Raw genomic sequence first — 114,721 nt, 5'->3', positions numbered from 1 at the left:
ACAATCAGGACCTGCTCACCATGTACCAGGGTGCATCCGGGGACGGCGAATGCCCCCTCGTGGTCGACTCCACCACCCCCTCGTGCGGCTCCAGCCGCTTCGGCTGCTGGACCTGCACCCTCGTCGAGCAGGACAAGTCCATGTCCGCCATGATCCAGAACGACGAGGAGAAGGAGTGGATGCTCCCCCTGCTGGATCTGCGCAACAAGCTCGATGCACCCTTCGGTCACTACGAGGAGGGCGACCCCGACCTTCCGCCTGGCCGTAAGGCACCGTTCCCGCGCCCGGACAAGCCGGCCCGTGACTTCCGCCGTATGAACGGCAAGGTGATGCTGTTCAACGACGGAGCCATCCATGGCCCCTATCTGCAGTCCTACCGCGAAGGGTGGCTCAAGGAGCTGCTCCAGGCGCAAACATGGATCCGTGCTCACGCCCCCGAGCACGTGCAGAACATCGAACTCATCACGCTCGACGAACTCCATGAGATCCGCCGGATCTGGGTGTTCGACAAGCATGAGGTCGAGGACAGCTTGCCGCGGATCTACCAGGACGCTACCGGCGAGCCGTTCCCGGGCGGACCGTTGGATGAGCAGCTTGTCATGGGCTCCGACGAGATGGATGTCCTCAAGCAGGTCTGCGACGGCGACGACCTGCACTACGACATGGTCCGCGAACTTCTCGCCGTCGAGCGGAAGTACCGCACCATGGCCCGCCGCTCCGGCCTTTTCCAAGCCCTTGAGCAAGCTGTGCAGAAGGGTTACTACGACAACCACGAAGACGCCGTGGAATTCGCTACGCGCAAGAAAAAGTGGCGTGACGACATCGCCGAGAACCTGACCTTCGACGACGAAAACGAACTCGATGCTCCTGCGTAAGATCACCCTCGAAGAATTCGGGGCCTACCGCGGCAAGCAGTCTCTCGACCTCACCCCCAAGAAGAACAAGCCGATCATCCTGATTGGCGGGTTGAACGGGTGCGGCAAGACGACCCTGCTCGACGCCATCCAGCTGGCGCTTTATGGCAACCGTGCACGCTGCAGTGGCCGCGGAACCAAGGCGTACGAGACGTACCTGCGGGAGAGCATCAACCGTAAGGCCGACCCCAGCCGCGGCTCTGCCATCACCCTCGAGTTCACTGTCATGACCGGTGGGCAAGAGCACCACTACCGTGTCGTCCGCAGCTGGCACGTTAGTGGTAAAACGCTCAAAGAGTTCCTCAACGTCTACGTCGACGAGACCTACGGCGAGCGGGTGAAGACTCAGCGCAACACGGCGCCGGAAGGGAAGTTCAACCGGCTACTCAGCGAGGGCTGGGCCGACCACGTCGAGTCACTGCTGCCGCTGGAAATCGCCTCCCTCGCCTTCTTCGACGGCGAGAAGATCGAGTCGCTGGCCAACCCCGAGCGGGCGGCGTCCGTCATCGAGTCGGCCGTGCACTCTCTGCTGGGTGTCAGCACCGTCCAGCAGCTGCGCAACGACCTTCTGGCCCTGCAGCGGCGCCAGAAACTTTCCGACGAAGAACAGCACCTCCTGGACAACATTCGCACCCAGGAAACCGAACGCGATGCGGTGCTGTCCCAATACGACGTCGCCCACCAAGAGCTCGCCCAGTCCCGCAGCGAGCTCGGTAAGGCGCTACGCAAGCTGGAGAGCCTGGAAAAGGCGTTCGCCGACGAGGGCGGTGAGCTGTTCACACGGCGCGTCGAGCTGGAGAACGACAAGAAGCAGGCCCTTGCCCAGCTGACCCAAGTGCGTGCGGAGCTCACGCAGCTCGCTGCTGGACCGCTACCACTGCTGATGGTCAAGCCTCTCCTGGCTGACGTGCGCCAACAAGCCATGAGTGAGCAGGAAGCCCAACAGTCAGCTCAGGTCCTTGAGGTCCTGCAGGAGCGGGACCGGTGGCTGCTGGAGCTGATGCCCGACAGCGTCCGCGCCAAGGTCATCAAGAGTCTGGACGACGACCGCGCCGAGCGCGCCGCCAAGACACGGCTGCCGGTGGATCTGCGGCTGCCACACGATGCGCTGGCTCAGCTCACCGTCCTCGACGAACTGCTCCAGCGGGACACCCAGCGGTCCACACAGCTGCTACACAGCGCCGCTGAACTCGCCGAACAGCTTGATCAGCTGGACCGGCAACTCGCCGGCGTGCCCGCCCAGCACAAGGTCGAGGCCCTACAAGCGGCCCGCGACGAGCAGATCGTGGAGGTTGCCCGTTGTGAGGCCTCCTGCGACCGCGCAGCGGCCAAGCTGGATGACCTCAAGCGGCGTCGTGAGCACGTGACCACCCTGCTGGAGCGCGCCCATAAGGAGTTCGTCCGCACTAAGGTCAAGGCGGAAGAAGTCGAGCGGATCATCAAGTACTCCGAGAAGGCTCGCGACACCCTCGAACGCTTCGGTTCCGCGCTCCTTGAACGGCACATCAGCCGGCTTGAAGTGGCTGTCCTGCAAAGCTTCAGGGCCCTCATGCGCAAGCAGTCTCTCGTGCATGATCTGCGTATCGACACCGACAAGTTCACGCTCACCCTTGCTGACGCTGAGGGCGAGGCCATCGACCCTGCGCGCCTGAGCGCGGGAGAGCGCCAGCTTCTGGCCGTCTCGCTGCTGTGGGGCCTGATGCGGGTTGCTGGCAATAGGCTGCCCAGTGTGATCGACACCCCCCTGGGGCGTCTCGATAGCCGTCACCGTGAGCACCTCGTCGACCGCTACTTCCCCAATGCCAGTGACCAGGTCCTCCTGCTCTCCACCGACGAGGAGATCGACGAGTACCTGCTAGGCCGTTTGAAGAAGTCCGTCGCCCACACCTATACGCTCGTCCACGACGATACTGAGTTCACCACCAGCGTTGTCGAGGGCTACTGGTGGAACGCAGGAGTGCAGCATGTCGGTTGACAACGTCCGCCTGTCTCAGCCTGCTAAGGACCGGTTGATCTATCTCAAGCGCACCACCGGCATCACTCAGTGGAACGTGCTGTGCCGCTGGGCGCTGCTGCTGTCGTTGAAGGACCCCTCCACTCCGCTGGTGAAGGACATCGTCACCGACTCCAACGTCGAGATGAGCTGGAAGACGTTCGCCGGTCAGCACGGTGACCTCTACCTGGCCCTGCTTAAACAGCGCTGCGTTGCCATAGGCGAGGAGCCTACCGACGAGAACATCCAGCGCATCCTGACCGTGCATCTGCACCGTGGCATCGGCTACCTCGGTGCTGACAAACAGATGGCCACGATCGAAGGAATGGTCGGCGCCGTCGTGACGTGACTGTCTGATGCGCCTCTTATCGATCCCCCCATGGAGTCCGTCCTGGGGGGATCGGCGTATCTGCCTTCCCGAGCGGCAGAATGCTGCCGCTGTAGCGCTACTCCGCCCTGTTGCTCGCTGGCCCGTCTCGAGAATCGGGGGTCCAGGCGGTGGGCCGGAGCTTCCTGCCTCGTGCCCAAAACTCGGCGACTCCTCCTGGTATATGGCTTTCTCCCCCCATGATCCGCAAATCATGCCGTTGCTCAGGTGTAACGCTCCTGGAACTGCACCTGGCGCAGGCGACCTTCATGTGGTCATATTGTGAATGGTGTAATGGTCAAGCACTTCGAGGTGGGGTGAGGTGTTGCCGTCTCCATCGGGGTACGGCAGGTACGCGGGTCGTGCCGGGATTCGAAGGCAAGTCTGTCGAGGTCTGGGTGGAGCGGTTGGCGTCCCTATGTGTACGGCAGTTGATGGCCGCCGTGCCCGCAGGTGACAGGCCCTTAGGTGAGGTGGAAGGTTGCTGGCGTCGCCCGTGCGGCGCTGGAGGCGGTCCGGGGTGCCTAGGTGAGGCGGGCTAGATCACGAACAGGTATCCATGGGCAACCTTGTGGGAGCCCTGTGTGTCAGTGTGATCGCCTACGCTAATTTTTCACAAACGGCTGATGGTGCAACCTGCGGGGGCGCTGTCGCGTCCGGGGGAGAGGGTCAAGGATCAGTGCAGGTATACGCCAAGGCCCCTAGTGGTGCGCCGCTGCGATACGGCATCCATGCGCAGACGAGTCGGGTGGGCGTTTCGCTGACCCGATCGCACCGCGCGAGCGGTCTTGCTCGGGGAAGCGCGGTCGGGCTGAATAGTTCCCTACGCGCGGGTGAATGAGGGACATTGGCCTTGAATACTCTCTCGCATAGCCGCTACTCCATGCTGGACGTCGATGAAGCGCCTGAGGCTCCTGGTCTGTATGCCTGGTATGTGAGCTTTCGGGCGAGTCCGCATGACTGGAAGATGCAACCGAGCCCGCAGGGCGATCAAGCCATTGACGGCTTCCTGCGATTGCTCAGAAGGTATGCGGGCTACTACGAGCCGCTGCCCATCTCCTTGCGCGGACGCGGTTCCTACGGCGCCGCCTGGGAGGGCGACCTCGAGCTGGATACGCCGCTGCGCCAACCCAATGAGGACGCGGATGCCTCCTCCGCGGAAGAGGACAAGCGACTAGCGATACTCATGAACTCGCTGGACAGCCAGGAGCGGCGGCGGGTGATGGCCACCATTTTGGAGATGGCCTCCCCGGTGTTCTCCTCACCGCTGTACATCGGCGTGGCGGAGAACCTGCGCGAGCGTCTGCGTACCCACCGCCGTGACTTCACCAAGGCGTACGACTGGCTGCGTGAGCACCCTGAGGATGCCGCGGAGGTCCGCGCGAAGGGAAAGACGTTCGGCGCGCGAGCGGCTGCTCGCAACATGACCATGCGTCAGCTCGAAGCTTGGGTGATCGATCTGGGCGATCAGGAAGACGCCGCTGTGACGCTCAAGCATCTGCGCCACACTGCACAGTCAGCAGAGTGGCTGCTGCACCGGCTGTACGCGCCGATTCTCGGAAGGCAATAGGGAAACGATGTTCGGCTCTGGAACCAAGCTCACGTTCCGCGACTACGTGCAGGGGACGTGGGGCACGTTCACCACCCCGGCGGGCCGGGTGGACTACATCATGACCAAGGCACGGCTCGGCGAGGAGACCGACGATCCCGAGCGCCAGCTCACCAAGAGCCTCGCCCCCGTCCGTGAGGTCATGGAAGCCGGCGATCTGGACTTCAACCAGCTGCTGCAGCGTGACCTGGACGATCACCGCGTGGCGGTCAAGCTGATTCCCTACCTGTTGGATCTCAAGCCAACCGGACCCGCGTTTCTACCGCCCATCGTTGCCGTGCTGCTGCCCTTCCGAAGCAAGCGCCCCTCCTACTTCGAACCGCTGGGCCAGCCCAACGTGGTCACCGACGACGGCGCCCAGTGGCAGCAGGAGCAGGCTGGCACCGCGTTCCAGGTCCAGCGCCTGGTCGGAGCCAATGACCGTCTGCACCCGGCCAGCGTGGGCAAGCTGTGGTGGAACAAAACTGAGGCGCAGATGGTCGTCCTCGATGGCCAGCACCGCGCCATGGCTCTTTTGGCCATTGAACGTACGATGACCAAGAGTTGGCAGAACTCCGGTGGTGCCCGTTTTCGCTCCTTCTACGAGAACCAGGTACTCCAGGCACTCGATGACTTCGGCGATGTCGACCTCAGTCGCATCGAAGTTCCTGTGACCGTCTGCTGGTTCCCCGACCAGACCGGCGAGGACGCCCGGCCCCATGAGGCTGCACGCAAGCTGTTCGTGGACGTCAACAAGGAAGCGCGTCCGCCGTCCGAATCCCGGATCATCCTGCTGTCGGACGCCGAATTGAGCAATGTGCTCACCCGCCGAGTGCTCAGCGAGATGCGCAACGACAAAAGCGACGCGCTGCTGCCCATCTACGCGGTGGAGTACGACAACCCCGAGGTCAACTCCACCAGGCCGGCCCGGTGGTCCGTGCTGACCAACATCCACCTGCTGAAGTTCGCCGTCGATCGCTGCGTCTTCGGTCCTCCCAAATACCTGCGGAACGTTGCCCAGAAGATCGGTGGCCGGCTCAGTCAGACGGAGCTGGACGCCTTCATGCAGGAACAGCTCGACCTCGACCACCTCCTGCCCGACCAGCTCGAGGAAGGCGGCGTCACCTACCAGCGCGACAAGTTCGGCAACACGGCATTCCCCCTGGGTTGGATGGACGCCATCAGCGACCAGTTTGCCGCCACGTGGGGCCGGGCGATCCTCACCCTCCTCTCGCACACCGCGCCCTACGCCGCCCATGCCACGGCGCTGACGCAGCTGAAAGAGGACTGGCACATAGACGACACCGGTCTGACCCTTGCTCACGACGCCCTGTTCAGCGGTGTGGGTGTGTTCTGGACGCTGCGCGACAGCTACGAGCACTACCTGGACGAGAAGACCGCTGGCAGGAAGACGACCAAGTCCGATGTGATTAGGGCCTGGGAAGCCCTGAAGGGACGCGAAGAAATCTTCGAAACCTACCGGGCCCAGGCATATTTGGATTCTGGTCGCAACGCCGCGCTCAAGCAGTCGAAGGCTGCATATGCCGTGTTCAACACGCACGCCTGCCAGCTAGGCATGATGATGACCCTGGGATCGCTGTGGGAGCTGCGCAAGGCCCAGCCCGGCGGCGCTGACATCAGGGACCTGCCGCAGTTCGCGGAGGCGCTGGTGAAGGCGTGGAACGCTTACTTCGCTCTGGAGGCGGGTAAGGCCAAAGACCGCAGGCTCGCCTTTAACAAGATCGAGATCGCCCACCCCCTGAACCAGATCGCCAACATGGACACCCCTCAGGCGGTTTACTTCCGGTACTTCTGGTTGCAGATACTGGACACCCCTCAGGCGTGGACGTACATCTCCGAATGGTTCACTGACCGGACCGAATTCGATGACAAGCTCGGCACCGCGCGGGGCCTGTACCTGAGTCTGTGCCAGGACCAGCAGCTGAAGGCACTCAAGACCAGCCGACCCGGCGTCGCTGAGACGAAGCTGCGAGGAGAGGCGGAAAAGGCCGCCCGTGCCGCGCTCGGCCGCGCCCTGAAGGAGTGGTTCTACGGCTCTGACGAGCCGTACCAGAACTGGCTGGCGCGGATCGACCAGCAGGGGGTGCACGCGCATGAGCCGCAGGACGCGGTCGCGGAAAGCGGAGACGATGCAGCCGACGCCGAGGCGGCCGAAGACGGGCCGGTGACCAGTGTGAACGATCTTCTGAGTGAGTGAGTCGTGCCCGGCGGCTGGGACGAGAGGGCAGTCTCTGTCGCCGGCACCGCAGCGGGCTCAGCGGCAGGAACAGGGTGGGAAAGATGTCAGCTTCGCTCTCGTTGGTCAGGCCAACGTGGCAGGTCGTGCTGCCGTGGCTGGATCAGCTGGGGCCTGAGCAGTTGCTCGCACTTCAGCGGTTGGGAGGGCCAGCGCAATGGTGGATGCACGAGACACCGGAAGAGACAAGTGCCCGCCGACCGTACATGGACGATGTCTTCGACCTGCTCGCCTCCTTCCTGGGCTGGGCCATTGAGCCCGAGCTGGACATACGGCCTTTGCACCTGCTGCTTCCGTCGCTGCCTCAGCAGATGTCGACAGCTGAGCTGGAGCTGGAACCGACTGCACTGGACGTCCTGCAAGCCGTAGGCGGCAGGACCTTGGCTGACGTCGCTCGTCTGACGCCGTCGAGCTTTGCCTGCCTTGCGAAGGTCCGTACCGAAACGAAGCGCGACATCCTCGCGGTTCTCGTGCGTGCTGCAGCCCTGTTTCCGCAGCCGGAGTCGTCGCTGGACGAGACTGCGAACGTGCCCTCGTCGTCGCCCGTGCACACGGAGCCGGATAGCCCCGACCATGCGGTCCAAGGATGGTTCATTTCTCTCGATGCCCGCCAGCAGGACCTGATCACCCAGCACGTCTGTGCATCGGACCCGATGCCGCTCGACGAACTGGCCGCCCGCTACCGCACCATGCGGTCATGGATGACACGGCTCCTGGAGGAGCTGCCCCAGCAACTGCAAAGCGCGGCACTGACGTCCCCCAACCTCGCTCGCGCATTGCAGCTATTTGAGTCCGCAACTCAGACTCCTGTCACTCGCTCGGACCTGATGGACTGCCATCCTTGGCTCGCCGAACGCCTGCCGGGCAGCGAGCTGCGAGTGCTTGAGCTCCTGCTCGCCTTCCACTGGTCGGGAAGCACCGACGGGGACTGGTTGTTCAGCGGTTCGCTGGCGCACGCCCGCAAACTGACCCGCAGCGCGCTCGACCTGGCCCCGGGGGAGGCAGTGTCGCTACCCAGTGCCATGCGGCTGCTGAAGGACACCGGCCGTCCCCTCAAAGCCACCGAGCAGTGGCTTCACTATTGTGGCTTGCATATCGTCGGGGGCAGGCAGGTTGAACTCGCAGTCGACCAGCGGCCTCGCGGTGATGCAACGATGGATGGCGACTACGAACTGACGCCACCGCGTCCTGTCGCTCACCCCGACGCCTCAGGTGCAGCAACAGTTGCGCCCTCTTCCACTTCCCTGACGCGCGCAGACCTTGATCCGGGGCGGGTACCAGAGTCGGCGCCGCGGTTGGAGGAGGTATTCGAACGACTTCGCGTGTACGCCTGCGCGCAGCACCCAGGCGAACAGCTGGCCGACCTGCTGCGCAACAGCGAAGAACTGCCCGAACCGCTGCGGACGCTGGTGGTACGCGCCCTCGGTGCGATTGCCACCCCTGATGGCTGGCAGGTGCCCGACGACGCCCCGGGATCCGAGACCCACGGCGACGACGCAGACCTGTCCGGCGAGGAGAGTGCCGCATCCGGCACTGCGCGGCGCGCACGACTCGCCGACCGCGCCCTGGCCGTACTCGAGGAGCTCGGGCACCCCCTGGACTGGCCGTTGCTGGTCGACCGCATAGGGCCGGACGTGAACGCCCGTTCCTTGAAAACTCAGCTGTCCAAGGACGACCGGTTCGTGCGCAGTGACGTGAACTCCTGGGCGCTCGCCCAGTGGGGACTACGCCCCTATACCAGCATCAAGGAGCTGATCGCCCAGGAAGTGGACCGGGCCGGCGGTTCGATCCCCACCGACGAGCTGGTCACTCTGTTGACCCGTGAGTTCACTATCGCGGCCGCCAGCGTCCGTGTGTCCGCTTCATCACCGCCGTTCACTGCACGCAACGGTGTGGTTCGCCGGCTCAGCGACGTCGGCAGCGAACAGGGCAGCGAGCAGTCTTCGACCGATGTCACCCGTCCCGACGACGGGCCGTCCGCCGACGACCTGATCAATCTGATGGGGCTGTGATGACCCGACACCATGACGGGCTGCGCGCCGCCGATCTGCGTGCCGACTACCGCAGCGACCGCTGCGACATCGTCGGTGACTTCTACCTCCCCGCCTTGGATGCTGCCGTCTCCTACGATCGCGCCGTTGGATACTTCAGTGCCTCAGTGCTGGCCGTCCTTGGCCAGGGACTGAACGATTTCGCCGCCGGTGGCGGCACGATGCGCATCATCGCCTCGCCGCAGCTCACCGCCGACGACGTGGAGCAGATCCGCGCTGGATACGAGCTGCGTGCTGTGTTGGAGCAGGCGGCCATGCGCGACATGGAGCAGGCGGCCCAGGACCCGCGCGCAGCAAGCGGGCTGGACCAGCTAGGGCTGCTCATTGCCGACGGCCGCCTCGATATCAAACTCGCCTACATCAGCTCCCACGACCGCATCGGGATCTACCACGAGAAGATCGGCATCTTCCGGGACGGCCAGGACATGGTCGCCTTCAAAGGCAGTGCGAACGAGACGATGCCGGGACTGGTCGGCAACTTCGAATCCATCGAGGTTTTCCGCACCTGGGAGCCGGGTGACCGCAGCCGGGCCGCACGCATCAGCCAGGACTTCGAAGACCTCTGGGAAGACCGCACCGATCTGCTGCGGGTGATCGACTTCACTGCCGCTGCCCACACGGTCATCCAGCGCTGCGCCCAGCCCACCAGGCGTGACACCGAACTGCCGCTGTTGGACGGTGCCCTGATCACCTTGCCACGCCCGGAGAACTCCGGACGGCTGACGATCCCCAGCGAACTGACCGTCCGTGGCTACCAGAAACAAGCCGTCGAACGCTGGTTCGCGGCGGGCGGCCGCGGCATTCTGCGTATGGCCACCGGCACGGGTAAAACCCTGACCGCCCTGTCGGCCGCAGCCCAGCTCACCCGCCTGCTGCACAGACGCGGCCAATCACTGCTGACCGTCGTGATCGCCCCCTACCAGCACCTGGTCGATCAATGGTGCAAGGACATCGCTTGGTTCGGCGTGCAGCCCCTGCGCGCCTACGAGTCCACCAGGAGCTGGTACGGCAAAGCTTCCTCGCTTCTGGACGCCCTGGCCCTGGGCAGCGCCCAGGGCGGAGTCCTGGTCACCACCAATGCCACCTTTGCCGCCGACCCGATGCAGTCGATCTTGGCCCGCCACCGTGGCCACCTCCTAGTCATCGCAGACGAGTGCCACAACCTCGGCGCCAAACGCCTGCGCCAGAAGCTGCCTACATCCGCCGCCTACCGGCTGGGTCTGTCGGCCACGCCGGAACGCTGGTTCGATGACCAGGGCACCGCGGCACTAACGGACTACTTCGGCGAGGTCGTCTTCGAGATGGGCATCGGCGACGCCATCCGTGAAGGCGCTCTGTGCCGCTACACCTACACACCAGTCCTAGTCGAACTGGACGACGAGGAGGGTTACCTCTATGCCGAGGTGACCGAAAAGATCGCCAAAATCATTGCGGCCGAGGGCCTGTCCCCCGATACGGACGACGACAGCCCCCTGGGCCAGCTACTGCGAAGGCGCTCCAACATCCTCGGACACGCCCACGCCAAACTGCCCGCCCTGCGCCGCGAGATCAATGCACGGCGCAACGACTGGTACCAGCTGCTGTATTGCGCCGAAGGCCGCCACCCCCTGTCCTACGAGGACGGTGACCCTCACGAGCCGACCCAGCTGCAGCAGGCACTGGCCTTGGTCGGCACCGAGCTGCGCATGCCCGCAGCCCCCTACACCGCTGAGACCAAGCGTCAGGAACGCCAGCACTTGCTGCGCCAATTCGCCACCGGTACCCAGCTGCAGGTACTGCTGTCGATGAAGTGCCTCGACGAGGGCGTGGACGTGCCGGCCGCACGCACCGCTTACCTCCTTGCGAGCTCCTCCAACCCGCGCCAGTTCATTCAGCGCCGCGGGCGCGTCCTGCGTAAGGCACCGGGCAAGAAACGCGCGGACATCGTCGATTTCATCGTCGTCCCCCCCAGCGGTGCCAGCGATCTGCAGCACGAGACCGAGCGACGCATGGTGGCCCGCGAGCTGGCACGGGTGACAGAGTTCGCCCGGCTTGCCGACAACGAGGCGCACACCCTCGACATCTTGCGCCCGCTGCGCCTGCGCTACGGGCTCATGGACACCTGACAGCACATGCACGACCGACAGACAGCCTGACGTGTGGAGAAAGACCATGGGGACGACGGAAAGCCTGAAAGACATTATGGACGACCTGTCGCCGGAGGCCAGGAAGCTGGTGGCGAAGGTTTGGCAGCTCGAGCGTGAGCACCTGCATGTGAAGAATCCGACCCTGCTCACGGACGAGATCGTCCGCGCCACCAAGGAGCTGGCCAAATGAAACTGCTCAAGCTCACGTTGGATAATTTCCGCGTCTTCTACGGGACCCAGCAGCTTGATCTCGAGGTCACTCCAGACAAGCCGGCCATCCTCATCTTCGGCATGAACGGCGCGGGGAAGACGACCCTGCTGAACGCGTTCACGTGGGCGTTGTACGGCGCCTTCTCCGACGACGTCGAGCACCAGGAACGCGTGATCAACGATCACGCGTGGACGCAGACCCCCTTCGGCGGCGGCGTCAGCGCCTCGGTGAAGGTCGAGTTCGAGCATGAGGGACTGCTGTTCACGGTGCTGCGTACGGTCACAACGACGAAGAACGCCGAAGAACAGGTCGCATTGGCGCCGAAGCTCATCGTTACTGAGTCCGAGCGCGGCGCCAGCACCACCGTTACCAATGGCCAAGACCGCATACAAAAGATTCTTCCCGAAGGTTTGCGGCAGTTCTTCTTCTTTAACGGTGAGCGCATGGAGCGCATGTTCACCGGCGACCGCACGGACGAGGTCAAGCAGGCGATCAAGACCCTGATGGGGCTGGAGGAGATTGAGCGGGCCATCGCGACGCACCTGCCGAGTGCGTCACGCAAGCTCAGTCGGCAGATTGGGAGCAGCGGTGACGGGCGCCTGCAGGCGCTGATGGTCGAGCAGGAACGGCTGGAGCAGCACAAGCTCGACGTTCACAAACAGCTGCTGCAGCTCTCTGAGACCGCTGGTGGTTATGAGCGTGAAGTCGAGGCGGCCAACCAGGCGCTCCTCGCTAACGGCAAGGCTGCGCCGCTGCAGCGTCAGCGCGCCAAGCTGAAAGTGCGTCTGGACGAGCTGGTGACCAAGCGGGCCGAACGTCAGGAGAAAAAGCGCGAGCTGCTCGCCCGGAGCAGCTTCCTTGCCTTCACCGGCGGTATCGACAACCAGGTTCTCGACCTCGCAGAAGGGATGCGCAAGCGCCGCGAGCTGCCCGCCGGCATCCAGCGCGACTACATTGACGGCCTGCTCGAAGACGGCTTGTGCATGTGCGGGCGCGACCTGCCCGAGGGCTCCCAGGCGCGGATGGCGCTGGAGGAACGCCGTTACAACGCCGGGCTCGCCGATGTCGAGACCCGCTGGATGTATCTGCGTGGTAAGGCAGCCGACCTGACCTTGGCGCGGGCGGACCTGCTGGCGAAGTTGCGGGAGTGCGTCGCCGACGTCGAGGAGATCGAGTCCTCGATCCGGCAGATCGATGCCGAAGAGAGCGACATCGCACGCGAACTGGAGGGCGTCGATGTGATGGACGTCCAGCGTCTGGAGGAGCGGCGTAAGGAGTTCGACCGCAAGCGCCTGGATGCCTTGCAGCAGCACCGGGAGGCGCAGTCCCAGCTGGCTGAGCTGGACGAGCAGATCGAGAAGGTCAAGCGTCAGTTCCATTCCGCGCGGGTGCAAGACGAGGAGTCCAAGCGCATACAGCGGCAGGTGGCCCTGGTCGACGAGGTCCTCAGCGCTTTCCAGCGGATCCTGGCGGTCAAGACCGAGGAGGTCCGCCAGCAGCTCGACCAGAAGGTAAAGAGCGTCTTCGGGCGGATCTGTATCAAGCCCTTCACCCCCAACCTCACCCCCGCCTTCGCGTTGGAACTGGTTAACCACTCCGCAGGAGTCGCCGCCGCCCGCAGCACCGGCGAGAACCAGATCCTGGGTCTGTCATTCGTGGGAGCTGTCTCTGAACTGGCCAAGGAGACACACGACCGCAAGCAGAAGACACCCGACGCCGTCCTGGGAGGCGGGGGCGTCTATCCGGTCGTCATGGACGCCCCGTTCGGAAACCTCGACGTCGCCTACCAGAACGACATCGCCGAATCTCTCCCCAAACTCACCTCGCAGATCGTCACCCTGTTGTCGAAGTCGCAGTCCCGCGGCATGGTGCTTGACCACCTCGGAGGGGCAGCATCCCGCATGTACGTGCTGCGCTCCTACATCACCAACACCGACGCTGACGAGGACACCATCACCATCAACGGCCGTGCCTACCCTTACGTCTCTCACGGCGAGTTCAATCACACCGTCCTGGAAGAGGTGACCGTCTGATGGCCGTCGAGGTCCGCTTTCGCCGCCCGGCCGAACACGAACAGCTGTTGTCCCTCCTCACCGGCAAGGACGGCCCCTTCCGCGCCAACTACGAGGCACTGCTGTTTGCCGCCTCCTTGGGCCGTCGAAAGGAACGCCGCGTGCCTTTCGAGAAGTCTGGGGAGGGGATCCGCTATGCGCTGGTGGAAAACCGTGAATACGGCGATGTGCTCATCGATCTGATCGCAGCAGCCGAAGTGCCCGAAGACGCAAAGATCCTCGCTGACGACCGGCTCGTCGAGCGGCTGAGGATTTTCGAGGAGTACGCCAACGGCGGCCTGCACTGCCTCCAGGCAGAAATCAACACCCGAGGCAGTCGGGACCTCGTCGCCATTGTCAGCTCGCTCGTGCTCGATGCGCTCACCCCGACCGCAGACACCACCGAAGACCCCGCCGTCAAGGACATGCTGGACGCCTTGGAGTGGTAGCACGACCCATCCTCCAGGCCTGACAAAGCTGCAAAGCCTCGCACCGCGCCACCAACGGGTGCGAGGCAGCGCGCCGCAGCAGGTGGCCTCCACGGCGCCCACACCATCGAACGTACGAGATGCGGAACCTCACGTGACTGGCCTGATCGAACCCAAGCCGCCATGGCACCACGTCCTCGCCGACCTGCTGCCAGCTCTCCGCTTCGGTGACCCGCACCAGCTGGGGCTCGTGCTGAGCGACGCCCGACTGCCCGGCAACTGGTGGAACGACACGCCGCTGCGCGACGCCATTGCCACCATCAGCGCATCAGAGGTCGCCCAACGAGCCGCACACGCGGTCTCAGCCCACTGGCCGCACCTGACGCTCGCCACGGCCCTGCCTCAGCTGTGCTTTTGTCCAGAAGGCCAGCAGACGGACCTGACCACCAGCATCGCCCAGGTCGCCAGCGAGGAGACCCTCCCGCAGCTCGTCCTGCCTTTGCTGCGTCCCTTCCTCACTGGCGGACGCGACCTGACGAAACTCGTTACCGCCGCATCGGTCACCGCGGCCGAGCCCGACCGGGACGTCACCGCCGTCGCAGCCTGGCTGGAGCGCCTGCTCTCCGCCGATGTGCCTCCCGCCATCCGCACTGCTGCAGAGACTCTGTGCGCATGGGCCAAGCACCCCGGGCATGACAGCAACACCCCCATCACCCGTCCTTCAACTCGGCTGGCCGTTGCGACGCCCGAGACACCCGCCGCCTCTGTTGGCACCGCGGTGCCCGCCCTGGCAGCACAACCGCTCGACGCACTCGCTCCTCTTATCAGCACCTGGGGCGAACGACAGCTCGCCATCGCAGCAGGTCGCACTTTCGGCCAGATCCGTACCTCGCTGGAAAGCCTGGGCGAGCAATTCGGAGTCAGCCGGGAACGAGCACGGCAGATACAGGTCGAGCTGGAGAAGAATCTCCAGCAGTGGCTGCATTCCGACGCTGGCCAGCCCTTCCTCAGCCACCTCCTCGCCGTCCAAGACCACCTTGGCCCGGTGGCCACCGAAGAGAGCCTTCGCGCCCTGCACCCCGCGCACGCACAGCCCGTTGTCGCTCTTGGCCTCCCGCTGTGGCAGGTCATCGCCTCACTACTGCCTGACCGCACCTGGACGAGTGGTTGGCTGGTGCAAGGCGATCTCGACCAGCGCCTCGAACGGACACGCAGCGAGCTCGCAGCACGCTGCGCCACCTCCGTGCCCCCCTGGTCCGACGTCGTGGAGCTGCTGGTCCAGCAAGGCATCCGCGACACCGACGCTGACGCCTGGCTGCAAGAGATCAAGGGCTTCCGCCTCATCGACGGGCACGTGCTGCCCTGGGGCCGCTCAATCAGTGACCGGGCCGAAGCCGTCCTGGCACTGGTGGGGCATCCCCTGTCGATGGAAGACCTCCTCAGCCGCCTGGACGACAACACGGCTCTTGCCAGCCTGCGCAATCAGATCCAAACCGACGACCGCTTCCTGCGACGCGACCGCGACCTGTATGGCCTGCGCCGATGGGGTGGCACCCCCTACCTCGGCATCCGGGAAATGATCAACCGCGAACTCGAAAGCTGCGGTGGCGAGGCCCAGACCGAGGAGATCGTCACCTCGCTCTGCTCACAGTTCGACGTGTCAGAGAAGTCGGTTCGTGCCTACCTCGCTGCCCCGGAATACGACCGCTTCCAGCGAGGCTGGGTCCGTCTGGCAGCCCCCGACGATCCGGCACTCACTGACTACCAGCCACGCCGTGACGTGGCGCAGACTCGGCGCTGCTTCCAGACCGGCCAAGGCACCTGGTGGTACCGCCTCGACGTCAACGGTGAACACCTGCGCGGCTCCGGCTTCACCGTCCCCGCCGGGTTCGCCGCTCACCTCGGCCTCGTCCCTGGCGGTCGACTGGAACTGTCCCACGAAGTCGGCACCGCCCACCTCGTATGGCGTAACCAGCCTGCCTGCGGCTCCCTGCGCACCCTGCTCGAACACATCAAGGCAGGGGAGGGGGACCATGTGTTCCTGGCGGCCAAGGACGGCCACCTCAAAGCACTGCGCCTGGCGGAGAAGGACGAACACGATCTCACAGATACCCAGCGGGCCTTGCGGCTGATGGCCTTGTCCGGCCAGATCCTTGAGAAGGACATGCCGCCCGTCCTGGGCCGGCGTATCGGTCTCAACGACGCCACGACGATGGACGACGTCCTCACCCATCTGCGTACACGGGGCGATAAGGACATTCTCGAGCTACTCAGCCCGCAATACCCCAGCGCTCTCGACGGCGCCGACCCTGTGACAGCGTCCGATCAGTCCGTCACGCCCGTCCCGAAACCCGCCGGCGCCCCAACCCTTGAGCCCGCCGACTCGCCCGATGCGCAGCTCGCTGGCGATCCCGCAGCTGGAGCCCGCCAGCCTGTGACGCTGCGGGACCCTGCCTGGGACGAAGAGATCATCCCTCTGCTCGACCGAGACAGCGAAGCCGACCTGATCGACGTCGCCCGCGCAGTCGCCGCCCAGGGCAAGACAGCACCCGTCTTCGGCTACGAACTCGGCGATGGCGGATGGCAAGCCGACTTCGCGTGGGACCAGGACAGCACCAAGGTCGCCATCGTCTCCTGCGCGGCGCACGGGGGCCCGAGCCCGGATACCGAGCGCCGCGACAGCGCCTATCAAGCAGCTGGCTGGACCATCCGCAGTGCCACCGACTGGCTCACCCGCCTCGACGAACTACTGGCCTTGCTCCCCGACGCACCCGCTGGCAGCTGAAACAGTCCCAGGTAGATCCCTCCACCATCCGGAAGACGCCCTCAGATGACCGTCCGCCTCAGCCTGTACCAGAAGGCCGAACACGAGCTCTACAAACTCGACCGCTCGGTAAAGGCCAAGTTCTACGACTTCTCCCACCGCTTCCGGGAGAACCCGCACGGCAACGGCCTGCAACTCAAGGCCCTCAAGGGCGACTCGCACATCTTCTCCGCACGCATCGACGACTCCTACCGTGCCCTGCTCACTCGCACAGGGGCCGACGAGAACGGCGACGAGAACTGGCTGATCATCGCGGTTCGGCACCGCCGGGACGTCTACGAACAGCTCTCCATCGCCATCAACCGGGTTTCCGGAGAGATCGAGTTCGTCGACCTGTCGGTCGTCGGGGAAAGCGCCCTGCGCCGCGCCGGCATCCAGCTCGTTGCCGCTGAACCGGACACCGCCGGTACAGAAGAAACCGAACCCCCCGCACTGCCTGGACCGGCTGTCCCCGAGGACGGCGAATCGGCTGCCGCAACGCCTCCATTGCTGGCCGCCCATTCCCCCCAGCTGCTTAGGGAACTCGGCGTTGCCGAATCCCTTATCGACGTCGCGCTCACCCTCACCGACGCCGCCGACCTCGATCGCCTGGTAGCCGGAGCACCGCTGCTTTCCCAGGACATCCTCTATGGCCTGGCCGCGGGGATGAGCCCCGACGAGGTACGCGCCGAGATCACTGACGCAGTCGCGTCACCGGAGCACATCGACCTCGCCGACTTCGGCGCCGCCTTGGCTCGCACCACCGTCACGACCGTCGACGACGCCCTGAAGAACGTGCTGGAAGCAGGGGACTTCCAGGCCTGGAAGGTCTTCCTGCACCCCACCCAGGCGCGCCTGGTGAACCGCGACTACAACGGCCCTGCCCGGGTCTCCGGCGGTCCCGGTACGGGCAAGACCATCGTGGCCTTGCACCGCATCCACCACCTTCTGCAGCAGCTCAAGCCTGGTCGGGACAAGCCGATCCTGCTGACCACTTTCACCAAGAACCTCGCCGCCGACCTGCGCGCCCGCCTCAGCGACCTCGTCGGCGATCCCGCTCTCCTGGCCCGCGTCGACATCACCCACATCGATGAACTCGCCTACAAGGTCATCACCGAAAACGCGCTCAGTGGCCGCAGCAAGCGCCGCATCGACGACCGCACGGCCCTGAACGAACTACGCGCGGTCCTGAACGAGCTTGGTCAGCAGCGTTCGTGGGAGCCGGAGTTCCTCCTCGAGGAGTGGGAACAGGTCGTCCTCGGTCAGTCCGTGACCACCAGGGCCGCCTACTTCCAAACCCGCCGAGCCGGGCGCGGGCACCCACTCACGCGTCCCGAACGTGCCGCCATCTGGAACGTCCTCGACCGCTTCACGGCCAGTCTCGACAACAAGGGTGTCGAGACCTGGGGCCAAGCCGCTGAACGCGCCGCCCGCTACGAGGTGGAACGCGCCGCCCGCATCCAAGCTCGCCAGGCGTACAAGGACCAGGTCGGTGGCCGCGACTTGATCCACCGCGACGCCGAGGCATCACCGCTCGACCTCAAACACCGCTACCGGCACGTCGTCGTGGACGAAGCACAAGATCTGCGCGCCGCGCACTGGAAAATGCTTCGGGCGATGGTCGCCCCTGGCGACAACGATATGTTCATCGCCGGCGACACCCACCAGCGCGTCTACGACAATCACGTCTCCCTCGGCTCCCTCGGTATCAACGTCCGAGGTCGCTCCGCGCGCCTTTCCCTGAGCTACCGCACCACCAAGGAAATCCTCGCCCAGGCCCTGTCGGTGATGTCCGGCGAGACCTACGACGACCTCGACGAGGGAACCGACACCCTCACCGGCTACCGCTCCGTACTCCACGGCCCCGTCCCCGAGCTACACGGCTACACCACCTGGGAGGACGAACTCGACGGCCTCGCCGCCACATTGCGCACCTGGTGCGACGAACTCGCCGCCCACGACGACGCCACCGAGCGCGGCACGCGCGGTCTCATCGGGGTAGCAGTCCCCGACCGCGACAAGGTCAGCCAGGTCATCTACCACCTCGCCACCAAAGCCGGCCTCGGCTACGCCCAGCTGACCTCCGACGGCCCCCGCGGCGACGGCGCCATCCACGTCGGCACCATGCCCCGCTTCAAGGGACTGGAATACCAGCGCCTCGTCATCGTCGGCGCCAACGACCGGCTTGTGCCAAGGATGGAGGCCATCGACCGGTACCGCACCGAAGACCCCGCGCGCTACCGCCGGGAGCTGCGCAAGGCCCGCTCTATGCTCTTCGTCGCCGCCACCCGGGCCCGGGATGCCCTCACGATCACGTGGCACGGCACTCCCAGTCCGTTCCTGGCCAAAACGCCGACTGAACTTATCGCACCTTGATCACCAGGTGATCTCGAGAGGTGGTGGAGGACAAGACCCTGGCCATAGCCGCATGGGAGGAACCCGTTGAGATTGATGAATCACTGCGGGCCGTCGGGTTGAAGGTGGGCGGTACGCGCGCGGCTTAAGAGTTCCCAACTGTCGTTCCATGCGGCTCGGTCGGAGGTCGGGAAAGAATCAGGAGGAGCTGGACGTACGACGGCGAGATCTACGGAGAGCGCGGACTGAAGGTACGGCCTCTGGGCAACATGCGTGCTGCCCAGAGGCCCTGGCGTTGACCCGCATCCTGCGCGAGCACATCAAGGCCGAAAACCTAAAGCCCTGCTGGACCAGGGCCAGAAGGGCGGGATGCTCGAAGCTCGGTCATCCGCCGGCATGGAGGGCTGCCCAGCGCTGAAGTGCTCTCTCCTGAGGAATTCATGTCGCCGGGAAGCGAGTGTGCGACGTGCGGCACCCCTGCCTGACCAACTGACTGTGACGGTGGCGCCTTGCCGGCAGCTAGCAAGCGGCTTCGGGGTGGACCGTGGCGGCCTCGGGCATGCGCCGACCAACGCCAATGAGCACAAGGGAAGGACCTGACGTCATGACTGACCGGCGAGGAGTGGTGGCCAAGCGCGCGGAAGACTTGTCGCCCGGCGTGCCCTACGCCCGCGGCTGGAACCGGGCACGGCGAAGTGCCGGCACTCTGGCCGATCAGCTGGTGCTGCTTGGGTTGGACTCCGACTTCCCCGGCCTGGTGGCCGACGTGAACGTCTTCGGTGACGGGTTGGTGCAGCTCGACACCGTTAGCCCTGACGCGGCCGAACTGCTGGCGCAGCTGATCACGGCGGGATTCGAAGGTAGCTACGCGGCACGATGGCTGAACCGCCCATGACCACCCAGCGGGAAGCGCCTGCTGCCTGAACTGCTCCTCGGCCGCCGGTTGGGCGTTATCCGAGCACAGTCCGCAATCAGACGACGTGGCCTCTCGCAACAGCGTGCCCTGGCACTGGCGCAGGGGGCTCTTCGCTGCCCGGATGCTCTCCGCTGCGTTCCTCGGCCTGCCGATCGGCCGGGACCGGCGCCCCAGCGCCGCAGCCCGGACGAAGCGGCAGGCCGATAGGTGACATCAGCTTGGGAAGCTTGGGTCTTCTGGGTGCGATCACTGGACTGATCTGCGGAGAAGCGGCGTTGAACCCCTGGCCGTGCCTGTGATCAGTTTCCACTGTTCCCCGTGGTTCCCCGCAGGATCTGGCACGCGAATGGCACGGGCTCTTCGCCCCGAACGTCCATGGCGAAACTGGGTCCCGGAGCGTCTGAGCCTCAGCCGATGACAGTCAGCCACGATGGCGGGTCAGCCGACCGCGCAGGCGCGCGTGTGCCTCGCTGTACCCCTGCCGACCTCAGTCACGTTGTCGGCTGTCGACCAGAGCAAGTCCCAACGGCGGACGCGATGGGTTGCACCTTGCGTGACGACCTCGCACTATTGAGTCTTGCGTGGCTGCAAATGTCACAAACCGTGTGGAACTGCTAGCGGGGCCCGTCATGCTGAGTGAGGCCGGGACGTCATTCCTGTGCGGAGGTAGTCAACTCCATCATTGCCTGATAGTAGGTCTCGCCGTCAATCTCGCCGTCCTGATACTGGCGCATCAGCTCGTCGACTTTGGCTTTTAGTTCTGCCCGGTCCATCTTTGTCTCCCGGTATGTTGGATTCAGCGGCGTCCTCAGTCAGACAACGCGCCTTCGACGTGGCCGCCCGGCTTGGTGGGGTTGGAGCTTAGATCGGCGTGGACTCGGGGCTATGAGTCCATTTCGTCCTCGGCCTCGCACCAATGATCTCCGCCGTGCTCGGGCTCCAGGCGGCAGCGCACCCCTCCCAATTTGCGTCGGCCGTACGGGAAGTACAGGGCGTCGCACCAATTGTCCGAATCGGCCACGTGTATTTCCTCCTCTCGCGGGCGCCTGATGGACGCCGTCATCCTGCTCACCATCTGAAGAGTGTGTGTCATCCGTCCGCCGAGTACGGCGTCGAAGTCGGTCGGGAGGTCAAGAGACCTGATCCTTCTTCACGATCATTCCACAGTTGGAGCAATTCACTTGGTTGGTCGTGTACGGCGGGAGCGTGCACGGGGCTTCGCCTCAGATGGTGGACACGGGTTTGTGCGGTTGTGCGGCGAGTGTCATGGCAGCCGATTGGCACTGCTCGTAGGCTACGGGCTGAGCTGGCTGTTAATGAGTCATGAAGCTTGAACAGAAGCGCCCGCAGAGCTTCGGCGTAGTCAGCCCTGATCCGGTTTGTGACGGTTCGTTGACCGGTGGGCGTCCCGGAGGCAGGACAGGCACGGATTTCCAAGATCATGGAGTTGTCTACGCCCCGTGACCTGCCTGGAAGACCGTGCCTGCCGACGCATCATCGCCGATTCCGCCTGCCCTTGACCAGCTCCACGAACAGACCGGCGTCGGTGCCGGAACCACGGGACCCTCGCGGTGTGCGGCACGCGTTGGCCGTTGTCCTCGCCCTGGCCGCGTGCGCGGTGCTGGCGGGGGCGACTTCGCTGCTGGCGGTCGGCGAGTGGGTCGCGGACGCGCCGCCCCAGGTGCTGGAACGGCTCGGTGTGCGCCCCGATCCGGTGCTGCCCAGGCGGCTGGTGCCGGCCGAGACGACGGTGCGCCGCCTGCTCGCGTGCGTCCACGGCGACGCCCTGGACCGGGCGGTGGGCGGCTGGCTCGCCGACCGCTGCCCCGTCGGCTCCGGGTTGCGAGGACTGTCCGTGGACGGCAAGTCCCTGCGCGGCGCGGCCAGGGCGAGGGGACGGAAGATCCACCTTCTTGCGGCGGTGGAGCACAACACCGGCCTGGTCCTGGCCCAGCTCGACGTCGGCGAGACCACCTGCTTCCAGCCGCTGCTGGACACCGTCGCCGACCTGGCGGGACGGTCGTCACCAGCGACGCATTGCATACCCAGCGCGAGCACGCCGGCTACCTTCTGGCCCGCCGGGCCCACTACATCGCGATCGTCAAGGGCAATCAGAAGAAACTGCGCAAGCATCTGAAGTCCCTCCCCTGGAAGGGCATCCCGCTCCAGGGGAGCACGCGCGGCAGCGGCCACGGCCGCGCGGAGATCCGTCGAATCAAGGTCGCCACCGTGAACAAGCTGCCCTTTCCCGGCGCCTGCCAGGCCGTCCAGATCAAGCGCCACCGCACCGACCGCAAGACCACCATCACCACCGTCTACGCGGTGACCAGCCTGACCGCCGAGCAGGTCGCCCCCGCCCGGCTCGCACAGCTGGTCCGGGACCACTGGAAGACCGAGGCCCTGCACCACGTCCGCGACACCACCTTCGCCGAGGACGCCTCCCAACTGCGGACAGGCAATGCACCCCGGGCGATGGCGACCTGGCGCAATCTCGCCATCGGCGCCATGCGGCTGGGCGGCGTCAAGAGCATGGCCGCCGGCCTCCGCCGCAACGCACGCAACGCCTGCCGACCCCTCGCGTTCCTCGGCCTCGCATGATCACAAACCGGATGTCATCCAGTCTTTGCCGAAGCCCGGGTCCGACGGCTGAGGTTCATCTACTCTGTCGTCATGGCATGCACGGTATGTGGACTCGGTGGGCACAACAATCGCACATGTCAGGGTGAACACCCCACGTGTCCGAACTGTGGTAAGCCGACAGCCAACATGAGTGACTACTCTGAGCGACACGACAGCGATTACTGCTCTCCGTTTACCTCCTCCGATTGCTGGGGTGACGCGCGGTGACAGCGCTTGTCTGTACAGGGTGTGACGATCCCGTCGAGAATGCGACTGACTGGGACGACGAGTCTCAGATGTGCAGCGCTTGTTATGAAGTCAGCGGCGGCCCCACGTACTGCTGCGGCGTTATGTACGACGATGGCGAAGACACCTGTAGGAGTTGCGGAGACCCGCTTTAAGAGATCGTTGTGCTCCAACGTTGCGTCGCGGGCCTGCGATGCAACGCCCGCGATCCCCGATGGCCCCTCGCACTCCTCGGCCTCGGATGATCACAAACCGGACGCAACGTGACTACGCCGAGGCACTGGAAGCGCCCGTGGGCCGCGAACCATCATCGGGCCGGCGCGGCCTCCGCACGTGGCGAGTGCACCTGGGGGCACCGTGCCTCTGACCCACGACGGTGCTTCCTGCCTTCGTACCGGCGTCACCGTTCCGTACTGGTCGAGGAAGTAGGACTCCACAACCTCGAGCTTGACGACGACTGAGTGAGAAGGGTTCGGTCGTCCCGTCCTCGACCTACTACCGCGTGTGGCAGGAGGCTCGCCTCCTGGCGCTTCCGCCGGCCGTCGCGGCCTCGCCGCTCGCGAGCAGGCCGTACGACCTTCGGCACTCGGCGCTGTCGACATGGCTCAATGCAGGAGTGGATCCCACCGAGGTTGCCGAGCGCGCCGGCAACAGCGTTGAGGTACTGCTGACCCGCTACGCGAAGTGCCTCGACGGACGGCAGGACGTCGCCAACCGGCGCATCGAGGACCTGCTGCGCGAATACGAGTGAATTTCGCTTGAACGAGTCTGAGGCCCTTGGCACTGCCAGGGGCCTCGCCGTTTGTGCTACGCGTCAACGTGAACTGGCACCCCGTGTGCGTTCTGCGGCGAGTAGGCGCTCAAGATTTCTCCTCGCGCTATTTAGCGCCGTCAGCATCTGCCTGCGAGTCTGCTCGAAGTGGGGGTCGACCTCTACGCCGAGATCATGTCGCAGGGTGACCCGCAGCAGCCACACACCATCGGATAGCGGGCCGCTGAACCACGCCTTCGCCCGCTCATAAGCTTCGTTGTGGTCCGGACTGCTAGGCAACTGCTTGACGACTGAGTACCCGACTCCAAGTGCCCTGTTCAGCTTTGAGGTTACTTCCAGGACGTCCTTCGTCAGCGCCATCTGCGCGTGAGAGTACTGGTCGGACCAAGCTTCCTTGGCAGCGTCGAGAACCGCCGGGTCGCTGCTTTCACCGCGCTCGGCTGCGTGGACGACGTCTCGGGCAGCGACACGGTACGCGCGCGCCGTCGTATTCAAATCGGCGTAGAGATCGCGCTTGGTTTGCAGTACCTGCTCGCGGCGGTCTCGTTCCCGCTCACGATCAGCACGCTCGTCTTGGTCCCGGCTAGCACGCTGGCTGAGCACTGCCCCACCCAAAGTTCCGCCTAGCGTTCCTCCGACGCTGATGAGCGTGACTGCAAGCGTGGTCACATCCACGAGATCCCCCAACTTGTCCATTCGCTGACCCACTGGCCGCTGGCTGTGACTGTAGAGAGCACGACATCCAGTCGGTCATGCTCGCCGTCCACCGCATGGTCTGAGACCGGGACGAAGATAGCGAGGGGTAGGCCTGTATGGCTTCAGCGGGTGGCTCCACCAGCGACAACGCCCCAAGATCCCGTCCACGCCTCGTCCTCAGACCCCGACGTACAACCGCTCCAGGCCGCACACGCCTGCACATACGTGAAGACTCCGGCCTCAGCGTCTCCGCTGGTGATGGGGCCTTTGGGTACCTCATGCTGGGTGCCCCCGGCGGGATTCGAACGTGCCACACGGCTCCACTGGCCCAGACGGTGCCGGCGGAGCATCGGTGGATCGAGCTCTGCGACGGTCGGGTCACCGTCTACGGAGTGTGTCCGCCAGGTCCCTTTCCACGGTGCCGTATCGAGCACCGGCTGGCCTGCTCGGCACAATGGCTACTGGACCTTTGGCCGTGGTTGACGATGCTGCGAGGGGAGAACGGGCGGCACGCGGAGCGGCAGTTGCAGGCGGACCCGGAACCGCCAGAGTCTCCGGAGGAATGGCCAGATGCGGGGTAACGGTCACTTGGGGCGGACGTGCAGCTGGCGGGCATCGGCTTCCAGGTGCCCACCAGCCTCTCGTCGTGTGACCACCTCAAACTGTCCGCGCTTCCGTAAAACAGCTCACCGAGCGGGGAAGGTGAATCGCAGAACGATCTCGCCGTCGTCGATCTCCCCGGTGGGCTCGAACCCGAACTTCTGGTAGAAGGGCCACGGCTCGCCGTCGCCGGGCTCGTAGCTGGTCAGCAGCTCGGTAGCGCCGTCCGCGCGAACCAGGGTGGCGACCTGCGTGAGCGCCTCTCGGCCGATCCCTCGCCCCTGGTACCGCTTGTCGACGAGGAGACGCCAGAGGAAGTGTCGCCCTTCGTAAAGACCGGCCGGTGGTTTCCACGACAGCATCACGAAGCCGACTGGCTCATCGCCGCGGTACACGGCGCGGTACCAGGGATTCGCCTCCGGCTTCTTCGCCGCCTCCTTGAGGGAGTGGGACACGGAGGCGACGAACTGCTTCTGGTCACGTCGGACGCGGAGGGCTCGGACGGCATCGCGGTTGTCGTCGGTGATCTCCCGTAGGTGCACGCTCGGGGATCTCATGCCACAACCCTTCCGCATCCGACAGCTGCGCCGTCCCGGCCTACGTGAAGAGCTGATACCGGGCGGCATTCCCGCGCATCCGCGTTGTCGAGGCCGCCAGGTCGGACGTCTTCGCAGCGTATTCGACCCAGGCGATCTGGAGCGGGACTGGCACGCCGGGCCGTGACCGCGCCCAAGGCAGCTCCCAGGAGAGCAACCTGGCCTGACGCGGCGCTGCGCATGCGCAGGCCTCTTCGTCCGTTAGATGGGCTGACCTGGGTAATCGCTCGGCCGTGACCGGCTCCGCGTCGACCCGCGGTGAGCCGGGTGTAGCAGTCGAAGGTGATCGCGAGAGGCTTCCTTCGAAACCTACCGAAAGGCTATTGACATATGGCATCTGGCGTGGATCGTGGTGAGTAGGCCATAACACCGAAAGAGTCGCAAAGTCGATGAGGACGTCTAGCCGGCTAGTGACTTGGACAGGATGTGGTTCAGGCCCCCAGCAAGCCGGCGCGATACCGAAGCAACAGTGACGACTGAGGTTTCAGGACACGCGCAGTACTACTGGGGACTGTTTTTTGTCCTCAAGGCGCGGCCACTGCACTGTGCTCTACCGCGACGGTCAGCCGACCGAGATCGGCTACTGCGGGGCACCGCCGATGAACCGACCCTCAGGCCCCTGGACTTGTCCGGGGGCCTTGCCGTTTGCCGGCGCTGACCTGGGCAGACGCGTCAAGATCCCGTCCACGCCTCGTCCGCAGGCCCTGGCATACGCCCGCTCCGGGCGGCACACGCCTGCACATACGCGAAGACCCCGGCCTCAGCGTTTCCGCTGGTGACGGGGTCTTTGGGCACCTCATGCAGGGTGCCCCCGGCAGGATTCGAACCTGCGCACACGGCTCCGGAGGCCGTTGCTCTATCCCCTGAGCTACGGGGGCGTGTCGGGCGCTGAGCTGTTCGCTTGCGGCGACGGGTAGAACCCTAGCAGGTCTTACGGGGTGATCGAGAACGGGTTTCCCGGGGTGGGTCGGGGGTGGGCTGTTGGGAGTGGTGCGAGGGGTGCGACCCGGGTGCGCTGGAGGTGGGCGGCCAGGGAGCGTGAGGGGGGCCGAGGGGAGAGGGGACGGGGTGAGGGTGGAAGGTCTGGGGCGAGAGGTGGCACATGGCTTGGCCCCAGGAAGAGGGAGTGGCTCGGCCGGGTAAGGGGAGGAACGAGGAACTGGGGCGATCGGAGTGGCGGGCTGGGCCAGGGAATATGACGGGCATGGACAGTGGAGGCGACCGGCCGGGCCGGGATGCGCGACGGGCCGGCCCTGGATGCGCCACCGGCCGGGTCACCCGGACGGGGTGGAAGTGGGGAAAAGCCGGACGCGGTGGCTGGTGCCGACCTACTCTCGAGTTGTGCCAGGCGCTTCGGGCCGGGTGCTTGTTGTGGACGACAACAAGGTCATCCGGCAGTTGATCAGGGTCAACCTCGAGCTTGAGGGGCTTGAGGTCGTGACCGCGGCCGATGGTGCCGAGTGTCTGGATGTCGTGCATCAGGTGCGGCCCGATGTCGTGACGCTCGATGTCGTCATGCCTCGGCTGGACGGGCTCAGGACCGCCGCCCGGCTCCGGGCCGACCCCCGTACGCGGCAACTTCCGCTCGCCATCATCAGCGCCTGTACGCAGGTCGAGGTGGAGAGCGGGCTCGACGTCGGTGTCGATGCCTTCCTCGCCAAGCCCTTCGAGCCCGCCGAGCTCGTCCGGCTCGTCAAGCAGTTGATCGAGCGGAAGCCCGGCCCCAGCGCGCACGGGGAGGGTGAGGGGGAGGAAGAGGGGGGCAGTGACGGCGACGGTGACAGCGGCAGCGGCAGTGGGGGAGATGGCAGTGGCGGTAACGGTGACGGGGGTGAGGGTGACGGGGGTCTTGGTGGGGATGGGGTGGCCGGTGGTCCCGTCGCCGGGTCGGTTTCCTTCGGCGGGTAGGTCGGTCGTCCGAGTGTCAGCGGCTTTTTCTGAGATCGCTTAGTTTCTGCAGGTCGCTGCAGTTCGCCTCAGCTCGTTCTTCCCCTCAGTAGTTCTCCGCCGTCCTTCTCAGTCGCTTCGAAGGGCCAGTCTGTCTCTTCGAGAGGGCTGGTCCCTCGTTGCCTCTACCGGGGACAAGGCCCCCGCCCGTCTCGCCCCGTAAAACCGCCTCGCATACCCACCCCCCACCTCCCCTACGCTTGTCCCGTGACCCCCGTCGAGCTCTCCCGCACCGTGTTGCACTCGGTGCGTGCTGCCGTGGAGGGCGGGGAGCTGTGTGTGGAGCCGGGTGCGTTGCCGGAGCGGGTTGTCGTGACCGAGCCGGGGCCCGGGGGGTGCGGGGACTACGCCACCAATGTCGCCCTGCAGCTCGCCCGGGTGGCCGGGCGGCGGCCCGCGGACCTTGCCGAGGTGCTGCGGAAGCGGCTTCTGGAGGCCGACGGGATCGATGACGTCGTCGTCACGGGGCCGGGCTTCCTCAACATCACGCTCGCCGACAGCGGGGAGGCGGCCGCCGGCCTCGTCACCGAGATTCTGCGGCTCGGTTCCGCCTACGGGCACGGTGACGCGCTCGCCGGGCAGGTCGTGCCGTTGCGGGTGCCGTACGAGGTGCGGGCCGAGGTGGTGGCCGACGCCGTCGTACGGATCGTGGCCACGCAGGGCGGGCGGGCCGAAGTCGGGCACGGGGAGCCGGTGAACCTGCGGCCCGTGCCGGCGCCGGAGGATCCCGCGCCGCTCGGGGCCGACGCCGCCCAGTGGGCGCTGCTGCATCCCGCGCCGCACGACCGGCCCCGGATCACCGCCGACCATCTGGTGCAGCGTGAGGGCAACCCGCTGTTCCGGGTGCGGTACGCGCACGCCCGTACCCGGGCCCTGACCCGCAACGCCGCCCGTCTCGGGTTCGGCGCCGAGCCCGGACCCGTCGACGCCCGCGAGGTGGTCGCCGCCCTCGCCGACCACCCCCGCATCCTCACCGCGGCCGCCACCCATCGCGCCCCGGACCGGCTTGCCCGGCATCTCGTCACCGTCGCCGATGCCGTGCTGCCCCATCTGCCCACCGTGCTGCCGCGCGGCGAGGAGAAACCCTCGGCCGCCCACCGCGCCCGGCTCGCCCTCGCCGAAGCCGCCGGGACGGTGCTGGCCGGTGGCCTGTCCCTGCTCGGCATCGACGCACCCGAACACCTCTGAGGCGACCCAGGACGCCCGGAGAGAGACAGAGAGTCTGAGAGTCACGTCATGAGCCGTTCCGCCCACCCCGCAGGGCCCCGTCACGCCGACGTCCTCACCGAGGGCCACTATGCCGCCCCGCCCGCCGACCTCAACGCCCTCGACCCCAAGGTGTGGGCGCAGACCGTCAGCCGGGACGAGGACGGTGTCCTGACCGTCGGCGGGATTTCCGCGACCCGGCTCGCCGAGGAGTTCGGCACCCCCGCCTACATCCTCGACGAGGCCGACTTCCGTGCCCGGGCGCGCGCCTGGCGCACCGCGTTCGGCGCCGACGCCGACGTGTTCTACGCCGGGAAGGCGTTCCTGTCCCGGGCCGTCGTGCGCTGGCTGAACGAAGAGGGACTCAACCTCGACGTGTGTTCCGGCGGCGAGCTGGCCACCGCGCTGTCGGCCGGGATGCCCGCCGACCGCATCGCCTTCCACGGCAACAACAAGACCGTCGAGGAGATCGAGCGGGCCGTGGAGGCGGGGGTCGGGCGGATCGTGCTCGACTCCTTCCAGGAGATCGTGCGGGTCGCGCACATCGCGCAGTCGCTGGGCAAGCGGCAGCGGGTGCAGATCCGGATCACCGTCGGGGTCGAGGCGCACACCCACGAGTTCATCGCCACCGCGCACGAGGACCAGAAGTTCGGCATCCCGCTGGCCGGCGGGCAGGCCGCCGAGGCGGTGCGGCGGGCGCTCCGGCTCGACGGGCTGGAGCTGATCGGCATCCACAGCCACATCGGTTCGCAGATCTTCGACATGTCCGGCTTCGAGGTCGCCGCCCACCGCGTGGTCGGGCTGCTGAAGGACATCCGGGACGAGCACGGGGTCGAGCTGCCCGAGATCGACCTCGGCGGCGGGCTCGGCATCGCGTACACCAGCGCCGACGACCCGCGTGAGCCGCACGAGATCGCCAAGGCGCTGACCGAGATCGTCGGACGGGAGTGCGAGGCCGCCCGGCTGCGCGCGCCGCGCATCTCGGTCGAGCCCGGGCGCGCGATCGTCGGGCCGACGGCGTTCACGCTGTACGAGGTCGGCACCGTCAAGCCGCTCGAGGGGCTGCGGACGTACGTCTCGGTGGACGGCGGGATGTCCGACAACATCCGGACCGCGCTGTACGACGCGGAGTACAGCGTTGCGCTCGTCTCGCGCGCCAGCGACGCCGAGCCCGTGCTGAGCCGGGTCGTGGGCAAGCACTGCGAGAGCGGGGACATCGTGGTCAAGGACGCGTTCCTGCCGGCCGACCTGGCCCCGGGCGACCTGCTCGCGGTGCCGGCCACCGGCGCGTACTGCCGGTCCATGGCCAGCAACTACAACCACGCGCTCCGTCCGCCCGTCGTCGCGGTGCGGGACGGCGAGGCGCGGGTGATCGTGCGGCGCGAGACGGAGGAGGACCTCCTGCGTCTCGACGTCGGCTGAGGGACGGGGAGGTCGGTGGCTGCGGGCGCCGTGCCCCTTGGTGAACCCGGGAGGGTGGTGGCTGCGGGTGCCGTGCCCCCGGGTGAACCCCGGGAGGGCGGTGGCCGTGGGCGCCGTGGCCTGGGGTGAACCCCGGGAAACGGGGCCGGAAGATCTTCGGTCTTCGCATCCCGGGAAAATGAAATAGATGTCTCACGATCCGGACGAAGGGTAGAAACTCCCGTCCGGTGAGTGAGACTGGTGCAACCGTAGACGGTGAGAGGAAACGAGGTCGGATGATGCGTACGCGTCCGCTGAAGGTGGCGCTGCTGGGCTGTGGAGTGGTCGGCTCAGAGGTGGCGCGCATCATGACGACGCACGCCGACGACCTCGCCGCCAGGATCGGGGCCCCGGTGGAACTGGCCGGGGTGGCCGTGCGCCGGCCCGGCAAGGTGCGCGAGGGCATCGACCCGTCGCTGGTCACCACCGACGCCACCGCCCTCGTCAAACGCGGCGACATCGACGTCGTCGTCGAGGTCATCGGCGGCATCGAGCCCGCGCGGACCCTCATCACCACCGCCTTCGAGCACGGCGCGTCCGTGGTCAGCGCCAACAAGGCGCTGCTCGCCCAGGACGGGGCCGCGCTGCACGCCGCCGCCGAGCAGCACGGCCGGGACCTGTACTACGAGGCCGCCGTCGCCGGCGCCATCCCGCTGATCCGGCCGCTGCGCGAGTCCCTCGCCGGCGACAAGGTCAACCGGGTGCTCGGCATCGTCAACGGCACGACCAACTTCATCCTCGACAAGATGGACTCCACCGGCGCCGGGTACCAGGAGGCGCTGGACGAGGCCACCGCGCTCGGGTACGCCGAGGCCGACCCGACCGCCGACGTCGAGGGGTTCGACGCCGCGGCCAAGGCCGCCATCCTGGCCGGCATCGCCTTCCACACCCGGGTGCGGCTCGACGACGTCTACCGCGAGGGCATGAGCGAGGTCACCGCCTCCGACTTCCGCTCGGCCAGGGAGATGGGCTGCACGATCAAGCTGCTCGCCATCTGCGAGCGGGCCGCCGACGGCGCCTCGGTGACCGCCCGGGTGCACCCCGCGATGATCCCGCTGAAGCACCCCCTCGCCTCCGTGCGCGGCGCCTACAACGCCGTCTTCGTGGAGTCCGACGCCTCCGGGCAGCTCATGTTCTACGGCCCCGGCGCCGGCGGTTCCCCGACCGCCTCCGCCGTGCTCGGCGACCTGGTCGCCGTATGCCGCAACCGGCTCAACGGCGCAACGGGGCCCGGTGAGTCCGCGTACGCTGCCCTGCCGGTCTCGCCCATGGGCGAGGTCGTCACGCGCTACCACATCAGCCTCGACGTCGCGGACAAGCCGGGTGTCCTGGCCCAGGTCGCGACCGTGTTCGCCGAGCACGGGGTGTCGATCGATACGGTTCGCCAGCAGGGCAAGGACGGCGAGGCCTCCCTCGTCGTCGTCACCCACCGCGCGTCCGACGCCTCCCTCACCGGGACCGTCGAGGCGCTGCGCAAGCTCGACACCGTGCGGGGTGTCGCCAGCATCATGCGGGTTGAAGGAGAGTAACCAGCAATGACCCACCAGTGGCGCGGAATCATCGAGGAGTACCGGGACAGGCTGCCGGTATCCGACACCACGCCGGTCGTGACGCTCCGCGAGGGCGGTACGCCCCTCGTGCCCGCGCAGGTGCTCTCCGAGCGCACGGGCTGTGAGGTCCACCTGAAGGTGGAGGGGGCCAACCCCACCGGGTCCTTCAAGGACCGCGGCATGACCATGGCCATCTCCAAGGCCAAGGAGGAGGGGGCGAAGGCCGTCATCTGCGCCTCCACCGGCAACACCTCCGCCTCGGCCGCCGCCTACGGCGTGCGGGCCGGGATGGTCTCGGCCGTGCTCGTGCCGCAGGGCAAGATCGCCCTCGGCAAGATGGGCCAGGCCCTGGTGCACGGCGCCAAGATCCTCCAGGTCGACGGCAACTTCGACGACTGCCTGACGCTCGCCCGCTCGCTGAGCGAGAACTACCCGGTGGCACTGGTCAATTCGGTCAACCCGGTGCGCATCGAGGGCCAGAAGACGGCCGCCTTCGAGATCGTCGACATGCTCGGTGACGCCCCCGACATCCACGTCCTGCCGGTCGGCAACGCGGGCAACATCACCGCCTACTGGAAGGGCTACAAGGAGTACGCCGCCGACGGCGTCTCCAGCCGCACCCCGCGCATGTGGGGCTTCCAGGCCTCCGGCAGCGCGCCGATCGTGCGCGGCGAGGTCGTCAAGGATCCGTCGACCATCGCCACCGCGATCCGCATCGGCAACCCCGCCTCCTGGGACTACGCGCTCGCCGCCCGCGACGAGTCCGGCGGCGCCATCGACGAGGTGACGGACCGTGAGATCCTGCGCGCCTACCGGCTGTTGGCCGCGCAGGAGGGTGTCTTCGTGGAGCCCGCCTCCGCCGCTTCGGTGGCCGGTCTGCTCAAGGCCGCCGAGCAGGGCAAGGTCGACCCGGGGCAGCGCATCGTGTGCACCGTCACCGGCAACGGGCTGAAGGACCCGGACTGGGCCGTCGCCGGCGCGCCGCAGCCGGTCACCGTCCCCGTCGACGCGGCCACCGCGGCGGAGCGCCTCGGCCTGGCGTGAGAGCCCGCGGGGCCGGGACGACCCGGCCCCGCGGCAGCCGCCCGTGGCAGGGTGCACGGGAGGTCCACGACACGCATCGTGCGCCTCCTGTGCGCCCTATGTCGCCGCGGAACCTTCCTTCGATAGGCTGTACTGAACCCGCCTACCGCATATGCCCCCGCGTGTGGGCACGGGCCGCGCCGTCTCCGCGACCCGACGGGTCTTCGTACGTCATCGAATGTCCTCGAATCGATCGAGCGGCATTCGACCCATCGGATGTCCTTCGACACTCACGCAGCTCAAGGAGAGTCTTCGAGCGATGGCCGGTCCAGCGTTCCGCGCCGCCGCCGTCCGGGTGCGCGTCCCCGCCACCAGCGCCAACCTCGGCCCGGGCTTCGACGCCCTGGGCCTCGCGCTGGGGCTGTACGACGACGTCGTCGTCCGGGTGGCCGACTCCGGACTGCACATCGACATCGCGGGTGAGGGCGGCGAGACCCTGCCCCGTGACGAGAGCCACCTGCTCGTCCGCTCCCTGCGCACCGCCTTCGACCTGCTGGGCGGACAGCCCCGCGGTCTGGAGATCGTCTGCGCCAACCGCATCCCGCACGGCCGCGGCCTCGGCTCCTCCTCCGCCGCCATCTGCGCCGGCATCGTCGCCGCCCGCGCGGTGACCATAGGCGGCGAGGCCCGCCTCGACGACGCGGCGCTGCTCGAGCTGGCCACCGAGATCGAGGGCCACCCCGACAACGTGGCCGCCTGTCTGCTCGGCGGCTTCACGCTCTCCTGGATGGAGGCCGGCGCGGCCCGGGCCATCAGGATGGACCCCGACGATTCCATCGTTCCGGTGGTTTTCGTGCCCGGGAAGCCGGTGCTCACCGAGACCGCGCGCGGCCTGCTGCCGCGCACCGTGCCGCACGTCGACGCCGCCGTCAACGCGGGCCGTGCCGCCCTGCTCGTCGAGGCCCTCACCAGGCGCCCCGAGCTGCTGCTGCCCGCCACGGTGGACCGTCTGCACCAGGAGTACCGCGCCCCGGCGATGCCGGAGAGCGCCGCGCTGGTGGAGCGGCTGCGCGCCGACGGGATCCCGGCCGTCATCTCCGGCGCCGGACCCACCGTCATGGCGCTGGCCGACGTCGACAGCGCGGACAAGGTGTCCCACCTCGCGGGTGAGGGCTGGGCCGCCAACCGGCTGGACCTCGATGTCCAGGGAGCGAGCGTGCTGCCGCTTGCGACCTGAGACACGGTTGCCGGATTTGGAGAGGGGGAATGTTTGTTGGATCCGGTAGTGTTAACCTCAAGTCAGCACCCGACCCCACCATGGCGAGGTGCTTCGTGTCCCCGTCCGGGACAGACATCCTTCCGGGAGCCTCCCACACCACTCCGTGTTCCGTGCGCCGTACCTGGGCAGTACGTCGTATGCGGACATTGAGCGGGACGCCAGTGGGGGCACCCCCTCCGGGGGAGCTCCGGAATCGGTGCTACCACGCCACGTGACACTGGGTGCCACGGCTCGCGGAAGCGCCATCACCAGAAATTTCTCTTCCGCCGCTTTGGCGGACCACCGCCCCGGCACGGTCCATCGAAGACAGGACCGTAGCCGGACAGCACAACCGGTCGCCGAGCCAGACAGGCCGACGTCCGCTCCAGGGAAGGACCCTTCGTGAGCGACACCACCGATCTGATGGGCGCACGTGTCGAGGAGACCGCTGCCGCGCCCGCCACGGACGCCTCCGCGCCTGCCAGCGGTGCCGGCTCCCGGCGGCGCCGCGGTACCGGCCTCGAGGGCATGGTGCTGGCCGAGCTGCAGCAGGTCGCATCCGGCCTCGGCATCAGGGGCACCGCGCGCATGCGCAAGAGCCAGCTGATCGAGGTCATCAAGGAGGCCCAGGCCGGGGGCGCCGCTCCCAAGGCGGAGGCCGCCACCGAGACCAAGCCCAAGCGGCGGGCCACCTCCAAGGCCCGTACCGGTGAGGACGCCGCCGAGAAGAAGGCGGACAAGGCGGCCGAGGCCCCCGCCGAGAAGGCCGTGGCCCAGCAGCAGATCGAGATCCCCGGCCAGCCGGCGGGCGGCGCGGCCCGCGCGGGCGAGGCCGAGCGCGGCGGAGACGACGCCCCGGCCGAGCGCCGCCGCCGTCGTGCCACCGCCGAGACGGGCAGCCCCGCCGCCGAGACCGTCGCCGGTGAGGCGAAGGGCGAGTCCAAGGGCGAGGCGTCCGCGCAGCAGCAGGGCGAGGCCCGCGGCGACGCCGGTGACGGCGAGGGCCGCGGCCGGCGCGACCGCCGCGAGCGCGGCCGTGACCGCGACCGCGACCGCCGTGGCAAGGGCGACGACCAGCAGGGCGGCGGCCGTCAGGACCGCCAGCAGCAGGGTCAGCAGCAGGGCGGCCGCCAGGACCGCAACAGCGGCCCGCAGGACGACGACGACTTCGAGGGCGGCCGCCGTGGCCGTCGCGGCCGCTACCGCGACCGCCGTGGCCGTCGTGGCCGCGACGACGTCGCCGAGCCGCAGGTCGCCGAGGACGACGTCCTGATCCCGGTCGCGGGCATCCTGGACATCCTCGACAACTACGCCTTCATCCGGACCTCCGGCTACCTGCCGGGCCCGAACGACGTGTACGTCTCCCTCGCCCAGGTCCGCAAGAACGGCCTGCGCAAGGGCGACCACGTCACCGGCGCGGTCCGCCAGCCCAAGGAGGGCGAGCGCCGCGAGAAGTTCAACGCGCTGGTCCGCCTCGACTCCGTCAACGGCATGGCGCCCGAACACGGCCGCGGCCGCCCGGAGTTCAACAAGCTGACCCCGCTCTACCCGCAGGACCGCCTCCGTCTGGAGACGGACCCGGGCGTGCTGACGACCCGCATCATCGACCTCGTGTCGCCGATCGGCAAGGGCCAGCGCGGTCTGATCGTGGCCCCGCCGAAGACCGGCAAGACCATGATCATGCAGGCGATCGCCAACGCGATCACGCACAACAACCCCGAGTGCCACCTGATGGTCGTCCTCGTCGACGAGCGTCCGGAAGAGGTCACCGACATGCAGCGGTCGGTGAAGGGCGAGGTCATCTCCTCGACCTTCGACCGTCCGGCCGAGGACCACACCACGGTCGCCGAGCTGGCCATCGAGCGCGCCAAGCGCCTGGTGGAGCTGGGTCACGACGTGGTCGTGCTGCTCGACTCGATCACGCGTCTGGGCCGTGCGTACAACCTCGCCGCCCCGGCCTCCGGCCGCATCCTGTCCGGTGGTGTCGACTCGACCGCCCTGTACCCGCCGAAGCGGTTCTTCGGCGCGGCCCGCAACATCGAGGACGGCGGCTCGCTCACCATCCTCGCCACCGCCCTGGTGGACACCGGGTCCCGCATGGACGAGGTGATCTTCGAGGAGTTCAAGGGCACCGGCAACATGGAGCTCAAGCTCGACCGGAAGCTCGCCGACAAGCGCATCTTCCCGGCGGTGGACGTCGACGCGTCCGGTACCCGTAAGGAAGAGATCCTGCTCGGCAACGAGGAGCTCGCCGTCGTCTGGAAGCTGCGCCGGGTGCTGCACGCGCTCGACCAGCAGCAGGCGATCGAGCTGCTGCTGGACAAGATGAAGCAGACCAAGTCCAACGGCGAGTTCCTGATGCAGATCCAGAAGACGACGCCGACGCCCGGCAACGGCGACTAGTCGGTAGGCAGAAGGTAAGAAACTCAGGCCGGCCCCCGTCACCAGGTGACGGGGGCCGGCCTTTCGGCGCTGAGAGGGGATGGGGAGCGCATCAGGCGCCCCCTTCACCACACCTCTCCCCCTAGGGAAACCGCCTTGCCCACGCCCGAGTCCGGGCGGCACAGACGCCGGATACGTCTTGCCGTCCCCCTCGCCGCGGCCGCTGCCGCCGCCGCGGTGACCGCCGCGCTGCTGACGTCCTCCGCCGGCGCCGCCACCGCGGCCCCCGAGCCCGGCACCGCCCCCGCCGTCACCCAGCCCTCCCAGGCCACGCTGGACCACCGCATCGCGGGCGCCGCGAGCGCCGAGCGGCGCACCGCGCAGCCGACGGGCACCAGCAGCCCCTCGGCCGTCTCGCCGAAGGTCGTCGGCGGCTCCGAGACCACCATCTCCTCGGCGCCCTGGATGGCCCAGCTCTGGTACTTCGACGACAGGAACACCACCGACACCGCCGACGACATCAGCTTCTTCTGCGGCGGCTCGGTCGTCTCGCCGACGAAGATCCTGACCGCCGCCCACTGCCTCAGGGAGGACAACCGGAACTACGACTGGGCCGCCCACGGCGCCGTCGTCACGGGCACCGACCAGCTCCCCACCACCGACGCCGCCGGCACCACCGACCTGCACGGCGGCCAGGCGACCGGAGTGCTGCGCCAGTGGTGGCAGCCGGGGTACGACCCGGTGGACAAGGAGACGGGGAAGTACGAGAGCGACCTCGGCATGCTCACCCTGGCCGTCCCGGTCAAGGCCACGCCGATCCGCATGGCCGTCTCCGGCGACACCGCCTCCTATGCCAGCGGCACCGCCGCCAGGGTCTACGGCTGGGGCCGCACCAGCTCCACCGGCCAGGACCTCTCCCAGACGCTGCGGACGACCACGCTGACCCTGCGCTCCGACAGCACCTGCGCCGGCGTCTACGACACCGCCTACGTCGCGGGGCACATGGTCTGCGCGGGCACCCAGAGCGGCGGCGACACCGGTACCAGCGCCACGTGCAACGGTGACTCCGGCGGCCCGCTCGTGGTCGGCGGCCGGATCGCCGGAGTGGTCTCCTGGGGCGTCAAGGACTGCGTGGACAAGGGCTATTACAGCGTCTTCACCAGGCTCGGCGCCTACGCCGGCTCGGCGTATCCGCAGATCGACGACAGCAACCTGAGCTACCACGACAACAAGGCCGACATCTTCGTGCGCGCCTCGTCCACGAAGACCGGCTACGAGAAGGACTCCAAGGGCACCTCGTTCGGCTCCCGCGTCTCCTGGGGCGACTGGAGCGGGGTCAACCTCGCCCTGCAGACCGACCTGAACCGGGACGGCTACCAGGACGTCGTCTACCGGGTGGCCTCCACCGGAGACGTCTACTGGGAGCACTTCGTCCTCAACAGCGCCCGCACCAAGGGGAGCTGGACCGACACGAAGATCTTCACCGGCTGGAAGACCCGCACCCGGATCGTCACCCCGGGCGACGTCACCGGCGACTACCTGCCCGACGTGCTCTCCGTCGACTCGGGCGGCACGATGTGGCTGTACGCGGGCAAGGGCAACGGGACCTTCGCCGCCAAGGTGAAGGTGAGCACCGGCTGGGGCCAGTACAACTCGGTGCGCGGGCACGGGGACTTCAACGGCGACGGCAGGGCCGACCTGCTGGCCCGCAAGTCGAGCACCGGCGACCTGTACCTGTACAAGGGCACCGGCAAGTCCGGTACCGGGGCCTTCTCCGCCCGGGTCAAGGTGCGCAGCGGCTGGACCGGCTACAACGCCTTCGACGCGGTCGGCGACGTGAGCGGCGACGGCAAGGCCGACCTCCTGGCCCGCACCCCCGGCGGCACGCTCTACCTGTACAAGGGCACCGGAAAGGGCACGAGCGAGATCTTCGCCACAAGGGTCTCGGTCGGCACCGGCTTCCAGGCGTACGACATCTGGGGCTGAAACCGCAGGTGAGCGTGGCCCGCTCCGGGTCACGCCGTCACGCACGGTGCCCGCCGCCGCACGCGGCGGACACCGTGCGCCGTGCAACCCTGGCCCGAGTTTCTCCGTCTGACCAGGCAGAGCGACGATGGAGTGGTGAAGACCGCGCCTGACCCTGAAAGCAGGGGGTAACCGACAGGACGAGACCTAGGAGTGACGTGTCCGCCGAGAGCACGCCGGAGCCCGGCATAACGGAGCCGGTCACCACCGGCCCGCAGCACCGAGGCGGGGGCCGCCGCCGCAAGGCCACCCCCGGCAAGCGCCGCAAGGCGCTGCTCGCCACCGCATGGACGGCCGCCGGCGTGGTCGTGCTCGCCGGTACCGGGTTCGGATACGTCTACTTCAAGCTCAACGGCAACCTGAAGAGCGTCGACATCAACCAGGCCCTCGGCGACGGGCGGCCCACGAAGGTCGACAACGGTTCCGAGAACATCCTGGTCCTCGGCTCGGACACCCGCGCGGGCACGAACCGGAAGCTGGGCGGCGGCACGGACGACGGCAGCGCCCGCTCCGACACCGCGATGATCGTCCACGTGTACAAGGGGCACAAGAGAGCCAGTGTGGTCTCCGTCCCGCGTGACACCCTCATCGACCGCCCCGCCTGCACCGACGCCAAGGGCGGCAGCCACCCCGCCGCGACCGGCGTGATGTTCAACTCCGCCTACTCCACGGGCGGCGCCGCCTGCGCCGTGAAGACCGTCGAGTCCCTCACCGGCATCCGCATGGACCACTACCTGGAGGTCGACTTCGCCGGCTTCCAGAAGCTCATCGACGACCTCGGCGGGGTACCGGTCACCACGACCAGGCCCATCTCCGACCCGCAGAGCCACCTGAACCTCAAGGCCGGCACCCACACCCTCGACGGTGAGCGGGCGCTCGCCCTGGTCCGCACCCGGCACGGCGTCGGCGACGGCTCCGACCTGGGCCGCATCCAGCTCCAGCAGGCCTTCGTCAAGGCACTGCTCGACCAGGTCGCGCACGTCGGCGTGTTCAGCGACCCCAAGCGGCTGTACGACCTCGCCGACACCGCCACCAAGGCCGTCACCACCGACTCCGACCTCGGCTCGGTCAACGCCCTCGCGGACTTCGCGGGCGGCCTGAAGGGCATCGGCTCCTCCCACCTGCGGATGGTCACGATGCCGGTCCGGTACGACCCGGCCGACCCCAACCGGGTCCTGCTGGAGAAGGCCAAGGCCGAGCAGATCTGGCAGGCCCTGCGGAACGACAGGCCCATCCCCGCTTCGGCCACCAAGGACACGGCGGCGGGCGAGGCCGCGGGCGTCGTCAGCGGCTGACCCGCACCGGGACCGCCGCACCGGCAGCGCCGCACCGGACCCCCGCTCCCGGACCCGCGCGGGCCCCAGGGAAACCGCCGGGGAACGCCCCGGGAATAGACCGCCACGCCCCCCGGTTTTGGGGGATGGCGCCAGTCCTGGCAGACTGGTACGTCGGCTCCGGTTCACGCTTTCGCATCCCGCGGCTGCGACCCGGCGCCCTCCCGGAACCTAGGAGACACCTTGAAGCGCGACATCCACCCCGAGTACGTCGAGACGCAGGTCAGCTGCACCTGTGGCGCGTCGTTCACCACCCGTAGCACCATCGAGTCCGGCACCATCCGGGCCGAGGTCTGCTCCGAGTGCCACCCGTTCTACACGGGCAAGCAGAAGATCCTCGACACCGGTGGCCGTGTGGCCCGCTTCGAGGCCCGCTTCGGCAAGGCTGCCGGCTCCAAGAAGTAGCGAGCCCCATACCGCCGGTCCACGGTCGCGCCCTCTCGCGGGGCGTGCCCGGGACCGGCGTTTTTGGTCGCCCGCCCTCGTCCTCACCGCAGTATCAGGAGCCGAAAGATGTTCGAGGCCGTCGATGAACTCGTCGCCGAGCACGCCGACCTGGAGAAGAAGCTCGCCGACCCGTCGGTCCACGCCGACCAGGCGAACGCGCGCAAGCTGAACAAGCGCTACGCCGAGCTCACCCCGATCGTCGCCACGTACCGCTCCTGGAAGCAGACCGGCGACGACGTCGAGACCGCGCGCGAATTCGCCGTCGACGACCCCGACTTCGCCGCCGAGGTCAAGGAACTGGAGAAGCAGCGCGAGCAGCTCACCGAGAAGCTGCGCCTGCTGCTGGTCCCGCGCGACCCCAGTGACGACAAGGACGTCATCCTCGAGATCAAGGCCGGCGCCGGCGGCGACGAGTCCGCGCTGTTCGCCGGTGACCTGCTGCGCATGTACCTGCGCTACGCGGAGCGGATCGGCTGGAAGACCGAGATCATCGACGCCACCGAGTCCGAGCTGGGCGGCTACAAGGACGTGCAGGTCGCGGTGAAGGCCCGCGGGCAGATCGAGCCCGGCCAGGGCGTGTGGGCCCGGCTGAAGTACGAGGGCGGCGTGCACCGCGTGCAGCGCGTGCCGGCCACCGAGTCCCAGGGCCGCATCCACACCTCCGCCGCCGGTGTCCTCGTGACCCCCGAGGCCGAGGAGGTCGACGTCGAGATCAACCCGAACGACCTGCGGATCGACGTCTACCGGTCCTCCGGGCCCGGCGGCCAGTCGGTCAACACCACCGACTCCGCGGTGCGCATCACGCACCTGCCCACCGGGGTCGTCGCCTCCTGCCAGAACGAGAAGAGCCAGCTCCAGAACAAGGAGCAGGCGCTGCGCATCCTGCGCTCCAGGCTGCTCGCCGCGGCGCAGGAGGAAGCCGAGCGGGAGGCCGCCGACGCCCGCCGCAGCCAGGTCCGCACCGTGGACCGCTCCGAGAAGATCCGCACCTACAACTTCCCGGAGAACCGCATCTCGGACCACCGGGTCGGATTCAAGGCCTACAACCTGGACCAGGTCCTGGACGGCGACCTCGACCCGGTGATCCAGGCCTGCGTCGACGCCGACTCGGCCGCGAAGCTGGCGGCCGCGTAAGAGGCACGTACGAGTTACACGGAGGACTTGCGTGCAGTCACCACCTGGGGGGCGACCCCCAAGCCCCCGCAGTCTGCTGCTCGCCGAGGTGGCCCAGGCCACCCAGCGGCTGGCCGACGCCGGCGTGCCCTCGCCGCGCACCGACGCGGAGGAGCTCGCCGCGTTCGTGCACGGCGTGAAGCGGGGCCAGCTGCACTCCGTCGAGGACTCCGACTTCGACGCCCGCTACTGGGAGGTCATCGCCCGGCGTGAGCAGCGCGAGCCGCTGCAGCACATCACCGGGCGGGCCTACTTCCGGTACCTGGAGCTCCAGGTCGGGCCCGGAGTGTTCGTGCCCCGGCCGGAGACCGAGTCCGTGGTGGGCTGGGCGATAGACGCCGTGCGCGCCATGGACGTGGTCGAGCCGTGCATCGTCGACCTGTGCACCGGCTCCGGCGCCATCGCGCTCGCGCTCGCCCAGGAGGTGCCGCGCTCGCGCGTGCACGCCGTGGAGCTGAGCGAGGAAGCGCTCCAGTGGACCCGCAAGAACGTCGAGGGGTCCAGGGTCGACCTGCGCCAGGGCGACGCCCTGACCGCCTTCCCGGACCTCGACGGCCAGGTCGACCTGGTGATCTCCAACCCGCCGTACATCCCGCTCACCGAGTGGGAGTACGTCGCGCCGGAGGCCCGTGACTACGACCCGGAGATGGCGTTGTTCTCCGGCGAGGACGGCCTCGACCTGATCCGCGGCATCGAGCGCACCGCGCACCGGCTGCTGCGCCCCGGCGGAGTCGTCGTCATCGAGCACGCCGACACCCAGGGCGGCCAGGTGCCCTGGATCTTCACCGAGGAGCTGGGCTGGGCCGACGCGGCCGACCACCCGGACCTCAACAACCGCCCCCGCTTCGCGACCGCCCGCAAGGCGCTGCCGTGAGCACCCCGACGACTTCCAGCCCGCAGTACCCGCACGAGGAGGCTCGCTAGACATGGCACGGCGATACGACACCAACGACGCGACCGACCGTGTGACGGGTCTGCGCGAGGCCGCGTCCGCCGTCCGCCGTGGCGAGCTGGTGGTGCTGCCGACCGACACGGTCTACGGCATCGGCGCCGACGCGTTCTCCTCCGAGGCGTGCGCCGATCTGCTGGCCGCCAAGGGCCGGGGCCGCAACATGCCCAGTCCCGTCCTGATCGGCTCCCCGAACACCCTGCACGGCCTCGTCACGGACTTCTCCGAGCTGGCCTGGGAACTGGTCGACGCCTTCTGGCCGGGCGCGCTGACGCTCGTCGCCCGGCACCAGCCGTCCCTGCAGTGGGACCTGGGCGACACCCGGGGCACGGTCGCCGTGCGCATGCCGCTGCACCCGGTCGCCATCGAGCTGCTCACCGAGGTCGGCCCGATGGCCGTGACCTCGGCCAACCTCACCGGCCACCCGGCGCCGGAGGACTGCGACGCCGCGCAGCGGATGCTCGGCGACTCCGTCTCCGTATACCTCGACGGCGGCCCCACGCCCGGCAACGTGCCGTCGTCCATCGTGGACGTCACCGGCGAGGTCCCGGTGCTGCTGCGACAGGGCGCGCTCTCCCCGGAGGAGCTGCGGAAGGTCGTACCCGACCTCGAGGTGGCGAATTGACGGCCCCTGACGCGGGGCGTGGCATAGGCAGGGAGAGCGCCGCGGAGATCACGACGACGTTCGTCGGGCTCCCGCGCGACTGCTTCCGCATCCTCCACGTCAGCACCGGCAACGTGTGCCGCTCGCCCATCACCGAGCGGCTGACCCGCCATTTCGTGACGGAGCGGCTGGGGGTGCTCGGCGGCGGCCTGATCGTGGAGAGCGCCGGCACCTGGGGCCACGAGGGCGCGCCCATGGAGGCCAACGCGGAGACCGTGCTGGCCGAGTTCGGCGCGGACGCCTCCGGCTTCACCGGCCGCGAGCTGCTGGACGAGCACGTCATCATGGCCGACCTCGTCCTCACGGCCACCCGCGACCACCGCGCCCAGGTCATCTCCATGGGCCACTCGGCGGGCCTGCGCACCTTCACCCTGAAGGAGTTCACCCGCCTGGTGCGCGCCATAGACCCCGCCACGCTGCCGCCGCTGGAGGACGGCGTGGTGGCGCGGGCCCGCGCCCTGGTGCGCGCCGCGGCCGCGCTGCGCGGCTGGCTGCTGGCGCCGACCGCGGAGGCGGACGAGGTGTACGACCCGTACGGGGCGCCGCTGCCCTTCTTCCGCTCGGTCGGCGACGAGATACACGAGGCGCTCGATCCCGTGGTGACCGCACTGACCGGGGTCCCCGCCCGCGCGTGACGCGGGCGGGCGCCGCCCGCCCGTGGGACGCCCGCGCCGACAGGCGGGGCAACCCGCGCGTACCGGACATCCCGGGCCTACATTGGTCTCACGTCACCGTCGACCGCCCGGAGCCCGCCATGTCGGTCACCCGCACCCTCGAGACCGATGTCCTGCGGGAACAGGATCCCCAGCTCGCCGACATCCTGTCCGCGGAGCTCGACCGGCAGTCGACGACGCTCCAGCTCATCGCCGCCGAGAACTTCACCTCGCCGGCCGTGCTGGCCGCCCTCGGCTCGGCGCTCGCCAACAAGTACGCCGAGGGCTACCCGGGCGCCCGGCACCACGGCGGCTGCGAGATCGTCGACGTCGCCGAACGGCTGGCCGTCGAGCGGGCCACGGCGCTGTTCGGCGCCGAGCACGCCAACGTGCAGGCCCACTCGGGCTCCTCGGCCGTCCTGGCCGCCTACGCCGCCCTGCTGCGCCCCGGCGACACCGTCCTCGCCCTGGGGCTGCCCCACGGCGGCCACCTCACCCACGGCTCGCCCGCGAACTTCTCCGGCCGCTGGTTCGACTTCGTCGGCTACGGCGTCGACGCCGAGACCGGGCTGATCGACCGCGACCAGGTCCGCCACCTGGCCCTGGGCCACCGGCCCAAGGCCGTCGTCTGCGGCTCCATCGCCTACCCCCGCCACCTCGACTACGCCTTCTTCCGGGAAGTCGCCGACGAGGTGGGCGCGTACCTGATCGCCGACGCGGCGCACCCGATCGGCCTGGTCGCCGGGGGAGCGGCGCCCAGCCCGGTGCCGTACGCCGACATCGTGTGCGCCACCACGCACAAGGTGCTGCGCGGCCCGCGCGGCGGGATGATCCTGTGCGGGGCCGAGCTCGCGGAGCGGGTCGACCGGGCCGTCTTCCCCTTCACCCAGGGCGGCGCGCAGATGCACACGATCGCCGCCAAGGCCGTCGCCTTCGGCGAGGCGGCCACCCCGGCCTTCGGCGCCTACGCCCACCAGGTGGTCGCCAACGCCAGGGTCCTCGCCGGCCATCTGGCCGCCGAGGGGTTCAACGTGATCACCGGCGGCACCGACACCCACATGATCGTCGCCGACCCGGCGCCGCTCGACGTCGACGGACGCACCGCGCGCGGCCGGCTCGCGGCCGCCGGGATCGTGCTGGACTGCTGTGTTCTTCCGCACGGCGACGGCCGGGGGCTGCGCCTGGGCACGGCCGCGGTGACCACGCAGGGCATGGGGGAGCCGGAGATGGTCCGGATCGCCGCGCTCCTGGCCGCCGTCCTGCGGGACGAGGCGGAACCGGCCGCGGCGCGGGCCGAGGTGCGTGAGCTGACCGGTCGATTCCCGCCGTATCCGGGGTGAAACGGGCAGGTGGAAGGTCCGTGCGTCCGGCCGCGCGTGGTGGCGCACAGCCACCCGTGCAACCATCGTCGCTACCCGGAAGTCCTCATCCATATGCGTGCGTCGCTAGGGTGTGGGGCTGTGATGGCCAGCGAGACCTGTGGGGAAGCCCGTGCGTGAATACCTGCTGACGCTCTGCATCACGGCCGCGGTGACCTACCTGCTGACAGGGCCGGTACGGAAGTTCGCGATCGTGGCAGGCGCGATGCCGGAGATCCGGGCGCGTGACGTGCACCGGGAACCCACTCCGCGGCTCGGCGGGATCGCGATGTTCTTCGGACTGTGTGCGGGCCTGCTGGTCGCGGACCACCTGACCAACCTCAACGAGGTCTTCGCCAAGTCCAACGAGCCGCGGGCGCTGCTGTCCGGGGCCGCGCTGATCTGGCTGATCGGCGTCCTCGACGACAAGTTCGAGATCGACGCGCTGATCAAGCTCGGCGGCCAGATGATCGCCGCCGGCGTCATGGTCATGCAGGGTCTGACGATCCTGTGGCTGCCCGTCCCGGGTGTCGGCAACGTGGCGCTGACCCAGTGGCAGGGCACCCTGCTGACGGTGGCGCTGGTCGTCATCACGATCAACGCGGTGAACTTCGTGGACGGCCTCGACGGCCTGGCCTCCGGCATGGTGTGCATCGCGGCGGCGGCGTTCTTCCTGTACGCGTACCGGATCTGGTACTCGTACGGCATCGAGGCCGCCGCCCCGGCGACGCTGTTCTCGGCCATTCTGATGGGCATGTGCCTGGGCTTCCTGCCGCACAACATGCACCCGGCGCGGATCTTCATGGGCGACTCCGGCTCGATGCTGATCGGGCTGGTGCTGGCCGCCGGCGCGATCTCCATCACCGGCCAGGTGGACCCGGACGCGTTGGCCCTGTTCACGGGTTCGGAGAAGGCGGCGGTGCACCAGACGGTGCCCGTCTACATCCCGCTGCTGCTGCCCCTGACCATCATCGCCGTGCCCGCCGCCGACCTGGTGCTGGCCATCGTGCGCCGCACCTGGCGCGGCCAGTCGCCGTTCGCCGCGGACCGCGGCCATCTGCACCACCGCCTGCTGGAGATCGGCCACTCGCACAGCAGGGCCGTGCTGATCATGTACTTCTGGTCCGCGCTGATCGGCTTCGGGGCGCTCGCCTACTCGGTGAACTCGGCGTCGATGTGGATCGTGCTCGGTGTGGTCTTCCTGAGCGCCATCGGCCTGGTCCTGCTCCTGCTGCCCCGCTTCACGCCCCGGGTGCCCGCCTGGGCGCAGAACGTCGTGCCGCCCCGTTACCGCAGGCGCCGGCGCACGGCGGAGGAGCCGGCGCAGTCCGCGCAGACCGCCAGGGCCACGGCCCAGGAGCCGTCGGAGCCCGAGGAACGGACGCCTGTCACCGCCGGTACGACAGGGGTCAACGGGGCCACCGCCCTCGGCACCCGTTCGCGTATCGGCAAGGCCACAAGGTAAGAATCTGACTAGAGCATTGCCATCTCGTGGGGGAGCAAAGCTCCGCAATACCAGACAAAAGGGCCTGGTCTTTGCACAGACGCGCGCCACCACACTCATGTGTGACAGCAAGCACACCCAGCAGGTAAAGACCTCATCAAATAGTTTGTGATACGGTTCACGAGAACCCCGGATAGAACCGAAGGACCGTAGTGCGACGGTCCGCCGGTGTGAGGTCTCGACTACTCAGCCCGGGACTACGCTCGTCCATGACGACACCTGCCCCCCTGTGAAAGCGGAGTTGCCGCCATGCCGTCCAATGACGCCCGGAACCTACTGCAGATCGCTGTGCCCGCAGCGGCCGCCGGCGTGGTCGCCGTCGCCGTGAGCGCCGCGGTCGCGGGGGGCAAGGGTGCGCTCGGCGCGGCCGTCGGCACGGTGCTGGCCATCCTGTTCATGGGAATCGGCCTCTACGTGCTGCAGTGGACGGCGAAAACGCTTCCGCAGTTGTTCCAGGCCATGGGGCTGATGCTCTACATGGCCCAGCTCCTGCTCCTCCTCATCTTCGTCGCCGTCTTCAAGGGCACCTCTCTCTTCAACGCGAAGGCCTTCGCGGTGTCGCTCGTCGTCACGACCGTCGTGTGGATGGCCGCGCAGGCTCGAGCACACATGAAGGCCAAGATCTTCTACGTCGATCCCGACTCCGCGAAGAGTGAGAAGCACGAGAAGACGGGGCCGTCGTCGTGAGGGGTAGGGGCGGGATAAAGGCTTGTGAGATCTCCTGCTATCGTCCGGTGCCAACTGCGGCATCGCGGGCGCGGGCATCTGAGCTGACGCCTGCTCGATCGCGAGGCTCGATGCCCCCCAGCCGCCCCCACATCCGTTACACCAGTCCGGTGCCGATCAGCGGCCCTGCGCCGCGCCGACACAACGAGGTTGCCGTACCCATGCGTCACGCCGAAGGAGCCCGCGGTGAGTGCTGACCAGACCCAGCTCGCCTTTGACTGGAGTTGCCGGATCATGTCCGACAACGGGTGCGGCTTCCCGGCTCCGGGCCTGCACTCGTTCCTGTTCAAGCCGATGGCCACGGTCGGCGGCTTCGAATTCAACAAGGTGATGCTGCTCGCGCTCCTCACCACGGTCGTCGTCATCGCGTTCTTCTGGGCCGCCTTCGGCAAAGCGAAGGTCATCCCCGGCAAGCTGCAGATGGTCGGCGAGGCCGGCTACGACTTCGTGCGCCGCGGCATCGTCTACGAGACGCTCGGCAAGCGCGAGGGCGAGAAGTGGGTGCCGCTCATGGTCTCCCTCTTCTTCTTCATCTGGCTGATGAACATCTGGTCGGTGATCCCGCTGGCCCAGTTCCCGGTCGCCTCGGTCTTCGCCTTCCCCGTCGTGCTGGCCCTGCTCGTCTGGGTCCTGTGGGTCGGACTGACCTTCAAGCGCCACGGCTTCGTCGGCTTCTTCAAGAACATCACCGGCTACGACAAGTCGCTCGGCGCTGTGCTGCCGCTCGTCATGCTCATCGAGTTCTTCTCGAACCTGCTGGTCCGCCCGTTCACGCACGCGGTGCGACTCTTCGCCAACATGTTCGCCGGTCACCTGATGCTGGTGATGTTCACCGTCGCCTCCTGGTACCTGCTGAACAGCTGGATGATCCCGGCCGCCGGTGTCTCCTTCGTGATGACCGTGGCCATGATCTGCTTCGAACTTTTCGTGCAGGCCGTCCAGGCGTACGTCTTCGTACTGCTGGCCTGCTCCTACATTCAGGGCGCTCTCGCCGAGCACCACTGAGCCTCACCACCACCCCCGGTCGTCCGGTGGCCAACCCCCACCGGTCCGTAAAGAGAAGGAAGATTCACCATGGCTGCCACTGAGACCCTCGCCGCTGTCTCCGGTTCCATCGGTTCCGTCGGTTACGGCCTCTCCGCCATCGGCCCCGGCATCGGCGTCGGCATCATCTTCGGCAACGGCACCCAGGCCCTCGCCCGTCAGCCCGAGGCGGCCGGCCTGATCCGCGCCAACCAGATCCTGGGCTTCGCCTTCTGCGAGGCGCTCGCCCTCATCGGCATCGTCATGCCGTTCGTGTTCGGTACCAAGTAAGACATCCGTACCGACACGTATCGACGAAAGGCACTGATGTGATCGCCAACCTGGCACAGCTGGCGGCCGAGGAGACCGAGCAGAACCCGCTCATCCCGGCCGGCCCCGAGCTGCTCGTCGGCACCATCGCCTTCGCCATCGTGTTCTTCTTCTTCTGGAAGAAGCTGCTTCCGAACATCAACAAGGTTCTGGAGGAGCGTCGCGCGGCGATCGAAGGCGGCATCGAAGAGGCCGACGCCATGAAGGTCGAGGCCCAGAGCGTCCTTGAGCAGTACAAGGCTCAGCTCGCCGAGGCCCGGCACGAGGCCGCGCGTCTGCGCCAGGAGGCGCAGGAGCAGGGTGCCGCGCTCATCGCCGAGATGCGGGCCGAGGGCCAGCGGCAGCGCGAGGAGATCGTCGCCGCCGGTCACACCCAGATCGAGGCCGACCGCAAGGCCGCCGCGGGCGCGCTCCGCCAGGACGTCGGCAAGCTCGCCACCGACCTGGCCGGCAAGCTCGTCGGCGAGTCCCTCGAGGACCACGCCCGCCAGAGCCGTGTGATCGACCGCTTCCTCGACGACCTCGAGGAGAAGGCCGAGGCCACGCGATGAACGGAGCGAGCCGCGAGGCCCTCGCAGCCGCACGTGAGCGTCTCGACGCGCTGACGGACTCCACGTCCGCCGACGCGACGAAGCTCGCGGACGAGCTGACGGCCGTCACCGCGCTGCTCGACCGCGAGCCCGGCCTGCGTCGGGTCCTCACCGACCCGGCGCAGCCCGGTGAGGCCAAGGCCGAGCTGGTCCGGCGGCTGATCGGCGCCCAGGTCGGCACGGCCACCGTCGACCTGGTGTCGGGCATGGTCCGTACCCGCTGGTCGCAGCCGCGCGACCTGGTGGACGCCCTGGAGGAGCTGGCGAACGTCGCCGACCTCACCGCGGCGCAGAAGTCGGGCGCGCTCGACGACGTCGAGGACGAGCTGTTCCGGTTCGGCCGGATCGTCTCCTCCAACACCGAGCTGCGGGCCGCCCTCACCAACCGCTCGGCGGGCGCCCCGGCCAAGGTCGAGCTGCTGCGCCGGCTCCTCGGCGGCCGGGCCAAGCCCGCCACCGAGCGTCTGGTCGGGCGCCTGGTGTCCGCGCCGCGTGGACGTAGCCTGGAAGCGGGACTGGAGTCCCTGTCCAGGCTCGCCGCCGAGCGCCGGGACCGCATGGTCGCCGTCGTCACGTCGGCGGTGCCGCTGAGCGACGGGCAGAAGCAGCGCCTCGGCGCCGCCCTGACCAGGCTCTACGGTCGCCGGATGCACCTCAACCTGGACGTCGACCCCGAGGTCGTCGGCGGGATCCGGGTGCAGATCGGTGACGAGGTCATCAACGGCTCCATCGCGGACCGGCTGGAGGACGCGGCCCGCCGCATGGCGAGCTAGCGCAACCCCGGCAATCGAGAAAACGCAAGACGTGCTTACGGCCCTGGTTGGGCCGTGCAGAGGATTCACCTCGTTCAGGGGGGAGTCCCCATCCCCCCGCAGTGAAACTTCGGGCCCAACAAGGAGAGCAGGGAACCCAGATGGCGGAGCTCACGATCCGGCCGGAGGAGATCCGGGACGCACTGGAGAACTTCGTCCAGTCGTACAAGCCGGACGCGGCCTCGCGCGAGGAGGTCGGTACGGTCACCGTCGCCGGCGACGGTATCGCCAAGATCGAGGGCCTGCCCTCGGCCATGGCGAACGAGCTGCTGAAGTTCGAGGACGGCTCCCTCGGTCTCGCGCTGAACCTGGAAGAGCGCGAGATCGGCGCCGTCGTACTCGGTGAGTTCAGCGGTATCGAGGAGGGTCAGCCGGTGCACCGCACCGGTGAGGTCCTCTCCGTCGCGGTCGGCGAGGGCTACCTCGGCCGCGTCGTCGACCCGCTCGGCAACCCGATCGACGGTCTCGGCGAGATCGAGACGTCCGGCCGCCGCGCCCTCGAGCTGCAGGCCCCCACGGTCATGCAGCGCAAGTCGGTGCACGAGCCGATGGAGACCGGCTACAAGGCCGTCGACGCGATGACCCCGATCGGCCGTGGTCAGCGTCAGCTGATCATCGGCGACCGCCAGACCGGCAAGACCGCCCTGGCCGTCGACACGATCATCAACCAGCGTGACAACTGGCGCACGGGCGACCCGAAGAAGCAGGTCCGCTGCATCTACGTCGCCATCGGCCAGAAGGGCTCCACCATCGCCGGCGTGCGCCGCGCGCTGGAGGAGAACGGCGCGCTGGAGTACACGACCATCGTCGCCGCCCCGGCGTCCGACCCGGCCGGCTTCAAGTACCTGGCGCCGTACACCGGTTCGGCCATCGGTCAGCAGTGGATGTACGAGGGCAAGCACGTCCTGATCATCTTCGACGACCTGTCGAAGCAGGCCGACGCCTACCGCGCCGTGTCGCTGCTGCTGCGCCGCCCGCCGGGCCGTGAGGCCTACCCGGGTGACGTCTTCTACCTGCACTCCCGTCTGCTGGAGCGCTGCGCCAAGCTCTCCGACGAGATGGGCGCCGGTTCGATGACCGGTCTGCCGATCGTCGAGACCAAGGCCAACGACGTCTCGGCGTTCATCCCGACCAACGTCATCTCCATCACCGACGGCCAGTGCTTCCTGGAGTCGGACCTGTTCAACGCCGGTCAGCGTCCCGCGCTGAACGTCGGTATCTCCGTCTCCCGAGTCGGCGGCAGCGCCCAGCACAAGGCGATGCGCCAGGTCTCCGGCCGCCTCCGTGTGGACCTCGCCCAGTTCCGTGAGCTCGAGGCGTTCGCCGCCTTCGGCTCCGACCTGGACGCGGCCTCCAAGGCCCAGCTGGAGCGCGGTCAGCGCATGGTCGAGCTGCTGAAGCAGGACCAGTACCAGCCGATGTCGACCGAGGACCAGGTCATCTCCGTCTGGGCCGGCACCAACGGCCGCATGGACGACGTCCCGGTCGTCGACATCCGCCGCTTCGAGCGGGAGCTGCTGGACTACCTGCACCGCAAGGAGTCGGGCCTGCTCACCTCCATCCGCGAGGGCGCCAAGATGTCGAACGACACGATCCAGGCGATCGACGACGCCGTCGCGGAGTTCAAGAAGCAGTTCGAGACCTCGGACGGCAAGCTGCTCGGCGAGGACACTCCTGCCGCTGCCGCCAAGTGACGTAAGGAAGGGACCTGACTCATGGGAGCCCAGCTCCGGGTCTACAAGCGTCGCATCCGATCCGTCAGCGCGACCAAGAAGATCACCAAGGCGATGGAGATGATCGCCGCCTCGCGCGTCGTCAAGGCGCAGCGCAAGGTGGCGGCCTCCACGCCGTACGCGACCGAGCTGACGCGCGCGGTCACGGCGGTCGGTACGGGTTCGAACACCAAGCACCCGCTCACCACGGAGGCGGAGAACCCGGTCCGCGCCGCGGTCCTGCTCCTCACGAGCGACCGCGGTCTGGCCGGCGCCTTCAACTCCAACGCCATCAAGGCGGCGGAGCAGCTGACCGAGCGCCTGGAGCGCGAGGGCAAGCAGGTCGACACGTACATCGTCGGCCGCCGTGGTGTCGCCCACTACAACTTCCGTGAGCGCAAGGTCGCGGAGTCGTTCACGGGCTTCACGGACGAGCCCTCGTACGCGGACGCCAAGAAGGTCGCGGCGCCCCTGATCGAGGCCATCGAGAAGGAGACGGCGGACGGCGGCGTGGACGAGCTCCACATCGTCTACACCGAGTTCGTCTCGATGATGACGCAGACCGCGCTCGACGCCAGGCTGCTGCCGCTGCGTCTCGAAGAGGTCGCGGAGGAGACCGCCCCCAAGGGCGAGATCCTCCCGCTGTACGACTTCGAGCCGTCGGCGGAGGACGTCCTCGACGCCCTGCTGCCGCGCTACGTGGAGAGCCGGATCTACAACGCGCTGCTCCAGTCGGCCGCTTCGAAGCACGCCGCCACGCGGCGCGCGATGAAGTCGGCCACCGACAACGCGGGCGAGCTGATCAACACGCTCTCCCGGCTTGCCAACGCGGCCCGCCAGGCCGAAATCACCCAGGAAATCAGCGAGATCGTCGGTGGCGCCAGCGCCCTGGCCGACGCGACCGCGGGGAGTGACCGATAAATGACCACCACTGTTGAGACCGCGACGGCTACGGGCCGCGTCGCCCGGGTCATCGGCCCGGTCGTCGACGTGGAGTTCCCCGTCGACGCGATGCCGGACATCTACAACGCGCTTCACGTCGAGGTGGCCGACCCGGCCAACGCCGGCGAGAAGAAGACGCTGACCCTGGAGGTCGCCCAGCACCTGGGTGACGGCCTGGTCCGCACCATCTCCATGCAGCCCACCGACGGTCTGGTCCGCCAGGCCCCGGTCGTCGACACCGGCAACTCCATCACGGTGCCCGTCGGCGACTTCACCAAGGGCAAGGTGTTCAACACCCTCGGTGAGGTGCTGAACGTCGACGAGACCTACGACGGCGAGCGCTGGGGCATCCACCGCAAGGCCCCGAACTTCGACGAGCTCGAGTCGAAGACCGAGATGTTCGAGACCGGCGTCAAGGTCATCGACCTGCTGACCCCGTACGTCAAGGGCGGCAAGATCGGTCTGTTCGGCGGCGCCGGCGTCGGCAAGACGGTGCTCATCCAGGAGATGATCTACCGTGTCGCCAACAACCACGACGGTGTCTCCGTGTTCGCCGGTGTCGGCGAGCGCACCCGTGAGGGCAACGACCTGATCGAGGAGATGGCCGACTCGGGCGTCATCGACAAGACCGCCCTGGTCTTCGGCCAGATGGACGAGCCCCCGGGCACCCGTCTGCGCGTCGCGCTGGCCGGCCTCACCATGGCCGAGTACTTCCGTGACGTCCAGAAGCAGGACGTGCTGTTCTTCATCGACAACATCTTCCGCTTCACGCAGGCCGGTTCCGAGGTCTCCACGCTGCTCGGCCGTATGCCGTCCGCGGTGGGCTACCAGCCGAACCTGGCCGACGAGATGGGTCTCCTCCAGGAGCGCATCACGTCGACCCGCGGTCACTCGATCACCTCGATGCAGGCGATCTACGTCCCCGCCGACGACCTGACCGACCCGGCCCCGGCCACCACCTTCGCCCACCTCGACGCGACGACGGTTCTGTCCCGTCCGATCTCGGAGAAGGGCATCTACCCGGCCGTGGACCCGCTGGACTCCACGTCCCGGATCCTGGACCCGCGCTACATCGCCGCGGATCACTACAACGCGGCCATGCGCGTGAAGACGATCCTGCAGAAGTACAAGGACCTCCAGGACATCATCGCGATCCTCGGTATCGACGAGCTCGGCGAGGAGGACAAGCTCGTCGTCCACCGTGCCCGTCGTGTGGAGCGCTTCCTGTCGCAGAACACCCACGTCGCCAAGCAGTTCACCGGCGTGGACGGCTCGGACGTGCCGCTTGACGAGTCGATCGCCGCGTTCAACGCGATCTGCGACGGTGAGTACGACCACTTCCCCGAGCAGGCGTTCTTCATGTGCGGTGGCATCGAGGACCTCAAGGCCAACGCCAAGGAGCTGGGCGTCTCCTGAGCCCCGTGCTCTCGGTGAGGGGGCGGGTGCGTCCCGCCCCCTCACTCACGCCCTCTAGAATTGACCCCAACACCCGGCATCCCCGCCGGGTGGTGACCCGAGGAGCCACCCTTGGCTGCTGAGCTGCACGTCGAGCTGGTCGCCGCCGACCGCCAGGTCTGGTCCGGCGAGGCCACCCTGGTCGTCGCGCGCACCACGTCCGGCGACATCGGCGTCATGCCCGGTCACCAGCCGCTGCTCGGTGTGCTGGAGTCGGGCCCGGTGACCATCCGTACGAGTGATGGCGGAACGGTCGTCGCCGCGGTGCACGGCGGTTTCGTCTCGTTCGCGGACAACAAGCTCTCGCTGCTGGCCGAGATCGCCGAGCTGTCGGACGAGATCGATGTCCAGCGCACGGAGCGCGAGCTCGAGCGCGCGAAGGCGGAGGACGACGCGGAGGCACAGCGCCGCGCCGACGTCCGTCTGCGGGCGGCGACGGCGGCGCGTTGATCCAGCGCGCGGTGTGATGACGTCACTCAGCCGCGGTCGGTCCGGAGCAATCCGGTACCGACCGCGGCTGAGGCAGATGTGGGTGTTTTTTGGGTTTCATTACTCAGTTGTTAGCGCAGTGACACTGTCTGGGAGACGAGGAGGTCGGTGCCGATGGTCCTCGCTCTGACTGTGTGCGGGATCGTGGTCGCGCTCGTGGTGGCGGGACTGTTCCTGTTCGGGCTGCGCCGCAGGCTGATCCAGCGCTCCGGCGGGACCTTCGACTGTTCCCTGCGCTGGGACGTGGCCGAGAAACCGGACGCCGGCGGCAAGGGCTGGAGCTACGGCGTCGCCCGCTACAACGGTGACCGGATCGAGTGGTACCGGGTCTTCTCCTACGCCCTGCGCCCCCGCCGCGTGCTGGAGCGCGCGGCCATCGAGGTGGCCGGCCGCCGGCTTCCGGAGGGCGAGGAAGAGCTGGCGCTGCTCTCCGACGCGGTGGTCCTCGCCTGCACCCACCGCGGCTCCCGGCTCGAACTGGCGATGAGCGAGGACGCGCTGACCGGTTTCCTGGCGTGGCTGGAAGCGGCCCCGCCCGGGCAGCGGGTGAACGTGGCGTAACGACGTTCACCCTCCACCGGACGTCGTCCGAGGGAGGGTGAATGCCGTTCCAGTGGGTCTTACAGGTTGCTGTTGATGGCGCTCACCAGCTCGCCGTTGCTGGTGTCACCGCTGAACTCCCAGAAGAACGCGCCGCCGAGGCCCTGGTTCTTGGCCCAGGCCATCTTGCCGGCGATGGTGGCGGGGGTGTCGTAGGACCACCAGTTGCTGCCGCAGTGCGCGTACGCCGTGCCGGCGATCGTGCCGGTGGCCGGGCAGGACGTCTTGAGCACCTTGTAGTCCTCGATGCCCTGCTCGTAGGTGCCCGTCGCCGGGCCCGTGGCCGTGCCGCCCGGGGCGTCCTGGGTGACGCCGGTCCAGCCGCGGCCGTAGAAGCCGATGCCGATGAGCAGCTTCTTCGCGGGAACGCCCGCCGCCTTGAACTTTGCCATCGCGTCGGCGGTGGTGAAACCGTCCTTCGGGATGCCGGAGTACGAGGTGAGCGGGGAGTGCGGGGCCGTCGGGCCCTTGGCGTCCCACGCGCCGAAGAAGTCGTACGTCATCACGTTGTACCAGTCGATAGAGCTCGCGGCGCCGGCGTAGTCGGCGGCCTCGATCTTGCCGCCGGCCGAGCCGTCGGCGGTGGTGGCCGCGGTGACCAGGTTGTTGGAGCCGAACTTGGCGCGCAGCGCGGCCATCAGGTTCTTGAAGGCCGCCGGACCGCTGGTGTCACAGGTCAGCCCGCAGGCGTTCGGGTACTCCCAGTCGATGTCGATGCCGTCGAACACGTCCGCCCAGCGCGGGTCCTCGACCAGGTCGTAGCAGGACTGGGCGAAGGCGGCCGGGTTCTTCGCGGCGTCGGCGAAGCCGCCGGACCAGGTCCAGCCGCCGAAGGACCACAGCACCTTGATGTTCGGGTACTTGGCCTTGAGCTGGCGGAGCTGGTTGAAGTTGCCGCGCAGCGGCTGGTCCCAGGTGTCGGCGGTGCCGCTGACGGACTGGTCGGCGGTGAACGCCTTGTCGTAGTCGGCGTAGGAGTCGCCGATCGCGCACTTGCCGCCGGTGACGTTGCCGAAGGCGTAGTTGATGTGCGTGATCTTCGACGCGGAGCCGGACGTCACCAGGTTCTTGACGTTGTAGTTGCGTCCGTAGATGCCCCACTCGGTGAAGTAGCCGAGCTTGACCTTGTCGCCGGTGGGCGGGGGAGTGGTGCCGCCACCGGTGGTGTGCACGGCGACCGCGCCGCTGACCGGTCCGGTCTGGTCGGCGGTGTCGCGGGCCCGCACGGTGTAGGAGTAGTCCGTGCCGGCGGTCAGCCCGGTGTCGGTGTACGAGGTGGCCGTCACCGTGGAGACGACCTTGCCGTCGCGCAGGACGTCGTAGTTCTTGACGCCCTTGTCGTCGGTGGCCGCGCTCCAGCTCAGCTTGACGGAGGTGTCGGTGATGCCGGAGGCGGTCGGGGTGCCCGGGGCGGAGGGCGCCGCGTCACCGGGGACCGTGGTGCCGTCGCAGCTGTCGCCGTTCAGCTTGCAGTTGGACGGGGAGCCGGAGCCCGCGCCGTTGAAGCCGAAGGAGACGGAGGCGCCGGGGGCGATGCTGCCGTTGTAGGACTTGTTCTTGGCGGTCCAGTGGTTGCCGGAGTTCGTGACGTCCGCGTCCCACGCGGAGGTGACGGAGGTGCCGGAGGGGAAGTCCCACTCGACGGTCCAGGAACTGATGGCGCTGGTACCGGTGTTTTTCACGGTCCACTGACCGCCGAAGCCGGTGCCCCAGTCGCTGCTCTTGGTGAAGCTCGCCGTCGCGTTGGCCGCGGCCTGGGCGGGGCTCGCGAGACCGACGAGGCCGGCCAGGGGGAGCAACAGGGTCGCGAACCCTGCCGCGGCTCTGTGTCTGAAGCGCATGCTGCGCCTCCCTCTTCATCGGGGGTGTCAGGGGCATGACTGAGCCTTCACGCCCACAGTGCCGCGAGGATAGAAAGGTCTGGACCACATGGTCAATAGGTCTGGACCACTTGGCCCGAGTCCGGTTAGATCCCCAACTCCTGTGCGAGGACGGCGGCTTGCACCCTGCTGCGCAGCTCCAGCTTCGCCAGCAGACGGCTGACGTGCGTCTTCACCGTGCCCTCCGCCATTTCCAGGCGCCGGGCGATCTCCGCGTTGGACAGCCCCTCCCCGACACAGGACAGCACCTCGCGCTCCCGCCGGGTGAGGCCCTCCAGCACCGCCGGGGCGGTCCCCGGCCCCCGCGCCGGAGCCGCGGCGAACTCCGCGATCAGCCGCCGGGTGACGGCGGGCGCGACGATTCCCTCCCCGCGCGCCACCGTCCGCACCGCCGTCAGCAGGTCGCCGGCCTCGGTGTGCTTCAGCAGGAACCCGGCCGCCCCCGCCCGCAGCGCCCCGAAGACGTACTCGTCCAGATCGAACGTGGTCAGCACCAGCACGTCCGCCAGCCGCTCCGCGGTGATCAGGCGGGTCGCCGTCACCCCGTCAAGGCGCGGCATCTGAACGTCCATCAGGACCACGTCGGGGCGCAGCTCCCGGGCCAGTTCCACCGCCCGCTCGCCGTCCGCGGCCTCGCCGGCCACCTCGATGTCGGGCGCGCTGCCGAGGATCAGCACCAGTCCGGCGCGGACGGCGGCCTGGTCCTCGGCGACCAGCACTCGGATCACGCGGGGTCTCCTCCGTTCAGCGGGAAGGCGGCGCGCACGGTCCACACGCCGCCCCCGGGACCGGCCGCGAACACGCCGCCGAGCAGGGCCGCCCGCTCCCGCATCCCCGCCAGACCGGCGCCCGAACCGGGCGCCCGGGGCGAGTCGCCGGGCCGGAAGGGGCTGGTCACCCGGACCTCCAGGGCGCCGTCGAGCTGCCGCAGCGCGACGTGCACCCGCCCCCGCGCCGCGTGCTTGAGGGCGTTGGTCAGCGACTCCTGCACGATCCGGTAGGCGGCGAGTTCCACCGGCGCGGGCACCTTGCCGTGACCGGCGTCGAGGGTGACGTCCAGGCCGTTGGCGCGGGCGCCCTCGACCAGGGCGGCGAGGCCGTCGAGGGTGGGGGTCGCGGCGGGCTCCAGGTCACCGCCGCCGGCCCGCAGGATGCCGATCAGCCGCCGCATCTCCTCCAGCCCGGCCACGCTGTTCTCCCGGACGACGGCCAGGGCGTTCTTCGAGGTCGCCGGGTCGTCCAGGGAGAGCGCGGCGGTGGAGTGGATGGCGATCGCGGACAGGTGGTTGGCGATCAGGTCGTGCAACTCCCTTGCCATCCGCGCCCGTTCCGCGGTGACCGCCTGGGCGCGGTCCATCTCGGCCAGCAGCGCGGTCTGCCCGGCGCGCAGCCGGGCCGCCTCGGCGGCGTCGCGGTGGTTGCGCACCACCCAGCCGGTGGAGGCCGGCGCGAACGCGACCACGCCGACGCCGACGCCGATCAGCAGCCCCTGCGGGTCGCGCCACAGGGCCGCCGGGACGACTCCGCCGACCACCGTCAGCATGCCGGTGATCCAGGGGATGCGGCGCGCGGAGGCCGGTGTGCCGTACAGGACGGCCGCGTACACCAGGTCGGTGTAGAGCACGACGGTGACGATGCTGCCTTCGGTCACCGTGTCCAGCGTCAGCGCGGCCGTGCCGATCAGCAGCGCGGTGCGGGGCCGGACGCGGCGCAGCGGCTCACAGGCGGCCGTCACCGCGAGCGGCACCAGCGGGGCCCAGGGGGCGCCCCAGAGCACCAGGCCGGCCGAGGACACCCGCGGGTGCATCCCGAGCGCCCACAGCAGCACCCCGCCGAGCAGCCCGCCCGCCGCGATGCGCCAGTCGTCGCGGTGCGGTCGGGGCGGGGCGAAGGGCATGACCCCATCCAACACGGCCCGCGGCCGCCGCGCCTGCTCCCCCGGAACGGTCCCGGACTGCGACTTTCGCTTACCCCGGGTTCGTCGCCGCCGACGATGATCCGGGCGCCGCGGTCCGCGAGGCTGGAGCCCGGACGAAGGGAGCGGAGCCGTGGTCGTGGGACTGATCGTCGCCTGCGAGGTGGCCTTCTGGGTACTGCTGGCCGCCGGGCTGGCGTTCCGGTACGCGCTGCGGATGCCGCGCACCGGGCTCGCGCTGCTGCTCTGCGAGCCGCTGCTGGAGGTCGTGCTGTTCGCGGTGACCGCGATCGACCTGAGGAACGGGGCCGAGCCCGACTGGCGGCACGGCCTCGCCGCCGTCTACATCGGCTTCACCGTCGGCCTCGGCCACTCGACGGTTAAGTGGGCCGACGCCCGCGTCGCCCACCGCTTCGCCGGCGGCCCGCCGCCCGAGCGGCCCCCGAGGTACGGCAGGGCCCGCGTCGTCCACGAGTGGAAGGTCGCGGGCCGCTGGATCCTCGCCTCGCTGGTCGCGCTGGCCCTGCTGCAGGCGGCGGTCTGGTACGTCGGCGGCCACGGCGAGACCGGTTCGCTGCGGGCCTGGCAGTCGCGGATGCTGCTGCTGATCGTCGTCAACCTGGTGATCGCCGCGAGCTACACGCTGTTCCCCAAGCGGGAGCGCTAGCGCTCCCCGCCCGGCACCCACAGCACGTCCCCGGTCTCCTTGTTCGCCGTCCGGGCCAGGATGAACAGCAGGTCGGACAGGCGGTTGAGGTAGGTCGCGGTCAGCGGGTTCATCACCTCGCCGTGCGCCTCCAGCGCCGCCCAGGTGGAGCGCTCGGCGCGGCGGACCACCGTGCACGCCTGGTGCAGGAGGGCGGCGCCGGGGGTGCCGCCGGGCAGGATGAAGGAGCGCAGCTTCTCCAGCCGCTCGTTGAAGCGGTCGCAGTCCGCCTCCAGCCGGTCGATGTAGAACTGCTCGACCCGCAGCGGCGGGAACTCCGGGTTCTCCTTCACCGGCGTCGACAGGTCCGCGCCCACGTCGAAGAGATCGTTCTGGACTCGGGTGAGTACCTCGACGACCTCCGCGTCCAGGCCGCCCAGCGCGATAGCGGTGCCGAGCACCGCGTTCGCCTCGTTGGCGTCGGCGTACGCCGAGATCCGCAGGTCCGTCTTGGCGACCCTGCTCATGTCGCCGAGGGCGGTGGTGCCCTGGTCGCCGGTCCTGGTGTAGATGCGCGTCAGATTGACCATGCGACCAGCGTAGTTACGGCCGGGCCGTCCGGGAGTCCCATGTGCCGATGGTCACGGCCGGCGCGGCGGACGGGGCCGTGCCCGGTGTCCTCGCGCACGGGAGGCGGGCGGACGGCGGGGCCGGGCGGGGAACAGGCCGGCGAGTCGTGGATCATGGACGGGTCGCAGGTGCCATCACCGGCGGGGGGCCGGAGAACGATCAGGACAGGCGGACGACTTGCCGAGGATCGAAGAACTGGAGGCCGCGCTGCGGGCGATGACGCGGTGGCGCGTGCCCGGGGGGCGCGGCGTGGACTGGGCCGCTCTGGAGGCGGCCCTCGGGACGGCGCTGCCCTCGGACTTCCGCGCGCTGGCGGAGGCGTACCCGATGCTGGTCGTCGACGACTTCCTGGCGGTGTCCCTTCCCCGGCCCGGGCACGAGGCGCTGTGGGGCTCCGCACGCCGGGAGGACGAGATCCTCCAGGACCTGTACGAGATGGGCGACACCGAGGGCCACGTTCCCTTCCCGCGGCCGGGAGGCCTGATCTGCTGGGCGTCGTCCTATTCGGGCGACGACTTCTACTGGAGGACGGACTCCGCGGACCCGGACGCATGGCCGGTGGTCGTCCGCGGGGACAACGGCGACTGGTCGGAGTTCCCGGTCGGCGTCGTCGAGTTCCTGGCCGGCGTGTACGGGCGCACCATCGACGTACCGGGCATGCCCCGGGACTTCCCCGGCGGCAACCCGGAGGTGCTGGGCCTGAGCGACTGACCGCCGCCCGGGCGGGGTGTGCTAATCCGCCGTCACTCCCCAGTACCCGATCCGTCGCGGCTCGCCGTCCTCGTACAGCACCGTGCACCTGCCCTGCGCCCGGCCCGGGAACTCCAGCCGGTCGGAGCGCAGGGCCGCTTCCCAGTCGGCCCGGGTGGGGCGGCCGTCGGGGGCCCAGGCGCGGACCTCCTCGTCGGTCAGCGGGCGCATGAAGGGGCCGTCGTCGGGATCCGTGGCGCCTATCAGTTCGGGCTGGTCCAGGACCGTGCCCGTGCCGCCGGTGAAGACGTACTCGTGCCAGGCCGGGTCCCGCCACAGCTCGTCCACGGTCCGGCCCGGGAACCCGTGGTCGTCCTCGGCCAGTTCGGCTTCCTGTGCCCGGCGGAACGCCACCGCCAGGTCCTGCTGGTAAGGGCCCGTGTGCGTCCAGCCGTTGCCGCCCATGCCGTTGCCTCTTTCCTCGGTTTCCCGGTCGGTCGGAGGCAGCGTAGGAGCAGGCACTGACATCCATGGGAGGCGGGCACCCCGTGCGGGCGGAGCGCAGACGTGACCGGCATCTCATCCCGTGAGACGTGAAACGCGTTACTAACTGCGCCGCTGCGCCCCTCACGGGCGCTAGTGTCCGGCCGAGAGATAGGCCCCGGCATGACCTTTTCGCCTGCCCGGCGGCGTCCGGTGAAGCAACTGTCCCAGGACGCCGGGATCGAACCCCGCGAGCGGACCAGGGGGAGGCATTGCCAGGGCCTGACGACAGCGCGTATCAGGGGAGTCGCACAGTGGCACGGAAGCTCGCCGTCATCGGCGCCGGTCTCATGGGGTCCGGCATCGCTCAGGTCGCCGCGCAGGCGGGCTGGGACGTCGTCCTGCGGGACGTCACCGACGAGGCCCTGAAGCGTGGCACCGACGGCATCAAGGCCTCGTACGACAAGTTCGTGAGCAAGGGCAAGCTGGAGGCGCACGACGCCGACACCGCTCTCGGCCGCATCACCGCGACCACCGACCTGGACGCCGCCGCCGACGCCGACATCGTCGTCGAGGCCGTCTTCGAGAAGCTCGAGGTGAAGCACGAGATCTTCCGCGCGCTCGACAAGATCGTGCGGCCGGAGACCGTGCTCGCCTCCAACACCTCCGCCATCCCGATCACCAAGATCGCGGCGGCCACCGAGCACCCCGAGCGCGTGGTGGGCGTGCACTTCTTCTCGCCGGTGCCGATGATGCAGCTCGTCGAGCTGGTCCGCGGTTACAAGACCAGCGACGAAACCCTCGCCGCCGCGCGGGAGTTCGCCGAGTCGGTCGGCAAGACCTGCATCGTCGTCAACCGGGACGTGGCCGGCTTCGTCACCACCCGCCTCATCTCCGCCCTGGTGGTCGAGGCGACGAAGCTGTACGAGTCCGGCGTGGCCACCGCCGAGGACATCGACCTCGCCTGCAGGCTGGGCTTCGGCCACGCCATGGGCCCGCTGGCCACTGCGGACCTCACCGGCGTGGACATCCTGCTGCACGCCACCGGCAACATCTACACCGAGTCGCAGGACGAGAAGTTCGCCCCGCCGGAGCTGATGCGCCGGATGGTGGACGCCGGTGACATCGGCCGTAAGAGCGGGCAGGGCTTCTACAAGTACTGATCCGTACAGATCCATCCGGATCCGGACACACACCCCGGGAGTATCACTCCCGGGGGTGAATTCGGTATCGGTTCGCTTACAAGCAGCAACCGCCCTGCCGCTCAGGCAGTCAGAGCTTGCACAGCATCAGCACCGTCACGGAGTACGCCGGACCGCACTCAACGGGGAGCGCATATGTACATCAGGGGCGACCACGCCGAGCTGGTCGTCGGGGGCCGCCTCGACGTCCGCAGCGCGGCGGACGCCCGTACGGCCCTGCACTCGGCCGTCGACGACGGCGTCGGCGACCTGGTGCTCGACCTGTCCGAACTGGACTCCTGGGACGCCACCGGACTCGGAGTGATCATGGGCGCCCACCGGCGGGCCGGCCGCTGCGGTCGCCGCCTGGTGCTGCGCGGGGTCCCGGCCCAGATGCAGCGGCTGCTGGTCGCCACCCGGCTGCACCGCATCCTCGCCATCGAGGGCGGCATCGGCGTCGAGTCGCTGCCACGCGTGTGACGCACCGGCGCCGCGTGTGTGAGGCACCCGAGCCGCGTGCGTGAGGCACCCGAGCCGCGTGCGTGACGCACCCGGCCGGGAGTGACCGGGGCGACGGGGGAGATCCGGGCGCAGTTCCCTTACCGCACCACGAGGGCAATCCTCACCGGACCGTGACGTCTCGGGCCGGGCGGCACCCCGCCCTGTCGTGGATACTGTGCCAAGGTTTAGGGTTCGGTCGCCCGCTGCCTGAAGCAACCCTCGAGCGGGACCGGACCAGAAGCGACAGCGCGGTGTGCAACAGGCCGGTAGGGGCCGGTTTGCAGGGCACACGACGCTTTTGGGGGGCTTGAACCCATGGACCCGATCACTCCGGGACCCGAGGAGCACGGCCAGGCTCTCGGCCGCCGCCCGCCCCGGGAATCCCTCACCTCCGACTTCGGCCAGAGCGCGCCCGCGATCGCCCGCACGTCGCAGGTCGTCTCCGGCGGCTTCCTGCTCACCGTCAACCCGGTGGACGGCAGCGAGATAGAACCCTGCCCGCCGCACCAGCGGCCCGAGCGGCCCCGCAAGCGCACGCCCGCCGAGCGCGCCGAGGCCGAGCGTGCCGCCCGGCCGCCCGTGCCGCCCGGCCCGGCGCTGCCCACCCTCGCCCTGCTGGAGCGCCAGGACGAACGCGAGCGCCTGGTCCGGCTGCTGGCGCGTGGCCGCTCGGTGCGGCTCACCGGCCCCGGCGGCTCCGGCCGCACCGCCCTGCTCGACCTCGTCGCCGAGGACTGCGCGGACCTCGCGCCCGACGGCGTGGTACGGCTCTCCGGCTTCCACCGCACCGCCGCCGACCTCCTGCACGACCTGTTCCACGCCGTTCACGAGGCCCCGGCGCACCGCCCCGAACACGACGAACTCCTCGCCCTGGCCGGGGAGATCGGCGCCGTCGTCGTCGTGGACGACCTCGAGTTCGGCGGCGCGGCCCTGGACGAACTGCTCGACGCCACGCCCGAGTGCGCCTTCCTGCTCGCCACCACCCCCGACGTGCCCGCGCCCACCGCCGGCTCCGAGGTGGAGGAGGTCTTCCTGGGCGGTCTGGACCGGGCGGCCGGTGTGGAGATCCTGGAGCGGACCGTCGGCCGTGTGCTCACCGAGGAGGAAGCCAACTGGGCCGGTGACCTCTGGTTCGAGTCCGAGGGCCTGCCGCTGCGCTTCGTGCAGGCCGGCGCCCTGCTCCGGCAGCGCGACCAGTTGCGCGCCAGCGCCGGGGCGGTGGACGAGTACGGCGTCTTCGAGGACGTACTGACCCGCGCCGGGGACGAGTTCGACGCCGGCGACGGCGACCAGCCGGCCCTGCCGTCCCTCGGCGAGGCGGCCGCGCCCGCCCCGCTGCTCGCCTCCCGGCTGAGCGCCTCCGCCCGTGCCACCCTCCGCCTCGCGGTGGCGCTCGACGGTGAGGTGCCGCACCAGGCGCACCTGCCCGCCCTGGTCGGCGACACCCACGCCGACGCCGCGCTCGGTGAACTCGCGGGCTGCGGACTGGTCTCCGCGGTCGGCCCCCGCTACCGGCTGGCGGCCGGTGTGCGGGCCCAGCTCGAGGCCGCCGGATACGACGCCGACGTCCCCGCCGAGGGCCGCACGGCCGCCGAGCACTACGCCTGGTGGGCCGGGCACCCCTCGGTCACCCCCGAGCGGGTGTGCGCCGAGGCCGACGCGGTCCTCGCCGCGCTCGCCGTGGTGGTGCCGGACACCCGGCCCGCCGCCGACGGCGAGGAGGAGGGCGTCGCGGTCCGGCTCGCCCGCGCGGCCGCGCCCGCCTTCGCCGCCGGGCTGCACTGGACCGCCTGGGAACGCTCGCTGCGCTGCGGCGCCGAGGCCTCGAGGCTGTCCGGGGATGTCGCCGAACAGGTCTACTTCCACCACGAGTTGGGCGTCCTCGCGCTGTGCGCCGGACAGCTCGACCGGGCCCGTGCCGAGCTGGAGGCCTCGGGCGGGCTGCGCGCGGCGCTGGCCGACAAGCGGGGCGCGGTCGCCGGGCGCCGCGCGCTGGCGCTGGTCGCCGACCTGGCCGGGGAGGCGCCCGGGCTCCCGGCGGCGGCCGGCGAGGAGGCGCCCGACGCCCGCCGCGAGGCGGCCGCCGCACCGTCCGGCGGGGTGCCGGCGACCTTCGCGGCGCCGTCCGGGCCGGCCGGCGACTCCCAGGCCACCCGCCGGATCCCGGCCGCCGGCGCCGGCGGCGGCATACGCCGGCTGGCCCGCCGCAACCTGGTCGCGGCCGGTTCCGGGGCGCTGCTCGTCGCCGTGCTCGGCACGGTCGTCACGCTGGGCATGACGTCCGAGCAGAACGCCGACCGGAACCCGGCCGGCACGGTCGACGTCAACCCGTCGGTGAGCCAGGGCGCCGAGGACAGCAGCCCCGGCGCCGAACCGGCGAAGGGCGACGAAGGCGGGGCAGAGCCCGGCAGGGCGTCCAGCAGCCCGGTCAACCCCGGGCCCGACGGCACCTACGGCACCTCGGACGACCCGGCCCCGCCCGCGGCCGGCTCCGGCCCGTCGTCCAGTCCCAGTGCCACGAAGGCCCCGGGCGGCGGGGGCACGACGCCGTCGCCCACCAGGAGCACGCACCGGCCGGGCTCGCAGTCGCCCACGCCGACCGTGTCCACCCCGCCGAGCAGCCCGCCGCCCAGTTCGAGTGCGCCGCAGTCGCCGTCCCCGTCGGACGACCCGTCCTCGTCTCCGGGCACGTCCACCTCGGCGAGCGGCCCGGCGTCCGGCGCCCCGACGGCGTCGAGCGGCACGGCGGCGTCGAGCGGCGCGGCGGGCGCGGCCGTGGCCGGCGGTCCGGACTCCGTGGTGTGACCCTTCCCGCCCGACGCGCGAGGGCCGGTTCCCCCCGGGCGGAACCGGCCCTCGCGCGTCGGCCCGGCCGCGGGCTCAGAACAGCCGCAGCTTGTCGTCCTCGATGCCGCGCATGGCGTCGTAGTCCAGGATCTGGCAGTTGATGCCGCGGTCCGTGGCCAGGACCCGGGCCTGCGGCTTGATCTCCTGGGCCGCGAAGACGCCGCGGACCGGGGCCAGGTGCGGGTCGCGGTTCAGCAGTTCCAGGTAGCGGGTGAGCTGTTCGACACCGTCGATCTCACCGCGCCGCTTGATCTCGACGGCGACCGTCGCCCCGTCCGCGTCCCGGCAGAGGATGTCCACCGGGCCGATCGCGGTCATGTACTCGCGGCGGATGAGGGTGTAACCCTCGCCGAGGGTCTCGATGCGGTCGGCGAGCAGCTCCTGCAGGTGCGCCTCCACGCCGTCCTTGATCAGACCGGGGTCCACGCCGAGTTCGTGCGAGGAGTCGTGGAGGATCTCCTCCATCGTGATGATCAGTTTCTCGCCCGCTTTGTTGACCACGGTCCACACGCCCTCGTCGTCGCCCGCGCCCTCCTTGAGCGTGCAGGGCGGCGACATCCAGTTGAGGGGCTTGTACGCCCGGTCGTCCGCGTGGATGGAGACGCTGCCGTCCGCCTTGACCAGGATCAGGCGGGGCGCCGAGGGCAGGTGGGCGGTGAGCCGGCCGGCGTAGTCGACCGAGCACCGGGCAATGACGAGACGCATGGTCGGCAACGCTACTCGACACCCGGTGGTGCACGCGATCCGCCCTCCCGCCGCCGGACCTCACCGGCACCGCCAGCCCGGGGAGCCACCCTTTTTATCCCTGGAAACTCCTGTTCAACTCTGGCCGATTGTGCGCGCAAAGGGACCGTTCCATATACGCAATCTGCTGGTGTGGTCACCGACCGTTGCCTACCGTAGGGAACGGGAGGTCGCGGTCCGTGTACCCAGCGTGTTCGGTATCGCGAACTGCCTTGTCTGTCCGGCAACCCCTGCTCGGCGGGGGTGCGAGAGGAGAACCCATGTCGCTCGACGTCTCACCGGCCCTACTCGAACAGGCCGAGCGAGGCGAGGTCGACGAAGCAGCATTCGTCGACTGCGTCCGGACCTCCCTGCCCTATGCGTGGGAGATGATCAGCTCCCTGGTGGCCCAGCTGAAGGTGGACGGCGGACCCTTCGCCGACAACCAGACGCCCCCGCCGGACGAGCAGGCGCGCGGTCAGCTGCTGCGTGCGCTCGCGAGTGACGCCATACGCGGTGCGCTGCAGCGGCACTTCGGGGTACGGCTGGCCTTCCAGAACTGCCACCGGGTGGCGGTGTTCCCGCTGGACGCCTCGGTGGACGAGACGCTGGCCCGCTTCACCTCGGTGCGCAACCAGTTGCTGAACCAGTCGCCGGAACTCCGGGACTGCTGACGCGCGGATATCCGGCTGCTTGCACAGTGAGCCGCTTGCTTGCCGCTCCACCTGGGGGAGGTGCATGCGTACTGGGGCGGCAAGCCCCCCGTGGCGCCCGGGGGCCCGGCGGTCCGGCGGCCCGTCAGCGGAGCTGGGCCAGCACCTCGGCGCCCAGCCGCCGCACGTTCTCCTCCGTCGCCGCCAGGTCGCCCGAACCCTCGACGAGGAGGGCGAAGCGGGTGATGCCGGTGCGCTCGGAGGTGGCGGCGAGCCGGTCGGCCGCCAGCCGTGGGGTGCCCACCGGGTGCAGTCCGCAGAGCAGTTCGGTGTAGGCGTGCGGGTCGCGCATGGCACGCGCCCGGCCGTCCACGGTCACATGGGCCTCCAGGCCCTGTTTCAGCCAGCCCGGCATCGCCTTCAGCAGGGTCTCCACCGCGTCGGTGCGCCGGTCGGCCAGCTGGCAGACGCCCGCCGAGACATGCGCCGCGCCCGCGATCTCCTCGGGCGGCCGGCCGGCGGCCCGTGCGGAACGCCGCCACAGGGCGACCATCTCGGCCTTTTCCTCGTCGCCCACGTGCATCCCGAGCAGCATCGGCAGCCCGCGCTCGGCCGCCAGCCGCACCGTGGCCGGTGAGGTGCAGGCGACCACCACCTCCGGTCCGGGGGTCTCCGTCAGGGCCTCGGAGGGGCGGGGCACGACCGGCACCTCGCGGAAGGAGAAGCGCTCACCCGAGGCGGCGACGGACGGTTCGCGCAGCCAGCGCACCAGCAGATCGAGTGATTCCGGGAACCCCCGCTCGTACGCCTGAAGGGTCGCGCCGAACACCTCCAGGTCCACCCAGGGCCCGCCGCGCCCCACGCCCAGGGTGAACCGTCCGCCGCTCGTCAGGTGCAGCAGCGCGGCCTGTTCGCCGAGCGCGACCGGGTGGGCCGTGGGCAGCACACTGACCGCGGTGCCGACGCGGACGCGCTCGGTGCGCCCGAGCAGCATGGCGGCCAGGGTGACCGCGGACGGACACGTGCCGTACGGCACGAAGTGGTGCTCGGCCAGCCACACCGTGTCCAGCCCGGCCTGTTCGGCGACCTCCGCCGAGCGGACCGCACGGTGCAGTGCCTCCCCGGGGCCCTGGCCCGGGAACTGGGCCGCCAGCACAAAACTTCCTACGCGCATCGCTCTTCCTGCTTCCTTGGCTCCGACCGGAGCTCCCCCACCGGGCATAACCGTCTGACACGTGCCGAGGACACGGCTCTGGCGGGGAGATTTGCGGATTGTCTGCAGAATCGGCGCCCTCGTGGGGGCACTTGTGCGGATCGAAGCGCTACGCGTACCCCTGGCGGCGCCGCGTACGCTGGATGCGGCCCGTGCTTCCTGTATAGCTCCGAGAGGTGTCCCGTGTCCCCGCGTCGCAACCGACCGAAGGCAGCCGGATCGTTCGGCCGCAGCGCCGAGGACGATCCGGCGGGCCGGTACGGCGGCTGGCAGTCCACGGAGAACTGGCAGGGCGAGGAGTGGAGCGTGCGCCATGTCGCGGGGGCGAGCGCCGAGGGCAAGACCTATCGTTGCCCGGGCTGCGACCAGTTGATCCCCTCCGCCGTCCCGCACGTGGTGGCCTGGCCCGAGCACGCGGGCGTGGACGACCGCCGCCACTGGCACAAGGCGTGCTGGAACGCGAAGGACCGCCGCACCACGAGGGTGCGGCGGTCCCGTAACGCGCCGAGGTTCTGACCCCGGGCTCAGACGTCCCGGCTCTGCAGCAGCGCGTAGGCGCCGGCGTAGGCCGCGGCGGTCACGCCCAGCATGATCCACAGCGGGTCCCAGCCCGACGGGCCGGAGTGGCTCAGGGTGTTGTCGTAGAACACGCCCATCTGGCTCGGGATCGAGTACTCAAGCAGCGCCTTCTGCACCTTCTCCAGCGACGACGCGTTCATGAACAGCGCGATCACCAGCGGGGCGAGCACCGCGCCGATCATGATGGTGATGGCGCCCGCCGAGTGCCTGATCATCGAGCCGACGAGCAGCGACAGCAGCCCGAGCAGCGCGATGTAGAGGCTGATGCCGAGCGTCGCCTTCAGCCACTCCCCGGTGGACGGGCTCTTGGCGCCCTGGCCGTCCAGCATGGAGGCGTGGAGCATGGCGACGAAGGACACCACCGCCAGCGTCACCACGAAGGCCAGCGCGAAGAACACGATGGCCTTGGCGGCCAGCACCCGGCCCCGGCTCGGGCACGCGGTCGTCGTCGTACGGATCATGCCCGTGCCGTACTCGGACGCCGTGGTCAGCACCCCGAGCGTGATGATGCACATCATGCCGATCAGCAGGCCGAAGAAGCCGAGGGTCAGCGGGCTCTGGCCGCCGAGGTCGCCGGAGCCGCGGACCGCCACGCCGGCCAGCAGGCCGATGCCGACCACGAGCAGGACGAAGACGCCGAGCGTCCACATCGTCGAGCGCACCGACCTGATCTTGGTCCACTCGGAGGCCAGCGCGTGCCCGAGGTGGGTGCGCACGACGGGGATCGGCGAGCTGTAGCCGGGGTGGTTCCCGCCGGGCGCCGCCTGCCAGTCGGGCGCGGCGGCCGGGGCCTGCGGCATCGGGGGCTGGTGGGTGCTCATCGGGCGTCCTCGGGCTGGGTCGGGTCGGCGGCCGGGGCCGCGGCTGCGGACTGGGACGGTTCGGCGGCCGGGGCCGGGGCGGCCGCCGCGGGCTGCTGCGGGACCGGCGGAGCCTGGGGGACCGACGGAGCCTGGGGGACCGGCTGCGCCGGGGGCGCCTGCGGGGCGGGCGCGGCGTACGGGTTGGGGGCGCCCGCGCCGGGGGCCCCGTACCCGCCGGAGGGCGCACCGCCGTACGGCCCGGCGGGCGCCGGCATGGCGAACGGCTGGCCGCCCGCCTGCGGCGGCGGCGGCGCGTACCAGCCGGGCTGGCCCTGGCCGGGCACCGGCAGGGGCGGCTGCGCGCCGGGCGGCAGCGGCTGCTGCAGCCCGGTCTTCTGGTCGATGGTGGAGCGGTAGTCGACGGCGCCCTGCGTCATCCGCATGTACGCCTCCTCCAGCGAGGCCTGGTGCGGCGACAGCTCCCACAGGCGTACGTCCGCCTCGTGCGCGAGGTCGCTGATGCGCGGCAGCGGCAGCCCGGTCACGCGCAGCGCGCCGTCCTGCTCCGGCAGCACATGGCCGCCCGCCTCGGTGAGCGCGGCGGACAGCTTCTCGCGCAGCTGCGGCTCGGTGTCGGGGGTGCGGACCCGCGCGAAGTCGGCGGAGTTGGCGGAGATGAAGTCCCGCACGCTCATGTCCGCGAGGAGCTGGCCGCGGCCGATGACGATGAGGTGGTCGGCGGTCAGCGCCATCTCGCTCATCAGGTGCGAGGAGACGAAGACGGTACGGCCCTCGGCGGCCAGCGCCCTCATCAGGTTGCGCACCCAGAGGATGCCCTCGGGGTCGAGGCCGTTGACCGGCTCGTCGAAGAGCAGCACCTGGGGGTCGCCGAGCAGCGCGGCGGCGATGCCGAGCCGCTGGCCCATGCCCAGCGAGAAGCCCTTGGACCGCCGCTTCGCCACTTCCTGCAGGCCGACGACCCCCAGCACCTCGTCCACCCGGCGGGCCGGGATGCCGGAGAGCTGGGCGAGGCTGAGCAGGTGGTTGCGGGCGGACCGGCCGCCGTGCACCGCCTTGGCGTCGAGCAGCGCGCCGACGTGCCGGGGGGCGTTGGGCAGCTTGCGGTACGGGTAGCCGCCGATGGTCACCGTGCCGGACGTCGGGTTGTCGAGCCCGAGGATCATCCGCATGGTGGTCGACTTGCCGGAGCCGTTGGGCCCGAGGAAGCCGGTCACCGCTCCCGGTCGCACCTGGAAGGAAAGGTTGTACACGGCGGTCTTGTCGCCGTAGCGCTTGGTCAGGCCGACAGCCTCGATCATGCTCCGCACCCATCGAAAGGTTCAGGACAGCGGGGCACACGCCCCCGTAAGGGTTAGGAGGATATCCGGGCGCTGACGGTTCCGGCCAAGGGAAAGTAAAGCCGGAGCACCACGGACGCGGCCGGAACGGCTCACTGGGCGTCCCGCCGCTTGAGCAGGGCGTACCCGCCCGCCAGCGCGGCGGCCACCCACAGCGCCATGATGCCCAGACCGCCCCAGGGGCCGTAGGGGGTGTCGTCGCCGATCCTCGGCACCACCTGCATGATCCGGCTGCCGGCCTGGTCGGGCAGGAAGCGGCCGACCTTCTTGGTGGCGTCGACGTTGCCGAGGATGTTGGAGACCAGGAAGAAGAACGGCATCAGGATGCCGAGCGAGAGCAGCGGCGAGCGCAGCATCGTGGCGACGCCCATGGAGAACACCGCGATCAGCGTCATGTAGAGACCCCCGCCGATCACCGCGCGCAGCACCCCGGGGTCGCCGATGTGGGTGCGCAGCGAGCCCAGCATCGCCTGCCCGAGGAAGAACGCGGCGAAGCTGGTGACCATGCCGACCACCAGCGCCAGCGCGGTGGCCACGGCGACCTTGCCGAACAGGAAGACGCCCCGCCGCGGCACGGCGGCCAGCGACACCCTGATCATGCCGGTGCTGTACTCGCCGGAGACGACGAGCACCCCGAACACGATCATGGCGAGCTGGCCGAGCGTCATGCCCGCGAAGCTGACCACGGTGGCGTCGAAGGAGAGCCGGTCGCGCACCGGCATGTCGCCGAACTGGCTCCGCGTCAGCGCGGAGATGAGCATCCCGAGGGCGATCGTGACCAGCACGGCCAGCGAGAGCGTCCACGCCGTGGACGAGACGGACCGGATCTTGGTCCATTCGGACCGGATCACCTGTGCGGCGGCCATGATCAGGCTCCCTTCCAGCCGGCGCCCCAGTCCCCCGGGACCGGGGCGGTGGGTGCGGCGTGCGCGTGGTACTCCACCGACTCGGCGGTGAGCCGCATGAACGCCTCCTCCAGCGAGGCGTGCCGCGGGCTCAGCTCGTGCAGCACGATGCCGTTGCGGGCGGCCAGCTCACCGATCCGCTCGGCCTTGCCGCCCTCCACCTCCAGCGCCTCGCCGCCCGCCTCGACGACGGTGATCCCGCCCTCGTGCAGCACGTCGAGCAGCCGCTCGCGCTGCGGAGTGCGGATGCGCACGTAGGCCCGGGAGTTCTGCCGGATGAAGTCGGCCATGGAGGTGTCGGCGAGCAGCCGGCCCTGGCCGATGACCACCAGATGCTCGGCGGTCAGCGCCATCTCGCTCATCAGATGGCTGGAGACGAACACGGTCCGGCCCTCGGCGGCCAGCGACTTCATCAGGTTCCGGATCCAGTGGATGCCCTCGGGGTCCAGCCCGTTGACCGGCTCGTCGAACATCAGGATCCGCGGATCGCCGAGCAGCGCGGCCGCGATCCCGAGCCGCTGGCCCATCCCGTACGAGAAGCCCTTGGCCTTCTTCCGCGCCACGGCGGTGAGTCCGACGGCGTCCAGCACCTCGGCCACCCGGCGCGCGGGAATGCCGTTGCTCTGCGCCAGGCAGAGCAGGTGGTTGTAGGCGCTCCGGCCGCCGTGCACCGCCTTGGCGTCGAGCAGCGCGCCGATCGCGGTGAGCGGGTCCTGGAGCTGCTCGTAGTGCAGGCCGTCGATGCGCACGTCTCCGGCGGTGGGCCGGTCGAGTCCGAGGATCATCCGCATGGTCGTGGACTTCCCGGCCCCGTTGGGCCCGAGGAATCCCGTCACGATGCCGGGGCGGACCGTGAAGGTGAGCCCGTCCACCGCCACCTTCTCGCCGTACCGCTTGGTCAGCCCCTCGAGCTCGATCATGCGGCCACGCTAGGACGGGGAACGGGGCCCTGCCACTCGGGCGGCGGGGCGGGCGGCCGGTCCGGCGCGATCCGGCGCGGGGCGGTGCGCGCTCAGCGGGACGGCCGGCGGATCCGGATCGGCCCGCGGGCGCGCGCGGGATCCACCGGGGTTCCGCGCTGGGTGATCTCCACCTCTCCTCGGGCCGCGAGCCGGGCCGCGGCCCGGCGGACGGGTTCCATCAGCTCCCGCCAGCCGTCGTCGCCGGACCGGTGGACCGCACGGGCCACGTCCGAGGGGCAGACCGAGGCGCCCGGCGCTCTGCTGTCGAGGAGTTCGAGGACGGCGTCCTCCAGGGACCGGCCGGAGACGGACATGCGGCGCACCTCTTCCCGGGCCGGACGGCCGGCACCCGGTCCCGGTCCGCCCCGGCCCCGCGTTCTCCCGTCAGGCTACGCGCACACGAGAAAGGGCGGCGGGACAAGGCCCGCCGCCCCTCACCCGGTCGCTCGGCTAGCGGGTCTGCTGCGCCGGGACACCACGGGAGATCGGCTCGTCCTCGGCCGGCGAGCCGGCGGCGGCCACCGCGGCACCGGTCAGCGTGGCGAGCATCTCGCGGACGTTGGTGAGCTGCGCGTTGATCGAGTCGCGGCGGTTGGTGAGGGCCGCGAGCTCGCGCTCGGATTCCGAACGGATCCGGTCCGCCTTGGCGTTGGCGTCGGCCACGATGTCCTCGGCCTGACGCTGGGCCGTCTCCACCGTCTGGCGGGCGCGGCGCTCGGCGTCGGTGCGCAGCTTCTCCGCCTCCAGGCGGAGCTGCTCGGCGCGGTGCTCGATCTCCGCGAGGCGCTTCTCGGCCTTCTGCTGACGCGACGCCAGGTCGCGCTCGGACTGCTCGCGGCGCTTGGCGAGGTTCGTCTCGAAGTCGGCGGCGGCCTGCGCGGCCTTGGCGCGGGTCTCCTCGAAGAGGGCGTCCGCCTCCTCACGCTTGGACTGGGCGTCCTTCTGCGCGTCGGCACGCAGCTGCGAGGCCTCGCCCTTGGCCTTCTCGACGATCCGGACGCCCTCGTCCTCGGCCTTGCCCTTGCGCTCGGCGGCGAAGGACTCGGCGTCGTTGCGGACCTGCTGGGCGGCCGACTCGGCCAGCTCGCGGTGCTGTTCGGACGCGCGCCGGGCCTCCTCACGCAGGTCCTTTGCCTCTTCCTCGGCCAGGCGCAGAATCTTCTCGACCCGCGCCCCGAGACCCGCGTACGACGGCTCGGCATCGGTGACCTGGGCCTGCGCGTTCTGCGTCTCGAGGTGCAGCTCCTCGATGCGCTTCTCCAGCGCGGTGATACGGGAGAGCGCGCTGTCACGGTCGGAGACGAGCTTCGAGATTCGTTCGTCCACCTGAGCGCGGTCGTACCCACGCCGCACAAGCTCGAAGCCGTAGGGGGAAGTGTCGCTCATGGGGTTCCTGTCGAATGAGACCGGTGAGGTGATAGGTGGAATCCTAGGTGCCGAAGCGGTGTGTCATCGAGCGGATACGTGTTTGATCTGGAGAATGACACCTCTTTCGGGTGGCTGATCACGGGACGGCTTGCCAATGAACTGGGCAAAGCACCCAGAACACACCGGAATCCTTCCCGTTCGCTAGCCGTCCGACGATTTGCCACCCGATCGGGGGGAACCGACCGTCGCGCCCGCCTTGACCCCGCCGTCCTTGCCGGCCGCCGGGGTCTCGAAGGACTCCAGCGCCTCCAGGACGTCCTGGACCCGGGAGATCTCGGCGTTGATGTCCTCGCGGCGGCGCACCAGCAGCTCCAGCTCCCGCTTGCCCTCCTCGACCGTGCGCCGGGCCTCGCGGACCGCCTCGGCCTTGAGTTCCTCGGCCTCCCTGACCAGGCTGGCCTTCTTCTGCTCGGCCTCCTTGAGCAGCCCCTCCGCCTTCTTGACGGCGGCGATGCGCACCTTGCCGGCCTCGGAACTGGCCTCTGACACCAACTCCTTGGCCTTCGCCTCCGCCTTGGCGAGCTGCTCCTCGGCCGCCTTGATCAGCGCGTCGCAGCGGTCGCCGGTCGACTTCATCGTCTCGGCGGCCTCCCGGCGGGCCCGCTCGTGCAGCTCCTCGATCTCGGTGGTGATGCGCTCGCGCAGCTCCTCCGCGCGCTCGCGGATCGCGGTCGCGTCCCGGCGGGCGCCGACCAGCAGCTCGTCCGCGTCCGTGCGGGCCTTCTCCACCCGGGAGTTGCCCTCGACGGTCGCCTCGGACACGATCCGGTCGGCCTCGGTGCGGGCCGCGCCCACCATCGTGTCGGCCTGCGACTCCGCGTCCGCGGTGGTCTTCTGCGCCTGCTGCTGGGCCTCGGTGAGCAGCTTGTCGGCCTCCGCCGTGGTCTCCGTGATGAGCGTGTCGACCTGCTCGGCCGCCTCCGAACGCCGCTTGTTGGCGTCCTTGCGGGCCTCGTCCAGCGTCCGCTCCGCCTCCTCGCGCGCCGAACCGACCAGCCGCTCGGCCGCCGCCTCGGCGTCCGCCCGCAGCCGCTCCGCCTCGGCGCGCACCCGCTCCGCGTGCGCCTGCGCCGAACCGACCGTCTCGGCGGCCTCGGCGCGCAGCCGCTCCGCCTCCCCGGTGGCGTCCCCGACGAGCTGCTCGGCGCTCGCGGTGGCCTCGGTCCGGACCCGCTCGGCCTCCGCGACCGCCTCGGCGCGCACCCGCTCGGCCTCGGCGGCCGTCTCGGTCTGCAGCCGCTCCGCCTCGGCGGTGGCCTCGGTGATGAGCGTGTCCACCTGGGCCGCCGCGTCCGAACGGATGCGGTTGGCGTCCTCCCGGGCGTCCGCCCGGGTGCGGGCGGCGGCCTGGTCGGCCTCGGCGAGCGCGTCCGACGCCTCGGTGCGCACCCGCTGGGCGTGCGCGGACGCGTCCGAGCGCAGCCGGTCCGACTCCGCGATCGCCTCGGCGACCGTGCGCTCGGCGAGCGCCTTGGCGGCCTCCGCCTCCTCGTTCGCCTCGCGCCGCAGCCGCGAGGCGTCCTCGCTCGCCCGCTCCCGCTCGGCGTAGGCGTCGGCGCGGACCCGGTCCGCCTCCTCCTCGGCCTCCCGCTTCGTACGGTCGGCCGCGTGCTCGGCGGCCGAGCGCAGCCCGGTGATCTCCTGCTGCGCCTGCTCGTGCAGCCCGGCGACGGAGTCCCGTACCTGCTGGGCGTGCTGCTCGGCGGCGGACACCATCTCGGTGGCGCGCCGGTCGGCCTCCTCGACCAGCCGGGTCGCCTCGGTCTGCGCGTCCTCCACCCGCTTGCGTGCCGAGGCCAGCAGTTCCTCGCTCTGCTCGCGGGCCCGCTCGCGCTCCTGGTCGGCCTCGGACCGCGCGGCGCCGAGCAGTTCCTCGGCCTCCCGGCGGCGCCTGGCCGCCTCCTCCTGGGCCGCGGCCAGCGTCTCGGACGCCTCGGCGCCGAGCCGTTCGGCGGCGGCCTGCGCCTCCGCGCGGACCCGGTCGGCGGTGTCCTGGGCCTCCGCCTTCAGCCGCTCGGCCTCGGCCGCGGCCTCCGAGCGCAGCCGTACGGCCAGGGCCTCGCCCTCGGCACGCGAGGCGGACGCGTCCGACGCGGCCTCGTTGCGCAGCCGGTCGGCCTCGTCCTCGGCCTGCTGCTGGAGCGTGCGGATCCGCTCGGCCGCCTCGGTGCGCAGCCGCTCGCTCTCCTCGGCCGCCTCCCGGCGGATCCGGGCCGCCTCCTCACGGGCCTCGCCGAGAGCCTGCTCGGCCGACGCCAGCCGCTCCTGGGCCTCCGTCTGCAGCCGGGACAGCTCCTCGGCGGCCTCGCCGCGCCGGGCCTCGACCGCCCGCTCGGTCTCCTCGCGCAGTTCGCGCGCGGCCCGCTCGGCGTCCGCCTTCAGCGCGTCGGACTGCTCGACGACCTCCGCGCGGTGCCGCTCGGCCTCCTTGCGGGTGCGCTCCAGGGTCTCCTCGGCCTGCCGGCGCAGCGCGGTGGCCCGCTCGATGGCCTCGGTGCGCACCTTCTCGCTGTCCGAGGTCGCCTTCTGGCGCAGCTCGTCGGCGTCCGCCTTGGCCTTGGCGAGCAGCTCCTCGGCGGACTTGGCCGCCTCCTCGATCTGCGCCACGGCCTCCCGGCGCGCCTCGGCGCGGATCGACTCGCCCTCGGCGACCGCGTCGGCGCGCAGCTGCTCGGCCTCGCCGCGCAGCCGGCGGGCCTCCTCCTGCAGCTCGACCGTCTTGGCGCGGTACTCCTTGGTGTCGTCCTTCGCCGCGCCCTTGAGCTGCTCGGCGATGTCGTGCGCCTCGGCCCGCAGCCGGTCCGCCTCGGCCTCGGCCTCCCGGCGGATCCGCTCGGCCTCCTCGGCGGCGGCCTTCGTGGTCTTCTTGGCGTCCTCGGACGCCTTGTCGAGGACGTCCTCGGCGGTCCGGGCCGCCTTGGAGAGCTGGGTCGCCGTCTCCTCGGCGGTGACGCTGCGGGCCTTCTCGGCGGCCTCGGCGACGATCCGCTCGGCCTCGGCGCGCGCGTCCGCGACGAGCTGCTCGGCCTCGGACTTGGTGTTCTCGGCCTCCTTGGTGGCCTCCTCGACCAGCCGGGCGACCTGCTCCTTGGCGGTGCGGGTACGGGTCTCGTTGGCGGCCTCGGCGCCCGACAGCGTCTTGGCGGCCGCCTCCTTGGCCTCGGTGACGAGCTTCTCCGCCTCGGCCTGCGCCTTGCGCAGGGACTCCTCGGCCTCCGCCATGCGCTGCTCGGCGGCCCGGCTCAGCTCGGCGGACTGCCGGCGGGCGGCGTCCGACTCGCTGACGGTCGCGGTGCGGAGCTGCTCGGCGTGGTCGGTGGCCTCCTGGGCCTGCGTGGAGGCGGCGTTCAGCAGCCGCTCGGCGTCGGTGCGGGCGCGGCGCAGGATCTGCTCGGCCTCGGCGCGCGCGGTCTCCGCGTCGCTGCGCAGCCGCTCGCGGGCCTCCCGCGTCAGCCGTTCGGCCTCCGCGCGGGCGGCGGCCATGGCCTGCTCGGCCTCGGCGCGCGACTCGTCCAGCAGCCGGCGGGCCTGCGACTCGGTGCGGGCGCGCAGCTGCTCCGCCCACGCCACGTTCTCGTTGACGTGCGACTCGACGGTCTGCCGGCGCTCGGCCAGCTCCTGGTCGAGCTGCTGGCGGCGGGTGACCGCCTCCTGGTGCAGCTCGGCCTGGAGCCGGGCGGCCTGCTCGGCGTGCTCCTGCAGGATGCGCTGGGTCTGCGCGCGGGCCTGGCTCAGCTCCCGCTCGGCGTCCTGGCGCAGCTGATCGGCCTGCACCTGGGCGTTACGGAGCAACTGCTCGGCCTGGTAGCCGATGTCACCGCCGTCGTAGGCGGGCCGGGTCATCAGGGTGCGGCGCGCCTCGTGCAGCTTGGCGCGCAGCACCTCGACCTGGTAGCCGAGGTCCTCGGCGTGCTGGATCGCCTTTTCCCGCTCGGTCCTCAGCCGCTTCATCTCGGCCTCGAACCGAGAGAGGTGGTCGACGTCAGCCGCCGGCTCTCGCTCCTGGCTCTCGTAGCCCCGCACTGCGCGGTCCCATCCGTCCCCTGGTCAGCTTCTCCAACGAGCTCCGTCCATCGGCCGAACGGGGCCCCCGGGGAATGGTGTCAGATCAACGGCGGAGCACGGGCTGCTGCCCCGACGCTCGTCCCCCGAAACCCGGACCCCGGCATGCGGCCGCCCCGGTTCTGAGGACGACCGCCCCCAACCCTACCGGCCCATATGTACGAGGGTCAGTGCTCAGGTGACTCAACTGGGGCCGAAGTGACCAGTTCTGTCAGGACACCGTGGCAATCCTTCGGGTGCAGGAAGGTGATCCGCGAGCCCATGGAGCCCCGCCGCGGCTCGTCGTACAGGACCCGTACGCCCTTGCCCCGGACGGACTCGGCGTCCGCGTCGACGTCCGCCGTGCCGAAGGCGATGTGGTGCACGCCCTCGCCGTTCTTCGCCAGCCACTTGCCGACCGCGGAGTCCTCGCGGGTCGGTTCGAGGAGCTGGAGGTAGGAGGCGCCGCCGTCGGACGTCTCGTTGATCTTGAGCATGGCCTCGCGCACGCCCTGTTCCTCGTTGACCTCGGTGTGGAACACCTCGAAGCCGTACGTGGACCGGTAGAACTCGACAGTGGCGTCGAGGTCGTGGCAGGCGATCCCGATGTGGTCGATTCGCGTCAGCATGGATTCAGTGCAACCCCACCGGCGTGGTTACGCAACGTGCGCGCGATCACACCGACGGGCCGATGACGGCACGGAGTGCCGCTCAGTACATTCGAAGTAAACCCTCGTTCACTCCTCGGCTGTGCAGGCCGGTAAGGGGATCGCAGCTCATGTCTTCTGGAACACCCGGTACGACCAGCTCGGTGATCGTCGCGGGCGCGCGTACGCCCATGGGGCGGCTGCTGGGCTCGCTGAAGTCCTTCTCGGGAGCCGACCTCGGCGGCTTCGCGATCAAGGCCGCCCTCGACCGTGCGGGGATCGGCGGCGACCAGGTCCAGTACGTGATCATGGGTCAGGTGCTGCAGGCCGGCGCGGGGCAGATCCCGGCCCGCCAGGCCGCGGTCAAGGCCGGCATCCCGATGAGCGTCCCCGCGCTCACCGTCAACAAGGTGTGCCTGTCGGGTCTGGACGCGATCGCGCTCGCGGACCAGCTCATCCGAGCGGGTGAGTTCGACATCGTGGTGGCCGGCGGCCAGGAGTCCATGACCAACGCCCCGCACCTGCTGCCGAAGTCCCGCGAGGGCTACAAGTACGGCGCCGTCGAGCTGCTGGACGCCATGGCGTACGACGGCCTGACCGACTCCTTCGAGAACATCGCCATGGGCGAGTCCACGGAGAAGCACAACACCCGCCTGGGCATCAAGCGCCCGGAGCAGGACGAGATCGCCGCCCTGTCCCACCAGCGGGCCGCCGCCGCGCAGAAGAACGGCATCTTCGAGGCCGAGATCACCCCGGTCGAGATCCCGCAGCGCAAGGGCGAGCCGGTCCTCTTCAGCAAGGACGAGGGCATCCGCGGCGACACCACCGCCGAGTCGCTGGGCAAGCTGCGGCCGGCCTTCACCAGGGACGGCACGATCACCGCCGGGTCCTCCTCGCAGATCTCGGACGGCGCCGCCGCCGTGGTCGTGATGAGCAAGGCCAAGGCCGAGGAGCTGGGCCTGGAGTGGCTCGCCGAGATCGGCGCGCACGGCAATGTGGCCGGTCCGGACAACTCCCTGCAGTCCCAGCCGTCCAACGCCATCCAGCACGCCCTGAAGAAGGAGGGCCTGGAGGTCTCGGACCTCGACCTCATCGAGATCAACGAGGCCTTCGCGGCGGTCGCGGTCCAGTCAATGAAGGACCTGGGCGTTTCCACGGAAAAGGTGAACGTCAACGGCGGCGCGATCGCGCTGGGTCACCCGATCGGCATGTCCGGCGCCCGGCTCGTGCTGCACTTGGCGCTGGAACTCAAGCGCCGGGGCGGCGGTGTCGGCGCGGCCGCGCTGTGCGGTGGCGGCGGCCAGGGCGACGCCCTGATCGTGCGGGTTCCGAAGGCCTGATTCCCCCCGTTGTGTCGTGAAGTGAACGGAGCTGTTTGATGCAGGACGTCTCCTCTCTGGTGGCCCAGGCCAGGGAAGGCCGGCCGCGGGCCGTGGCCCGGCTGATCTCCCTGGTGGAGGGGGCGTCCCCGCAGCTCAGGGAGGTCATGGCCGCACTCGCCCCGCTGACCGGCAACGCCTATGTGGTGGGCCTGACCGGCTCGCCCGGCGTCGGCAAGTCGACCTCCACCTCCGCCCTCGTCACGGCCTACCGCAAGCAGGGCAGGCGGGTCGGCGTCCTGGCCGTCGACCCCTCGTCGCCCTTCTCCGGGGGCGCCCTGCTGGGCGACCGCGTCCGGATGTCGGACCACGCCTCGGACCCGGGTGTCTACATCCGCTCGATGGCCACCCGAGGCCACCTGGGCGGCCTGGCCTGGGCGGCGCCCCAGGCGATCCGGGTCCTGGACGCGGCGGGCTGCGACGTGATCCTGGTGGAGACGGTCGGGGTCGGCCAGTCCGAGGTGGAGATCGCCTCCCAGGCGGACACCTCGGTGGTGCTGCTGGCCCCGGGCATGGGCGACGGCATCCAGGCGGCGAAGGCCGGCATCCTGGAGATCGGCGACGTCTACGTGGTCAACAAGGCCGACCGTGACGGCGCCGACGCGACGGCCCGCGAACTGAACCACATGCTGGGCCTGGGCGAGGCCCGCGGGCCCGGTGACTGGCGTCCGCCCATCGTCAAGACGGTCGCGGCCCGCGCCGAGGGCGTGGACGAGGTGGTGGAGGCCCTGGAGAAGCACCGGGCCTGGATGGAGGAGCACGGCGTCCTCGCCGAGCGCCGCAGGGCACGCGCGGCCCGCGAGGTGGAGACCATCGCGGTCACGGCGCTTCGCGAGCGCATCGGGGACCTGCACGGCGACCGCCGGCTCAGCGCCCTCGCCGAGCGCATCGTGGCGGGCGACCTCGACCCCTACCGCGCGGCGGACGAGCTGGTGGCGGGACTGACGGAGAGCTGACCGCAAAACGCCCGCAGGCGGCCTCCGGGGCGCGGCCCGCGCCCCGGGACCCCCGCCTGCGTCAGGGGCGCCCCCGCTGCCCCCTCAGGTGCTCGGCGATCGGCCTGAGCGCCTTGTCCAGCTCGGTCAGCGCGTCCGGCGACAGCAGGTCTATGAAGTGCCTGCGCACCGACGCCACGTGGTACGGAGCGACCTTCCGCATGGTCTCCATGCCGTGGTCCGTCAGCACCGCGTAGAGCCCGCGCCGGTCGGACTCGCAGTTCTCGCGCCGCACCAGGTTCGCGTTCTCCATCCGCGTGATCTGGTGCGAGAGCCGGCTCTTCGACTGCATCGTGGCGGACGCCAGATCGCTCATGCGCATCCGCACATCGTCCGACTCCGACAGATTCACGAGAATCTCGTAGTCGTTCATCGTCAGGCCGAACGGCTGCAGATCTCTTTCGAGCTGGTACGTCAACAGCCTGTTGACCTCCAGGTGGGTGCGCCAGGCGCACTGCTCCGCATCGGTCAGCCAGCGCGTGGCCGTCTCGGTCTCCATGAATGAAGTCTACCTAAGAAGTTGAATGACGAACTACTTCGGATGGTGTGACGGTGCGCACGCGTTCGAGCCGTCACACTCCGCAGACTACCGCTCACAGCCCGAAGCGACGCTGGAGGTCCCCGAGCTGTCCGGGAAGGCGCGGTGTGCCCGCCGATTGCGGACCGTGTCCACCCGGTGCCGCTCCGCCACCGCCGGGAACGCCCGGTTCCGGCGGAACCGCCCCGGTCGACTGCTCCGCCATCAGCGTCTCACTCGACTGGAGCAGGACCGTCCCGGCGCCGACGAACTCGAACTGGTGCTCCTCACCGGAAGCCCCGCCCAGGCCCGTCATCGCACGTAGACCGCCCATCACACCCGTCAGATACCCGTGGTCGTAGTGATGACACGGTGACGGGCAGTCGGCCCACCCGACCAGCGCCTGGGGGTCCACCCGGATCGGGGGTTCCATGAACACCACCGGACCGTTAGATGCGGCCACGAACTTTCCGGTTCCGATGAGTGTCAGAAAACCCGGCACGATCGACTGTTTGAGCGCGAGACTTGGCTGAAAAGCAAGCAGATTGCCCGCGCGAATGGTCAAGTTCCCGTCGTCCAGGTCGAAGGAGTTGACGTCGAAGGCCCGGTCGGCCAGCAGCATCTTCCCCGAGCCGGCCGCCACGACCCAGTCGCTCGCGTGCAGTGGCGAATGGAACGACGTGCGGACGAGCCGGTCGAGCCGGCCGTGCCCGATGCCGTTGAACTCGATCGCCCCGTAGTAGGCGATCATCTTCCCCTTCTGCAGGAACCACTCCCCGCCCTTGAGCTCGACGCAGAACGTGTACTTGTTCACGTTGTCGTCGGCGGGCAGGGTCGCCGGGTCGTGCACCACCGGGCCGCCGGGTGCTCCGTACGCGCTCACAGCTTCTCCTCCGAGGCCTGGACGTAGACCGTGCCGCTGCCGCTCAGCTCCAGCTGGAACGCCTCGCCGGAGCCGCGGCCCACCATGTCGCGCCAGCCGAGCGCGGTGGACAGCCGGTTGCGCACGTCGCCGTGGTGGGCGACGTAGGCCTGCGGGTCCACGTGCACCGGGCGCTGCGGGGTGATGGGGATCTCGAAGACGCCGCCGTGCGCCATCACGGCCACCGCGCCCTGGCCCTGGAGGGTGGTGGTGAACAGGCCCTGTCCGGTGACCTGGCCCCGCACCAGGCCCATCACCCCGCCCTGGGACCCCATGAACATCGTGCCCTGGCGGAGCGTGCCCTCGAAGGCGAGCAGCCGGTCGGCCTCCACGTAGAGGGTGTCGCCGGTGAGGGTGATGACGTGGACGTGGTGGCCGCCGTGCCCGAAGAAGACCGTGCCGCTGCCCTCGACGGACATCAGCGGGGTCGCCTCGCCGGCCACCCGGCGCCCGATCATGGACATCAGCCCGCCCTGGCCCCCCTGGACGCTGGGCGTGAAGGACACCTCGCCCCGGTAGGCGAGCATCGCCCCGCGCTGGCTGAACAGCCGCCGGCCGGGCAGCACGGTGGCCTCGACCATCTTGTCGTTGATCTCCCGGAAGGTCATCTCACAGGTCCCCCGCGATCGTGTTGCGCTCGCTCGGCTGGACGTAGACCAGGCCGTCGCCCTCGAAGCGGATCTGGAAGGCCTCGCCGCCGCCCTCCCCGAAGAGGGTGCGGAACGTCACACCGGACTGGAAGCTCTGCCGCACGTCGCCCTGGTGGGCGATGTAGGCGCCCGGGTCGACGGTCAGCGGGTACTGCGGGCTGACCCGGAGGACCACCGCCGGGCCGTCCGACATGATGGCCGCCTGCCCGTGGCCCTCCACGGTCGTCGTGAACAGCCCGTTGCCCTGCGAGGCGCCGCGCAGCCCGGTGAACGTCGTGCCCGTGCGCAGCCCCGCGTCGGTCGCCAGCAGATTGCTCGACTCGACCCAGAGCTTGTCACCCTGCAGGCGTACCAGGTTGATCTCCGCGGCCCGGTCCGCGAACCAGCAGGTCCCCTGCCCTCTCACCTCCATCACCGTCATCTGCTCGCCGGTGAGCCGCCGGGTCACCATCCCGCGCAGCCCCTCGCCGCCGCCGCTCAGCTTCTTGAAGGCCATCTGCCCGTCGTACGCGACCATCGAGCCGTTCTTCGCCTTGACGGCGTCCCCGGTCATGTCGACGGCGAGCACCTTGCTTCCCTGAAGTCGGAACATCGCCACGCAGGGAAACTAGCGGCGAGCCGGGTGGAGGGAACAGGGCCCGGGGGTGGAGAAACGACCCTGAACGCACCCCTAGGGCCGTCGTTTGCCAGAATGGACCGCAGCTTGTGCGTGTGTTCACAAAGCAGCCGGCCCGTCGTCGCAACTCCCACCGAAGGTGATCCGTGGACATCAAGACCGCCTCCGCCCTCCGCCGTCTCCGCCTGGTCTCCGCACCGGAGGCCGTGTCCTTCCTGGTCCTGCTCGTCTGCTCGGTGCTGAAGCGGACCACGGACTTCAACGCGGTGCCCGTGATGGGCGCGGTGCACGGCGTGCTGTTCGTCCTGTACGTGCTCTTCTGGGCGGACGCCTGGAACCGCGCCAAGTGGGGCTTCGGCACCGCCGCCCTCTACTTCGTCCTCTCCGTGCTGCCCACCGGCGGCTTCTTCGCGGAGCGCAGGCTGCGCCGCGAGGCCGAGAACGCCGTCATCGCCGCCCGCGCCCGCAAGGAAGGGGTCGTGAACGCATGATCGTCGCCTTCTCCGTGACGCCCCTCGGCGTCGGCGAGGACGTGGGGGAGTACGTCGCCGACGCCGTCCGCGTGGTCCGCGAGTCCGGGCTGCCCAACCGCACCGACGCCATGTTCACCTCGGTCGAGGGGGAGTGGGACGAGGTCATGGACGTCGTCCGGCGGGCCGTCGCCGCGGTGGAGGCGCGGGCGCCGCGCGTCTCGCTCGTCCTCAAGGCGGACATCCGGCCCGGTGTGACCGACGGCCTCACCGCCAAGGTGGAGACCGTGGAACGGCACCTGGCGGGCTGATCCGTCCCGCGCCCCGGCCCCCGGGTGACCGAAAGCCGAGACGGAGCTGACCGGCATATGACCGGCCGGTAGGGTCTGCTGACGTGCCCAAGCCTCTCAGCCTCCCCTTCGACCCCATCGCACGCGCCGACGAGCTCTGGAAGCAGCGCTGGGGGAACGTGCCCGCGATGGCCGCGATCACCTCGATCATGCGGGCGCAGCAGATCCTGCTGGCCGAGGTCGACGCGGTGGTCAAGCCCTACGGGCTGACCTTCGCGCGCTACGAGGCGCTGGTGCTGCTCACCTTCTCCAAGGCCGGTGAGCTGCCGATGTCCAAGATCGGCGAGCGGCTGATGGTGCACCCCACCTCGGTGACGAACACCGTGGACCGGCTCGTCAGGTCCGGTCTGGTGGCCAAGCGGCCCAACCCCAACGACGGCCGCGGCACGCTCGCCGTCATCACGGAGAAGGGCCGCGAGGTGGTCGACGCGGCCACCCGCGACCTGATGGCGATGGACTTCGGCCTCGGCGCCTACGACGCCGAGGAGTGCGCGGAGATCTTCGCCATGCTGCGCCCGCTGCGGATCGCGGCGCACGACTTCGACGAGGGGTGACCCGGGGCAAGATCTCCCACAACGGGCGGTTACGCTCGACGGCATGAAGAAGAGCGTGCTGACCCGCTACCGCGTCCTGGCCTACGTCACCGGTGTGCTGCTGGTGCTGCTGTGCCTGAGCATGATCGCGAAGTACGGGCTGGACATGGACGGTGCCGCCGACGTCACCCGGGTCGTCGCCATCGCGCACGGCTGGCTGTATGTCGTCTACCTGGTCTTCGCCTTCGACCTGGGCTCCAAGGCGAAGTGGCCGGTCGGCAAGCAGCTCTGGGTGCTGCTCGCGGGCACGATCCCGACGGCCGCCTTCTTCGTCGAGCGCCGGATCAGCCGCGAGCTGGACGGCAAGGTCGCGGGCCGGACCCCGGCCGTCGCCAAGGCCTAGCCGAGGATCTCGGGTACGGAGTCTGCGGCCCAGGGTCTGCGAACACCGCCGTACGGCACCCGTACGGCGGTCTTCTCCCGGTCGTGACACGGTTGGCATCGACATTTACTAGGACGTCCAAGTAAATTCGATGGTATGGACGCTCACGCCATCGAGGAAGGCCGCCGGCGCTGGCAGGCCCGTTACGACGCCGCGCGCAAGCGCGACGCAGACTTCACCACGCTCTCCGGCGATCCCGTGGAGCCGGTGTACGGACCCCGGCACGGGGACGCGTACGAGGGATTCGAGCGGATCGGGTGGCCGGGGGAGTACCCCTTCACGCGCGGGCTCCACCCGACCGGCTACCGCGGGCGCACCTGGACGATCCGGCAGTTCGCCGGGTTCGGCAACGCCGAGCAGACCAACGAGCGCTACAAGATGATCCTCGCCGCGGGCGGCGGCGGCCTGTCCGTGGCCTTCGACATGCCGACGCTCATGGGGCGCGACTCCGACGACCCGCGCTCGCTCGGTGAGGTCGGGCACTGCGGCGTGGCCATCGACTCGGCCGCCGACATGGAGGTCCTGTTCAAGGACATCCCGCTCGGGGACGTCACCACCTCCATGACCATCAGCGGGCCCGCGGTGCCCGTCTTCTGCATGTACCTGGTCGCCGCCGAGCGGCAGGGCGTCGCCCCGTCGGTCCTCAACGGCACGCTGCAGACCGACATCTTCAAGGAGTACATCGCGCAGAAGGAGTGGCTCTTCCAGCCGGAGCCCCATCTGCGTCTGATCGGCGACCTGATGGAGTACTGCGCGGCCGGCATCCCCGCCTACAAGCCGCTGTCCGTCTCCGGCTACCACATCCGCGAGGCCGGGGCCACGGCCGCGCAGGAGCTGGCCTACACGCTCGCCGACGGCTTCGGCTACGTCGAGCTGGGCCTCAGCCGCGGCCTCGACGTGGACGTCTTCGCGCCCGGCCTGTCCTTCTTCTTCGACGCGCACGTCGACTTCTTCGAGGAGATCGCCAAGTTCCGCGCGGCCCGGCGGATCTGGGCCCGGTGGATGCGGGACGTGTACGGCGCGAAGAGCGAGAAGGCGCAGTGGCTGCGGTTCCACACGCAGACCGCGGGCGTCTCGCTGACCGCCCAGCAGCCGTACAACAACGTGGTGCGCACCGCCGTGGAGGCGCTGGCCGCCGTGCTCGGCGGCACCAACTCCCTGCACACCAACGCGCTGGACGAGACGCTGGCGCTGCCCAGCGAGCAGGCCGCCGAGATCGCGCTGCGCACCCAGCAGGTGCTGATGGAGGAGACCGGCGTCGCCAACGTGGCCGACCCGCTGGGCGGCTCCTGGTACGTGGAGCAGCTCACGGACCGGATCGAGGCGGACGCGGAGAAGATCTTCGAGCAGATCAAGGAGCGCGGGCTCAGGGCTCACCCGGACGGGCGGCACCCGATCGGGCCGATCACCTCCGGGATCCTGCGCGGGATCGAGGACGGCTGGTTCACCGGCGAGATCGCCGAGTCCGCGTTCCGCTACCAGCAGGCGCTGGAGAAGGGCGAGAAGCGGGTCGTGGGCGTCAACGTCGCCACCGGATCGGTGACCGGGGACCTGGAGATCCTGCGGGTCAGTCACGAGGTGGAGCGGGAGCAGGTCCGCGTCCTGGGCGAGCGGAAGACGGCGCGCGACGAGGCCGCGGTGCGCTCCGCGCTGGACGCGATGCTGTCGGCCGCGCGCTCCGGGGCCAACATGATCGAGCCGATGCTGGACGCCGTACGGGCGGAGGCGACCCTCGGCGAGATCTGCGGCGTGCTGCGGGACGAGTGGGGGGTGTACACGGAACCGGCGGGGTTCTAGCCGCCCGCAGCGGCTGACGCCCGCCGCGGCCGCCGCCCGCTGCGGGCGTCAGCCGGGGGCCGGGAGCCGGGTCCTCCCGCCGTCCGGCGGACCGGCCCACCGCGCCGACGGTTCGGCCCGGTCCGCCTCGGTGGTCCGGCCCGGTCTGCCCCAGTGGGCCCGGCCGGGTACGCCCATGCGGGACGGCTTGGTCCGCCTCGGCGGTTCGGCCCGGTCCGCCCCGGCGGTACGGCCTAAGCCGTGCCGCCGTCCGGCTGGGCGGTCAGGCCGAGCAGCAGCACCCGGGTGAAGCCGTGCACCCAGGCCTGGTCCGCCGGCTTGCCGCTCACCAGGGTGCGGTGCACCACCGCGCCCGCCACCATGTCGAAGATCAGGTCCACCGTGCGGGACGACTCCGTCGGATCCGGCTCGGGCGGGAGCTCGCCGCGCCGCTGGGCCCGGGCGCGGCCCTCCAGGACCAGGCGCATCTGCCGGTCCACGATCGAGGCGCGGATCCGCTCGCGCAGCGCGTCGTCCCGGGTCGCCTCCGCGACCACCGCCATCAGGCCACTTCTGGCCTCCGGGCGGGCCAGGATCGCCGCGAACTGCAGGACCACGCCCTCGATGTCGGCGGCCAGGCTGCCGCGGTCGGGCAGTTCCAGCTCGTCGAACAGCTCCGCGACCGCGTCCACCACCAGTTCGTTCTTGCCCGCCCAGCGCCGGTAGAGCGTCGTCTTGGCGACCCCGGCCCGCAGGGCCACGTCGCTGAGGGCCAGCTTCGACCAGCCCAGCTCCACCAGTGCCTCCCGTGTGGCGGCCAGGATCGCGGCGTCCGCGGCGGCGCTGCGCGGACGTCCGGTACGGCTGGCGGTACGGCGGCTCTGCATGCCCCGACCATAACCGGCGGAAACTGTGCGGTCGTGAGGGAGATCACCGGTGACCGGTGTCGCGGGGCTCGTGCGGGGCATTACGCTACGGGTCGTAGCGAAAGCTCGTGAGGGACGTACACGGGCGACTGTCACCGGCGTGGGGTGGGGACCCGGCGCCGGGCACACCGCTTTTTTCTTTCAGGCGCCGGGACAGGGGAGGATAGACGCATGCAGCCACGGAACATGTCCATGAGCGGCGTCGTCGACCTCGCCGCGGTGAAGGCGGCCCAGGAGGCCAAGGCCAAGGCCGAGCAGACGCGCGCCGAAGCCGCCCGGCAGGGCGGCGCGGGGGCCGTCTCCCCGGCCGACCTCGTCATCGACGTCGATGAGGCGGGATTCGAGCGGGATGTCCTGCAGCGGTCCGCCGAAGTGCCGGTCGTCATCGACTTCTGGGCCGAGTGGTGTCAGCCCTGCAAGCAGCTGAGCCCGGTCCTGGAGCGACTGGCGGTCGAGTACAACGGGCGCTTCCTGCTCGCCAAGATCGACGTCGACGCCAACCAGATGCTGATGCAGCAGTTCGGGGTCCAGGGGATCCCGGCCGTCTTCGCCGTCGTGGCGGGGCAGGCGCTGCCCCTCTTCCAGGGCGCCGCCGGCGAACAGCAGATCCGCCAGACCCTCGACCAGCTGGTGCAGGTCGCCGAGGAACGCTTCGGCCTCACCGGCCTGACCGTCGACCCGGACGCCGCGCCCGGCGCCGCCGTGCCGCAGGAGGCGCCGGCCGGACCGTACGACGCGCTGCTGGAGGCCGCCGTACAGGCGCTGGACGCGGGGGACCTGGGCGGCGCCGTCCAGGCGTACCGGAACGTGCTGAGCGACGACCCGGGCAACATGGAGGCCAAACTCGGCCTCGCGCAGGCCGAGTTGCTGCAGCGGGTGCAGGACATGGACCCGCAGCTGGTGCGCAAGGAGGCCGCCGAGAAGCCGGGCGACGTGGACGCGCAGATCGCGGCCGCCGACCTGGACCTCGTCGGCGGGCACGTCGACGACGCCTTCGGGCGGCTCATCGACGCCGTGCGGCGCACGGCGGGCGAGGACCGGGACGCGGTGCGCCGCCGGCTGCTGGAGCTGTTCGAGGTCGTGGGGCCGGAGGACCCGCGCGTGGTCGGGGCCCGACGGGCCCTCGCCCGGGCTCTGTTCTGACCAGTCGCTAAACGCCGCGGCGTGTGATGCCGGGGTGAAAACTTTGCCGACGAGGCGTCAGGGCGGTCGCACTTTGCCAAAACTTGGCAATTGCGGCCGCTGTTACTCCGAGTAAATCGCAGCCGTTGATCTGTCTGGATTCGTCCAAGGATCAACGGCTTTGCTCTGCCCTCGGCTGCCACCCAGCGTCGCCCTTCGGGACCGCTGGGTCGTTGTTCGGTTATCCGGCCGTTACTAGCGAGTAACGAACCCCCTTGTGCCGGGGCCGAGAATGCACCACGATCGGCGACGCTCGGTCCATTCCCGTACCCCCGGCAGCCGGCCGGGTCGAGGGAGACTCTGGGTCCCCACCGAGCAGAGCCGGCGGCAGTGGCGCCGGCTCTAGGACAGGGGGGTCTTCGCCGTACGGCGAAGCCTGTCCAGAAGGTTGTGCGTGATGCGTGTCAGGCGCGACCAGTGGTTGTCGCTCGGGGGTGATCGCCGGTGGTTCGGGCGCGGTTCGTGCCTGATGAGTACGGGCGCTCTCCTTTCCGAGGACGTAGCACTTCTCCCATCCCTGCCCGGCCGAGCCGCCGATAGGGGCGAGCCGGGCCAGGAGATGTACGTCCGAGAAGGAGGAAATATGGAGTCCCAGGTGCGTGGCGGGACCAGATGGAAGCGGTTCGCTGTGGTCATGGTGCCCAGCGTCGCCGCCACGGCAGCGATAGGTGTCGCCCTGGCGCAGGGTGCCCTCGCTGCTTCGTTCAGCGTTTCGGGCCAGTCGTTCAAGGTGACGGCGAAGTCGCTCCACGGCGAGGGCTTCTCGCAGTACGGAGCGCTCGACGACGGCTACACCCTGACCGGTGACAAGACGCAGCACCCGGTCGCGGTCTCGGCCTTCAAGTCGGCCACGATCCAGAAGATGTGCCAGTCGGTCGTCAGCCCCATCCCGGGCTTCGGGAACGTCACGCTCCGCCTGGAGGCGGGTGACAGCTCCGACAAGGACAAGCAGGTCCAGGCCGACCGTCTGTACATCGACGTCGAGGACCTGCAGACCGACGCCGTCTTCCACAACATCGACATCGGTGTTGCCGCCAAGGACGCGAGCAAGGGTCCGGGCATGAAGGGCAACGGCGAGCAGGCCAACCCGTTCGGCTTCGCCCAGCAGGCGGACTCGGCGGACCTGACCGACGTGAGGCAGACGGCGTGGGCGACCACCGCCGGAACCTTCAAGCTCAGCGGTCTGCACATGTCGCTGCACAAGGGCAGCGGCGCGGGCGTCGAGTGCTACTGAGCACTCACTGAACGGGCGGGGGAGCCGATGGCGCCCCCGCCCGTCCACACTCCGGCCGCGTGTTCACACGCGGCACACATCACCACCACAGCAACGCCGCACCAGGGAGCTGTTTTCCATGAGCGCCGAGACTCCTGCCGCCGAACCCGGCGAGTTCACCCGCCGCAGGCTGCAGTTCCGCGCCTGGCGGGGCACCCGGCCGTTCTGGGCCGGCCTCTTCGTCCTGCTCAGCGGCTTTCCGATCATGTACTTCCCGTACGCCCATCTCCAGGTCGGTCACCTGACCCTGGCGATGTCGACGACCGCGGGCGCCGGGTCGCTGATCATCGGAGTGCTGCTGGTCGTCCTCGGCATCAGCCTCTGGTTCCAGAAGCACGTACGGACCTTCGCGGGCGTCGCCGCGATCCTGCTCGGGCTGGTGTCCCTGCCCGTGTCCAACTTCGGCGGCTTCATCGTCGGCTTCCTGCTCGCGCTCGTCGGCGGTGCCATGGCCGTGTCCTGGGTGCCGGGCTCGCCGGCCGCGCAGGAGGGCGCTGAGGGCCCCGGCACGGGGCGGTCGGACACCCCCGGGTCCTGGCTGGACAAGACGCCGGAGGCGGGCGCCGTGCACGAGTCGAACGACCTGTCAGGAACGAGCCCGGCCAACGGGGCGAACGGGAGGCACAGTGCCGGCTGACGAGGTGACCCACGGGGCCGATGTGGACGGATCCCGTGCGAGAACCGGTCCCCGCCACGCGGCACCCAGGCGGCCGCTGTTCACCAGGTTCCATATGCCCGCCGGCAAGGCGATCGCCTCCGTGGCGATGCCCACCGCCGTCATCGTGGGGATGGGCTTCACATCGACGCTCGCCCTCGCCGACAACAACGGCACGGCGACCTCCAACAGCCAGAAGGCCGCGGAGTACCAGGACTGCGTCGACGCGCTGAAGGACTCCGGGAAGGCCTCGGCCTCGCCGTCGCCGTCCGCGAGCGAGTCCACCGGCGAGGCGACGCCGGCCCCCACGGCCTCCGCCGAGGCCAAGGACGACGGCACGCCGGACCCGGGCCGGACCTCCTCGCCGGATTCAGGTTCCGACGAGAAGCCCGCGCCCGAGCCCACGGCGACGTCCGGCTCCTCCGGCTCGGGTTCGGACTCCGGGTCCGGCGGCGGCACGGCGACGCCGGACCCGTCGGCGTCCGCGTCGGCGACCAAGAGCACCGGCGGTGTGCTGGGCACGCTCGGCGACACGCTCGGTGACCTCCTCACCGGCGGCAAGACGGACTCCGGCACGTCCGCGAGCCCGGAGCCGTCGCCGTCCCCGTCGGCCGGCTCCTCCTCGGGCACCGAGGGCGGCGCGGCCGGCACGGTCAAGGACACCGTCGAGAAGACGACCAAGACCGTCACGGACACGGTCACGGGCACCGTCAAGGACACCACCGGCAAGGTCTCCGAGACCGCCGGGGACGCCGCCAAGACGGTCGAGGACACCACGAAGGCGGCCGGGGACGCGGCCGGGTCGGCGACGCCCAGCCCGTCCGCGAGCGCCACGACGTCCCCCGAGGACTGCCCGGCGGCCACCGACGCCGAGAGCGGCGTCGACAACAAGGTGCCGGTGGCGGACGACCCCTGGTACCTGGACGCCAGCTCGCTGACGCTGAAGGGCGCCGACTACAAGGGCATCGTCGAGGTCAAGACGGCCAACGGCACCACCAAGAAGGTGCTGAAGTACGTCATCTCGGGCGGCACGGACATCGGCGACCTGCACCAGACGGTGAAGGACAAGCAGGCCGGCAAGACGTACCACGTGCAGGCGGCCAAGGGCTCGACGTCCACCATCACCGGCGGCGACACGGTGATGTACACCGAGAGCATCTCCGGCAACCTGCTGGGGCTGATCCCGGTCACGTTCAGCCCGGACAGCCCGCCGCCGCTGAACATCCCGCTGATCTACTTCACCAAGGTGCACGTGGTCCAGGCGGCCCAGTTCGGCGGCGACCTGCACGTGCCCGGCATGCACCTGTACACCACCGACTGAGCGTCCCCACGAGCCCGTTCGGGAGCCGCGCACAGAGCTGAGGGCGCCCCCTGTCACAGGGGGCGCCCTCAGTGCGTGCCGAGGCCCTAGGCCCGTCAGTCGTTCTTGCCGCCCAGGTGGTGCACCCGGACCATGTTGGTGGTGCCGGGGACGCCGGGGGGCGAGCCGGCGGTGATGATCACCGTGTCACCGGGGTTGAAGCGGTGCAGCTTTGCCAGCTCCTGGTCCACCATGTCGACCATCTCGTCGGTGCTGTTGACGAACGGCACGATGTGGGACTCCACGCCCCAGCTCAGGGTGAGCTGGTTGCGGGTGCCCTCGTCGGTGGTGAAGGCCAGGATCGGCTGGGCCGCGCGGTAGCGGGACAGCCGGCGGGCGGTGTCACCGGACTTGGTGAAGGCGATCAGGCCCTTGCCGCCGAGGAAGTCGGCGATCTCGGCGGCGGCACGGGCGACCGAGCCGCCCTGCGTGCGCGGCTTCTTGCCGGGGACGAGCGGCTGCAGGCCCTTGGAGAGCAGTTCCTCCTCGGCCGCGGTGACGATCTTCGACATCGTCTTGACCGTCTCGACCGGGTAGGCGCCCACCGAGGACTCCGCCGACAGCATGACCGCGTCCGCGCCGTCCAGGATCGCGTTGGCCACGTCGGAGGCCTCGGCGCGGGTCGGACGGGAGTTGGTGATCATCGACTCCATCATCTGGGTCGCCACGATCACCGGCTTGGCGTTGCGCCGGCACAGCTCGATCAGGCGCTTCTGCACCATGGGGACCTTCTCGAGCGGGTACTCCACGGCCAGGTCGCCGCGGGCCACCATCACGCCGTCGAACGCCATCACGACGTCCGTCATGTTCTCGACCGCCTGCGGCTTCTCCACCTTGGCGATCACCGGGACCCGGCGGCCCTCCTCGTCCATCACCCGGTGCACGTCGTGCACGTCCTTGGCGTCCCGGACGAAGGAGAGGGCGACCATGTCGCAGCCCATGCGAAGGGCGAAGCGCAGGTCGTCGACGTCCTTCTCGGACAGCGCGGGCACGTTCACCGCGGTGCCGGGCAGGTTGATGCCCTTGTGGTCGGAGACCACGCCGCCCTCGATGACGATCGTCCGCACCCGGGGGCCCTCGACGTCCAGGACCTTCAGCTCGACGTTGCCGTCGTTGATCAGGATCTGGTCGCCGCGCGAGACGTCGCCCGGCAGGCCCTTGTAGGTCGTTCCGCAGATCTGCTTGTCGCCCGGGACGTCCTCGGTGGTGATGACGAACTCGTCACCCCGCTCGAGTTCGACCGGGCCCTCGGCGAAGGTCTCCAGGCGGATCTTCGGGCCCTGCAGGTCGGCGAGTACGCCGATGGCCCGGCCGGTCTCCTTGGACGCGGCCCGGACGCGGTCGTACCGCGCCTGGTGCTCGGCGTGGGAGCCGTGGCTGAAGTTGAAACGGGCCACGTTCATACCCGCCTCGATCATGGCGACGAGCATCTCGTGGGAGTCGACCGCGGGGCCGAGAGTACAGACGATTTTCGAACGGCGCATGGGGCGATCCTATCGGTTTGTTTCGCTGCGGAATATTCCGTCTGGCGGAAGATACAAATGGGCGGTCATGCGCTCAGGCGTGTTACTCCGGTGTATTGCTCAGCTCTTCTTTCCGACCAGTTCGTAGGTCTGCGTCGCGATCTCCAGTTCCTCGTCGGTCGGCACCACCGCGACCGCCACCCGGGCGGACGCGGGCGAGATCAGCCGCGGTTCCCGGCCGCGCGCCGCGTTCAGCCCGCCGTCGACCACCAGGCCCAGCGGTTCGAGTCCGGCGATCGCGGCCTCGCGCACCGCCGCCGCGTTCTCGCCGACCCCGGCCGTGAACGCCACCGCGTCCACCCGGCCGAGCACCGCGAAATAGGCGCCGATGTACTTCTTGAGCCGGTGAATGTAAATGTCGAAGGCGAGGGCGGCCTCTTCGTCGCCCTCGTCGACCCGCCGGCGGATCTCCCGCATGTCATTGTCCCCGCACAGGCCGAACAGACCGCTCCTCTTGTTGAGAAGACCGTCGATCTCGTCCATGGACATTCCGCCGACGCGGGCCAAATGGAAGATGACCGCCGGATCAAGGTCACCGGATCGCGTACCCATCACCAGCCCCTCCAAAGGCGTGAGCCCCATCGAGGTGTCCACGCAGCGGCCCTTCTCGACGGCGGACGCGGAGGCGCCGTTGCCCAGGTGCAGCACGATGACGTTCACCTCCGAGGGGTCCTTGCCCAGCAGCTTCGCGGTCCGGCGGGAGACGTAGGCGTGCGAGGTGCCGTGGAACCCGTAGCGGCGGATGCGGTGCCGGTCCGCGATCCTCGGGTCGATCGCGTAGCGCGCCGCGGACTCCGGCATCGTCGTGTGGAAGGCGGTGTCGAAGACCGCCACCTGGGGCAGGTCCGGGCGCAGCGCCTTCGCGGTGCGGACGCCGGTGAGGTTGGCCGGGTTGTGCAGCGGCGCGACCGGGATCAGCCGCTCGATCTCGGTGAGCACCGCGTCGTCGATCAGGGTCGGCTCGGTGAAGAACATCCCGCCGTGCACCACACGGTGCCCGATCGCGGCCAGCTCGGGCGAGTCCAGGCCCACGCCGTCCCGGGCCAGCTCCCCGGCCACGGCCTTCAGCGCCGCGTCGTGGTCGGCGATCGGCCCGTCCTGCTCGCGGGTCTCGCCGCTCATGACGCAGGTGTGCTCCAGCCGCGAGGTCTGCTCGCCGATCCGCTCGACAAGACCCACCGCCAGCCGGCTGCTGTCCCGCATGTCCAGGAGCTGGTACTTCACCGACGAGGAGCCGGAGTTGAGGACGAGGACTCGGGTCGGGGTGGTCACAGCTCGGCCGCCTTCTCGCTGGGGGTCTGGGCCTGGATCGCCGTGATGGCGACGGTGTTGACGATGTCCTGGACGAGCGCGCCCCGGGACAGGTCGTTGACCGGCTTGCGCAGGCCCTGCAGCACCGGGCCGACCGCGACGGCGCCGGCCGAGCGCTGCACGGCCTTGTAGGTGTTGTTGCCGGTGTTCAGGTCGGGGAAGATCAGCACGGTGGCCTGCCCGGCGACCTCCGAGCCGGGCAGCTTGGTGGCGGCCACGGACGGCTCCACGGCCGCGTCGTACTGGATCGGCCCCTCGATCTTCAGGTCCGGGCGCCGCGCCCGCGCCAGCTCGGTTGCCTGGCGCACCTTGTCCACGTCGGCGCCCGAGCCGGAGGTGCCCGTGGAGTACGACAGCATCGCGATCCTCGGCTCCACCCCGAACCGCGCGGCGGTGACCGCCGACTGGACGGCGATGTCCGCGAGCTGCTCGGCGTCCGGGTCGGGGTTGACCGCGCAGTCGCCGTAGACCAGCACCTTGTCGGCCAGGCACATGAAGAAGACCGAGGAGACGATCGAGGACTCCGGCGTCGTCTTGATGATCTCGAACGCCGGCCGGATGGTGGCGGCGGTGGAGTGCACCGAGCCGGACACCATGCCGTCGGCCAGGCCCTCCTGCACCATCAGGGTGCCGAAGTAGTTGACGTCCGACACGACGTCGTAGGCCAGCTCCACGGTCACGCCGCGGTGGGCGCGCAACTGGGCGTACCGCTCGGCGAACGCGTCGCGCAGCTCGGAGGTGGCCGGGTCGATCACCTGGCTGTCGCCCAGGTCGATGCCCAGGTCGGCCGCCTTCTTGCGGATCGCGTCGGCCGGGCCGAGCAGGGTCAGGTCGCACACGCCCCGGCGCAGCAGCACCTCGGCCGCGTGCAGCACCCGCTCCTCGGACCCCTCCGGCAGCACGACCCGGCGCCGGTCTGCGCGGGCCTGCTCCAGCAGCTTGTGCTCGAACATCATCGGGGTCACCCGGTCGCTGCTCGGGGCCGAGACGCGGCGCGCGAGGTCCGCGCTGTCCGCGTACCGCTCGAACAGGCCGAGCGCGGTCTCCGCCTTGCGCGGGGTGGCCGCGGTCATCTTGCCCTCCATCGAGAACAGCCGCTCGGCGGTGGGGAAGCTGTTGCCGGCCACGCAGAGCACCGGGGTGCCCGGGGCGAGCCGGGCGGCCAGCGTGAGGATCTCCTGGCTCGGCACCTCGTTCAGGGTGAGCAGCACCCCGGCTATCGGTGGGGTCCCGGCGCTGTGCGCGGCCAGCGAGCCGACGACCAGGTCGGCGCGGTCGCCCGGGGTCACCACCAGGCAGCCCGGGGTCAGCGCGGTGAGGAGGTTGGGCAGCATCGCGCCGCCGAACACGAAGTCCAGCGCGTCCCGGGCCAGCCCGGAGTCGTCGCCGAGCAGCACCCGGGCGTCGAGGGCCTGGGCGATCTGCGCGACCGTGGGCGCGGACAGCGCGGGTTCGTCGGGCAGCACGTACACGGGCACCGGAAGCCGGTCCGCGAGCCGCCGCGCGATCTCGTCGCGGTCCTCGCGGTCCACCCGGTTGGCGACCATGGCGAGCACGTCGCAGCCGAGCCCGTCGTACGCCCGGAACGCGTTGCGGATCTCCGCGCGCACCGAGTCGGCGGGCTGCCCGCGGCCGCCCACCACCGGGAGCACGGACGCGCCGAACTCGTTGGCCAGGCGGGCGTTCAGGGAGAGTTCGTCGGGGAGCTGGGTGGCGGCGAAGTCGGTGCCGAGGACCAGGACGACGTCGTAGTCACGGGCCACCAGGTGGAAGCGGTCGACCAGGGTGGAGACCAGTTCGTCGGTGCCCTGCTCGGCCTGGAGCGCGGACGCCTCGACGTAGTCCATGCCGTAGACGGTGGCCGGGTCCTGCGAGAGCCGGTAGCGCGAGCGCAGCAGCTCGAACATGCGGTCGGGTCCGTCGTGGACGAGTGGCCGGAACACGCCCACCCGGTCCACCTGCCGGGTCAGCAGCTCCATGACCCCCAGTTCGACCACCTGGCGGCCGTCGCCGCGGTCGATGCCGGTCACGTACACGCTGCGCGTCACGTGTGCACTCCGTTCTTCCGTCTCGTCGTCCCGCCGGTCTCTTCCGTGGCACAAAAATCGCCCGCCCGGCTGGGCGGAACCCTCTTGACAATACCCCCGGGGAGGGTTAAGGCGCCCGTCAAGACATCACCCGGTCGGCGGACGTGAAACAATCGGGATTGGCTCACAGGCACCGACAGCGAGCAGGAGACACAGCACGATGCGCATCGGAGTTCTCACCGCAGGCGGCGACTGCCCCGGCCTGAACGCCGTGATCCGGTCGGTCGTGCACCGGGCGGTGGCGCAGTACGGCGACGAGGTCATCGGCTTCGAGGACGGCTACCGGGGCCTGCTCGACCGCCACTACCGGGCGCTGGACCTGGACGCGGTCAGCGGCATCCTCGCTCGCGGCGGCACCATCCTCGGCTCCTCCCGGCTCCAGCGCGACCGGCTGCGCGAGGCCTGCGAGGGCGCCGCCGACATGGTCGAGGAGTTCGGCATCGACGCGCTGATCCCGATCGGCGGCGAGGGCACCCTGACGGCGGCCCGGATGCTGTCCGACGCCGGTCTGCCGGTCGTCGGCGTGCCGAAGACGATCGACAACGACATCTCCTCCACCGACCGCACCTTCGGCTTCGACACCGCCGTCGGCGTGGCCACGGAGGCCATGGACCGCCTGAAGACCACGGCCGAGTCCCACCAGCGTGTGATGGTCGTCGAGGTCATGGGCCGGCACGCCGGCTGGATCGCCCTGGAGTCCGGCATGGCCGCCGGCGCCCACGGGATCTGCCTGCCCGAACGCCCCTTCGACCCGGCCGACCTGGTCAAGATGGTCGAGGAACGCTTCGCCCGCGGCAAGAAGTTCGCGGTCATCTGCGTCGCCGAGGGCGCGCACCCCGCCGAGGGCAGCATGGACTACGGCAAGGGCGAGATCGACCAGTACGGGCACGAGCGCTTCCTGGGCATCGGCACCGCGCTGGCCTACGAGCTGGAGCGGCGGCTCGGCAAGGAGGCCAAGCCGGTCATCCTCGGCCACGTCCAGCGCGGCGGCGTGCCCACCGCCTACGACCGGGTCCTCGCCACGCGCTTCGGCTGGCACGCCGTCGAGGCCGCGCACCGCGGGGAGTTCGGCCGGATGACCGCGCTGCGCGGCACCGACATCGTGATGGTCCCGCTCGCGGAGGCCGTCACCGAGCTGAAGACGGTCCCGAAGGACCGCATGGACGAGGCGGAGTCGGTCTTCTAGGCCCTCCCGCCCCCTGCTCAGCGGCTCCTGGACGTCACCGCCGCCCAGAAGTTGTCCACGATCCGGTCGAGGAACTCCCGGCCGGACTCGCCCGCGCCGCTGCCGCCGCCGCCCCAGCCGAGGGTGGCGGCCATGCGCCCCTGGTAGTCCTGGTGCAGCTCCCGCAGCGCCTCCTCCACGACGCCCTGAGCCAGGGGCACCAGTCTCGTCACCGGCCGCACCTGGGCCTGCCAGCGGGTCGTCACCGCGCCGCGCAGCAGGCCGGCGAGCGGCGCCTCGCGGCCCGTGACGGCGACGAAGTCGGGCGGGGCGAGCTCCAGCACCCGGGCGAGGGCGGCCGACCGGCGTTCGTCGCCGCGCCACTGCCCGCTCTCCTCCGCCCGCAGGTAACCGCGCAGATCCATGCCGACCGCGTGGGCGACGTCCTCCGGCGCGATCCCGCGGGCGACGCGGTGCTCGCGCAGGGTCCGCGGGCGGCTGATGAGTTCTCCCGGGGAGCACCACAACACCCCGGCGAGCGCGCCGATCTCGGCGCCGCCCGGGGCGGCCGTGCCGCGTTCCCAGGCGACCACGAGGCCGGGTGTCACGTACGGCAGCCCGTACGAGACGCGCATGGTGTGGGCGACGTGCTCGGGCCCCATGCCGAGGGCCGCCCGCAGTCTGCGGGCGGCCTGGGCGTCGAACGGGGGGCCGGCGGAATCGGGTCGGGACGGGAGTGGGCGCACTCGGGACAAGCTAGGGCCGCGGCGGGCCGCTGACCACGGTGGGTTCCACCAGGATCACCCGCTGTGCGGGGGCACGGATTTGGACGTTCGGCGGACGGGGCAGGCGAGGCGGCCGTCCGCCGGCCGGCCGGTCCGTGAGCGCCGACTCCGGCGGAAGTGCGGCGAGAGCCGGAATGGCGGGCCCCGGCTGAGGCAGACTCTCCAGGTACGCAGGGGGGGAAGGGGCGCACATGGCCGAACCGGACATCGGCGTGGGGCAGTTGCTGCTCGCCGAGTACCAGACGATCAAGGACGAGCAGAAGACCCGCATCGGGTTCCGGGACAATCTGCTCTACGTCACGCTGACCGTCGTGGCCGCCGTGATCGCGGCCGCCGCGCAGGCCAAACAGACCGCGATGCTGCTGGCGCTGCCGCCGGTGTGCGTCGTGCTGGGCTGGACGTACCTGGTCAACGACCAGAAGATCTCCGCCATCGGGGCCTATGTGCGCGAGGAGCTGGGGCCCCGGCTCGCCGCGACGGTCCGGGTGCGGGACGCGGAGGTCTTCCGCTGGGAGACCGCCCACCGGGGCGACGCGCGACGGGTGTCCCGCAAGGCCGCCCAGTGCGTGGTCGACCTGCTGGCCTTCTGCGTGGTGCCGCTGAGCGCGCTGATCGTCTACTGGGTCGGCGACGACGTCCCGCCGGGACTGGCGACCCTGTCCGTCCTGGAAGCCGCCTCGGTGACCGGCCTGGGCGTCTACATCGTCCAGTACGCGCTGCCGTTCGGGACGGGCGCCTCCGGCGGACCGGCCGCGGCGGCGCCGGGCGCCGCGGCTGGAGCCGCGGGGGCGCCGGGTGACGGGGCTGGAGCCGCGGGGGCGCCGGGTGACGGGGCTGGAGCCGCGGGGGCGCCGGGTGCTGCGCCCGGGGCCGGCTGGGGGCCGGACCACGGAGGCGGAGCAGCCGGGGCCCCTGACGACGGGACGGCGGGTGACGGGCCGGCGGGTGACGGGACGGCCGGAGTGCCGGGTGCCGGAGCCGCCGGCGCGCCGGGCGCCGGGACGGCCGGGGTGCCGGGTGTCAGGGGGGCAGGGGACGTGGGGGAGGGGGTGTGATCGGGGCCCGGGGCCCGGGGCCCGGGGTCAGCGGGACGGGGGGCCCGGGGTCCAGCGGTAGACCAGTTCCGGGCGGCCGACCTGGCCGTAGACCGGGCGCCGCTCGGCCCTTCCGGCGTCGACCAGGTGCTCCAGGTAGCGGCGGGCGGTGATCCGGGAGATGCCCACGGCCTCGGCGACGCCGGTCGCCGCCAGACCCTCCGGGGCCTCCCGCAGGGCGCCGGTCACCCGCTCCAGGGTGGGACCGCTCAGGCCCTTCGGCAGCGCGGCGGGGGACGGCGCGCGCAGCACGGCCAGGGCACGGTCCACCTCGTCCTGCCCGCTGGCCTCGCCCACCGCGGCGTGGAACTCGGCGTAGCGCACCAGCCGGTCGCGCAGCGTGGCGAAGGTGAACGGCTTCAGGACGTACTGCACGACGCCCAGCGAGACGCCCTCGCGGACCACGGCCAGATCCCGCGCCGACGTCACCGCTATGACGTCCGCGTGGTGCCCCGCCGCCCGCAGGGACCGGGCGAGCTGCAGTCCGTGCACATCGGGCAGGTGCAGATCGAGGAGCAGCAGGTCCACCGCCGTCCGGTCCAGGAACCGTCGTGCCTCCGCCCCGGTGTGCGCCTTCCCGACCGCGACGAACCCCGGCACCCGCCCGACGTACATCACGTGCGCGTCGGCGGCGACCGGATCGTCCTCCACCACGAGGACCCGGATCGCCTGTCGCTCCCCGGTCATCCGCCGCCACCCACCGCCGTGCGCAACGGCAACCGCACCTCGAACACCGCGCCGCCCTCCTCGGCCTCCGCCACCGCCAGCGCGCCCTCGTGACGCGTGACCGCCTGCCGGACCAGGGCCAGGCCCAGGCCCCGTCCGCCGGGACCCGCCGGTTTCGTCGAGTACCCCCGCTGGAATACCAGGTCCGCGTGGGCCGGGTCGACCCCGGCCCCCGTGTCCGAGACCCGCAGCACCAGCTCGGCGCCCTCCGCGTACGCCGTCACCGTGACCCGGGCCCCGGTGCTGCCCTGCGCCGCGTCCACCGCGTTGTCGATGAGGTTGCCGAGGATGGTCACCAGGTCCCGCGCGGACAGGCCCGCGGGCAGCAGCTCGTCGTCCAGCCGGCTGTCCGCCGACACCACCAGCTCCACGCCCCGCTCGTTCGCCTGCGCGGTCTTGCCCAGCAGCAGCGCGGCCAGCACCGGCTCGCTCACCGCCGCGACCACCTGGTCGGTCAGCGCCTGCGCCAGCTCCAGTTCGGCCGTCGCGAACTCCACCGCCTCCTCGGCCCGGCCCAGCTCGATCAGCGAGACGACCGTGTGCAGGCGGTTCGCCGCCTCGTGCGCCTGCGACCGCAGCGCCTGCGTGAAGCCCCGCTCCGAGTCCAGCTCGCCCATCAGGGACTGCAGCTCGGTCACGTCGCGCAGCGTCACCACGGTGCCCCGGCGCTCGCCGCCCGACACCGGTGAGGTGTTCACCACCAGCACCCGGGACGCCGTCAGGTGCACCTCGTCCACCCGCGGCTGCGAGGACAGCAGCGCCCCGGTCAGCGGAACCGGCAGCCCCAGGTCGGCCACCGAGCGCCCGATCAGGTCCGGGTCACCGGCGCCGCCCACCCCCAGCAGCTCACGGCCGCCGTCGTTGATCAGCGCCACCCGGTACTGCCCGTCCAGCATCAGCAGCCCCTCGCGCACCGCGTGCAGGGCGGCCTGGTGGTAGTCGTGCATCCGGCTCAGCTCGGTCGCGTTCATGCCGTGGGTGTGCCGGCGCAGCCGGGCGTTGATCACATAGGTGCCCACCGCGCCCAGCAGCAGGGTCCCGCCGGCCACCCCCAGCAGGGCGGTGACCTGCTCCTGGACCCGGGCGCTGATCGCCTCGACCTTGATGCCCGCGCTCACCAGCCCGATGACCCGGCCGTTCTCCTCCACCGGGGTCACCGCGCGCACGGACGCGCCGAGGGTGCCGGTGTAGGTCTCGGTGAAGGTGCGGCCGTGCCGTGCGGGATCGGTCCTGCCCAGGAAGTGCCGGCCTATCTGCCGCTCGTCGGGATGCGTCCAGCGGATGCCGGCGGGGTTCATGATCGTCACGAAGTCGACGTTCGTGTCCCGCATCACCCGCACCGCGTAGGGCTGCAGCTCCGCGGTCGGGTCGGGGGTGTGGATCGCCGCGCGGACCGAGGGGGAGTCCGCCACCGAGCGGGCCACGGCGGTCGCGTGCCGGGCCGCCGCGTCCTGCGCCTGCCGGCCGTCGTTGAGGTAGGTGAACAGCGCGTACCCGGCCACCACCACCGCGATCAGCACCGCCTGCACGGCGAACAGCTGGGTCGCCAGGCTGCGGGGCCGGGGCCGGGGCAGGGACGGGAGACGCATGCCTGCAGTGTGCCTCTCCTTTCAGGCGTGAACTAAATGAACGGAAGGGTGACCGCTCTCACAGGGCGGGAGATAGTCACGGCATCCCCCACCCCGGACGTGAGCCGCACGCCGGTGATGCCGACGAAGACGTCAAGGAGGGCAGCCGTGGCCGCCAGCACCCCCGATACGGCACCTGCCGCACCCCGCGCCAAGCGGGACCGGACCCATTACCTGTACATAGCCGTCATCGTGGCGGTCGCACTCGGTATCGCCGTGGGACTGATCTGGCCCGATGCCGCGGTCGAGCTGAAGCCGCTGGGCACCGGCTTCGTGAACCTGATCAAGATGATGATCTCGCCGATCATCTTCTGCACGATCGTGCTGGGCATCGGCTCCGTGCGCAAGGCCGCGAAGGTCGGCGCCGTCGGCGGTATCGCGCTCGGCTACTTCCTGGTGATGTCGCTGGTCGCGCTCGCCATCGGACTCGTCGTCGGCAACGTGCTGCACCCCGGGGACGGACTGCACCTGACCGACGCGCTCAAGCAGACCGGGCACGCCCAGGTCTCCAGCGACGCGCTGCCGCCCGTCGACTTCGTGCTCTCGATCATCCCGGTCACCTTCGTGTCCGCCTTCACCGAGGGCCAGGTGCTGCAGACCCTGCTGATCGCCCTGCTCGCCGGTTTCGCGCTGCAGGCCATGGGCTCGGCCGGGCAGCCGGTGCTGCGCGGCGTCGAGCACATCCAGCGGCTGGTCTTCCGCATCCTGTCCATGGTCATGTGGGCCGCGCCCATCGGCGCCTTCGGCGCCATCGCGGCCGTCGTCGGCTCGGCCGGCCTGGACGCGCTGAAGAGCCTCGCCGTGCTGATGCTCGGCTTCTACGTGACCTGCTTCCTGTTCGTCTTCGTCGTGCTCGGCGCGGTGCTGCGGATCGTCGCCGGCGTGAACATCCTCTCCCTGTGCAAGTACCTCGCCCGGGAGTTCCTGCTGATCCTGTCCACCTCCTCCTCCGAGTCCGCGCTGCCGCGGCTCATCGCGAAGATGGAGCACCTGGGCGTCAGCAAGCCGGTCGTCGGCATCACCGTGCCGACCGGCTACTCCTTCAACCTCGACGGCACGATGATCTACATGACCATGGCGTCGCTGTACATCGCCGACGCCCTGGGCACCCCGATGTCGGTCGGCGAGCAGATCCCGCTGCTGCTCTTCCTGCTGCTGGCCTCCAAGGGCGCCGCCGGCGTCAGCGGCGCCGGCCTGGCCACGCTGGCCGGCGGCCTGCAGTCGCACAAGCCCGCGCTGGTCGACGGCGTCGGCCTGATCGTCGGCATCGACCGGTTCATGAGCGAGGCCCGCGCCCTGACCAACTTCGCCGGCAACGCCGTGGCCACCGTGCTGATCGGCACCTGGACCAAGGAGATCGACAACGGCCGGGTGCGGCAGGTGCTGGCCGGTGAGATCCCGTTCGACGAGACGACGCTGCTGGACGAGAAGAGTTCCGTCACCGGGCTGCCCGAGCCCCGCGAGGGCGAGGAGAAGGAGCTGGCCAGGGCCTGATCCGAAGGCTCCGGACGCGCGGCCCCGCCTGAACCCGGGCCGGGCGTCCGGCTCTCGCCGGGCGGCCGGGTTCCCCTGTGACCCGGCCGCCCGGCTTTCCCGTCCTTGCCTTGACGCCGACGTCAACGCCTACCGTCGTACGCATGCGAATCGGCGAGCTGGCCGCACGGGCCGGGACCACCACCCGCGCCCTGCGCTACTACGAGACGCGGGGACTGCTGCCCGCCCGGCGCGACGACAAGGGACACCGCACCTACGACGAGGACGACCTCAGGCTGCTGCACCAGATCCGGATCCTGCGCGACTGCGGGTTCGAGCTGGAGGAGACGAGGCCGTTCGTGGAGTGCCTGCGGGCCGGGCATCCGCAGGGCGACTCCTGCCCGGCGTCCCTGCTGGTCTACCGGCGCAAGCTGCGGGAGCTGGACGCTCTCGTCGGGCAGCTCACGGCGGTGCGGGCGACGGTCGCCGGGCAGCTGGAGCGGGCCGAGCGCGCCCGGGAGGCGCTGGCCGCCGAGTCGCTGGTTCCGGGCGGTCCGGAACCCCTGTGCGAACTGGGAGGGCGGGAGACATGACCAGAGCAGCGGGTGTGGCCGAGGTGGGGGACGCGGACTTCGGGACGGAGGTGCTGCGGGCGGATCTGCCGGTGCTGGTGGAGTTCACCGCGGACTGGTGCCCGCCGTGCCGCCAGATGGGGCCGGTGCTCAGCGACCTGGCCCGCGAGCAGCGCGGCCGGCTGAAGGTGGTGCAGCTCGACGTGGACACCAGCCCCGGGACCACGAACGCCTACAAGGTGCTGTCGATGCCGACGTTCATGGTGTTCCGCGACGGCGAGCCGGTGAAGGCGATGGTGGGGGCGCGGTCCGGGAGGCGGCTGCTGGAGGAACTGGCCGACGTGCTCTGAAAGCGGGCCCGCACACCAAAAAATCCCCTGAGCAATTGCGCTCGGGGGATTTCTCTGCGTATATTCAGTGGTTCGCGACTTCATTTGAATGAGATCGCGAAGAAGTTCACTGAGCAGAGTATATCCGGGCGGGAGCGGAATTGTCAAACACCGAATTTCCGGACGGTGAATTGCGGCGCGAGCAGGAATTCATCGACGGACTGTACGCGCGCGTCGACGTGCTGCGCGGCGAGGCCGAGACCTCGGTCGCGGACGCGCTCGCGCAGGGCGACAAGCCCATGCAGGCCCGGCTGGAGCGGGACATCCTGGTCGCCGAGCGCTCCGGGCTGCTCGCCGCGCTGAACGCGGTGGACGGTTCGCTCTGCTTCGGCCGGATCGACCTGACCTCCGGTGTCAGCCACCACATCGGCCGCATCGGGCTGCGCGAGGACGACGCCGAGCGCACCCCGGTCCTCATCGACTGGCGGGCCGACGTGGCCCGCCCGTTCTACCTGGCCACCGGCCACACCCCGATGGGGCTGCGCCGCCGCCGGCACCTCACCACCGAGGGCCGGACCGTGACCTCGCTGCACGACGAGATCCTCGACCTCGGCGACGCCACCCGCACCGGCCACGAGGACCCCAGCGGCGACGCCGTCCTGCTCGCCGCGCTCAACTCGGCGCGGACCGGCCGGATGAGCGACATCGTGCAGACCATCCAGGCCGAGCAGGACGAGATCATCCGGGCCTCGCACCGCGGGGTGCTGGTGGTCGAGGGCGGTCCCGGCACCGGCAAGACCGCCGTGGCGCTGCACCGGGCCGCCTACCTGCTCTACGAGCACCGGGAGCTGCTGGCCCGCCGCGCCGTGCTCATCGTCGGGCCCAACCCCGCCTTCCTCGGCTACATCGGCGAGGTGCTGCCCTCCCTCGGTGAGACCGGCGTACTGCTGGCCACGGTCGGCGAGCTGTTCCCCGGGGTGCGGGCCACCGCGCAGGACACGCCCGAGGCGGCAGCCGTGAAGGGCCGCGCCGGCATGGCCGACGTGCTCGCCGCCGTCGTACGCGACCGGCAGGCCCTGCCCGACCCGGTCATCGCCGTCGAGCACGAGCGCGAGGTGCTGATGCTGGACGACGGGCTCGTGGCCGTCGCCCGTGAGCGCACCCGCGCCGCCGGGCTGCCCCACAACGCGGCCCGTGAGTACTTCGAGGGCCACATCCTCAACACGCTCACCGAGCTGTACGCCGAGCGGGTGGGCACCGACCCGTACGACGGCAGCAGCCTGCTGGACCCCGCCGACATCACCCAGATCCGCGACGAACTCGCCGAGAACCCCGAGGTCTGGTCCGCCGTCGACCGGTTGTGGCCCCGCATCACCCCGCGGCGCCTGGTGGCCGACTTCCTCGCCGAGCCCGACGGCTACCTGTCCCCGGCCGACGCCGACGCGATCCGCCGCCCGCAGACCCGGGCCTGGACGGTCGCCGACGTGCCCCTCCTCGACGAGGCGGCCGAACTCCTCGGCGAGGACGACCGGATCGCCAGGGCCCGCGCCGAACGCGAGCGGGAGACCCAGGTCGCCTACGCCCAGGGCGTGCTCGACGTCTCCTACGCCTCGCGCACCTACGAGTTCGAGGACAAGGAGGACAGCGACCCGGACGCCAGCGAGGTCCTGTCCGCCCACGACATCATCGACGCCGAGCGGTTCGCCGAGCGGCACGAGGAGGCCGACCACCGCAGCGCCGCCGAGCGGGCCGCCGCCGACCGGACCTGGGCCTTCGGCCACATCATCGTCGACGAGGCGCAGGAGCTGTCGCCGATGGCCTGGCGGCTGCTGATGCGCCGCAGCCCGACCCGATCGATGACCCTGGTGGGCGACCCCGCCCAGACCGCGGAGGCGGCCGGCGTCGGCTCCTGGGCGGACATCCTCACGCCCTACGTCGAGGACCGCTGGGAACACACCCGGCTGGGCGTCAACTACCGCACCCCGGCCGAGATCATGGAACTGGCGGCGGCCGTGGTGCGCGCCGAGAACCCGGACTTCGAACCGCCGAGTTCGGTGCGCTCGACGGGCGTGCGGCCCTGGGTGCGGGACGCCGAGGGCGACCTGCCCGGCGCGGTCGCCGAGGCGGTCGCCGAACTCACCCCCGAGGAGGGCCGGCTCGCGGTCATCGCCCCGCGCGACCTGCACCCGGCGCTGGCCGCCCGGCTCGACGGGGTGACGGCGGGCGGGGAACCCGACCTGACCCGCACCGTCGTCCTGCTCGACCCCCGCCAGTCCAAGGGCCTGGAATTCGACGCGGTCCTGGTCGTCGAACCGGCCCGCTACGGCACGAGCGACCTCTACGTCGCCCTCACCCGTGCCACCCAGCGCCTCGGCGTGCTCCACACCGGCGACCTGCCGGCGGCGCTGAAGGCCTGACGGATCCACCGGAGGGGCCGGTCCGCATCGGCTCCTCCGGTGGTACCGGGCCCCCGGGAGGGGCGGGCGGGGGGAGCGGGACGGTCTAGGCCGGCCGCAGCCACACCGTCGCCAGGGGCGGCAGCGTCAGCCGGATGCTCGCCGGCTGCCCGTGCCAGGCCTGCGGCTCCGGCTTCACCGCGTCCGGGTTGACGACGTCGCTCCCGCCGTACCGTCCGGCGTCGCTGTTCAGCACCTCCACCCACGCCGGAACGTCCTCCGGCACACCGATCCGGTAGTCGTGCCGCACCACCGGCGCCAGATGGGACACCGCGAGCAGCGGATTGCCCTCGGCGTCGCGGCGCAGGAAGGCGAAGACGTTGTCCTCCGCCGCGTCACCGGTGATCCACCGGAAGCCGGCCGGATCGGTGTCCCGCTGCCACAGGGCCGGCGTGGCCCGGTAGCCTGCGTTCAGGTCCCGCACCAGGTCCCGCACGCCCCGGTGCTCGGCCTCGGCGCCGTAGGCCGGGTCGAGCAGCCACCAGTCCGGGCCGTGCGCCTCGGACCACTCGGCGCCCTGGGCGAACTCCTGGCCCATGAAGAGCAGCTGCTTGCCCGGATGCGCCCACATGAAGCCGAGGTAGGCGCGCAGGTTCGCGCGCTGCTGCCACCAGTCGCCCGGCATCTTCGACACCAGCGACCGCTTGCCGTGCACGACCTCGTCGTGGGAGATGGGCAGCACGTAGTTCTCGCTGTACGCGTACACCATCGAGAAGGTCATCTCGCCATGGTGGTGGCTGCGGTGCACCGGATCGTGGCTCATGTACTGCAGCGAGTCGTGCATCCAGCCCATGTTCCACTTCAGCCCGAAGCCCAGGCCGCCGAAGCCGCTCGGGCCGCGGTGGTGGGTGGGGCGGGTGACGCCGTCCCAGGCCGTCGACTCCTCCGCGATGGTCACCACGCCGGGGCAGCGCCGGTAGACGGTCGCGTTCATCTCCTGCAGGAAGGCGACCGCGTCCAGGTTCTCCCGGCCGCCGTGCTCGTTCGGGGTCCACTGGCCGGGCTCGCGGGAGTAGTCCAGGTAGAGCATCGAGGCGACGGCGTCCACCCGGAGCCCGTCGATGTGGAACTCCTCGCACCAGTACACCGCGTTCGCCACGAGGAAGTTGCGCACCTCGCGCCGGCCGAAGTCGAACTCGAGGGTGCCCCAGTCGGGATGGGCCGCGCGCTTGGGGTCGTGGTGCTCGTACAGCGGCCGGCCGTCGAACTCGGCCAGCGCCCACGCGTCGCGCGGGAAGTGCGCCGGGACCCAGTCCATCAGGACGCCGACGCCCGCCTGGTGGAGCCGGTCCACCAGGTACTTGAAGTCGTCCGGGGTGCCGAGCCGTGCCGTCGGCGCGTAGAAGCCGGTGACCTGGTAGCCCCAGGAACCGCCGAACGGGTGCTCCGCGACCGGCATCAGCTCCACGTGTGTGAAGCCCATCTCCGTCACGTAGGCGGGGAGCTGCTCGGCGAGCTGCCGGTAGGTCAGGCCCGGCCGCCAGGAGGGCAGGTGGACCTCGTACACCGAGAACGGCGCCTTCTCGACGGGGGTGTCCGCGCGCCGGGCCAGCCACTCGGCGTCGCCCCACTCGTGGTGCGAGGCGTGCACCACGGAGGAGGTCGCCGGCGGTACCTCGGTGCGCCGGGCCAGCGGGTCGGCGCGCAGGGTGCGCGAGCCGTCCGGGCGGGTTATCTCGAACTTGTACAGCTCGCCCTCGCCGATGCCCGGCACGAACAGCTCCCAGACGCCCGAGGAGCCGAGCGAGCGCATCGGGAAGGCGCCGGCGTCCCAGAAGTTGAAGGTGCCGGCGACCCGCACGCCGCGCGCGTTCGGCGCCCACACCGCGAACCGGGTGCCCGTCACCCCCTGGTGCGTCGTGACGTGCGCGCCGAGCGCCCGCCAGAGCTGCTCGTGCCGGCCCTCGCCGATCAGGTGCAGATCCAGCTCGCCCAGCGTGGGCAGGAACCGGTAGGCGTCCTCCGTCTCGTGCACGGTGCCGTCGTACGTCACGAGCAGCCGGTAGGCGGGGACGTCGGCGAGCGGGAGCAGCCCGGAGAAGAAGCCGTCGCCGTCGTCGTGCAGCTCCGCCCGCAGGTCCCCGGAGACCACGGTGACCGCCTGGGCGTAGGGACGGAAGGCCCGGAAGGCGAGCCCGCCCCCGGCCGGGTGGGCGCCGAGCACGGAGTGCGGGGCGTGGTGCGTGCCGTCCAGCAGCCGCGCCCGGTCGCCGGCGTCGATCGCGGGCGAGACCACCGCCTCCACCGGATCCGGCCGGGCCGGCGGCTCGGGCCTGCGGGCTGCCGGGATCGCGGCCCGGTCGCTCCTGGGCTCCCCAGACCTGCTGCTGTCGGCGCTCCTGTCGGCCGTGCTCCTCTCGGCCTTGCTCTTGTCCGTCTTGCTCTTGCCTGACTTGTTCTTCGGGGTGGCTGACTTCTTGGACGTCACGGACGGTTCTCCCGGGCGAGGGTCGGGTCGGACGTGGCGAGGCGGCGGACCGCCGCGAGCGGCACGGGCAGCCAGTCGGGGCGGTGGCGGGCCTCGTAGACGACTTCGTAGACGGCCTTGTCGATCTCGTAGGCGCGCAGCAGCACCGGATCGGTACGCGGATCGCGGCCCGTGACCTCCGCGTACCCGGAGCAGTAGGCGGCCCGACAGTGCCGGGCCCAGTCCGGCGCGGGCGGGTTCACCGAGTGGGCGGCGTAGTCGAAGGAGCGCAGCATTCCGGCGATGTCCCGCACCGGAGGCTGCGGCATGCGCCGCTCGGCCAGCGGACGGGCCGGCTCGCCCTCGAAGTCGATCAGCGACCAGTCGCCGGACGGCGAGCGCAGGCACTGGCCGAGGTGCAGGTCGCCGTGGACGCGCTGGGCGGTCCAGGAGTGCCCCTCGGCGGCCAGGTCCCGCAGCGCCTCGAAGGCGGACCGCAGCCCGCGCTCGTAGGGCAACAGCGCCGGCACCGCCCGCACCGCCGCCTCCAGCCGCTCGGTCATGCCGTCCACCAGCAGCCGGAGCTGGGCCTGGCCCAGGGTGACGGCCGGCAGGGCGCGCGCCAGCGCGGTGTGCACCTCGGCGGTCGCCCGGCCCAGCGCCCGTGCCTCGGCGACGAAGTCCTCGCCCTTGGCCAGTTCGCGCAGGGCCAGTTCCCAGCCGTCGTCCGCGCCGCTCACGAACGGCTGGAGCACGGCCAGGACGTACGGCTCCGGGTCGGGGCCGGCGAGCAGCCACGCCGTCGGCGCGGGCACCCGGGCACAGCCCTCGCGGGCCAGGGCGAGCGGTAGCTCCAGGTCGGGGTTGACCCCGGGTACCACCCGGCGCAGCAGCTTCAGGATGAACGTATCTCCGTACACAACCGACGAGTTGGACTGCTCGGCGGTCATCAGCCGCGGTACGAGGCCGTCCCGGATCTCCTGGTCCGGGGCCCGTTCGAACCGCAGCCCGCCGATGCGCGCCCGGGTGCGCAGGGCCTCCAGGAGCACCTCGGCGGGCCGGGGGTCGTACAGGGCCTCGTACACCGTGCGTCCGGCGAGCGGCCCCTCTTCCACATGCCCGATCAGCGCGGGCGCCAGCCGGGGCGGCAGCGCCTCGCGCACGCCTATCAGCAACTGGTAGCAGTCGCCGGGGTGCGGGGGCGCGCCCAGCACGGACGGCTGGTGCACGCGCAGCAGCAGGTGGTACAGGCCCAGCCGGCCGTCCGGGGGCAGCAGTTCGGTGACGGCCACCTGGGTGAACCCGGTGACCGGACGTCCCTTGCCCGCGAACCAGCGCTGCCGGGGCAGCCACTCGCGCAGCAGCGGGTCGAGTGACGTGAGCAGGTGACCGGTGGTCCGGTCCGTACCGAAGGTGGTGACCGTTTCCGCCATGGGCGTCGCGTTCCTTTCCCCGGATCGTCGGGGTGTGTGTGTTGCGTGCCCCGGGTGGGGCGGCGGAAACCGCCGGCCGCCCCACCCGGCGGGCACTACGCCGTGTCCCGGCGCAGCCGGAACCAGTAGAAGCCGTGACCCGCGAGGGTCAGCAGGTACGGCAGTTCACCGATGGCCGGGAACCGCACCCCGCCGAACAGCTCGACCGGATGGCGTCCGGTGAACTGCCTGAGGTCCAGTTCCGTGGGCTGCGCGAACCGCGAGAAGTTGTGCACGCACAGCACGAGGTCGTCCTCGTACTCGCGCAGGAAGGCGATCACCGCCGGATTCGAGGACTGCAGTTCGGTGTAGGAGCCGAGCCCGAACGCGGGGTTCTGCTTGCGGATCTCGATCATGCGGCGGGTGAAGTGCAGCAGCGACGAGGGCGACGACATGGACGCCTCGACGTTGGTGACCTGGTAGCCGTAGACCGGGTCCATGATCGTGGGCAGGAAGAGGCGCCCGGGATCGCTGCTGGAGAAGCCGGCGTTGCGGTCGGGGGTCCACTGCATCGGGGTGCGGACGGCGTCGCGGTCGCCGAGCCAGATGTTGTCGCCCATGCCGATCTCGTCGCCGTAGTACAGGATCGGGCTGCCGGGAAGCGACAGCAGCAGGGCGGTGAACAGCTCGATCTGGTTGCGGTCGTTGTCGAGCAGCGGCGCCAGCCGGCGGCGGATGCCGATGTTGGCGCGCATGCGGGGGTCCTTGGCGTACTCCGCCCACATGTAGTCGCGTTCCTCGTCGGTGACCATCTCCAGGGTCAGCTCGTCGTGGTTGCGCAGGAAGATGCCCCACTGGCAGTTCGACGGGATGGCCGGGGTCTTGGCGAGGATCTCGGAGACCGGGTAGCGGGACTCGCGGCGTACGGCCATGAAGATGCGCGGCATGACGGGGAAGTGGAAGGCCATGTGGCACTCGTCGCCGCCGGAGGTGAAGTCGCCGAAGTAGTCGACGACGTCCTCGGGCCACTGGTTGGCCTCGGCGAGCAGCACGGTGTCGGGGTACTGGGCGTCGATCTCCTTGCGGACCCGCTTGAGGAACTGGTGCGTCGCCGGCAGGTTCTCGCAGTTGGTGCCCTCCTGCTGGTACAGGTACGGCACGGCGTCCAGCCGGAACCCGTCGATGCCGAGGTCCAGCCAGAACTTGAGCGCGGAGATCATCTCCTCCTGCACGGCCGGGTTCTCGTAGTTGAGGTCCGGCTGGTGCGAGAAGAAGCGGTGCCAGTAGTACTGCTTGCGTACGGGGTCGTACGTCCAGTTGGAGGCCTCGGTGTCGACGAAGATGATCCGGGCGTCCTGGAACTGCTTGTCGTCGTCGGCCCAGACGTAGTAGTCGCCGTACGGGCCGTCGGGGTCCTTCCTCGACTCCTGAAACCACGGGTGCTGGTCGCTGGTGTGGTTCATGACGAAGTCGATGATCACGCGCATGCCGCGCTGGTGCGCCGAGTCGACGAACTCCACGAAGTCGGCCAGGTCGCCGAACTCGGGCAGTACGGCGGTGTAGTCGGAGACGTCGTAACCGCCGTCCCGCAGAGGCGACTTGAAGAAGGGCGGCAGCCATAGGCAGTCGACGCCGAGCCACTGCAGGTAGTCGAGCTTGGCGGTCAGGCCCTTCAGGTCGCCGATGCCGTCGCCGTTGCTGTCCTGGAAGGAGCGGACCAGGACCTCGTAGAAGACGGCGCTCTTGAACCAATCCGGGTGCCGGTCCTTGGCGGGAGTGTCCTCGAAGGTGTCCGGGACGGGCTCGTTGACGATCATATGGTGGGTGACCCTCCGATCGGCGGGGTGGACGGTCGCAGGACCCGGCTGTGCTCACCCGGTGGGCGGTCCCCGGGATCCCGGCCGACGGCCAGCACGTGCGCGCCGCCCGGACCGAGGCGCACATAGTTGGCCCTGCCCCAGTGATAGGTGTCGCCGGTGAGCAGGTCGCGCACCGGCGTCGACTCGTGCCATTCCAGGCCGAGTTGCGGCATGCCCAACGAGACCGTGGCTTCCTGGGTGTGGTGGGGGTCGAGGTTGGCGACCACCAGAACCGTGTTCGATCCGCTCCGCTTCGAGTACGCGATCACCGCGTCCTTGTCGGCGTGGTGGAAGTGGAGGTCGCGCAACTGCCGCAGGGCCGGGTTCGCGCGGCGGATGGCGTTGAGGCGGGTGATGAGGGGGGCGATGGTGCGGCCCTCGCGTGCGGCGGCTTCCCAGTCGCGTTGTTTGAGCTGGTACTTCTCGGAGTCGAGGTACTCCTCGCTGCCTTCCCTGAGCGGGGTGTTCTCGCACAGTTCGTAGCCGCTGTAGACGCCCCAGGCGGGGGAGAGGGTCGCGGCGAGGACGGCGCGGACCTCGAAGGCGGGCCGGCCGCCGCTC

At 70.0% G+C, this 114,721-nt stretch carries 97 protein-coding genes, 1 tRNA gene and 3 pseudogenes (1 of these 101 cut by a window edge); 67 read left to right on the top strand and 34 right to left on the bottom strand.

Going from position 1 to position 114,721, the window contains the following annotated elements; genetic code table 11:
* From dndC to TNCT1_RS00440, 13 genes are all read left to right on the top strand, one after another.
* Positions 1 to 875: the 3' portion of a DNA phosphorothioation system sulfurtransferase DndC gene (dndC, locus tag TNCT1_RS00495; protein WP_174266085.1), read on the top strand. The gene continues 706 nt to the left of window position 1, outside the view; only the last 875 of its 1,581 coding nucleotides appear in the window; the start codon falls outside the window, past its left edge; the stop codon is at positions 873 to 875.
* Entirely contained in the window at positions 862 to 2,889 is a 2,028-nt protein-coding gene (gene dndD, locus TNCT1_RS00490; RefSeq protein WP_143626941.1) for a DNA sulfur modification protein DndD, read from the top strand. Before dndC ends, dndD begins: the two co-directional genes overlap by 14 nt.
* Complete coding sequence (gene dndE / locus TNCT1_RS00485; RefSeq protein ID WP_143626938.1) at positions 2,879 to 3,256, top strand: DNA sulfur modification protein DndE; 378 nt, start codon at positions 2,879 to 2,881, stop codon at positions 3,254 to 3,256. The genes dndD and dndE overlap by 11 nt, the downstream gene beginning before the upstream one ends.
* 901 nt (positions 3,257 to 4,157) lie before the next feature.
* The gene (locus TNCT1_RS00480; RefSeq protein ID WP_143626936.1) at positions 4,158 to 4,844 is read left to right on the top strand and encodes a GIY-YIG nuclease family protein; all 687 of its coding nucleotides are present in this window, start codon (positions 4,158 to 4,160) and stop codon (positions 4,842 to 4,844) included.
* Positions 4,845 to 4,851: 7 nt separating this feature from the next.
* Positions 4,852 to 7,080, top strand: a complete 2,229-nt coding sequence (locus TNCT1_RS00475; protein ID WP_143626934.1) for a DNA sulfur modification protein DndB — start codon at positions 4,852 to 4,854, stop codon at positions 7,078 to 7,080.
* 83 nt (positions 7,081 to 7,163) lie between these two features.
* Positions 7,164 to 9,131, top strand: a complete 1,968-nt coding sequence (locus TNCT1_RS00470) for a hypothetical protein (protein ID WP_143626932.1) — start codon at positions 7,164 to 7,166, stop codon at positions 9,129 to 9,131.
* Positions 9,131 to 11,275 carry a DEAD/DEAH box helicase family protein gene (locus TNCT1_RS00465; protein WP_174266084.1) on the top strand — a complete coding sequence of 715 codons (2,145 nt, stop codon included), beginning with the start codon at positions 9,131 to 9,133 and terminating at the stop codon, positions 11,273 to 11,275. Before TNCT1_RS00470 ends, TNCT1_RS00465 begins: the two co-directional genes overlap by 1 nt.
* Positions 11,276 to 11,321: 46 nt before the next feature.
* Complete coding sequence (locus TNCT1_RS35440; protein WP_019524112.1) at positions 11,322 to 11,486, top strand: hypothetical protein; 165 nt, start codon at positions 11,322 to 11,324, stop codon at positions 11,484 to 11,486.
* On the top strand, positions 11,483 to 13,540 hold the full coding sequence (locus TNCT1_RS00460; protein WP_143626927.1) for an AAA family ATPase: 2,058 nt from the start codon (positions 11,483 to 11,485) through the stop codon (positions 13,538 to 13,540). Before TNCT1_RS35440 ends, TNCT1_RS00460 begins: the two co-directional genes overlap by 4 nt.
* Positions 13,540 to 14,007: a DNA phosphorothioation-associated protein 4 gene (locus tag TNCT1_RS00455; RefSeq protein ID WP_143626925.1), complete on the top strand. Its 468-nt coding sequence runs from the start codon at positions 13,540 to 13,542 to the stop codon at positions 14,005 to 14,007. The genes TNCT1_RS00460 and TNCT1_RS00455 overlap by 1 nt, the downstream gene beginning before the upstream one ends.
* Before the next feature lie 133 nt (positions 14,008 to 14,140).
* Entirely contained in the window at positions 14,141 to 16,771 is a 2,631-nt protein-coding gene (locus TNCT1_RS00450) for a hypothetical protein (RefSeq protein WP_143626923.1), read from the top strand.
* Between the two features lie 45 nt (positions 16,772 to 16,816).
* Entirely contained in the window at positions 16,817 to 19,165 is a 2,349-nt protein-coding gene (locus TNCT1_RS00445; RefSeq protein WP_143626921.1) for a UvrD-helicase domain-containing protein, read from the top strand.
* A gap of 583 nt (positions 19,166 to 19,748) precedes the next feature.
* Positions 19,749 to 20,039: a hypothetical protein gene (locus TNCT1_RS00440; protein ID WP_143626919.1), complete on the top strand. Its 291-nt coding sequence runs from the start codon at positions 19,749 to 19,751 to the stop codon at positions 20,037 to 20,039.
* 671 nt (positions 20,040 to 20,710) lie between these two features.
* On the opposite strand, the gene TNCT1_RS36605 is transcribed toward TNCT1_RS00440, so the two are convergent.
* Positions 20,711 to 20,833: a hypothetical protein gene (locus TNCT1_RS36605; protein ID WP_268894154.1), complete on the bottom strand. Its 123-nt coding sequence runs from the start codon at positions 20,831 to 20,833 to the stop codon at positions 20,711 to 20,713.
* An 812-nt stretch (positions 20,834 to 21,645) separates the two neighbouring features.
* On the opposite strand from TNCT1_RS36605, the gene TNCT1_RS36080 reads away from it, so the two are divergent.
* The 3 genes and pseudogenes from TNCT1_RS36080 to TNCT1_RS00430 form a co-directional block, all read left to right on the top strand.
* The gene (locus TNCT1_RS36080) at positions 21,646 to 22,197 is read left to right on the top strand and encodes a transposase family protein (protein WP_235902235.1); all 552 of its coding nucleotides are present in this window, start codon (positions 21,646 to 21,648) and stop codon (positions 22,195 to 22,197) included.
* Positions 22,098 to 22,499 (top strand): annotated as a pseudogene (locus TNCT1_RS36075) (ISAs1 family transposase); the annotation flags it as partial. The gene TNCT1_RS36080 and the pseudogene TNCT1_RS36075, both read left to right, overlap by 100 nt.
* 886 nt (positions 22,500 to 23,385) lie before the next feature.
* Positions 23,386 to 23,676 (top strand): annotated as a pseudogene (locus tag TNCT1_RS00430) (site-specific integrase); the annotation flags it as partial.
* A gap of 63 nt (positions 23,677 to 23,739) precedes the next feature.
* On the opposite strand, the gene TNCT1_RS00425 reads toward TNCT1_RS00430, so the two are convergent.
* The gene (locus tag TNCT1_RS00425) at positions 23,740 to 24,393 is read right to left on the bottom strand and encodes a hypothetical protein (RefSeq protein ID WP_143626917.1); all 654 of its coding nucleotides are present in this window, start codon (positions 24,391 to 24,393) and stop codon (positions 23,740 to 23,742) included.
* Between the two features lie 116 nt (positions 24,394 to 24,509).
* Here TNCT1_RS00425 and TNCT1_RS36070 point away from each other — a divergent pair, with 116 nt between their 5' ends.
* Positions 24,510 to 24,974: a DUF6083 domain-containing protein gene (locus TNCT1_RS36070; protein WP_308789261.1), complete on the top strand. Its 465-nt coding sequence runs from the start codon at positions 24,510 to 24,512 to the stop codon at positions 24,972 to 24,974.
* Positions 24,975 to 25,079: 105 nt separating this feature from the next.
* Here the strand turns inward: TNCT1_RS36070 and TNCT1_RS00415 are convergent, their stop codons facing one another.
* Together TNCT1_RS00415 and TNCT1_RS00410 are read right to left on the bottom strand one after the other, a co-directional pair.
* Positions 25,080 to 25,550 (bottom strand): GNAT family N-acetyltransferase, encoded by a 471-nt coding sequence (locus TNCT1_RS00415; protein WP_235902231.1) that lies wholly within the window; start codon positions 25,548 to 25,550, stop codon positions 25,080 to 25,082.
* An 845-nt stretch (positions 25,551 to 26,395) separates the two neighbouring features.
* Positions 26,396 to 26,467 (bottom strand) — tRNA-Arg (locus tag TNCT1_RS00410).
* Positions 26,468 to 26,846: 379 nt separating this feature from the next.
* On the opposite strand from TNCT1_RS00410, the gene TNCT1_RS00405 reads away from it, so the two are divergent.
* The 26 genes from TNCT1_RS00405 to TNCT1_RS00280 all read left to right on the top strand — a co-directional run bounded on the left by TNCT1_RS00405 (position 26,847) and on the right by TNCT1_RS00280 (position 55,163).
* Entirely contained in the window at positions 26,847 to 27,497 is a 651-nt protein-coding gene (locus TNCT1_RS00405) for a response regulator (RefSeq protein WP_235902229.1), read from the top strand.
* A 246-nt stretch (positions 27,498 to 27,743) separates the two neighbouring features.
* Positions 27,744 to 28,724, top strand: a complete 981-nt coding sequence (nrtL, locus tag TNCT1_RS00400; RefSeq protein ID WP_143626911.1) for an ArgS-related anticodon-binding protein NrtL — start codon at positions 27,744 to 27,746, stop codon at positions 28,722 to 28,724.
* 48 nt (positions 28,725 to 28,772) lie between these two features.
* Positions 28,773 to 30,164, top strand: coding sequence for a diaminopimelate decarboxylase (lysA, locus tag TNCT1_RS00395; protein ID WP_143626909.1), 1,392 nt, complete (start codon positions 28,773 to 28,775; stop codon positions 30,162 to 30,164).
* 278 nt (positions 30,165 to 30,442) lie between these two features.
* Positions 30,443 to 31,732: a homoserine dehydrogenase gene (locus TNCT1_RS00390; RefSeq protein WP_143628238.1), complete on the top strand. Its 1,290-nt coding sequence runs from the start codon at positions 30,443 to 30,445 to the stop codon at positions 31,730 to 31,732.
* 6 nt (positions 31,733 to 31,738) lie between these two features.
* Entirely contained in the window at positions 31,739 to 32,797 is a 1,059-nt protein-coding gene (gene thrC, locus TNCT1_RS00385; protein WP_143626907.1) for a threonine synthase, read from the top strand.
* A gap of 298 nt (positions 32,798 to 33,095) precedes the next feature.
* The gene (thrB, locus tag TNCT1_RS00380; RefSeq protein ID WP_143626905.1) at positions 33,096 to 34,013 is read left to right on the top strand and encodes a homoserine kinase; all 918 of its coding nucleotides are present in this window, start codon (positions 33,096 to 33,098) and stop codon (positions 34,011 to 34,013) included.
* A 423-nt stretch (positions 34,014 to 34,436) separates the two neighbouring features.
* Entirely contained in the window at positions 34,437 to 36,437 is a 2,001-nt protein-coding gene (rho, locus tag TNCT1_RS00375; protein WP_143626903.1) for a transcription termination factor Rho, read from the top strand.
* Positions 36,438 to 36,572: 135 nt separating this feature from the next.
* Positions 36,573 to 38,402, top strand: coding sequence for a trypsin-like serine protease (locus tag TNCT1_RS00370; protein ID WP_373920448.1), 1,830 nt, complete (start codon positions 36,573 to 36,575; stop codon positions 38,400 to 38,402).
* 197 nt (positions 38,403 to 38,599) lie between these two features.
* Complete coding sequence (locus TNCT1_RS00365; protein WP_143626901.1) at positions 38,600 to 39,736, top strand: LCP family protein; 1,137 nt, start codon at positions 38,600 to 38,602, stop codon at positions 39,734 to 39,736.
* Positions 39,737 to 39,958: 222 nt separating this feature from the next.
* Positions 39,959 to 40,180 (top strand): 50S ribosomal protein L31, encoded by a 222-nt coding sequence (gene rpmE, locus TNCT1_RS00360; RefSeq protein WP_015657814.1) that lies wholly within the window; start codon positions 39,959 to 39,961, stop codon positions 40,178 to 40,180.
* 108 nt (positions 40,181 to 40,288) lie between these two features.
* Positions 40,289 to 41,356 carry a peptide chain release factor 1 gene (gene prfA, locus TNCT1_RS00355; protein WP_143626899.1) on the top strand — a complete coding sequence of 356 codons (1,068 nt, stop codon included), beginning with the start codon at positions 40,289 to 40,291 and terminating at the stop codon, positions 41,354 to 41,356.
* Positions 41,357 to 41,429: 73 nt separating this feature from the next.
* Positions 41,430 to 42,269 carry a peptide chain release factor N(5)-glutamine methyltransferase gene (gene prmC, locus TNCT1_RS00350; RefSeq protein ID WP_143628234.1) on the top strand — a complete coding sequence of 280 codons (840 nt, stop codon included), beginning with the start codon at positions 41,430 to 41,432 and terminating at the stop codon, positions 42,267 to 42,269.
* 52 nt (positions 42,270 to 42,321) lie between these two features.
* Positions 42,322 to 42,969: an L-threonylcarbamoyladenylate synthase gene (locus TNCT1_RS00345; protein ID WP_143626897.1), complete on the top strand. Its 648-nt coding sequence runs from the start codon at positions 42,322 to 42,324 to the stop codon at positions 42,967 to 42,969.
* Complete coding sequence (locus TNCT1_RS00340; protein ID WP_143626895.1) at positions 42,966 to 43,643, top strand: protein-tyrosine-phosphatase; 678 nt, start codon at positions 42,966 to 42,968, stop codon at positions 43,641 to 43,643. Before TNCT1_RS00345 ends, TNCT1_RS00340 begins: the two co-directional genes overlap by 4 nt.
* 119 nt (positions 43,644 to 43,762) lie before the next feature.
* Complete coding sequence (gene glyA, locus TNCT1_RS00335) at positions 43,763 to 45,001, top strand: serine hydroxymethyltransferase (RefSeq protein WP_143626892.1); 1,239 nt, start codon at positions 43,763 to 43,765, stop codon at positions 44,999 to 45,001.
* Positions 45,002 to 45,152: 151 nt separating this feature from the next.
* Positions 45,153 to 46,484 (top strand): MraY family glycosyltransferase, encoded by a 1,332-nt coding sequence (locus TNCT1_RS00330; protein WP_143626890.1) that lies wholly within the window; start codon positions 45,153 to 45,155, stop codon positions 46,482 to 46,484.
* Between the two features lie 288 nt (positions 46,485 to 46,772).
* Entirely contained in the window at positions 46,773 to 47,210 is a 438-nt protein-coding gene (locus TNCT1_RS00325) for a hypothetical protein (protein WP_143626888.1), read from the top strand.
* A 273-nt stretch (positions 47,211 to 47,483) separates the two neighbouring features.
* Positions 47,484 to 48,254, top strand: coding sequence for a F0F1 ATP synthase subunit A (gene atpB, locus TNCT1_RS00320; protein ID WP_143628232.1), 771 nt, complete (start codon positions 47,484 to 47,486; stop codon positions 48,252 to 48,254).
* A gap of 69 nt (positions 48,255 to 48,323) precedes the next feature.
* Entirely contained in the window at positions 48,324 to 48,563 is a 240-nt protein-coding gene (locus tag TNCT1_RS00315) for an ATP synthase subunit C (RefSeq protein ID WP_053670587.1), read from the top strand.
* A gap of 38 nt (positions 48,564 to 48,601) precedes the next feature.
* Positions 48,602 to 49,153 carry a F0F1 ATP synthase subunit B gene (locus tag TNCT1_RS00310; RefSeq protein ID WP_143626886.1) on the top strand — a complete coding sequence of 184 codons (552 nt, stop codon included), beginning with the start codon at positions 48,602 to 48,604 and terminating at the stop codon, positions 49,151 to 49,153.
* Positions 49,150 to 49,965, top strand: coding sequence for a F0F1 ATP synthase subunit delta (locus TNCT1_RS00305; protein ID WP_143626884.1), 816 nt, complete (start codon positions 49,150 to 49,152; stop codon positions 49,963 to 49,965). The genes TNCT1_RS00310 and TNCT1_RS00305 overlap by 4 nt, the downstream gene beginning before the upstream one ends.
* Positions 49,966 to 50,105: 140 nt before the next feature.
* Entirely contained in the window at positions 50,106 to 51,698 is a 1,593-nt protein-coding gene (gene atpA / locus TNCT1_RS00300) for a F0F1 ATP synthase subunit alpha (RefSeq protein ID WP_143626882.1), read from the top strand.
* Between the two features lie 21 nt (positions 51,699 to 51,719).
* Entirely contained in the window at positions 51,720 to 52,637 is a 918-nt protein-coding gene (locus tag TNCT1_RS00295; protein ID WP_143626880.1) for a F0F1 ATP synthase subunit gamma, read from the top strand.
* Positions 52,638 to 54,074, top strand: a complete 1,437-nt coding sequence (gene atpD, locus TNCT1_RS00290; RefSeq protein WP_143626877.1) for a F0F1 ATP synthase subunit beta — start codon at positions 52,638 to 52,640, stop codon at positions 54,072 to 54,074.
* A gap of 111 nt (positions 54,075 to 54,185) precedes the next feature.
* Positions 54,186 to 54,563, top strand: coding sequence for a F0F1 ATP synthase subunit epsilon (locus TNCT1_RS00285; RefSeq protein WP_143626875.1), 378 nt, complete (start codon positions 54,186 to 54,188; stop codon positions 54,561 to 54,563).
* 153 nt (positions 54,564 to 54,716) lie between these two features.
* Complete coding sequence (locus tag TNCT1_RS00280) at positions 54,717 to 55,163, top strand: DUF2550 domain-containing protein (protein ID WP_143626873.1); 447 nt, start codon at positions 54,717 to 54,719, stop codon at positions 55,161 to 55,163.
* Positions 55,164 to 55,222: 59 nt separating this feature from the next.
* Here the strand turns inward: TNCT1_RS00280 and TNCT1_RS00275 are convergent, their stop codons facing one another.
* From TNCT1_RS00275 to TNCT1_RS00265, 3 genes are all read right to left on the bottom strand, one after another.
* Positions 55,223 to 57,043 carry a glycoside hydrolase family 18 chitinase gene (locus tag TNCT1_RS00275; RefSeq protein ID WP_143626871.1) on the bottom strand — a complete coding sequence of 607 codons (1,821 nt, stop codon included), beginning with the start codon at positions 57,041 to 57,043 and terminating at the stop codon, positions 55,223 to 55,225.
* Between the two features lie 125 nt (positions 57,044 to 57,168).
* Entirely contained in the window at positions 57,169 to 57,810 is a 642-nt protein-coding gene (locus TNCT1_RS00270; protein WP_143626869.1) for a response regulator transcription factor, read from the bottom strand.
* Complete coding sequence (locus TNCT1_RS00265) at positions 57,807 to 58,979, bottom strand: sensor histidine kinase (protein ID WP_143626867.1); 1,173 nt, start codon at positions 58,977 to 58,979, stop codon at positions 57,807 to 57,809. Before TNCT1_RS00265 ends, TNCT1_RS00270 begins: the two co-directional genes overlap by 4 nt.
* A gap of 151 nt (positions 58,980 to 59,130) precedes the next feature.
* Here TNCT1_RS00265 and TNCT1_RS00260 point away from each other — a divergent pair, with 151 nt between their 5' ends.
* Positions 59,131 to 59,664, top strand: coding sequence for a hypothetical protein (locus tag TNCT1_RS00260; RefSeq protein WP_143626865.1), 534 nt, complete (start codon positions 59,131 to 59,133; stop codon positions 59,662 to 59,664).
* Here TNCT1_RS00260 and TNCT1_RS00255 read toward each other — a convergent pair.
* Complete coding sequence (locus TNCT1_RS00255; RefSeq protein WP_143626863.1) at positions 59,661 to 60,233, bottom strand: cob(I)yrinic acid a,c-diamide adenosyltransferase; 573 nt, start codon at positions 60,231 to 60,233, stop codon at positions 59,661 to 59,663. The two genes, TNCT1_RS00260 and TNCT1_RS00255, sit on opposite strands and share 4 nt — an antisense overlap.
* 217 nt (positions 60,234 to 60,450) lie before the next feature.
* Here TNCT1_RS00255 and TNCT1_RS36065 point away from each other — a divergent pair, with 217 nt between their 5' ends.
* Entirely contained in the window at positions 60,451 to 60,984 is a 534-nt protein-coding gene (locus TNCT1_RS36065; protein WP_235902227.1) for an SMI1/KNR4 family protein, read from the top strand.
* A gap of 21 nt (positions 60,985 to 61,005) precedes the next feature.
* Here TNCT1_RS36065 and TNCT1_RS00245 read toward each other — a convergent pair whose 3' ends face one another.
* Entirely contained in the window at positions 61,006 to 61,428 is a 423-nt protein-coding gene (locus TNCT1_RS00245; RefSeq protein ID WP_143626861.1) for a hypothetical protein, read from the bottom strand.
* Positions 61,429 to 61,760: 332 nt separating this feature from the next.
* Between TNCT1_RS00245 and TNCT1_RS00240 the strand changes: the two genes are divergently transcribed.
* The 3 genes from TNCT1_RS00240 to TNCT1_RS00230 all read left to right on the top strand — a co-directional run bounded on the left by TNCT1_RS00240 (position 61,761) and on the right by TNCT1_RS00230 (position 65,933).
* Complete coding sequence (locus TNCT1_RS00240; protein ID WP_143626859.1) at positions 61,761 to 62,609, top strand: 3-hydroxyacyl-CoA dehydrogenase family protein; 849 nt, start codon at positions 61,761 to 61,763, stop codon at positions 62,607 to 62,609.
* Positions 62,610 to 62,783: 174 nt separating this feature from the next.
* Positions 62,784 to 63,107, top strand: coding sequence for an STAS domain-containing protein (locus TNCT1_RS00235; protein ID WP_143626857.1), 324 nt, complete (start codon positions 62,784 to 62,786; stop codon positions 63,105 to 63,107).
* 336 nt (positions 63,108 to 63,443) lie between these two features.
* Complete coding sequence (locus tag TNCT1_RS00230; protein ID WP_143626855.1) at positions 63,444 to 65,933, top strand: ATP-binding protein; 2,490 nt, start codon at positions 63,444 to 63,446, stop codon at positions 65,931 to 65,933.
* Between the two features lie 75 nt (positions 65,934 to 66,008).
* Here TNCT1_RS00230 and nucS read toward each other — a convergent pair whose 3' ends face one another.
* On the bottom strand, positions 66,009 to 66,680 hold the full coding sequence (nucS, locus tag TNCT1_RS00225; RefSeq protein ID WP_143626853.1) for an endonuclease NucS: 672 nt from the start codon (positions 66,678 to 66,680) through the stop codon (positions 66,009 to 66,011).
* A gap of 299 nt (positions 66,681 to 66,979) precedes the next feature.
* Between nucS and TNCT1_RS00220 the strand changes: the two genes are divergently transcribed.
* Complete coding sequence (locus TNCT1_RS00220) at positions 66,980 to 67,372, top strand: SCO5389 family protein (protein WP_014675028.1); 393 nt, start codon at positions 66,980 to 66,982, stop codon at positions 67,370 to 67,372.
* Positions 67,373 to 67,496: 124 nt separating this feature from the next.
* On the opposite strand, the gene TNCT1_RS00215 is transcribed toward TNCT1_RS00220, so the two are convergent.
* Positions 67,497 to 68,525 carry an LLM class flavin-dependent oxidoreductase gene (locus tag TNCT1_RS00215; protein WP_143626851.1) on the bottom strand — a complete coding sequence of 343 codons (1,029 nt, stop codon included), beginning with the start codon at positions 68,523 to 68,525 and terminating at the stop codon, positions 67,497 to 67,499.
* 222 nt (positions 68,526 to 68,747) lie between these two features.
* On the opposite strand from TNCT1_RS00215, the gene TNCT1_RS00210 reads away from it, so the two are divergent.
* The gene (locus TNCT1_RS00210) at positions 68,748 to 69,080 is read left to right on the top strand and encodes an ATP/GTP-binding protein (protein WP_143626849.1); all 333 of its coding nucleotides are present in this window, start codon (positions 68,748 to 68,750) and stop codon (positions 69,078 to 69,080) included.
* 8 nt (positions 69,081 to 69,088) lie between these two features.
* On the opposite strand, the gene TNCT1_RS00205 is transcribed toward TNCT1_RS00210, so the two are convergent.
* The 8 genes from TNCT1_RS00205 to mce all read right to left on the bottom strand — a co-directional run bounded on the left by TNCT1_RS00205 (position 69,089) and on the right by mce (position 79,269).
* A complete protein-coding gene (locus tag TNCT1_RS00205; RefSeq protein WP_143626847.1) occupies positions 69,089 to 69,964 on the bottom strand; it encodes an ABC transporter permease in 876 nt (291 codons plus the stop codon).
* The gene (locus tag TNCT1_RS00200; protein ID WP_143626845.1) at positions 69,961 to 71,265 is read right to left on the bottom strand and encodes an ABC transporter ATP-binding protein; all 1,305 of its coding nucleotides are present in this window, start codon (positions 71,263 to 71,265) and stop codon (positions 69,961 to 69,963) included. Before TNCT1_RS00200 ends, TNCT1_RS00205 begins: the two co-directional genes overlap by 4 nt.
* 131 nt (positions 71,266 to 71,396) lie before the next feature.
* The gene (locus TNCT1_RS00195) at positions 71,397 to 72,170 is read right to left on the bottom strand and encodes an ABC transporter permease subunit (protein ID WP_174266083.1); all 774 of its coding nucleotides are present in this window, start codon (positions 72,168 to 72,170) and stop codon (positions 71,397 to 71,399) included.
* Between the two features lie 2 nt (positions 72,171 to 72,172).
* A complete protein-coding gene (locus tag TNCT1_RS00190; protein WP_143626840.1) occupies positions 72,173 to 73,129 on the bottom strand; it encodes an ABC transporter ATP-binding protein in 957 nt (318 codons plus the stop codon).
* Positions 73,130 to 73,221: 92 nt separating this feature from the next.
* Complete coding sequence (locus TNCT1_RS00185; protein WP_143626838.1) at positions 73,222 to 73,485, bottom strand: DUF3253 domain-containing protein; 264 nt, start codon at positions 73,483 to 73,485, stop codon at positions 73,222 to 73,224.
* 136 nt (positions 73,486 to 73,621) lie between these two features.
* Positions 73,622 to 74,557, bottom strand: a complete 936-nt coding sequence (locus TNCT1_RS00180; protein ID WP_143626836.1) for a cellulose-binding protein — start codon at positions 74,555 to 74,557, stop codon at positions 73,622 to 73,624.
* A 183-nt stretch (positions 74,558 to 74,740) separates the two neighbouring features.
* Positions 74,741 to 78,622: a polarized growth protein Scy gene (gene scy / locus TNCT1_RS00175; protein WP_143626835.1), complete on the bottom strand. Its 3,882-nt coding sequence runs from the start codon at positions 78,620 to 78,622 to the stop codon at positions 74,741 to 74,743.
* Positions 78,623 to 78,828: 206 nt separating this feature from the next.
* Positions 78,829 to 79,269 carry a methylmalonyl-CoA epimerase gene (gene mce, locus TNCT1_RS00170; RefSeq protein WP_143626833.1) on the bottom strand — a complete coding sequence of 147 codons (441 nt, stop codon included), beginning with the start codon at positions 79,267 to 79,269 and terminating at the stop codon, positions 78,829 to 78,831.
* 149 nt (positions 79,270 to 79,418) lie between these two features.
* On the opposite strand from mce, the gene TNCT1_RS00165 reads away from it, so the two are divergent.
* Both TNCT1_RS00165 and meaB read left to right on the top strand, forming a co-directional pair.
* Positions 79,419 to 80,627, top strand: a complete 1,209-nt coding sequence (locus tag TNCT1_RS00165) for an acetyl-CoA C-acetyltransferase (protein ID WP_143626831.1) — start codon at positions 79,419 to 79,421, stop codon at positions 80,625 to 80,627.
* Positions 80,628 to 80,665: 38 nt separating this feature from the next.
* Positions 80,666 to 81,622, top strand: a complete 957-nt coding sequence (meaB, locus tag TNCT1_RS00160) for a methylmalonyl Co-A mutase-associated GTPase MeaB (protein ID WP_143626829.1) — start codon at positions 80,666 to 80,668, stop codon at positions 81,620 to 81,622.
* A 61-nt stretch (positions 81,623 to 81,683) separates the two neighbouring features.
* Here the strand turns inward: meaB and TNCT1_RS00155 are convergent, their stop codons facing one another.
* The 4 genes from TNCT1_RS00155 to TNCT1_RS00140 all read right to left on the bottom strand — a co-directional run bounded on the left by TNCT1_RS00155 (position 81,684) and on the right by TNCT1_RS00140 (position 84,342).
* Complete coding sequence (locus TNCT1_RS00155; protein WP_143626827.1) at positions 81,684 to 82,160, bottom strand: MarR family winged helix-turn-helix transcriptional regulator; 477 nt, start codon at positions 82,158 to 82,160, stop codon at positions 81,684 to 81,686.
* A 94-nt stretch (positions 82,161 to 82,254) separates the two neighbouring features.
* The gene (locus tag TNCT1_RS00150; RefSeq protein ID WP_143626825.1) at positions 82,255 to 83,061 is read right to left on the bottom strand and encodes an AIM24 family protein; all 807 of its coding nucleotides are present in this window, start codon (positions 83,059 to 83,061) and stop codon (positions 82,255 to 82,257) included.
* The gene (locus tag TNCT1_RS00145) at positions 83,058 to 83,708 is read right to left on the bottom strand and encodes an AIM24 family protein (protein WP_143626823.1); all 651 of its coding nucleotides are present in this window, start codon (positions 83,706 to 83,708) and stop codon (positions 83,058 to 83,060) included. Before TNCT1_RS00145 ends, TNCT1_RS00150 begins: the two co-directional genes overlap by 4 nt.
* Before the next feature lies 1 nt (position 83,709).
* Positions 83,710 to 84,342 carry an AIM24 family protein gene (locus tag TNCT1_RS00140; RefSeq protein WP_143628228.1) on the bottom strand — a complete coding sequence of 211 codons (633 nt, stop codon included), beginning with the start codon at positions 84,340 to 84,342 and terminating at the stop codon, positions 83,710 to 83,712.
* 170 nt (positions 84,343 to 84,512) lie between these two features.
* On the opposite strand from TNCT1_RS00140, the gene TNCT1_RS00135 reads away from it, so the two are divergent.
* The 5 genes from TNCT1_RS00135 to TNCT1_RS00115 all read left to right on the top strand — a co-directional run bounded on the left by TNCT1_RS00135 (position 84,513) and on the right by TNCT1_RS00115 (position 87,958).
* Positions 84,513 to 84,857, top strand: a complete 345-nt coding sequence (locus TNCT1_RS00135) for a DUF3817 domain-containing protein (protein WP_143626821.1) — start codon at positions 84,513 to 84,515, stop codon at positions 84,855 to 84,857.
* Positions 84,854 to 85,147: an MTH1187 family thiamine-binding protein gene (locus TNCT1_RS00130; RefSeq protein ID WP_143626819.1), complete on the top strand. Its 294-nt coding sequence runs from the start codon at positions 84,854 to 84,856 to the stop codon at positions 85,145 to 85,147. The genes TNCT1_RS00135 and TNCT1_RS00130 overlap by 4 nt, the downstream gene beginning before the upstream one ends.
* 83 nt (positions 85,148 to 85,230) lie before the next feature.
* Positions 85,231 to 85,740, top strand: coding sequence for a MarR family winged helix-turn-helix transcriptional regulator (locus TNCT1_RS00125; protein ID WP_143626818.1), 510 nt, complete (start codon positions 85,231 to 85,233; stop codon positions 85,738 to 85,740).
* A 43-nt stretch (positions 85,741 to 85,783) separates the two neighbouring features.
* Positions 85,784 to 86,122: a DUF3817 domain-containing protein gene (locus TNCT1_RS00120; RefSeq protein WP_143626816.1), complete on the top strand. Its 339-nt coding sequence runs from the start codon at positions 85,784 to 85,786 to the stop codon at positions 86,120 to 86,122.
* Between the two features lie 135 nt (positions 86,123 to 86,257).
* On the top strand, positions 86,258 to 87,958 hold the full coding sequence (locus TNCT1_RS00115; RefSeq protein ID WP_143626814.1) for a methylmalonyl-CoA mutase: 1,701 nt from the start codon (positions 86,258 to 86,260) through the stop codon (positions 87,956 to 87,958).
* A 233-nt stretch (positions 87,959 to 88,191) separates the two neighbouring features.
* Here TNCT1_RS00115 and TNCT1_RS00110 read toward each other — a convergent pair whose 3' ends face one another.
* Positions 88,192 to 88,824, bottom strand: coding sequence for a TetR/AcrR family transcriptional regulator (locus TNCT1_RS00110; RefSeq protein ID WP_143626812.1), 633 nt, complete (start codon positions 88,822 to 88,824; stop codon positions 88,192 to 88,194).
* A 210-nt stretch (positions 88,825 to 89,034) separates the two neighbouring features.
* Between TNCT1_RS00110 and TNCT1_RS00105 the strand changes: the two genes are divergently transcribed.
* The 4 genes from TNCT1_RS00105 to TNCT1_RS00085 all read left to right on the top strand — a co-directional run bounded on the left by TNCT1_RS00105 (position 89,035) and on the right by TNCT1_RS00085 (position 93,294).
* Complete coding sequence (locus TNCT1_RS00105) at positions 89,035 to 90,006, top strand: tetratricopeptide repeat protein (RefSeq protein WP_143626810.1); 972 nt, start codon at positions 89,035 to 89,037, stop codon at positions 90,004 to 90,006.
* Positions 90,007 to 90,628: 622 nt separating this feature from the next.
* Entirely contained in the window at positions 90,629 to 91,279 is a 651-nt protein-coding gene (locus TNCT1_RS00095; RefSeq protein WP_143626808.1) for a DUF6230 family protein, read from the top strand.
* Between the two features lie 118 nt (positions 91,280 to 91,397).
* Entirely contained in the window at positions 91,398 to 91,955 is a 558-nt protein-coding gene (locus TNCT1_RS00090; RefSeq protein WP_143626806.1) for a DUF6114 domain-containing protein, read from the top strand.
* Complete coding sequence (locus TNCT1_RS00085) at positions 91,945 to 93,294, top strand: hypothetical protein (protein WP_174266082.1); 1,350 nt, start codon at positions 91,945 to 91,947, stop codon at positions 93,292 to 93,294. Before TNCT1_RS00090 ends, TNCT1_RS00085 begins: the two co-directional genes overlap by 11 nt.
* Before the next feature lie 95 nt (positions 93,295 to 93,389).
* Here TNCT1_RS00085 and pyk read toward each other — a convergent pair whose 3' ends face one another.
* The 3 genes from pyk to pta form a co-directional block, all read right to left on the bottom strand.
* The gene (pyk, locus tag TNCT1_RS00080; RefSeq protein WP_143626802.1) at positions 93,390 to 94,817 is read right to left on the bottom strand and encodes a pyruvate kinase; all 1,428 of its coding nucleotides are present in this window, start codon (positions 94,815 to 94,817) and stop codon (positions 93,390 to 93,392) included.
* Positions 94,818 to 94,916: 99 nt separating this feature from the next.
* Positions 94,917 to 96,128: an acetate kinase gene (locus TNCT1_RS00075; protein WP_143626800.1), complete on the bottom strand. Its 1,212-nt coding sequence runs from the start codon at positions 96,126 to 96,128 to the stop codon at positions 94,917 to 94,919.
* A complete protein-coding gene (pta, locus tag TNCT1_RS00070) occupies positions 96,125 to 98,215 on the bottom strand; it encodes a phosphate acetyltransferase (protein ID WP_143626798.1) in 2,091 nt (696 codons plus the stop codon). Before pta ends, TNCT1_RS00075 begins: the two co-directional genes overlap by 4 nt.
* Before the next feature lie 199 nt (positions 98,216 to 98,414).
* On the opposite strand from pta, the gene TNCT1_RS00065 reads away from it, so the two are divergent.
* Positions 98,415 to 99,440 (top strand): ATP-dependent 6-phosphofructokinase, encoded by a 1,026-nt coding sequence (locus tag TNCT1_RS00065; RefSeq protein WP_143626796.1) that lies wholly within the window; start codon positions 98,415 to 98,417, stop codon positions 99,438 to 99,440.
* A 17-nt stretch (positions 99,441 to 99,457) separates the two neighbouring features.
* Here TNCT1_RS00065 and TNCT1_RS00060 read toward each other — a convergent pair whose 3' ends face one another.
* Positions 99,458 to 100,165, bottom strand: a complete 708-nt coding sequence (locus tag TNCT1_RS00060) for a helix-turn-helix transcriptional regulator (protein ID WP_174266081.1) — start codon at positions 100,163 to 100,165, stop codon at positions 99,458 to 99,460.
* 230 nt (positions 100,166 to 100,395) lie between these two features.
* Between TNCT1_RS00060 and TNCT1_RS00055 the strand changes: the two are divergent.
* Positions 100,396 to 100,938, top strand: a pseudogene (locus TNCT1_RS00055) (hypothetical protein); the annotation flags it as partial.
* Between the two features lie 348 nt (positions 100,939 to 101,286).
* On the opposite strand, the gene TNCT1_RS00050 reads toward TNCT1_RS00055, so the two are convergent.
* Entirely contained in the window at positions 101,287 to 101,985 is a 699-nt protein-coding gene (locus tag TNCT1_RS00050) for a response regulator (RefSeq protein ID WP_143626792.1), read from the bottom strand.
* Entirely contained in the window at positions 101,982 to 103,613 is a 1,632-nt protein-coding gene (locus TNCT1_RS00045; protein ID WP_143626790.1) for a sensor histidine kinase, read from the bottom strand. The genes TNCT1_RS00050 and TNCT1_RS00045 overlap by 4 nt, the downstream gene beginning before the upstream one ends.
* Before the next feature lie 117 nt (positions 103,614 to 103,730).
* Here TNCT1_RS00045 and TNCT1_RS00040 point away from each other — a divergent pair, with 117 nt between their 5' ends.
* From TNCT1_RS00040 to TNCT1_RS00025, 4 genes are all read left to right on the top strand, one after another.
* Positions 103,731 to 105,146, top strand: coding sequence for a cation:dicarboxylate symporter family transporter (locus TNCT1_RS00040; protein ID WP_143628224.1), 1,416 nt, complete (start codon positions 103,731 to 103,733; stop codon positions 105,144 to 105,146).
* Between the two features lie 143 nt (positions 105,147 to 105,289).
* The gene (locus TNCT1_RS00035) at positions 105,290 to 105,718 is read left to right on the top strand and encodes a MerR family transcriptional regulator (protein ID WP_143626788.1); all 429 of its coding nucleotides are present in this window, start codon (positions 105,290 to 105,292) and stop codon (positions 105,716 to 105,718) included.
* Positions 105,715 to 106,047 (top strand): co-chaperone YbbN, encoded by a 333-nt coding sequence (locus TNCT1_RS00030; protein WP_143626786.1) that lies wholly within the window; start codon positions 105,715 to 105,717, stop codon positions 106,045 to 106,047. The genes TNCT1_RS00035 and TNCT1_RS00030 overlap by 4 nt, the downstream gene beginning before the upstream one ends.
* A 170-nt stretch (positions 106,048 to 106,217) precedes the next feature.
* The gene (locus TNCT1_RS00025; RefSeq protein ID WP_143628222.1) at positions 106,218 to 108,443 is read left to right on the top strand and encodes a UvrD-helicase domain-containing protein; all 2,226 of its coding nucleotides are present in this window, start codon (positions 106,218 to 106,220) and stop codon (positions 108,441 to 108,443) included.
* 85 nt (positions 108,444 to 108,528) lie between these two features.
* Here the strand turns inward: TNCT1_RS00025 and glgB are convergent, their stop codons facing one another.
* From glgB to TNCT1_RS00005, 4 genes are all read right to left on the bottom strand, one after another.
* On the bottom strand, positions 108,529 to 110,910 hold the full coding sequence (gene glgB, locus TNCT1_RS00020; RefSeq protein ID WP_143626784.1) for a 1,4-alpha-glucan branching enzyme: 2,382 nt from the start codon (positions 110,908 to 110,910) through the stop codon (positions 108,529 to 108,531).
* A complete protein-coding gene (locus tag TNCT1_RS00015) occupies positions 110,907 to 112,322 on the bottom strand; it encodes a phosphotransferase (RefSeq protein ID WP_143626782.1) in 1,416 nt (471 codons plus the stop codon). The genes glgB and TNCT1_RS00015 overlap by 4 nt, the downstream gene beginning before the upstream one ends.
* A gap of 95 nt (positions 112,323 to 112,417) precedes the next feature.
* Positions 112,418 to 114,118, bottom strand: a complete 1,701-nt coding sequence (treS, locus tag TNCT1_RS00010) for a maltose alpha-D-glucosyltransferase (protein ID WP_143626781.1) — start codon at positions 114,116 to 114,118, stop codon at positions 112,418 to 112,420.
* Positions 114,115 to 114,721, bottom strand: a 607-nt coding sequence (locus TNCT1_RS00005) for a DUF3459 domain-containing protein (protein WP_143626779.1), incomplete at its 5' end; no start/stop codon positions are given. The genes TNCT1_RS00005 and treS, both read right to left, overlap by 4 nt.

It is taken from the genome of Streptomyces sp. 1-11 (assembly GCF_007176755.1).
In the GTDB taxonomy this organism is placed as follows: Bacteria; Actinomycetota; Actinomycetes; order Streptomycetales; family Streptomycetaceae; genus Streptomyces.
The sequence above is the reverse complement of the archived record's forward strand: the minus strand, read 5'-3'. Positions and strand labels throughout refer to the sequence as shown.

What these genes read in the sequence shown, in the direction of transcription:
- glyA (WP_143626892.1), top strand. Translation starts at nt 43,763, where the DNA reads ATGTCGGTCACCCGCACCCTCGAGACCGATGTCCTGCGGGAACAGGAT.
- TNCT1_RS00295 (WP_143626880.1), top strand. Translation starts at nt 51,720, where the DNA reads ATGGGAGCCCAGCTCCGGGTCTACAAGCGTCGCATCCGATCCGTCAGC.
- dndD (WP_143626941.1), top strand. Translation starts at nt 862, where the DNA reads ATGCTCCTGCGTAAGATCACCCTCGAAGAATTCGGGGCCTACCGCGGC.
- TNCT1_RS00205 (WP_143626847.1), bottom strand. Translation starts at nt 69,964, where the DNA reads ATGAGCACCCACCAGCCCCCGATGCCGCAGGCCCCGGCCGCCGCGCCC.
- meaB (WP_143626829.1), top strand. Translation starts at nt 80,666, where the DNA reads ATGCAGGACGTCTCCTCTCTGGTGGCCCAGGCCAGGGAAGGCCGGCCG.
- mce (WP_143626833.1), bottom strand. Translation starts at nt 79,269, where the DNA reads ATGCTGACGCGAATCGACCACATCGGGATCGCCTGCCACGACCTCGAC.
- TNCT1_RS00440 (WP_143626919.1), top strand. Translation starts at nt 19,749, where the DNA reads ATGACTGACCGGCGAGGAGTGGTGGCCAAGCGCGCGGAAGACTTGTCG.
- TNCT1_RS00425 (WP_143626917.1), bottom strand. Translation starts at nt 24,393, where the DNA reads ATGGACAAGTTGGGGGATCTCGTGGATGTGACCACGCTTGCAGTCACG.
- nucS (WP_143626853.1), bottom strand. Translation starts at nt 66,680, where the DNA reads ATGCGTCTCGTCATTGCCCGGTGCTCGGTCGACTACGCCGGCCGGCTC.
- TNCT1_RS00445 (WP_143626921.1), top strand. Translation starts at nt 16,817, where the DNA reads ATGACCGTCCGCCTCAGCCTGTACCAGAAGGCCGAACACGAGCTCTAC.
- TNCT1_RS00465 (WP_174266084.1), top strand. Translation starts at nt 9,131, where the DNA reads ATGACCCGACACCATGACGGGCTGCGCGCCGCCGATCTGCGTGCCGAC.
- atpD (WP_143626877.1), top strand. Translation starts at nt 52,638, where the DNA reads ATGACCACCACTGTTGAGACCGCGACGGCTACGGGCCGCGTCGCCCGG.
- TNCT1_RS00165 (WP_143626831.1), top strand. Translation starts at nt 79,419, where the DNA reads ATGTCTTCTGGAACACCCGGTACGACCAGCTCGGTGATCGTCGCGGGC.
- TNCT1_RS00460 (WP_143626927.1), top strand. Translation starts at nt 11,483, where the DNA reads ATGAAACTGCTCAAGCTCACGTTGGATAATTTCCGCGTCTTCTACGGG.
- TNCT1_RS00245 (WP_143626861.1), bottom strand. Translation starts at nt 61,428, where the DNA reads ATGGGCGGCAACGGCTGGACGCACACGGGCCCTTACCAGCAGGACCTG.
- TNCT1_RS00190 (WP_143626840.1), bottom strand. Translation starts at nt 73,129, where the DNA reads ATGATCGAGCTCGAGGGGCTGACCAAGCGGTACGGCGAGAAGGTGGCG.
- TNCT1_RS00235 (WP_143626857.1), top strand. Translation starts at nt 62,784, where the DNA reads ATGTACATCAGGGGCGACCACGCCGAGCTGGTCGTCGGGGGCCGCCTC.
- TNCT1_RS00130 (WP_143626819.1), top strand. Translation starts at nt 84,854, where the DNA reads ATGATCGTCGCCTTCTCCGTGACGCCCCTCGGCGTCGGCGAGGACGTG.
- TNCT1_RS00105 (WP_143626810.1), top strand. Translation starts at nt 89,035, where the DNA reads ATGCAGCCACGGAACATGTCCATGAGCGGCGTCGTCGACCTCGCCGCG.
- TNCT1_RS00050 (WP_143626792.1), bottom strand. Translation starts at nt 101,985, where the DNA reads ATGACCGGGGAGCGACAGGCGATCCGGGTCCTCGTGGTGGAGGACGAT.
- TNCT1_RS00390 (WP_143628238.1), top strand. Translation starts at nt 30,443, where the DNA reads ATGCGTACGCGTCCGCTGAAGGTGGCGCTGCTGGGCTGTGGAGTGGTC.
- treS (WP_143626781.1), bottom strand. Translation starts at nt 114,118, where the DNA reads ATGATCGTCAACGAGCCCGTCCCGGACACCTTCGAGGACACTCCCGCC.
- thrB (WP_143626905.1), top strand. Translation starts at nt 33,096, where the DNA reads ATGGCCGGTCCAGCGTTCCGCGCCGCCGCCGTCCGGGTGCGCGTCCCC.
- pyk (WP_143626802.1), bottom strand. Translation starts at nt 94,817, where the DNA reads ATGCGCCGTTCGAAAATCGTCTGTACTCTCGGCCCCGCGGTCGACTCC.
- TNCT1_RS00325 (WP_143626888.1), top strand. Translation starts at nt 46,773, where the DNA reads ATGCCGTCCAATGACGCCCGGAACCTACTGCAGATCGCTGTGCCCGCA.
- TNCT1_RS00345 (WP_143626897.1), top strand. Translation starts at nt 42,322, where the DNA reads ATGGCACGGCGATACGACACCAACGACGCGACCGACCGTGTGACGGGT.
- TNCT1_RS00305 (WP_143626884.1), top strand. Translation starts at nt 49,150, where the DNA reads ATGAACGGAGCGAGCCGCGAGGCCCTCGCAGCCGCACGTGAGCGTCTC.
- TNCT1_RS00035 (WP_143626788.1), top strand. Translation starts at nt 105,290, where the DNA reads ATGCGAATCGGCGAGCTGGCCGCACGGGCCGGGACCACCACCCGCGCC.
- TNCT1_RS00195 (WP_174266083.1), bottom strand. Translation starts at nt 72,170, where the DNA reads ATGGCCGCCGCACAGGTGATCCGGTCCGAATGGACCAAGATCCGGTCC.
- TNCT1_RS00095 (WP_143626808.1), top strand. Translation starts at nt 90,629, where the DNA reads ATGGAGTCCCAGGTGCGTGGCGGGACCAGATGGAAGCGGTTCGCTGTG.
- TNCT1_RS00155 (WP_143626827.1), bottom strand. Translation starts at nt 82,160, where the DNA reads ATGGAGACCGAGACGGCCACGCGCTGGCTGACCGATGCGGAGCAGTGC.
- TNCT1_RS36070 (WP_308789261.1), top strand. Translation starts at nt 24,510, where the DNA reads ATGGCTTCAGCGGGTGGCTCCACCAGCGACAACGCCCCAAGATCCCGT.
- TNCT1_RS00090 (WP_143626806.1), top strand. Translation starts at nt 91,398, where the DNA reads ATGAGCGCCGAGACTCCTGCCGCCGAACCCGGCGAGTTCACCCGCCGC.
- TNCT1_RS35440 (WP_019524112.1), top strand. Translation starts at nt 11,322, where the DNA reads ATGGGGACGACGGAAAGCCTGAAAGACATTATGGACGACCTGTCGCCG.
- prfA (WP_143626899.1), top strand. Translation starts at nt 40,289, where the DNA reads ATGTTCGAGGCCGTCGATGAACTCGTCGCCGAGCACGCCGACCTGGAG.
- TNCT1_RS00030 (WP_143626786.1), top strand. Translation starts at nt 105,715, where the DNA reads ATGACCAGAGCAGCGGGTGTGGCCGAGGTGGGGGACGCGGACTTCGGG.
- TNCT1_RS00230 (WP_143626855.1), top strand. Translation starts at nt 63,444, where the DNA reads ATGGACCCGATCACTCCGGGACCCGAGGAGCACGGCCAGGCTCTCGGC.
- TNCT1_RS00265 (WP_143626867.1), bottom strand. Translation starts at nt 58,979, where the DNA reads ATGCCCTTCGCCCCGCCCCGACCGCACCGCGACGACTGGCGCATCGCG.
- TNCT1_RS00275 (WP_143626871.1), bottom strand. Translation starts at nt 57,043, where the DNA reads ATGCGCTTCAGACACAGAGCCGCGGCAGGGTTCGCGACCCTGTTGCTC.
- TNCT1_RS00145 (WP_143626823.1), bottom strand. Translation starts at nt 83,708, where the DNA reads ATGACCTTCCGGGAGATCAACGACAAGATGGTCGAGGCCACCGTGCTG.
- TNCT1_RS00180 (WP_143626836.1), bottom strand. Translation starts at nt 74,557, where the DNA reads ATGAGCGACACTTCCCCCTACGGCTTCGAGCTTGTGCGGCGTGGGTAC.
- TNCT1_RS00065 (WP_143626796.1), top strand. Translation starts at nt 98,415, where the DNA reads ATGCGCATCGGAGTTCTCACCGCAGGCGGCGACTGCCCCGGCCTGAAC.
- TNCT1_RS00455 (WP_143626925.1), top strand. Translation starts at nt 13,540, where the DNA reads ATGGCCGTCGAGGTCCGCTTTCGCCGCCCGGCCGAACACGAACAGCTG.
- TNCT1_RS00045 (WP_143626790.1), bottom strand. Translation starts at nt 103,613, where the DNA reads ATGCGTCTCCCGTCCCTGCCCCGGCCCCGGCCCCGCAGCCTGGCGACC.
- TNCT1_RS00200 (WP_143626845.1), bottom strand. Translation starts at nt 71,265, where the DNA reads ATGATCGAGGCTGTCGGCCTGACCAAGCGCTACGGCGACAAGACCGCC.
- atpA (WP_143626882.1), top strand. Translation starts at nt 50,106, where the DNA reads ATGGCGGAGCTCACGATCCGGCCGGAGGAGATCCGGGACGCACTGGAG.
- TNCT1_RS00185 (WP_143626838.1), bottom strand. Translation starts at nt 73,485, where the DNA reads ATGTCCGTCTCCGGCCGGTCCCTGGAGGACGCCGTCCTCGAACTCCTC.
- TNCT1_RS00470 (WP_143626932.1), top strand. Translation starts at nt 7,164, where the DNA reads ATGTCAGCTTCGCTCTCGTTGGTCAGGCCAACGTGGCAGGTCGTGCTG.
- TNCT1_RS00040 (WP_143628224.1), top strand. Translation starts at nt 103,731, where the DNA reads ATGCCGACGAAGACGTCAAGGAGGGCAGCCGTGGCCGCCAGCACCCCC.
- dndE (WP_143626938.1), top strand. Translation starts at nt 2,879, where the DNA reads ATGTCGGTTGACAACGTCCGCCTGTCTCAGCCTGCTAAGGACCGGTTG.
- TNCT1_RS00215 (WP_143626851.1), bottom strand. Translation starts at nt 68,525, where the DNA reads ATGCGCGTAGGAAGTTTTGTGCTGGCGGCCCAGTTCCCGGGCCAGGGC.
- TNCT1_RS00255 (WP_143626863.1), bottom strand. Translation starts at nt 60,233, where the DNA reads ATGGTCAATCTGACGCGCATCTACACCAGGACCGGCGACCAGGGCACC.
- TNCT1_RS00315 (WP_053670587.1), top strand. Translation starts at nt 48,324, where the DNA reads ATGGCTGCCACTGAGACCCTCGCCGCTGTCTCCGGTTCCATCGGTTCC.
- thrC (WP_143626907.1), top strand. Translation starts at nt 31,739, where the DNA reads ATGACCCACCAGTGGCGCGGAATCATCGAGGAGTACCGGGACAGGCTG.
- TNCT1_RS36605 (WP_268894154.1), bottom strand. Translation starts at nt 20,833, where the DNA reads ATGGACCGGGCAGAACTAAAAGCCAAAGTCGACGAGCTGATGCGCCAG.
- TNCT1_RS00475 (WP_143626934.1), top strand. Translation starts at nt 4,852, where the DNA reads ATGTTCGGCTCTGGAACCAAGCTCACGTTCCGCGACTACGTGCAGGGG.
- lysA (WP_143626909.1), top strand. Translation starts at nt 28,773, where the DNA reads ATGAGCCGTTCCGCCCACCCCGCAGGGCCCCGTCACGCCGACGTCCTC.
- TNCT1_RS00110 (WP_143626812.1), bottom strand. Translation starts at nt 88,824, where the DNA reads ATGCAGAGCCGCCGTACCGCCAGCCGTACCGGACGTCCGCGCAGCGCC.
- TNCT1_RS00140 (WP_143628228.1), bottom strand. Translation starts at nt 84,342, where the DNA reads ATGTTCCGACTTCAGGGAAGCAAGGTGCTCGCCGTCGACATGACCGGG.
- TNCT1_RS00120 (WP_143626816.1), top strand. Translation starts at nt 85,784, where the DNA reads ATGAAGAAGAGCGTGCTGACCCGCTACCGCGTCCTGGCCTACGTCACC.
- TNCT1_RS00415 (WP_235902231.1), bottom strand. Translation starts at nt 25,550, where the DNA reads ATGAGATCCCCGAGCGTGCACCTACGGGAGATCACCGACGACAACCGC.
- TNCT1_RS00405 (WP_235902229.1), top strand. Translation starts at nt 26,847, where the DNA reads ATGCGCCACCGGCCGGGTCACCCGGACGGGGTGGAAGTGGGGAAAAGC.
- TNCT1_RS00480 (WP_143626936.1), top strand. Translation starts at nt 4,158, where the DNA reads ATGCTGGACGTCGATGAAGCGCCTGAGGCTCCTGGTCTGTATGCCTGG.
- TNCT1_RS00220 (WP_014675028.1), top strand. Translation starts at nt 66,980, where the DNA reads ATGTCGCTCGACGTCTCACCGGCCCTACTCGAACAGGCCGAGCGAGGC.
- TNCT1_RS00280 (WP_143626873.1), top strand. Translation starts at nt 54,717, where the DNA reads ATGGTCCTCGCTCTGACTGTGTGCGGGATCGTGGTCGCGCTCGTGGTG.
- TNCT1_RS00115 (WP_143626814.1), top strand. Translation starts at nt 86,258, where the DNA reads ATGGACGCTCACGCCATCGAGGAAGGCCGCCGGCGCTGGCAGGCCCGT.
- atpB (WP_143628232.1), top strand. Translation starts at nt 47,484, where the DNA reads ATGTCCGACAACGGGTGCGGCTTCCCGGCTCCGGGCCTGCACTCGTTC.
- TNCT1_RS00015 (WP_143626782.1), bottom strand. Translation starts at nt 112,322, where the DNA reads ATGGCGGAAACGGTCACCACCTTCGGTACGGACCGGACCACCGGTCAC.